Source organism: Chryseobacterium elymi (assembly GCF_003385495.1).
Lineage (GTDB): Bacteria > Bacteroidota > Bacteroidia > Flavobacteriales > Weeksellaceae > Chryseobacterium > Chryseobacterium elymi.
In genome coordinates this window covers 1-90,533 of record NZ_QNUH01000014.1, presented here as the reverse complement: position 1 = coordinate 90,533, position 90,533 = coordinate 1, and the positions used below count along the sequence as shown (strand labels likewise).

Sequence of the window (90,533 nt, the reverse complement as noted above, 5' to 3'; positions counted from 1 at the left end):
CTGATTGATTCACTGTTAAATATACGAAAAATAAGTCTTAAAAACAAGAGTAAATAACTGTAAGTCAAAATGTTAAATCATTAACTTAATGACATTGGGATTTAGCCCGCTCCTATTGAATTTAAATAAAATACAATTATTTCAGAGCAAATTCCGGCTTTTCCAGACGGTTGCCTTTCTGATCATATACGGCAAAATTAAATCCGTCCTGAATGCAGTAAGAACCATATTCTCCTTTTTTATTTAAGGCAATAAATCCAACCTGGATATCTTTCAGGTTTTTATTTCTTCTTTGAGCAATTTTTACAATTCTTTCTACAGCTTCTTTACAAGCCTGCTGAGGATTTCTTCCTTGTCGCATCAGTTCAACCACCAGATGTGTCCCGACTGTACGAATTACTTCTTCGCCGTGGCCGGTAGCCGTAGCTGCACCCACTTCATTGTCTACAAATAAACCGGCTCCAATGATGGGAGAATCTCCTACCCTGCCATGCATTTTAAAAGCCATCCCGCTGGTGGTGCAGGCTCCTGAAAGATTGCCCTGCGCATCCAAAGCGATCATTCCAATGGTATCATGGTTTTCGATATTGGCAACCGGCTTGTACTCGCTGGTTTTCAACCATTCTTTCCATTCTTTTTCGGAATCGGGGGTGAGAAGGTTTTCTTTTTTAAAACCCTGGGATATTGCAAACTGTAATGCTCCGTCTCCAACCAACATAACATGGGGCGTTTTTTCCATCACTGCTCTTGCTACAGAGATAGGGTTTTTGATATTTTCCAGGCAGGCAACAGAACCGATATTATAGTTTTCGTCCATAATACAGGCATCAAGGGTAACCCTACCGTCTCTGTCCGGACGTCCGCCATAGCCTACGCTTCTTTCAGTGGGGTCCAATTCCACCAGACGAACTCCTTTTTCCACGGCATCCAGCGCTTTTCCGCCTTTTCCTAAAATGGTCCAGGCTTCTTCGTTGGCTTTCAGACCGAAATTCCACGTGGAAAGAACAATAGGTTTGCCTGCTGTTTTAGAATTCTCCGGCAATTCTCCGGCAATGAGATCCAGTGGATTTACGGCAAGTGCCAGGGAAGCAGCAGCCGTTTTTTTAATGAAGTTTCGTCTACTTTGCATGTTTGGATATATTTTGACCTCCAAATTAGCAATTTTCCCGCTAGCAGAAAAGGAAAAAGACCACAGAATGTAGACTATGGTCCTTTATTTTTTGATGATTGATGCTATAATGATGTATTAAAACAGCATCGGATATTATTTACATGGAGTATATTAGGCTTTGAGACTAATTTGCCCCGATTTCATCAACAAACAGCCACGCTTTTGAGTCTGCTCCGGGATTTCCGGGAGGAATAATACCTGCATTTTCTATTTTTAGTTTAATATATCTTGAATTCTGGTTTCCTACATTCAGCTTTATTTTTCCTTTCGAATTCTGGATCTCGTCTTTTCCTATCTCTTTGATCATTTTAAAATTCTTTCCGTCATCGGAAACAAAGATCTGTGCAGATTTTGCAAGATGGATCCAGCTTCCTTTATTTTCCAGGGTGTTAAAATAAACTTCTGAAAAGATAGTTTTCTGTCCCAGATCAATGGTTGCAACGACATCTTTCCCCTGGAAGCCCAGCCATGTTTTTCCCAGCTGTCTTGTATTCCCGATAATGCCATCTACCAGGGTAAAGGCTCCTCCAAAAGAATAATTTTCACTTGGCTGTTGTTCTAGGGTGATCTTTTTTCCTGTTGTTTTTGAAATAGTAAATTCCTGTGTAGACACAGCACTTTTAAGTTTTCCGTCCTCAAAATAAGCGGATTTAACAGTTTGAGATTTCGAAACAGCAATAGGCCCCTGATAAACAGGTGAATTGATGAAGGGTTCTGTTCCATCAGTGGTATACCGGATTCCTTTGGGATTTTGTGACACTGCAAGTTCGTAAGCAATACCGTTTTTGGCAGGAAGCACTTTTCCGGAGATATTATAGATACTTTTGGCATAATTCACCTTCATCTTATCCAGAACTTTGAACTGACTGATTACTCTTCTTTCAAATTCTTTATAGTTCTTAGGATCTGCCGTTCCCCATCCTACTTCGGAAAGCGCCATCAGCCTTGGAAATATCATGTACTGCACCTGCTTAAAATCCGTAATGTATTCTGTCCATAGATTGGCCTGTACTCCTAAGATATATTTCGCCTGCTCTGCGTTCAGCTCTGAAGGAATAGGATCATAGGAATAGACTTTATCCAAAGGGGTAAAACCTCCGAAAGCATTCGGCTCCGATTGAGGATCACCCTGATAATGATCAAAATAACAATAGGCTCCCGGAGTCATTACGGCAAAGTGAGAAGATTTTGCAGCTTCGATTCCTCCGTTTACACCTGTCCAGCTCATAACGGCAGCATTTGGAGCCAGACCGCCTTCAAGGATTTCATCCCAACCGATGATCTTTCTTCCTTTACTGTTAACATATTTTTCAATTCTCTGAATGAAATAGCTTTGCAATCCATGCTCATCCTTCAGATTATTCTTTTTAATCAGTTCCTGGCAATGGGCACATTCTTTCCATCTCGTTTTCGGACATTCATCACCACCGATGTGAATGTACTGAGACGGAAATAATGCAATGACTTCTTCGAGAACATTTTCCAGGAATGTGAAGGTTTCTTCTTTCGGACAGAAAACATCATCAAAAACACCCCATTTTGTAGCGGATTCAAAGGGCCCTTTTGTACACGCAAGCTCCGGATATGCTGATAAAGCAGCCAAGGCATGGCCCGGCATTTCAATTTCCGGCACTACGGTAATATGCCTCTGCTCGGCATATTTAACGACCTCTTTAATCTGCTCCTGTGTATAGAAATAAGGGCCGTAAGGTTTCCCATCAAATGTATTGTCTACATAAGCCCCAGTCATTGATTCTTTACGCTTTGAACCGATCTCAGTCAGTTTCGGATATTTTTTAATTTCAATTCTCCAACCCTGATCGTCTGTAAGGTGCCAGTGGAAGGTATTCAGCTTGTACATGGCTAAATAATCGATATACTGTTTTACTTCATTAACATTGAAGAAATGGCGGCAAACATCCAGATGCATACCACGCCATGCAAATTTAGGCTGGTCTTCAATTCTTAAAGCAGGGATTTCCCTATCTTCCTTATGTTCTTCAAAAAGTTGAGCCAGGGTTTGAAGAGCCAGAAAATACCCTTGTCTCGTATTGGACGTTATGAAAATCTTTTGGGGAGAAATGTCAATAGTATACTTTTCTTTATCTTCTTCGGGATGAATTGGAATTTTTGGCTGCGGAAGAGGCATGTACATCAAATGAATTCCTTCTGTCTTACTGCTGTTCTGAAATTTCACACCGGAACCAAGCCTTTTTTTAAAATACTCTGTTTCTTCTTTGGGAAGTTTGTCATTCAGGATCAGCGTTTCAGGAATGATGAAGCTTCCTTCCTGCATGGTTACACTTTGAGGATAAGGGATTAAATCTGGCTTCTTCTGGGCATGAAAAACTGTGGAAAAAATAGCAGAAAACATAAAAAGAAAACGTCGCATTTAGGTATGATTAAGGTTTTAGCTAATATAATTATTTTCCAAAACTCTTTAGCCATTTAACTTATTAAATAATAAAACATCTAAATTTGCAAAAAAGATACAATGAGAAAAAATATTTTATTCGCTGCTGCTCTATTATTTTCAATTTCTTCACAGGCACAGCTCTTAGATATCATCAAATCTACCGTTAAAACCAAAACCGGTGTCGATCTTGATAATCCATCAAAACCTAAAAGCTCTACAACCACTACTACAACTAATACCACTCCAATTACTCCAACTACAGCTTCTCCTGTTAATCTGGGAAACCTAACCTCAACACAGATATCTTCAGGGTTAAAGGAAGCGTTAAGCCTTGGAGTAACTGATGGTGTAAAGAAACTGGCTTTAACGGACGGATTCTTTAAGAATGAAGCGGTAAAAATTTTAATGCCTGAAAAGTTAAGAAAGATTGATACTACGTTACGCTCCCTGGGGATGGGAAGTCTTGCAGATGAAGGGGTGAAATTATTAAACAGAGCCGCTGAAGATGCCGTAACAGAAGCCGCTCCAATCTTTACAAAAGCCATTACATCAATGACAATCACGGATGCTAAAAATATTTTATTAAGCAGTGATAATGCGGCAACCAATTATTTACAGACCAAAACGCAAAGTCAGCTTTTCACAGCTTTCCAGCCAAAGGTAAAGGCTTCACTGGGTAAAGTAGGTGCAGATACGGTATGGAAAAATTTGATTTCAAAGTACAATACTTTTACAGGACAATCTGTAACAACAGATCTTAATGAATATGTGACAACTGAAACAATTAATGGTGTATTTAAAATGGTAGCTGATAAAGAAAGCGGAATCCGAAACACTCCGGCGATGAGAACAACATCTATTTTACAGAAGGTTTTTGGGGCGCAGGATGGGAAATAACTGAGCTTTTTTAAAAGATTTCAAAACATGTAAACTGTTTCATTTTGAGACAGTTTTTCTTTTGTCATAAATAAAAAGATTTGCGCTATCTGCCAAATCTGCGAGAGAAAAAATCTTCTGATTAATATTTATTCTTTCTTTTGTCTTGAAACAAAAGAAGCAAAAATTCAAGACCTGGAAACTTCCGCTAAAAATGAATCCTGATCTCTAAAAATTCTAAAACTTGCGCGGCTGCAATCTATGTTGAGAATCAAAAGTGCTCCCGCACTTCGGACAGTAGAATTTTCTTAACGTTCACAGAAATCATTTTCTTAACGCTCCATTTTCCTATGTCGATATTGCCACTGTTATAAAAACTATCCTCAAAACAGCTGTCAATCCCTTAAAATTTGGGGTTAAAAATCTGCGTCATCTGCAAAATCTGCGAGAGACTTAAATACATTCTTTTGTCTTGAAACAAAAGAATCAAAAGTTCAAGACCTGGAAACTTCCGCTAAAAATAAATCCTGTTCTCTAAAAATTCTAAAACTTGCGCGAATTCATTATTTGTTCTTCGGTTCAAAATTTGTCTCGCGCTTCAAACAGTAGAATTTTCTTAACGTTCACAGGATTTATTTTTTTAACGCTACATTTTCCTATGTCAGTTTAATAGTGTTTCATAAGCCCTTTTTGAGAACATTTATAATTTTTTAAATTTACAAGGGAAGAAAAATCGGCGGGTAAATGAATAAAAAAACCTTGTCGGTGACAAGGCTTTGTTTTTTATTTAGAATTGCATTTCAGGAATTTCACCTTCAATGATCAGATCTGCTTCTGTAGATTTTACAATATGCTCCACTGAAACACCGGGAGCTCTTTCCACCAGTTTGAATCCGGCTGGAGTCACGTCCAGTACAGCCAGTTCGGTCACTACTCTTTTCACGCAGTTAACCCCTGTGAGCGGAAGACTACATTTTTTCAGGATTTTGCTTTCTCCTGCCTTATTCACGTGCATCATGGCAACAATAATATTTTCTGCAGAAGCAACAAGGTCCATTGCACCTCCCATTCCTTTTACCATTTTTCCGGGGATCTTCCAGTTGGCAATATCTCCGTTTTCTGAAACTTCCATCGCACCAAGGATAGTAAGGTCTACTTTCTGGGCGCGAATCATTCCAAAACTAAAGGCTGAATCAAAAAATGAACCTCCGGGAAGAATGGTGATGGTCTGTTTTCCGGCATTGATGATATCGGCATCCTCTTCACCTTCGAACGGGAAAGGTCCCATTCCGAGAACTCCGTTTTCACTCTGAAATTCTACGGAAATACCTTCCGGAACATAGTTAGCCACCAGTGTAGGGATTCCGATTCCCAGGTTTACATAATATCGGTCTTTCAGTTCTTTTGAAATCCTTTTAGCAATTTGTTCTTTTGTAAGCATAATAAAAACTTAGACTGCAATTTAATTCTTTTCACTTGAATACAAAAGGTCTTTGTTATTCAAAATTATTAATATCATAAGTCAAAATAATATCTCTAATTTTGCAACATTATTTATTAAAATGAAAATACTTTTAAGATACCTTAAGCCTTACCAATGGTTAATTATCCTTTCTTTGCTATTGGCAACCATTAATCAGGTTTTTTCTTTATTTGCACCGGCCATTACAGGGAATATCCTGGATCAGCTGGTAACTCATCCTAATTTCTTCGATAAGGAAAAACTTTTACCCAGAAATCTGAATCAATATTTATATGGGGACGGAATTTATCATGGTGTGTTCTATTTTTTAGTGCTGCTCATCGGAACAGCGATGGTAAGCCGTATTGCCAAAGCATTTCAGGATTATGCAGTAAGTGTGATCACTCAAAAGTTTGGCGCAAAAATCTTCACCGACGGTTTAAAGCACTCAATGGCATTGCCTTATCAGGAATTTGAGGATCAGAGAAGTGGTGAAACCCTGTCTATTTTAACGAAAGTACGGGAAGATACTGTAAAATTTATCACCAGTTTTATTAACATCTTCTTTGGAATTTTAGTGAGTATTATTTTCGTTTCCGTGTATGCGATCCGTTTGCACTGGTCGATCATGCCTGTTTACATTTGCGGAATTTTCCTGATTGCCTTCATCACTAATTTACTGAGTAAAAGAATTAAAAGCATCCAGAAAAATATCGTTTCGGAAACCACTGCTTTAGCGGGAAGTACTACAGAAAGCTTAAGAAATATAGAAATTGTTAAAAGTTTGGGTTTAACGAATCAGGAAGTGATCCGTTTAAATAACAATACATACAAGATTCTTGGGCTTGAGCTCAGAAAGGTGAAAAGTATCCGTTCTTTAAGTTTCATCCAGGGAACGATGGTTAATTTTCTTCAGCAGATGATCACTATGACCCTGTTACTTTTAATATTTAAGAATATTGTGACTCCGGGGCAGTACCTTTCGCTGATGTTTTATGGTTTCTTTATTTTCGGGCCGATGCAGGAAATCGGGAATATTATTATTTCTTACCGTGAGGCTGAGGCCTCTCTTTTCAATTTTGATAATTTAATGAAAAAAGAGGTGGAAGAAAAGCCACTCCATCCGAAACAGATCGGGGCTATTGAAGAACTGGAATTTAAGCATGTTTCTTTTAAACATCAGTCTGCTCAGTATAAAGCTTTGAATAATATCTCTTTTGATGTTAAAAATGGAGAGACCATTGCTTTTGTGGGGCCAAGCGGTTCGGGGAAAAGTACATTGGTAAAATTGCTGGTTGGGTTGTACAGGCCTCAGGAAGGAAATATTTTTTACAATAACATCAATGGAAAAGAATTTGATTTTGATGAGCTGAGAAATCAGATTGGTTTTGTTACCCAGGATACACAGCTTTTTGCAGGAACCATTAAGGAAAATCTTCTTTTTGTAAATCCTAACGCTACAGAATCTGAACTGGAGATTGCTTTGCAGAAATCGAGCTGTACAGCATTATTGGAAAGGGCAGAAAAAGGTATAGAAACCGTTATCGGTGAGGGCGGACTGAAGCTAAGCGGCGGAGAGAAACAAAGAATTGCGATTGCAAGAGCGCTTTTAAGAAAACCCCATTTATTGATCTTTGATGAAGCCACTTCTGCTTTGGACAGTATTACAGAAGAAGAAATTACCTCTACCATAAAAGACATTTCAAAAGAAAAGGAACAAATTACGGTTCTTATCGCCCACCGTTTAAGCACGATTATGCACGCAGACCGAATCTATGTACTGGAACGCGGACAGGTGATTGAAATGGGCTCCCACGATAATCTGATTGCTGAAAAGGGATTGTATTATGCTATGTGGCGACAGCAGATCGGGGAAAGAAAAATGCTCATTTCACCGGAAGCATAATATAACTAAAGCGCTGAAAATATTTCCAGCGCTTTGTTTTATATATTTTTATAAAAACTTATAAAGCTTACAAGAATAATAGAAGTTCATATAAGATAAAATCTTAGATTTTCTAAAAAACTTAAATTTACTTTGTCAAGCTTCTTAATTAATCTTAAGTGTTAAAAGCTTTTGTGCCTTTTGTGGTAAAAAAATAGAATTGTTTATTCTTTTGTTCTAACTGTTCTCTGCTCTATTCTCTTTTCGAATTTTTCACCCTGGAAGATTCTCTGGATCATAATCCCCGGAATATGGATCTCATTGGGATCCAATGTTCCCGGTTCTACCAGTTCTTCTACTTCTGCGATGGTAATTTTTGCTGCACCTGCCATGGGATGGTTGAAATTCCTTGCAGAACCTTTAAAGATCAGGTTTCCGACATGGTCTCCTTTCCAAGCTTTTACGATGGAATAGTCTGCTTTGTATGCGTGTTCCAGAATGTGAGGCTTTCCGTCGAAATCTTTTACTTCTTTACCTTCTGCGATCTCCGTTCCGTAGCCTGCAGGGGTATAAAAAGCAGGAATTCCAGCCTGAGCCGCTCTGCATTTTTCTGCCAAAGTTCCCTGAGGGGTAAGCTCAACTTCCAATTCTCCTGAAAGCATCTGTCTTTCGAACTCTGCATTTTCTCCTACATAGGAAGAAATCATTTTTGTGATCTGTCTTTTGTGAAGCAGCAGACCTAATCCGAAATCATCCACACCGGCATTGTTTGAAATACAGGTTAAGTCTTTTACATCACTCTCTACCAAAGCATTTATGGAGTTTTCAGGGATTCCGCAAAGACCAAATCCGCCCAACATCAGGGTCATTCCATCTTCAATTCCGTTGATGGCTTCTTTCGCATTTTTTACTCTTTTATCTATCATGAAATACTAGATTTTCTGTCCGTTAAATTTAATAAATTTTATCATATATCCTAAAGACGAAATTCATGCTGTTTTCAAAGGAATAATCAAAAGCAAAGAAGGAACTCTCCGTGAAATCACGGAGAGTTAATGATTTAATATTTATAAATGGTTGATTCTTCTTTTGCTTCCAGTAAAATACGAGAAATGTTTGTTTTATTCACTTTTGGCTTTTATTATTGTTACGTTACTGTTATTTACTGTATAACCAGTTTTAGAGTAAATAATTTTCTTGTGTGCACTTTCACGAAGTATACCCCTTTCGGAAGATTTTCGTTCACCAGAGAGAAACGTTGATTATTAATGTTTTTGGATTCATACAACAATTGTCCGGATGCTGATACCAACTCAATTTTCTCAATCGGGTAATCACTCTTGATGAATGTAGGCTCACCCGGTTTCGTTGGGTTCGGATATATCACTACATTTTTCTCCGTACTTTTCACTTCATCGGTTCCCAGTGTTCCGGAGGTTACCTGGAACTGTTTTCTGTTGGAAACCTCTGTATAAGAATCATTCGTAAACATCACCATATAGTAATTCCCGGGTGTCGTAGGAAGCGCTGTTCCCTGAATAGTCTTTGTTCCCTGGGTAACTCCATCGAAATAAGTATAAGAAACAAAATTATCATCCGGAGTCTGAACACTCTGAGGATAAATTCCCAGCCAGTCTTTGATAATTCCGGGAGAATCCGTCCATGAAGCGGTAATATTTTCACCTAATGTATAAACAGGTTTGTTGATCCATAGATCCGTTACAATATCCCCAACTTTAAAGAATACCTTTTCCCCAATTCCTGTATATCCGTCTTCAAGAAGATACTGAGCGTAATAATACCCTTTTGGAAGACCTGCGAAATTCAATGTTCCTGAAGGTGTTGTTACATAACTCCATTTGATAGAAGTATTGGTTCCCGGTGTCTGTCCCATTTTATAAATTCCGATCCAGTCTTTCACCAAATTCGGTCCGTTACTGTAATTGATGACCACCGTTCCGCCTACAGGATAAGTATCTGCTGTAGCCTGTAGCAATACTTCCGGTCCTACGTAGAAGCTTTTTCTGCCTGTAATTTCAGTATACCCTCCATTGGCAAAGAAACCCGCAAAATACTGACCTTTATTGGCAAGACCATTCGTGAACACAGCCGTTCCTGCAGTCTGTCCGTTGGTATAGATAAAGCCCTGAGAAGTTGTAGTAGCAGGAGTCTGTCCTTTTTTATAGATCCCAACCCAATCCTGCTGATTTCCGGGTCCTCCTGTATAAGTCGCTGTAATAGGCTCAGCTTGCGTATATTCAGTTTTGTCTAATGTAAAGGTAGGATTGGAAACCACACTTCCGGTTACCTCAAACTGTTTTACGTCACTCCAGTCACTCCATTCCAAATTTCTGTCTCGGTAACGAACCTTTACATAATAAGTCCCGTTTGAGATTGAATTCGCGGCAATGGTTGCTTTTGTAATATCAACTCCGGCATTTAAGTTTTTCGTTTTATCCGGTGTTCCGTTTCCGTCTTTTCCGAACCAGTTTTCATAATCACGGTAAAATTCTTTTTCAATGACTGAAAAATTGGCCGCCTTACTGATCTGGAACTGCGTTGTATTCAGAAGTTCTCCGTTGGATGACGCAAAAGCACTTCCGTTAAGAGTCAAAGGCAACGTAACTGATGACGAAAAAGTATTGGTGATAGATGGTTTCGAAGGCTTGGGCTGATTTTTATACCGATGGAAGGTATCTACCAATTCGTTTTGCTTCTTGTTGTAGACACCACCAATTGAGTAGCATTCTATATCTACTTTTCCGGTCTGTACATCTACTTCCACGATCTGATACGTCCAGTCAGTCAGAGTTTTCTGTACATCATCAAAATCCTGCTCATTAGACATTCCCCAATACTGATCCCAGGCGGTACCTCCGGAAATAATCTGGTAATTCGGGGTTTCTTTCAATTGCCCTCTATGGTACAGATGGTGGTGAGCTCCAACGTGCATTAAATATTTATTGGACGTCGTCAACAATGGTACTGCATTGTTTCTTACCCATGTAGAGATATCTCCTACATATTGCTCTGCCTGATAAGGTCTGTGGCTTAACGAGATAATCCAGTCTACCGTAGGATCGCCATTAGCTTCATTCAGAATCTGGGAAAGCCAGGTTTGCTGTGCGGTACCTGTATGCTCTGAACTTAAACTTACAAACAAAACGTTTCCAGCCTGTTGTGCATAATAATTTTCGTTTCCTGACGAAATATTTTTGTATTTAATTTCATCGATATAGAAATGGGCATAATAAGAATTCATCCCAAGAGTTCCGTAAGTCTCATGGTTTCCTACCGTGGTCTGAATAGGAAGATATGGCGATAATTTAATGTTCTTTTTAAAATGGACATTTTCATAATGGTCCAGTGTTCCTACATCCACCTGGTCTCCCACCATAAAAGTAAGTGCTATATTATCCGAAGGATCAGAATTGGCTCCGAATTTCTGTTTTAATTTTTTGAAGGCATTCAGGGTAAGCGTATCATACCTTGGTTCCGCTTTGATCTGGTTATCTCCCATAATCAGGAAACGTATTTTCCCGTCTGCAGTAGCGGGCTGACCCGGCAGAGGAAGCGTTCTGAAATTATAAACTGAAGACTCTGTGGTTCCGGTCTTTATCTTATAGTAATATTTGGTGTTGGGCTGCAAGCCTGCGATTTTTGCAGTGTGATAATAATAGTTATTATTATACCCTGTATCAGAAAAAATATTGGTGGTTCCAGTAACCGTTACATTCAGGCTGGTTGGAGATGTTCCGTAGATTACAGTTGTTTCGTTATTGGCAGCCGTTTTCCAGTTGACAATCATCGAATTCGGTGTCGGGTTCTGGAGATAAGGAAACAGCGTCTGTCCGAATGCCATCTGGACGGCAAAACAGAAAAAGAAGAAATAATGTTTCATAGATAGTTTACTTTGGTATAGATTTATTTCAATTTGTAAATCAGGCCATTAAAAAAATAATGATCTGATTCTTTTAATTTCGGGCAAAAGTAGACTTCTCATATAAACTGTGCCTGATGGGAACTTAAAGGAACTGTTAACTTTACGGCAAATTGAGGCTGAAAAAATTATAGTTTTTAGTACATTAATTATTTGGTAGAATCAAAAAGTATTTTGTATCTTTGCGACCTGTTATTCAACCTCTGACGAAGAACGTGTAAGTTGCTTAGCTTTAACATTTTATTTTATTAATAATGGATTTATTAAAGTACGTACAAGACCAGTACATTACTAAAAAAGATTTCCCTGAATTCAAAGCAGGAGACACAATTACTGTGTATTACGAAATTAAAGAAGGACAAAAGACCAGAACTCAGTTCTTCAAAGGTACCGTTATCCAATTGAGAGGTACTGGCGCTACAAAAACATTCACAATCAGAAAGATGAGTGGAGATATAGGTGTAGAGAGAGTATTCCCTATCAACATGCCTGCACTTCAGAAAATTGAAGTTGACAGAAGAGGTAGAGTTAGAAGATCTAGAATTTATTACTTCAGAGACCTTAGAGGTAAAAAAGCTAGAATCAAAGATGCTGCTTACAAGAAAAAGTAATTCAGACAACAATACATACAAAAAGAGACTATCTATTCAGGTAGTCTCTTTTTATTTTGTCATAACTGCGGGGCTTTGAAAGCCTTTTTACAATTTTAATTATAAAAGAATTATTGTTCAATTAGTTTTTTTGTCTTGAAACAAAATGAACCAAAAGTTCAAGACTGGAATCTTTCGTTAAAAATTAAAACTTACTCCTAAAATTCCCAAACTCGCGCGGGTTTTAGCATTGTCGTTCCGGCTCAATATTTCATCCGCACTCAGACAGTGGGAATTTTTTAACGGATTAAGTTGTAATTTTTTTAACACTACAGCTTCCTATGCCAATTATAAGTTACCTAATAATCAATAAAGCACAACTTAATATTAATCTCCTCTGCCTTACCTCAACCTCACTTAATAAACTCATACAAAGCACTAAAAAACTTAGGATAAACTTCTATATGTGGAAGATGACCTACATTTTCAAGTTCAATTAATTTTGATCCGGGAATTTCCTGCTGTGTCTTTTTCCCCAATTCTTGGTACTGCCCCATTTTAGGCTGAAACTCTTTAGGTGCTCTGTCCTTTCCTATTGCCGTTCTGTCTCTTGTTCCGATAATAAGCAGCGTAGGCGTTTTGACATTTTTAAATTCATAGCAAACAGGCTGGTTGTAGATCATGTCTGAAGTCAAAGCAGCGTTCCAGGCTACCAGTGGATAATCTTTGTGCAGGGTCCAGCCAGCAATAAGATCCAGCCACGGCTGATATTCATCTTTCCATTGATTATCGTAATAAAATTTTAACTGGTAAGCTTTGTACGTTTCGACAGTATTTTTAAGCTCAGACTGATAGGCCTGATCTATAGTCTGGTAAGCTGCAAAGGTTTTATAATCCTCCAAACCTATAGGATTTTCCAGGATCAGCTTCTGAACTTTTTCAGGATAAAGCAATGCGAATCTTACTGCAACCATTCCGCCCATGGAATGCCCCAGTACTATAGTTTTATCAATTTCCAGTTTATCCAGTATGAATTTTGTATTTTCGGCCAGCTGTGAAAAAGAAAACTGATAACCCTGAGGTTTAGAAGATTTTCCAAATCCGATCTGATCAGGAATAATCACTCTGAAACCTTTTTCCGAAAGATCTTTTGCCGTCTTTTGCCAATATGCTCCGTTAAAATTTTTTCCGTGAAGAAGCATGATTGTTTTTCCATTCGGATTTTGGGGTTGTACATCCATATAGCCCATTTTGAGTTCATTACCTTGAGACTTGAAATCAAGATAGTGAACCTCATATGGATATTGATAATCAGATAACATTGCATCAAGTGGCTTTATCTGCGAAAATAGAAAGGTGGGTATTGCAGACAGCATGATTACAGCCGCTGCTTTTCTGAAATAAGTCATGAGCGCTTTGTTTTAGCTATTAAAATTAAAAAAACCGATCCAAAAGGAACAGGTTTTTAACAAAATTTAATTGATCTATTTTTTAGGCAACTTCAACTGCTTTTAACTCTTTTTTTGCAGGAAGATTCATCAGTATAATGGCAAAAAGGATAAGAATAATTCCCATCCACTGTATCAGTAAGACTTTTTCACCCAATAAAACGAAAGCCATAGTTACTGAAACCGGAAGTTCCAATGATGAAACAATGCTTCCCAACCCAAGCCCGGCATTTGGGAAACCAATATTGAATAAGATCGGCGGAACAATGGTTCCAAACAAAGCCAAAACAAATCCGTATGTCCAGAATATTGAATAATTGAACGAATGAATATGTTCTGTATTTTCTGTAAAATTGAGATATAATGATTTCAGCCCGTCAGAATACATAGGCCCGATCTGAGCAAAAAACAGGAATGCAATGACTACCACCGCCCCTCCGCAAAGCATAATAATACTTTTCCTGAATACAGGAAGATGTGTAGCCAGCGTATTGGATGTAAACATGGTCATTGTATAGGAAGCTGCCGCCATTAAGCCCCAGAAGATCCCATGCCAGTCGAGCTCAATATTCATATTAATCAGATTTGTAGCCAGTATAGTACCTGCCAGGACAATAATCACAGAAATTACTTTTCTGGCATTGGGCAATTTCTTTGCTATGATACTTTCCACAACAACACTGAACCAAACTGACTGCATAAGCAGCACAATTGCTATGGAAACATTAATATACTGAACTGCAATATAATAGAATAAACTTGTGCATCCTAAAGATGTTCCTGCAATCATCAGCATCTTCACTTCTTTGGAACTTGGTGATGAAAGCTTCTGTTTTGATGTGATGGTTTGTATAAAGTTCAGGATCAAAAGTCCAATCAACCCCAACAAGAACTGGGAAGTGGTGACTTCTGAAGTGGTATAACCATCATGATAAGCCATTTTAACAAATGTAGCCAGCATTCCGTATATACTGGCCCCGATCCCTACGAATAAAACTCCCTTGAGTATATTTTTCTTCTTCATAATTTTTTTAACAGCCAGCAAAGTTACAACAATAATTGAAATACCGGAGGCATCAATATGATAGATAAATAAAATCGCTGCAAGCTCTGCTTGCAGCGATTCTTATAGTTAATGGATATAAAAGTATTTATTTCTTAACGATTACTTTAGAAGCAGCTTCGAAACCAAGGCCTTTAACTTTTACCATATAGGTTCCGTTTGTAAGGTTATTTGTAGAAACTGCCTTTTTGGAATCCGGTGAAATCTTATCTTCTGAAGACACCAGTTTTCCTGACATATCATAGATTTCCAGACTTACTTTTCCAATAGTACTGCTTGGAAATCTGATGTAAAATTCATCTTTGGCAGGATTTGGATAGATTGAAATTTGATTTTCCTTAGCCGATTTTACCTCGTCGGTACCCAACACAGCACACTCAGCCGGCAGAGCAAAACTTTCCACCTGATCATTGATATTAGCTTTAAGTCCTGTTGATGCTCCGGTACCTAAACCTCTTTTTGCAAAAACCTGCCAGATCATACATTTATCCTGTCCCTGTGTAGCTACTTGTTCTGCTGCTAACAGAGCATCTCTACCTTCAATGAAGCTAGGATTACATGCCTGAAGTTTCAACGCATTCGTAACGAGCTGTAATACTCTTGAGCTTCCGTTCGTTGTATTTGCCATTACATCTGAAGAGTATCCATATTTTGCAACATATTTCCAATGCAGATCCCAAAGCATTGTTGCCCAGATAAAACCAATAGAGTGTACATCCGGTACGATATTGCCATTTTGGTTCGTATATTCCATACCATTTGTTCTTCCGTAGGTATAATTATTGACTGCAAAATCCGGTGAATATTTAGCGGGTCTGATTCCAGAACCCGTAATTGCTTGTCCACCTACATAGGTTCCTATTCCTCTTGCCACACCAGCATTATCACCAGGCTTGTTTGTCAGCATCAATGCAAAGAAATCCGACCAACCTTCTCCCATTTGCTCTTTACTGACATTTGAATTTAAGCATCCATATCCCGTACCCGTCATTCTGTTAGAAATTCCATGACCATATTCGTGAGTTACAATTCCGTTATCAAAGCTTCCATCCGGTGTCATGTTCGCTTTTAATGTGATGTTTACCGTTGTATTTGCAGAAAGCTGAGTTTTTATGTATTCTCCTTCTGAATAAGCAATAAGTACAGATGGAATAGTAATCGTTGCATCTGTTCCTGACATATTACTTAAAGTGGCACCATTAGCCTGATTATTATAGATCACAGCAGCAATGGCACCGGCATCCTGAAGGTTTTTTGTTTTAATGGCAAAAGCACATGTCCCTCTTTCCACCAAGCCTATATTCCCTGCAAGTGATCCCGCCGGCAAGGCTGTACAACCATCCAAAACTGGTGACAGCTTAACATTTCCGGTAGTTCCGGTAAAGGTAAGAGGATTGCCAAACTGTGCAGTTCCTGCTCCTGGTGTACGGGAAACTGCTGCTCCCGGTGCGTTGTAAAAAAATACTCTTCCTACAGGTGACCAAAGATACATCTGCATTCTTGGGTTATATCCATCCTGAGGTGAAGAGAAATTAGCATTATTTGTACCTCCTCCATCCTGGGCTTCAGCATACACAGAATCATCATCTACTCCACCTTTTCCAAAGTTATTCTGCTGGAAGTTTCTGGCAGATTCTGTAAATCCAAACTGGTAGAAAACATCATGAATTCTATTATTCAGATAAAACAGATTGGTAATGGAAGCATTTCTGTTGTTTACCGGCAGTTCATTAATATTGAAAGGGAAATTAAAATTTCTTGCTGCTCCGCCTTCCGCAGGAGTTCCTGGTAAATAATCGGGAGCTACCGTTAAGGCAGTTCCTGCAACGTCTTCATATGCAAAAACATTATTTCCTCTGGTAACCGTATAGTGTGTAGTTCCGTCAGAATGCCATCCCTCGGGAGAAGCATTGAGTATCCAGGGATTACTGATGACTGATCTTGCTCCAAAAGTAGGTGCTTCTATCGGCATAGGAAATACATTATACGATGCATTATCAGGAGCAAACAAAGGCGCCATATTTTGCGCTATATTATTCTGAGGACCCATGGGTGTATTCTCAAAATGATCAGCATGGTTATGACTTGTATCCGAAGCAAATGCTTCAGGATGGAAATTACAAGATAAAGTCAGATTATTTTTCACTAATATCTTTCCGTCATTTGCATCCACTAAAATGTTCCAATAATTTGGGGATTTAGGTTCTGCCAGAGTATACTCATACGCCAGGCGTAAATTACCACTTCCGTCATTTGTATACACAAGTCTCTGATTTGCCGATGTCGCCCGTTTATTACTTTTTTCAAGATATTCCAGGATAGTAAAATCAGCAATGTCAGGATTCTTCAATTCCTCAGCGATTTTCTGAAGTGCTGTATGCTTATTGACCGCAGCATTGCTTGATGTAGATGCAGTATAATCCTTTACAAAATTATCTGTATAATAGACAATCTTATTATTCTGAACCAGAGCTGTTCCTACTGAACTGTACACCGGAAGGCCGTTATAGGTTTGTAAGAACTTTACCACTTCCCCGTTCATTGATTTTGAATAATCAATATTATCAATGACGAAATTAGTAAGGTCGCTCTTTTTATATTCCCTGATCTTATTTTGAGAAATATAATCTTTAACCAGCTTCTCGTTATCTTGTGAAAATAAAGCAGAAGGAAACACTACGAATGCAGCAAACAAAAGAGGTAGAGTTATTTTTTTCATTTTTACTAATAAAGCCGCTAATCTACAAATAATCTACAATAAATATATTATTTTTATAAATTATTTTTTTAAAATAAACACCATCCTTAAATAACCCCCATCATTACGCTTTTTATCATTTTAATAATTAAGACACAATACCTACCTGTATCACAGGATTAATTGGAGCTGATAAATCTAAATTATATATGAATAACAAAAAAGCCGCTCATTTGAGCGGCTTCATATTATTCAATGGATTAAAGGATTATTTACCTTCTTCCATTTTTCTTTTCAATTCTGCTAATGCATCGATATCTCCAAGAGTTGATCTCTCTTCGTTGTTTGAAGAAGAAGATACGTTTCTAGAAGCAGAGTCTTTCATATTTTTCTTCTCTTCGTCTCTGAAGATTCCAGTATGAGAAACTACTACTCTTTTGAATTCCTTGTTGAATTCGATTACTTTGAACTGAGCATCTTCACCTTTCTTGATTTTAGATCCATCTTCTTTCTCTAATAATCTTGATGGGCAGAAAGCTTCTACTTCTACGTCTTCGAACTGTACAGAAGCTCCTTTATCGTGAACTTCTACAGCTTTACCAGCGTGGATAGTACCTTCAGCATATTTAGTTTCGAATTTATCCCAAGGGTTTTCAGTTAACTGCTTGTGACCTAAAGATAGTCTTCTAGCCTGGATGTCTAATTCAAGAACGATAACGTTTAATTTATCACCAACTGCACAGAATTCAGATGGGTGCTTGATTTTCTTAGTCCAAGAAAGATCAGAGATATAGATTAATCCGTCGATACCTTCTTCTAACTCTACGAATACACCAAAGTTAGTGAAGTTTCTTACAGTTCCTACATGCTGAGATCCTACCGGATACTTAGCTTCGATATTTTCCCATGGATCTTTAGATAACTGCTTGATACCAAGAGAAATTTTTCTTTCTTCTCTGTCTAATGTTAATACTTCAGCTTCTACTTCATCACCTACCTTCACGAAGTCTCCTGCAGATCTTAAGTGAGTAGACCAAGACATTTCAGAAACGTGGATTAATCCTTCTACACCTGGAGCAATTTCTACAAATGCACCATAGTCAGCAAGAACTACTACTTTTCCTTTTACTTTGTCACCAACTTTCATGTCAGCAGAAAGAGCATCCCAAGGATGAGCCTCTAATTGCTTCATACCTAACTGGATTCTTGTTTTCTCATCATCGAAATCAAGGATAACAACTTTTACAGTCTGTCCGTCTTCTAGAATTTCAGATGGGTGGTTCACCCTAGACCAAGAAAGGTCTGTAATGTGGATCAATCCATCAACACCTCCTAAGTCAATGAATACACCGTAAGAAGTAATATTCTTAACAGTACCTTCAAGAACCTGACCTTTTTCAAGCTGAGCGATGATTTCTTTTTTCTGACCTTCAATATCTGCTTCGATCAATGCTTTGTGAGATACTACTACGTTTTTGAACTCAGGGTTGATTTTCACAACTTTGAACTCCATAGTTTTACCTACGAACTGATCGTAATCTTTGATTGGCTTAACATCAATCTGAGAACCTGGTAAGAATGCTTCGATTCCGTGTACGTCAACGATCATACCTCCTTTAGTTCTAGACTTAACAAAACCGTTAACGATTTCTCCAGTTTCGTGAAGTTCGTTTACTCTATCCCAAGCTTTAAGCGTTCTAGCTTTTCTGTGGGATAATTGTAATTGTCCGGTTTTGTCTTCTCTTCTGTCTACCATTACTTCAACATCATCACCTACTTTAAGGCCTGGATTGTAACGGAATTCGTTAAGAGAAATAACACCTTCAGATTTGAAATCGATGTCAACGATAGCTTCTTTATCCGTTAATCTCACAACTTTACCAGTGATAACGTCGTTATCATTCAAGCTGCTAAGAGATCCGTTATAGATTTCTTCTAAATCGCTTTTTTCTTTTCTCGCATCTGCATCAAGACCTGATTCGAATGAATCCCAATCAAATTGTTCCGGTGCTACGTTTTGGTTTAATAAAACCTCTGCTGAATTTGTCTCTTTTGACATTTTCTAATAAAATTTGTATTCCTTCTTTTTTAATGGTCTGAATAAATGTGGATCTAAAAAATACGGAAGTAATTAATTTTTAATAATTTACCTTTCAAACCTTTCACACAAAAAGTGGGTGCAAAGATATGAAATTTATTTCAACTAAATACAATAATTTTATTTTTCAAATGTACTTTCCAAAACCTTCTTAAACTCGTTTTCATTGCCATAGTTATAGAAAGGAACCGCTGTAATTTTGTAGGTATCTGTATACATTTTGATAGATTTTTGCTCACTTCCTATTACTTTCAAAAAATCTTCTTTCCATTTATCATATCCTATTAAGTGAGCTCCTTTTGGTTCGATAAATACCTGAAAAGTCAACTGTTTATTGGCCCTCTCACTGCAGAATAGTAAAAAATCCGGTTCAAATGCCCGGCCGTATTTGTCAAAAATTTTAATTTCCCTTTCATTCCGGATAAGATGAACATTTTCAAACTTGTGACTGAAACCTTTAAAACGTCTGGAGAAAAGTTCTACAAATTTCTTTTCTTCATTTGTACCATAGTTGGCATTATAAGCGTACCAAGGCTCTTTTAAAACCAAATCTTCCTGTCCTTTTGCTCTTTCGCTGTATTTATTTACCCTGATTTCCTTATCTCTGAAAACCTGATGAATGGGTTGCGGGTAATATTCTGAACCTTCATAATCCGTAGCATTCTTTTTAATCTCTGTTTCTATATTTTGTAAAAGTCCATTCAACGCCTGAAGATAATCAAAATGTGAAATTTCCTGAAGACGGTTATGACTACCTAAGAAGGTTATTTCCAAATTGCCCAAATACGCTTTATCTTCAATAAAAGCTGAAAGCGACGGAATATTAGGGAAATAATGCGAAAGATTGTCAAAATAATAAAACAGATTCTGGCTCAAAGCGTATCTGACAATGTGTTTTTGAATATCTGCAATCCTTACATCCTTAGATTTTATACCTTCATCAAAAGTAACGGGACTTTCCAGTTCAAAAAACACACTGGAAACCCTTCCGCCACCTGAGGAAAGCTGATGCCGGTAATTAGTTTTAGTAACCCCCAAATCGACAATTGATTGTACTCTTCCAAAATTTTTTGGCAGCTTTTTATTAGCAAAAACATAGCCTTTTTTATAGAGTTCGGAATTTTTAAATATTGGTTTTAAAGTTAGTTTTTTGATTTCAAGATTAACCTCATCTTCATAAATTCCGGTTTCTACCAACGCTTTTTTAAGTTCCGAAATATAACGGCTGTCTTCTTTGGTGTGGTAATATAATTCTTCTAAAATTTTCAGATCGTTGGTAATGTCATCATCATACTTCCGGACAAATTTATCTTCGCCTTCTTTCAAAGCAAAAGGATAATATCTTGCTCCACGCCCAATCAACTGTGCCTCCGACAAGGTTGTTTTACCCGGGTTTCCGTCTTTTCCGTCACGGTCTTCATATAGTCTTACAACATCAAATAAATTGAGTACATCCCAGCCTTCATTCAATTTTTGGACCGCAAATACAGCTCGAATCGGGTTATTTTCATCTTCCAAAGTATTGAGTAAAATCTGGTTTTTCTCTGCCTCAGTATCATTATTTGCACTCAGACAGTTTTCTTCCCGGAAATTGGCGTGAATGCGTTTTGCAATCTCATTAAACGAAATATTTTTGGCTTCAAAAAACTGAAAAGCTTTCTGAACAATATGAACTGTAGAAGTTTTTTTAATTTTTTCTACCATCGTTTCAGATAAATCTTCGATCAGTTGGTGGAAATTTTCTTTGTTCTGTTCAGATTCTTTTATCGTTTTCTTGGCTTTAAAAAGAATAACTGGTTTTAAGTTAATACTGTTAATCGTTGCTAATTCCTGACGGTACAAATTAAGAATCAAAGCCTGAACTATACGTTCTTTCTCGTCATACAAGGAACGGACAAGATTAATTTCTTTAGAAAATTTATCTGTTCTGAACTGCGAAAGATCATATTTATAAATTACTTTATCTTTATACTTATTGATAATTTCCCGACTATCATAATCCAGAGTTGCCGTAAATTCCAAAAGAATATTGTCAAAATTCTGATGAAGGATTTTCAAAACTGTTTCTTCCCAGCTACCAAAAAGATTTCCTGCTTTTGTCCCACTGCTTAAATGATGTGCTTCATCGGCAATCATTACTATTTTTTTATCTGTAAAATCCTCATAAGTAATGCTGTTTTCTTTGGTATTATTCAAATCAATATGCAGCTGCTGAATGGTTGTAAATTTGACATTCATATTCTCATCATCGGCTTCATCAAAGTTATCAATCTGTTTCAGCAAAACTTCTTTTCCATTGATGATAATTTTATCATTGAACAGATATTTAGACGTTTGAGGATTAAGAAAATTGTCTTTTGTTTTCTGGATGATATTATTACTGTTTACAAAAAACAGGAAATTACGGTATCCTTTTTCATACAAATAAAGTATCAAGCCCGCCATTACCAAAGTTTTACCACTTCCTGTTGCCATATTGTACAGTAAATGAAGCGGTTTATGCGGTTTTCCAGCAAAACTTTCTGAGTGGCAAAGAATAAAACGCTGAAATGCTTCCTGCTGATAGGGTCTTTGCCTAAATTTCAAATTATCTGAAAGTTGCGTTGGAACTGAAACCTGAGAAATGGCTCTTTTCCCAAATTCCTGTAAAAGTGTATCGTATAGAAATGCCATTTGCTAATTTTTAAGTTGATAAAACTCTTTTGTTAGTTGCTTTTCTTCCGGTGTACACTCAAAATTTTCGTCGTTAAGTGAAGATAGATTCACATACAGCTGATTTTTATTGAGCAGTTCGCAAAGATGTTGCTTTTGTTCATTCAGATTTAATGCTTTAAAATCTTCAAAATGTTCCTCCTGTTTTTTGAGATCAACATTGTAATTAAGAAAAGATTTGGTTTTCATTTCTTCCCAGATTTGCAGAAGACTTTCAGAATTTTCCGCTTCTTCTATTTTTTCGATGAAAGTTTGGTTGTATTTTTTGAGCTCGAGGTATGTAAATGAATCTGAGTGGTTCTGTTCAATTACTTTCTGAATTCGCTTAGTAGTAACAGTTTCAATATAATCCATTTGTTCACAAAGAATAAATTTTCTGTTTCCGCCATCTCTCTTATTTAGTTCTAAAACAGCGTGTGCAGTTGTTCCGCTTCCTGCGTGATAATCTAAAATAATAGCTTCTTTATCTTTGCCTACTACTGCATATATGCAATCATATACATTCCAAAGTGATTTTGGGTAAGAAAAAGGGTTATTTGGAACAAGTGAATTTATCATTTTTTTTCCATATTCATTTGAATCATATCTTGAATCAATCCAAACTGTTCTATATTGGCCAAAGTCTTTTCCAATTTTAACATCATAAGTATCTTTTACTTTATTACACCGCAATAAGTTTTTCACTTCATCAATACTTTGACGTGCATATCTCCATTTTCTTTCTATTCCTTCGTTATCTACCGGGTAAATAAATAACTGATTCTCATTTTCGATAACTCTTTTATTAATCGAAATATTTTCTGGAACAATACTACCAAAGTCAATTATTTCTAATGTAGATTTATCAACAATAATAGGATAAAAGCAATTTTTAGCGTCAGTCCTTAAACTCTCCCCTCCATTATCTCTTAAGCCTCTCCAATCAATATCCTTTTCCTCAATTTTTCTATTTTGAATTAATTTTTGTTTAGCTGGAAAAACAAAAAAAGCATATTCATGAGTGTATGAGAAATTTGTTCCTTGTACACCTCTTGGATTGTGAACTATGGTTATACAATGAACTTCATAGTCTTGAAATAAATCTTTTAGTAATACTCCTAAATGAGGTTGTTCATTCTCATCAATAGCAACTATTAAAACACCATCTTTGCTTAGTAACGATTTGGCAGCTTCTAAACGATTGTACATAAATGTAAGCCAAGTTGAACGCTTAAAATTGTTATTGTACGTAAATGTGTCGCCCATTCCACCAGTATTATAAGGTGGATCAATATAAATCAGCTTCACTTTTCCGGCAAATTCTTTCTTTAGAGAATGCAATGCCAGAAGATTATTTCCTTTGATAATAAGATTATCGGTAATTGTTCCGTTTTCATTGCGATTGAATTGGTCAAAATCTTTTTCACCATCTTTATCAAACTTTTTAGCATTTGTTAGAACTTTTGGATCAAGTAATTGGGTTATTTCGTCCTGCGCTAAAGTTTCATTAAAGAAAATTTCGTCTCTTTTATCCTCTTCACGGCTTTGTCCGCCTTCCAAAATACAGTCTTTGAACGGCCAAACCAAAGCTACTTCGTTACGTTGCTTCAGATATTTGCCATCAACCGACAAACCAACTTTATTCTTAAATTGAGTGTAACTGTCGTTGAGATAATTTTTCTGTTCGAGAAATTGTATGAAAAGGTTTTGATTGAATATCAAAACATCTTTTATGTTGGTGAAAAATTTTTCTTTTAACTCTGAGTCATCCAATAGTAATCCAATGAGTTCTTCATCAAAATTTTGTGCTTTGTTGAGCACTACCCATTTTTTGACTTCATCATTATCCGAGACGTAATTAGGTTCTTTTTTAAGCTGAGATTCTAAGGTTTGGTATAGTTTCATTTTGTTGATTATTATTTTAATTACCTCAAATGTATAATGTCAGCATACTATATCATTACGGGAATCCATAAACCAATAATCGTAAATGGATTTTCAACCTAGTTTCTTATTCTAAGATCAAATAGAAATTCAAATTCCAGTGTAATACATTTATCAGCTGAATTGTTTTAATAGAGAGTCTGAGATAAATCAAACTCTTAACAGTCAAAGCCATGCATAGAATATTTCTTCTAGTTCTGATCATTTTGCTTTCATACAATAACACCTTAAAAGCGTGTACTATTTTTTCCTGTTCAAGAGGAGGTGAAAGCTTTGTAGCCGCTAATGAAGATGATGTTACTCCTTTTACAAGGATATGGTATAATCCCCCCACTAAAGACCGCTACGGATCCGTTTGTTTCGGAGCCCCGGATATGCAGGCTGCTGCTGCAATGAATGAACACGGACTCTTTTATGATTTTGCGGCTGCTAACTATGATCTGAGTAAATTAAACCTGAAAAATCCTTATAAAGGCGATCTGATGTGGGAGATATTAGGGAAATGCAAAACGGTAAAAGAGGCCATGGTCATTCTGAAGAAATATGATTATGCAATATCCGCTAAAGCTTTATTAGCCGATAAAGAAGGAAACTCTATCGTGATCACTCCCGGAGGCATCATAGAAAAGAATGGTGACTTTCAGGTGAATTCAAACTGTAATATGATTAATGGAAAGCTGTCATGCAGAAGACCTGACATTGCCAACGAAATGCTTTCCAGCTCTAAGGAAAACAATATCGATTTCCTGAAAAACATTTTGGATAAAACTCATCAGGAAGGAGAGTTAAACACATTGTATTCTACTATCTGTGATCTCAAAAAAGGAATTATCTATGTCTATCTTTTTCACGATTACAATACGGTCTATAAAATTGATTTAAAATCTGAACTGAAAAAGGGCTACCACATAGAAAATCTTGCCGATCATTTTCCTATTCCATTTGCTTACGAAATTTTTTTCAAGAATCATTCTTTATATCTTAAGGAATCTATTTTTCAGGAAATGCAGGATAAAGGTATAGAAGGCACTATCGACCGGTATATTGCAGAAAGCGCACAAGCAGATCCGAAGAATAAAAACCTGGATCCCGCTCTACTGGAAGTAGCCTTACAGCTGATTAAATATTCCTGGAACGAGCACAATAATGGCGCCATGTGGGATTACTGGTTCAGCAAATCTAATGGATACGATATCCAACCATACCAAGACGCCAGGCTCACCTCCGCGGAAAAACTTTTGAAATATCTGTCAGCCAAAGAAGAAAAAGATCTCAAACTCCGTAATTTCATGTACGAAATATCAGGTTTTATTAATTTCACTCAAGGAAATAAAAGTAGGGCAAAGGAACTTTATCAAAAAGCCATAACCAATCCTGATGAAGCTTATCCTGTGACTTTATTAAGGGGGAAGGAGATGTTGAGCAGGTTGCCGAGATAGATTCAAGAACCAAGAACCAAGAACCAAGAACCAAGAGCCAAGAGCCAAGATACTAGACATGAGATTTCAGACTAAGGTTGGGATAAAGGTTTAGACTGAGATTAAGAATATTATTTGATTCCCTATAATTCAAACCCTTCAACTCTAAAACTCGAATTCCGCACCTCGTAACTCAAAAACGATCCCACTCTAAAACCCTCAAACTTCCCGACTTAAAACTTGCCCTCTAAATTCATTATCTTTGCAAAATGGAATTAGACTCAATTTATCAAAAACTGCAGATTCAGGATATGAATCAGATGCAGAAATCTACCTATAAAACTACGGAAAACAATACGGATGTTGTTTTGCTTTCTCCTACCGGTTCAGGAAAAACACTTGCTTTTTTGTTTCCTGTCCTACGAAATCTTAAAAAAGATATTTCAGGAATCCAGGCATTGATTTTAGTTCCTGCAAGAGAACTGGCATTGCAAATTGAGCAGGTTTTCAAATCGATGGGAACAGATTTTAAAGTTTCTGTATGCTACGGCGGTCATGATAAAAAAATTGAGGTCAATAATTTAATTGAAGCTCCGGCAGTTTTGATCGGAACGCCTGGAAGGGTTACCTATCATTTGAGAAACAGCAACTTTGATCCCAAAACGATTAAAACTTTGGTTTTGGATGAGTTTGATAAGGCTTTGGAATTAGGCTTTCACGAAGATATGGAATATATTTCCGGTTCGCTAAAAGGCCTTTCACAAAGAATCCTAACCTCAGCAACGGCAATGGATGAAATTCCGAAATTTACAGGCTTAAAAAATGAAAAGATCATTGACTTTTTAAAATTAAGCGAGGTAAAACCGGACATTCAGTTACGGAAAGTAATGACCATTTCTGAAGAGAAGCTGGATACCCTTTTTAATTTAATATGCAAGATCGGGAATAAAAGAACATTGATATTCTGCAATCACCGGGAAGCTGTAGACCGTATTTCTGAACTTTTAAGAGAGAAAGGAATCGACAGGGAAACGTTCCATGGCGGTATGGAACAGGATGAAAGAGAACGTGCCCTTCTGAAATTCAGGAATGATTCTGCAAGGATTTTAATCACTACAGATCTGGCTTCCCGTGGTCTTGATGTTCCTGAAGTGGAATCTATTGTTCATTACCAGCTTCCTCCGAAAGAAGATGCTTTCATCCATAGAAACGGCCGTACAGCAAGAATGAATGCCAAAGGTTTTGCTTACCTGATCATGACCGAAGATGAAAATTTCCCGTTCATTAAAAGTAATACACCGGAAGAGAGTGTAGCCGGTTTTAATAAAGTTCCGGAGAAAACTCCTTTCCAGACGGTTTACATCAGTGCCGGAAAAAAAGATAAAGTGAATAAGGTGGATATTGTAGGATATCTCATTAAAAAAGGTGAACTCCAGAAAGAAGATATCGGCATCATTGAAGTGAAAGACACGACTTCTTATGTGGCGGTTACCAGAAATAAAGTAAGCTTTGTTCTGAAGAAATTAAGCAATGAAAAACTGAAGGGGAAGAAAGTCAAAATGGAAGTGGCTTATTAATTTGAACAATTAATTCAGTATTAAGCTTTTAAGAATATTAAGAGAAGCCTGTTGTGGGCTTCTCTTATTTTTTTTACACTGTCATTGCGAACCGAAGGTGAAGCAATCTCAAAAAAATTATAAAAATTTAAGATTGGTTCTTTCTTTACAGTTCCTACGAATCGCACAGATTTAAATTTGCAATTAGAGATTGCTTCGTCGCTACGCTCCTCGCAATGACATTATTTCACTCCCCTTACTTTAGTGGGTAGCTTGTAAACAGATTTTGAAGCCGTAATAAACAGAATATCATTATTTTCACCTCCAAAAGTTACATTAGACGTCCAGTCTTCTTCGATAGGAATATGGTAAAGCTTTTTCCCGTGACGGCTGAAAATATGAACCCCTTTTCCTGTTAAATAAAGATTCCCATGTTTATCCAGGGTCATACCGTCTGAGCCCATTTCGCAAAATACCCTTTTTTCAGATAGTTTTCCTTCACCCAGAATATCATAAATGTAGGTTTTTCCGGCATCGATATCCGAAACATAAAGTTTACTAAACATCTCACTTCCGACAATTCCGTTGGGCTGCACAAAAGTCTCAATCTTAACTGTTTTACCTTCTTTGGACCTGTAATAAAGGCTTTTATGAGGGATCTCCTGTTTAAAATCTACCCAATAATCCCTTTCATACAAAGGATCTGTAAAATACATTCCCCCGGATGAATCATTCCAGATATCATTAGGTCCGTTCAACCTTCTCCCCTGAAAACCTTTCAGGAGCACCTCTACTTTTTTATCTTTTGAAATTTTCCAGATTTCGCCCTGATCATCGGAACAGGTGATGAGGTTTCCGTCTTTATCGAAGTGAGTGCCGTTTGCTCTCCCTGTTTTTCCTAAAAACTCTATGATCTTATTTGTTTTCCAGTCCCAGTAATAGATTTTATCATTGGGCTGGTCAGTGAAATAAACATTCCCATGTTGATCCGAAGACGGTCCTTCTGTAAAACTGAACTGATCCGAAATCTTCTCCGGTTGCACACCTTCATAAAACATTTTGTTATAATTTACTGATTGACAGTTTACCAATGCGAAAACCAAACCAATTACACTTATGTAACCTATCTTTTTCATTCTTCATTTATTTAAAGACTGCAAGTTACAATATCAGTCATAACATCCCAATACATTTACTCATTTTGATATAATAAAATTCGAAATAAAAATGTCTCAATTATCCTATTTTTGAAGCAGATGGTATTAGTTAAAAAATAGTTTTATCCGGACCTTTGCTACGGTAAGATCAACACTATTTTTATCCTCTGAAAAACTGACTGAAAAACAGTTTGATCCAGCCTCGAAATATCACCTTAATACTTTTTAACTTAACAAAAGTACCGCAATGAGTGCAGAATCAAACAGCGACAAATTTGTAGAATTTGAAAATGAGACGTTTAGGAATTCGGTAGGAACCATGGATGAAACGGGGAAAAGGAAATGGGTATTTCCCCGGAAACCAAAAGGAAAGTATACCAACTACAGGAACTACGCAAGCTTTCTCATGCTGGCCATATTTTTCGGATTGCCATTTGTAAAGATCAACGGCAATCCTTTTCTTCTGATCAATGTGATTGACAGGAGGTTTTTTATCCTCGGGCAGCCCTTTTATCTGCAGGATTTCTTTATTCTTGCATTAGGTGCAGTAACGTCCGTAATCTTCGTTATGCTGTTTACAGTAGTTTTCGGAAGAATATTCTGTGGTTGGCTGTGTCCGCAGACACTTTTCATGGAAATGGTGTTCCGAAAGATTGAATACCTGATAGAAGGTGACAGAAATAAGCAGATGAAACTGGACAGACAGGAATGGAATGCCGAAAAGATCAGAAAAAGAGTGCTGAAATGGTCCGTTTTTGCACTGATCTCACTGATCATTGCTCATTTCATGTTCATGTACATTGTAGGATACGAACAGGTATTCCTGATTATGAAAGAAGGGCCGGAAGCACATCCTATGAAATTCCTTGTAATGATATTTTTTACGATGACATTTTACTTTGTTTTCGCCTGGCTCCGCGAACAGGTTTGTACTTTGGTATGCCCATACGGAAGGCTTCAGGGCGTATTGATCGATAAACAGACCATTAATGTTTACTATGATTTCAAAAGAGGTGAAAACCGCTCAAAATGGAGAAACAATGAAGACCGTAAAGCCACAGGAAAAGGAGACTGCATCGATTGTCATCAGTGTGTCGTGGTATGTCCTACAGGTATCGACATCAGAAACGGCCAGCAGCTGGAATGTGTAAACTGTACAGCCTGCATCGATGCCTGTGATGAGGTAATGGATAAGGTAGGACTTCCAAAAGGACTGATCCGCTATGCTACGGAAGCAGAAATTGAAAACCGGGAAACGTTCAGGTTTACATCAAGAATGAAAGCAACCACGATATTTCTGGCCCTGCTGATTGGATTTCTGGGATTCTTAATGTATGACCGAGGATCTATGGAAGCTAAATTCATCAAGCCGGCTGGTTCCACATTCTTTATTAAAGACGGCAAGATCACGAATACTTTTATTTATACCCTTTTAAATAAATCCAATGAGAAGAAAATTCTTACGATTAAAGTAATGACTCCTGCTCATGCAGAGATCACTTATTTCGGTTCTGAAAAGATCATTCTGAAAGGTGACGAAATCCTGAAAGGAAATATCAATATTACCTTTCCGGAAGAAGATATTCAATTTTCCAAGCAGAATATGGTGATCGGTGTTTTTGATGAAAAAGGAGAAATGCTGGATTCTTTTGAGACGACGTTTGAAGGACCGTTTAAACTTTTGTTGTAAAGGAGAACCAAGAGACAAGAACCAAGAATCAAGATTTTAGATATCAGATGCCAGATTTCAGACACTAGACGAGAGATTTGACTTCGATAAACATCTATCTTCAGTCTTCCCTATTCTATCTTTAAATATTAAATTTTAAACCTTGTATTTTCTCATAAACTGAGTAGGAGTCATTCCGGAACTTTTCCGGAATACTCTTACAAAGTAGGAATATTCTTCATAACCAAGCCTGAAAGCAATTTCCACAAGGCTTTCATCAAGGTACATCAGCATTCTTTTGGCTTCCAGCACTACTCTTTCAGTGATAACATCGGTTGCTGTTTTCTGAACCACGGTCTGTGCAATCCGGTTCAGGTGTTTTGGGGTAATTCCTAATAACGAAGCGTAATGAGATATAGATTTCTGAGTTGTAAAATGCTGCTCAATCAGGTTTTCAAAATCCTGATAATGTTTAAAATAAGAAAGGCTCGCGGAAGAAGAAAAGCTGTCAATTTCTTTTGAAAACAGCCTGGCTGAATTAATGAAAATATGAGACATTAATGAAAGGATCAATCCTTCTTTCATAAGATTTTGGGACTGATGCTCTCTTCCCAGCTCCTGAAATAAGATCTTGTTTTTTATCAGCTCATCAGCATCCAGCTGCAGCTTCCTGGGAAAAGATACGGAACCGAAAAACGGAAAGTTTCTTAATTTCTGATTTACATAATGCATTTCGTAAAATTCCTGAGAACAAAAGAAAATATATCCGTCAATATCTTCTGAAAGCTCCCAGCTGTGGATCTGTCCGGGAGAAAGAAAAAAAAGGCTTCCCTCAGAGACATCATATTTTTGAAAATCGATCTCATGAACTCCTTGTCCCCGGGTAAAAAGAACAGCAGCATAGAAATCATGCCGGTGCGGCTTTTCAATATGCCGGTGTCCTACCACCAGGTGTTCTTTCATGGTATTGAAATAAAAATGGGAAGTATTTCTGCCGGACTGGAAAAGGTCAATATGAAGAACGGAGATAGAATTCATTACTGATAATATGCAGGCGTAGTTATTGTATAAAAGTACTGTAAAAAGAGAGAAAAAACAAGCTTCATAAAAAGACAGGTTTTTATCAATTCTTTATCCGGAAATTTTTGATATTGTCTGGAATACATGAATAGAAGCTGTATAATTTGCATGCGAGGTTAAAAAATTTTTATCTTTGGCTTTTAGGATTCGTAACAATGAAAATAAATTTACCTGACAAACTGTATTATTCCATTGGAGAGGTTGCAAAAGCTTTCGATGTAAATACTTCATTAATACGTTATTGGGAGCAGGAATTTCCTATTATCAAGCCTAAAAAGAACAAGAAAGGCAACCGGTATTTTACTCCTGAAGATATCAAGAACCTGCAGATGATCTACCATCTGGTAAAGGAAAAAGGCTATACACTGGATGGAGCAAGGGTTGCTTTGACGACCAACAGTAAAATTTCTGAAACAGTTACTATCATTGACCGTCTTGAATTTATAAAAGCCGAGCTTCAGAAACTGAAGGCTTCTCTGGCAGACAGAGATTCCGAATAATTTTAATTTTTTTAGAATTTCTATTTTAGAATAGATTCTGTTACCTTTTCGGCATCTTGTTGCCGTTCTTTCTACAATAATGTAACCTATTGATTTTAAGAATCATTAAAATTATTTAGCATACAATATATTTCAATTTATTTTATCAAGTGATTGTATTGAATTTACTTGATAAAACGCCCGTTTCTGCTTTTCATCATTGCTTCGGCTTGTTTTTATTGATAAGTTTACTTTATGATGAGAAAAAACTATTACCATAAACTGGCATTCATGGGAATGCTGCTGATCGTCCTGCTGGCTTTTCAGAAGTATACCAGCCGGGAAAAAGAAGATTTCCCTGAGGTAAAATTCATTACTGAAAGCTCTGTTACTCTCAACCTGTCTGATTTTGATCCTAATAACCTTGATGCAAAACAATGGACGCATTTAGGGTTTTCTGAAAAGCAGGTCTCTGCGATTCTTAATTATAAAAAAATTGTAGGAGGTGAATTTACATCAAAAGAACAGCTCAAAAAATGCTATGCAATTTCTGAAGAGAAATTCACTGCACTGGAATCTTTCATTCTGCTTCCTGAAAACGGCAAAGACCGTCACTTTGAAAAGTTTAAAACTAATGACAAGAAAGAAATTTTCGTTTCTAAAAAATTCAATCCGGATGCTCTTTCTGCTTCGGAATGGATGAAAATGGGTTTCAGTGAAAAGCAGGCGGAAGCTATCTTAAAATACAGGAATTATTTGGGAGGAAGTTTCGTAAGTAAAGAAAAATTCAGAGAATGTTTTATCATCTCTTCAGAAAATTACAGCAAACTTGAGCCTTATATACTGCTTCCGGTAAAAGCACCTGATAATTTCAGAAAATCAGGTCATCAGTACGCCATAAAATCTACTATTCAGTATCATTCATTTGATCCCAATACTTTAGATCTGGATGGATGGAAAGGTTTAGGGTTTTCTGAAAAACAGGCAAATACAATTATCAATTACCGGGACAGAAATCTCAGAGGAGACTTCAAATCTCTTGAAGACATAAAGAAATGCGTTGTTATTTCTCCGGAAAAGTTCCAGGAATTAAGTCCTTATATTAAACTCAATATAAATACAACCCCTCAAAAACAGGAAACTGATTTTTCAAAAATTGATTTAAATATGATCACTTTCAAGCAATTGCTGGAATTTGGTTTGGATGAAAAAAGTGCGGGATCGATGATCGGATTTAGAAAAAAACTGAGAGGTTTTGTCAATAAACAACAAATTTTAGACACCTATAATATTGATAAAAATTTGGTTCAAAAATTAATTTCTATTGCTCCGCTGGATGTTTCAAATGTTCCTAAATATACTCTAACAGAAGCTCCTGAAGAATGGCTGAAAGATCATCCCTACTTCAAATATTCTGCTGATAAGATCATATTCTACCGGACTACCTACACGGATGATAAGAAAATTCTGAAGCTTTTAAAATTAAAGCCTGAGTATGAAGAAAGAATGAAATTATATTTAAAATAACTGGAAACTATATAATAAAAACTACCCAAAACAATATGTGCTATTTTGGATAGTTTCTAATCTGGCGCATTATTTTAAATTTTAGTGATGCATATAGCTGCTGGGACCATTGGTTCCTTCAATTGATTCAGGTAGTATTCCATATTTGGTTCGTAAATCGACAGTACCCAATGTTTTCCCAGTCTCAATTTCAATGACACTGATGGTGCCGGAATTTAAGTTAGGAATATCCAACAGGTTATTTTGTACTGCTACAACTTCTTTTCCTTTTTTGGTTTTAAAGAAAACCATGTGATGTGCTCCTTTATCCGCGGTAAGGGTTTTTAAAAGCTTTAGTTGAGGAAGATTACTTATATCAAAGACCAAAACTTTTCCGGGATCTGCAAAACTTACATAAAGCCTGCTGTTATCATCGATGTACATTTCGAGTGCCCAACCTAATCCTTGTGTACTTCCGTCAAATATTTTACTAAAAGCATCATACTTCTTGGTTGCAGCATTGTATGGAGCAATCCAGATATCGCCACCCAGCATTGTCGTTGCAAGGGCATATTGCGGAAATTTTCCACGTAGCAACAGAACCTCGACAGGACTGGACATATCCGTTTGTGAGTCTGCTACCAGATAGGTCTCTTTTAATTCATAGGTATTCAGATCTAATAAAGTACAGGTATTTCCCATTCCGGTAGTAAGATCCGGGTGAATGGTTGAGGTGACCATCATTATTCCTTTTTCCTCATTAACAGAAATCCCATGCGGATACATAATAAATTGATTGGGATTGGTTTGAATCGGTGCTTTAATAGTTTTGATAAGCTGGTTGTTATTTGCGTTAAAAACACCTATACTGCCATCTCTTGGTCCTCCTGCCCCTCCCATGAAAGTCATAAAATATCTTCCATCATTGGTAAAAAACAAATTTTCTCCTACTGTATTCTCACCTGTATCAATAGGTGTTGCATTAACTAGTTTTGGCTGTCCGTTTTTGTCTTTTTCCGTTTTTATCTGGTAAAGATAACTCCCTCCTAAGGCAGTGGTAAATAATTTGTTTGCACTCTGATTATAATAAAGATGATGAGGCAGGACACCAATGCCTAATTCAAGTTGGCTGCTAATATGTCCAAAATTGGGGGCTTCAGGATCAAGCTCAATAACAGCTATTCCATCTGGTAATCCTTTCAGGCTTCTATAGTCAATGTAAAAAGAAGAATCGTGCGGAAGATCCGAATTATGGTTATCATTCTGACAATTAGAAAATGTTATTAAAATAATAAGAGAAAGTAGATTAAATTTAAATTTCATGGTTTTTTAGTTTTAATAGTTATTATTATAAATATAATATATTTTCACTAACAAACTAAAAATATCACACCAATGTGTGAATATTATTAAAAAACAACATTCAAAGTATCTTTTCTATTATATTTATTCAGATAGATTAATTGGAGACAGAAATTCTGATTTCCCTTACCAGAAAACAGGAATAAAAAAAGTAAGCAGGAGAAATATCCCTGCTTACCATCATATTATTTATGATACAATCTTAATCGACTGTTTTGACAGAATCAGAAAGGAGGTTGTTAAGCGAACTCAGTTCCTCTTCTGTAAGGTCACGCCATTTTCCAACAGGAAGATCCAGCTTGATGTTCATAATACGGATACGCTTCAGTTTTTTCACTTCATAACCGAGGTATTCGCACATTCTTCGGATTTGCCTGTTCAGTCCCTGAGTAAGAATGATACGGAACGTCATATCGTCGATTCTTTCAACTTCACATTTTTTAGTGACGGTATCCAGGATCGGAACACCATTCCTCATTTTATCAAGGAATTTGGGTGACATAGGTTTGTCAAGACGTACAATATATTCTTTTTCGTGGTTATTTCTTGCCCTTAGAATTTTGTTTACGATATCGCCGTCGCTGGTCAAAAGAATCAGGCCTTCACTGGGCTTATCCAGTCTTCCAATCGGGAAAATTCTTTTCGGGTGATTGATATAGTCAACGATATTGTTTTTTTCACGTTTGGTATCTGTAGTGCACACAATCCCCACAGGCTTGTTAAAAGCGATGTAGATAGGCTTATCCTGCGATTCACGGATCGGTTTTCCATCTACTTCTACAAGATCTTCATCAGAAACTTTGGTTCCCATTTCCGGGACCTTTCCGTTAATTGTTATCCTTCCTTCCTCCAAAAGTTTATCTGCGGCTCTTCTTGAACAATAGCCAACTTCTGATAAATATTTATTGATGCGCGTTTTTTCCATTAGTCTTCTCCGTAACCTCTATAATTTTCACTTCCAGTATCGTTAAAAATACGATTTAATTATAAATTTTCAAATCTGTACTCGTTTTCTAAAAAATCAGCAGTCGCATTTTCAATCGCATAATCTCCGATTTTTGTGCGCCTAAGCTGTGTAAGATAAGCCCCCACTCCCAGCTCCTGCCCAATGTCATGAGCCAGACTTCTGATATAGGTACCTTTTGAACATCCTACCGTAAAGCTGACCAAAGGAAATTCAATGTTAATATCTTTAATGTAGAAGATTGTCGTTTTCCTGGATTTCATTTCAACTTCTTCTCCTGCTCTAGCTAAATTATAAGCTCTCTGTCCATCAATTTTTATGGCTGAGTATACCGGAGGTTTCTGCTCTATTTCCCCAACGAATTTTTCAAGAGTTTCTTTGACTTGCTGTTCTGTAACGTGGGCAATATTCTGATGAAGGATCTCTGGTTTTTCCGTATCATAGGATTCTGTCTGTACTCCTATTTTGATTTCTGTCCAGTATTCTTTGGGAGCATCCTGAATTTCGGGAATTTTCTTTGTAAATTTTCCGCAGCAGACAATAAGCAGACCGGTTGCTCTCGGATCTAAGGTTCCTGCGTGGCCTATTTTAAATTTCTTGGGAAGATTAAATTCTCTTTTGAGTTTATATTTCATTTTATTGACAGCCTGGAAAGAGGTCCAGTCCAAAGGTTTGTCCAATAAAAACACATATCCTGATTGCAGTTCTTCAGCTGTCATTATTCTAAAATTTCGGTAATACTTACTAAGCTTGGCAGCTTATTGACCTTCTGTTTGCAATCAGGTCCATTTTCTACATTAACAAAGCATTTTTTATCACCTATGAAGTAGTATATATTCTGAAAAGGGTATACCGAATTATTCGGGGCAATATTCACTGTATAATTTTCAGGTAAATTAAATTTATAACTGGTTTTGCTAACAGATGTAATTTTCTGACGGTAACATTTTCCTTCTTTGGAATATTCCATAAAAGGTTTGTGGTCCAGTTTTTCGTCCGGGACAAGCTCCTTACAGATCAATAGATCTTCAGCAAGATTTTTTTCTTTCAGCTCAACGAAAAATTCTATTCTTTCTCCTGTATTATTTTTCACAAACAGCGTATGTGCCGGAGCACAGGACACAATCAGGCCGGAAAAAGCCAATATTTTTAAAATATTACTTTTCATAGGCTTATTTAAAGAAATAGAAATAAATCAACAAAGCAATTCCTACAAAAATACGGTACCAGCCCCAAGGTTTGAAACCATATTTATTAAGTACTCCGATGAATGCTTTAATGGCGATCAACGCCACAATAAATGCGACAATATTTCCTACCACAAAGATCATAATGTGATCCTGAGATGCCATGATCATTTCATATCCTTTCTGAGGGTGTGCGGTTTCTTTCCCCCATGTTTTCAGGAAAACGGAATATACCGTTACTGCCAGCATTGTCGGAACGGCCAGAAAGAAAGAAAATTCTGCAGCAGCCTTTCTGGTCAGCCCCTGTGACATTCCTCCAATAATAGAAGCTGCACTGCGGCTGGTTCCCGGCATCATTGCAAGACACTGCCAGAAGCCTATTGTGATTGCTTTTCTTATGGTAATCCCTTTTTCATCATCAATTGTAAGGTTCTTGAACCATTTGTCTGCGAAAAGAAGGACCACACCTCCCAATACGAGCACTGAAGAAATGGCAATCTGGTTTCCAAGGACGGATTCAATTTTATCATCAAATAAATACCCCAGAACCAATGCCGGAACTACTGCAAAAGCAAGTTTATAATAAAACTGAAGATTTTTCAGATCAAAAAACTTTTTCCAATACGCTACTACAACAGATAAAATAGCACCGAACTGAATGGATACCTGAAACATTTTCAGAAATTCATCATCCTGCAGACCCAAAAGGTTCGCTGCAAATCCCATGTGTGCCGTAGAAGAAATAGGAAGATACTCTGTAAGCCCTTCAATAATAGCAATAATGATTGCTTTAATTAAATCCATATTTTGTGTATATAAAAAATTTAAAGATTAAAAGATTCTGAAATGTAGAAAGTCTTTCTAAATTCCTTAACCCTTTAATCTCTAAATAAAGAATGTATTGATTTTATTTTCTTTTTAAAATAGCATAAACTTCTATTCCAAAGCCTATCACTATAAACAGTGGCGCAATTCTGATCCTGCGGATGGAAAAAATACCGTCATTCCATGAATTAGGATCAAATTTACCGTCTACCGTATTAGCATCCGGCCCCATCATCAGCAGGAAACCTACTACGATGAAAGCCAGCCCTATCAGCATCCACTTGAAGTTCTGCTGTCCGAAGTAAAAGGTATTTTCCTGTTGTACTTCGGTTTCCTTGCCAAACTCTGAAGCGGCGAATTTATTTGTTTTTTTGCTCATTATTAAGAGTAATATAAGTCGTCAACGTTTGATTTTAAGAATCTCCATGTAGCGAAAATGGTACTTAAAACAGAAATAAAAATCCCTACACCAAGCACTAATACAATCAGCCAGAAGTACTGGTTGTTATCCTGTACGAAAGCTGAACCAATCTGGCTTGTAAAATAATACCAAACTCCTCCCAGTGCCAGAAGTCCAATCACTGATCCGATAGCCCCTAAAATAATGGCTTCGATGATAAACGGCTTAAGGATGAATCTTCTTTTTGCCCCAACGAGCTGCATCGTTTTAATGATAAATCTTTTGGAGAATATTTTGAGTCTGATCGAGTTGTTAATCAGCACTACAGCCAGGACAAGAAACAGAATAGAGAATCCCAGGATCCACTTCAGAATTCTGCTGAGGTTGTTATAAACATCTACCATCAAAGTACTGTCGTTCTTAACATCTATAATACCAGGAACGGCTTTGATCACTTTAATTGCCCCATCAATTTTTGCAGGATCTACGTATTCTGGCTTTAACGCAACTTCGATAGACGAAGGGAAAATATTTTCCTCAAAAAGTGCATCGCTGTCTATCCCCATTGTTTTTTTGGCTTCTTGAGCCGCCATGTCCCGTGAGATATAGGTTGCTTTTTTTACAGGAGCTAAGGTCTGTACCTTTTTAAAAGTTTCTTCTTCTAGTTTTGCAATCTTTACAGAATCTTTCGCATCATAGTTCTCATCAAAATAAGCATTCACGACCAGCTGCTCTTTAATATAGTCGGAATACTTTTGGGCATTGATTAAAATAAGCCCCATTAATCCTAACAAAAATAACACTAATGCGATACTTATTACGACTGTAATATTGCTTGACCGAAGCCTTTTCTTATTAAACTCATCTACAGATTTAGCCATTAATATTAAAATTTTTGGCTAAATTAGAAAAAATCTTCCGAAATTTGGGACGAAATAAAGAAAATCATTGTTAATAAAATCATAAAAAACTTTGAGTGTAAAAGCAAAAAAACATCTTGGACAGCACTTTCTGACAGATGAAAATATCGCGAGAAAAATCGTGGAAGGTCTTAGTTTTGAAGACTATAAAAATGTCATGGAAGTAGGTCCGGGAATGGGCGTCCTTACCAAATATCTGTTTGAAAAAGAACAGACCATCTATCTGGCAGAGATAGATACCGAATCTATTGAATACCTAAAAAAGAATTATTCAAAGATCACAGAAAATACTTTTGTAGGAGATTTTCTGAAACAGGACTTTCAGTTTATTAATGAAGAGCAGCTTGCCATTATTGGTAATTTCCCTTATAATATTTCTTCACAGATTCTTTTTAAAATCGTTGATTATTATCAGCAGATCCCTGAAATGGTAGGAATGTTCCAGAAAGAAGTTGCAGAAAGAACAGCTGCGGTACCCAGAACTAAAGATTACGGTATTCTCTCTGTCCTGATCCAGGCATATTATGATGTATCGTATTTGTTCACTGTTCATGAGAATGTATTTAATCCGCCCCCGAAAGTAAAATCAGGAGTTATCCGGCTGACAAGGAACCCAAAAGAAGGCCTGGCCGGAAATGAAGTTCTTTTTAAGCAGATCGTAAAAGCAGGGTTTAACCAGAGAAGAAAAAAACTTTCAAATTCATTGAAAATATTGAATATTCCTGAAGCTTTAAAGACCCACGACTTCTTAGACAAGAGAGCAGAAGAACTTAGCGTCCTGGATTTTATAGGCTTCGCCAATCTCTGGAAGCAAAATCAATAAATAGTTCTGTTTGAAAAAAATAAAAAGCCTTTCAAGTGAAGTTGAAAGGCTTTTTTATACACAATTCTATATCTTACTCGCGATTCTTGAGCATGATCCATCCGGACCAGTTCATCTGAACTTTTGACTTAGGATATTCGAAATTAAACTTATACCAGTAAGTTGCTGTAGAAAGTTTTTTTCCACCCACTGTTCCATCCCATACAGGCTTTTCTTTAGAGAATCTGAACATTTCCACTCCATATCTGTCAAAAACAGATCCTGTGAAATTTTTGAATCCAACCAATGCTGTAAGGTCCAGAACATCATTTACTCCATCATCATTAGGCGTAATGATATTATTGATCTGCAGGGTATAGAAATCAAAGGTTCCCACACAATGGGTTCCCACCCTTCTCACCAATACGGTATAATTCGTATTGTCTAAAAGGCCTGTGAAAACATTAGACGCCTGCCATGTAATTCCATTATCAATAGAGTATTCTAAAGTACTTGGAGTATTGTTCATCATAGGATTTTCGGCAATAATCGTCACTGTTTTTTTAGCACTTTCATAGCTCACTGCTGTTACATAAGGAGTAGCTGCCCCTCCTACCTTAGCCGTGAAAATCTTTTTACAGAATCCATTATCCACTTCCACCGTATAAATACCCCAGCTATCCGCAGTAATGGTTTGTGTTGTAGCTCCCGTACTCCATAAGTATTTATAATTAGGTCCTGCACCTGCATCTAAAGTAATACGGTCACCAAGACACATTTCAACATCTTTTAAAGGTGAAGTAATCTCCGGAGTAACCTCGACTTTTATAGTGGCAGGATTTACTGAACGACAACCTTTTGTTCCTACTGCATAAACAGTGAATGTAGTAGTCTGGTGCAGGGTTACGGTTTGTGTATTCCCAGTACCGGGGAAATTAACCCATTGGTATGTTACACCACCTTCAGCGGTTAATGTAACCGTTTCTCCGGGACATACTTTTATTCTGGAAGATTTTACACCTGCTACCGGAGTAGTTTCTTTGAGTAATTTTAATTCTATAAGCTTGCTGCAGAAACCTCCGTTTGAAACTACAACATAAAGAATCTGCCCATCTGTACCGTTATAATTTAAAATATTCTGAATATAATTATCGTTCTGAGCCACAGCATCAGCCTGATTTACATAGAATCTGAACACAGCTCCCGGTGTTGGGCTTATTGACGGCATAGCATTCGTCAGGTCAAACGTGGTAATATCAGGCGTAGAACACAGTAAAAGCGTAGCATCCTGTGCCTGCGGAGTAGTTCCCCCGTGAATTTCTATGGTTGCTTTACCCGGACAAGGATTTCCGGGAACACTTACTTCAATGGTGTACAGTCCGGGCTGTACAGCAGTAATTGTATTGGTAGTGGCACCAGTTACCGGAGCTCCGTTTAAATACCATTGGTATAACAAGTTAGGATCACTTACTGACGCGGTGATCACCTGCGGCTCATTATCGCAGACATTGATCTCTGAAGGTAATGTAGCACCGTTGGGATCAAGAAGTTCTACACCGATATTAAATGATCCTCCTTCCAAAAATACAGCAGAATCCCAGCCATGATCTTCAAAGCTTCCCGGTGCATAATCGGCAACAACCATTTTAAAGTGATATTCCTGCCCTGCCACTACAGTCGCGGTTGCAGTAAGAGGAATTGTTCTTCCTTCAAAATTTGTTTCAATATTGCCTGTATTATATCCTCCAAAATACTGTTCATTAACTGCAGCACAACCGCCGCCGCCAGGAATCAACGGGTGGATATTAGTAATACTTACAGGACCGGCACCGCCCGGAAGTACCGCCATATTCTGATAAGGTCCTCCTGATGTCGGTCTAAGCAAAATGGCAAAAGCATCTGCATACTGACATGGGAATGAGCCGGAGTACTCCTCCGAAGCCAAAATATAATTAAATTTAATCTGTGATGTTGTAGGGACAAAGTCAAATTCCAAAAGAACAGCATCGGTAAGCGTTCCGGTAGATCCAATAGCCTGCGCAAGGTCTGAATCTGTACCACCACCATTATTATCACTCAGGTTTCCTTCAGGTCCATTTCCTGCCCGTCTTGCTTTTCCTGTAGAAAGTACAATTCCATCCTTGAACGGAAAATTGGTAGTTCCTTTGTGGAAATATCCCCAGGATCTGTCAGCATCTGTCACGGCATGGTTAGGTGTAATTTTCACATTGGATACAGTAGGCGTTACACAAGTGTTTGTGCCTGAAGAGATCAGGACATCTTTTACCAGCTGTGTAATGGAATAGCTGGATTCTGCATATCCGGGAGTATTTACATCAATAAAACTACCTGCTTTTTGAGTAACTGATCCGCCAGGCTTATCTTTAGGAGGTTTTCGGGGTCCGGCTGTTTGTGAAAATAAAAATGTCGAAACGACTAAGAAAAATAAAAGGAATAGTAGATTTCTTCGCATAATACTTTTGTTTCAACAAATTTAATTTATTTCTAAATATATCCTATATTTTTTATAAAATTTTTAATATAAAAAAAACAAACCTCCCAAATATGGAAGGTTTATCTATTAGTTTCTATTTTTTAGCAATATCCAGCCTGACCGCTGCTCCAGCTTTTTGCTGGCCGGGTTTTCCCATTGTACCTTATACCAATAAGTGCCTGTAGGGAGGTTCATTCCTTTTGAAGAACCTGTCCAGACAGCATCGGTTTTGGTTGCCCGGAAAAGTTCTGCACCATACCGGTCAAAAACGGATGCCGCAAAATTATTGTATCCCCTGAGCCCTGAAAAATCTATTGTGTCATTTACACCATCCATATTGGGAGTTATGGCATTACTGATTACAAATGTGAAGTAATCCAATGAGGTACTACAATTTGCATCTTTTACTCTTACCATCACATGGTAATTTGTATTATTTAAAACATTATAAAATATATTGGACGACTGCCATACCACACCTCCATCTATTGAATATTCCAATTCACCCCCTGTAGGATTGCTTGCTGTAAGGGTAAGCACATGATTAGCATATACTATATTCGTGAACTGAGGAAGATCTGGATTTAATAATTTTCCAGTGAAAGTTTTAGAACATACACCATTACTGATGGTAACGGTATAGGTTCCGGGAACATTGGTAGATATAGTCTGGGTCGTTGCGCCTGTACTCCATAAATAAGTATAGTTAGTACCAGCACCGGCATCCAGGACCCCTGTGTCTCCGGCACATACATATACATCCTCTAATGTAGATACAATAGCCGGCACCACTTCAATGATTACTTTTGCAGGCAGTACAGAGCTACAGCCATTACCTCCTAATGCATACACTGAGTATTCCGTAGTAACTGTTGGCGAAACTACCTGAGTATTTCCGTTTCCGGGAAGTCCTACCCAGTTATAGGTAATTCCTCCGGTAGCCGTAAGGGTAACGGATTCTCCGACACATATTTTTGATTTGGATGCAGATATACCTGCTGTTGGTGGTCCCACTATTACAGTAACTGTTGCCGGAGTTGCGGAAACACATCCGTTAGCTGCTACTGCAAATACTTCATATACCGTAGTAACAACCGGAGAAACCACCTGGGTATTTCCGTTTCCGGGAAGTCCTGTCCAGTTATAAGTTACACCTCCTGAAGCAGTCAATGTTACTGACTCTCCGACACATATTCTAGGTTGGGAGGAAACAAGAGTAGCGGTTGGCAAAGTTGTATTTTGTGTTACAGTAACTGTTGCTGTATAAGTACAGCTTAAATTTCCCGGTTGGGATACATTGGTAACTGTAAGTGTATAAGTTCCTCCTGCATTAACTACAGGACTAAGCGTATTAGCGCCTGATACTATATTTCCACCTCCCGCTGCTGTCCATGTAATAGTAGATCCTGCAGGCACTACAGATGCGGAAGCATTTAATGTAGTCTGAGGCGTAGTACAGGTTATTTCCTGCGGTGCTGCTATCGTAAGTGTTGTTTCAGCTGTTCTTAGTAACTGAAGGGAAACCACGTAATGACATCCTCCGTTTTTCACCAATACATATATAGTTTGATTTCCTGGTGGCGAATAAGCTGTGGGCGTTGCAATAAAGTTAGCATTTCCTGCAAGAGCATCCGCCTGATTGATATAATAGGTAAAAGTAACACCTGCTCCTGCAGAAGTGATCTGGCTCTGGGCGGTTGTCAGGTCATAAGTAAGCCCCGGAGCATAACATTTATGCAATATAGCATCCTGTACAGTGATGGGCTGCGAAACTTCAATAGTAATTGTTGCGGGATTCTGAGACACACATCCATTGGCTCCTACAGCAGTTACTGTATATGTAGTAGTTGTAGTAGGTGATACTGTCTGAGTATTACCTGTCCCGGGAAGCCCCGTCCAGTTATAGGTGGCACCTCCAGATGCTGTTAAAGTTACCGATTCACCACTACATATCTGTATTTTGCTTGCTGTAAGTCCTGTAACAGGTGGAGCACTGTCTCCTGTAACTGTAACATTGGCAACAGCGGTACAGGTAACAGGTCCCGGCTGATACGTTTTTGATATTGTTAAAGTATAAGTTCCCGGAGCATTGATGACCGGAGTTAATGTATTTCCTCCCGAAACGATATTTCCCCCGGTTGTAGTCCAGTTAAAAGTAGATCCCGCAGGATAAACAGAAGCTGAAGCATCTAAGGTGGTTTGCGAGCTGGCACAGGTTAATACCGCAGGCGGCAAAATTGATGCAGTCATCTGAGGTGCTTTTACCAGCTGCAACTCAGCTACTTTGAAACAGAAGCCATTCTTAACACGAACATATATTGTTTGTCCCCCCGGACTTGAGTATGCTGTGGGGCCGGGAATGGTATTTGCATTTCCGGCAAGTGCATCTGCCTGGTTTAAGTAATATGTAAATGTTGCACCAGGCGTTGTACTTATAGACGCCTCTGCAGAAGGTAAATTAAATGTTGCATTCCCAGCAGCGTAACAGGCCGTAAGGGTGGCATTCTGTACGGTAGGGGAAGTACCTCCCACTACTGTAATGGTTCCTGTTCCCGGGCATGTGTTTCCCTGGATAAATACCTGAACACTGTATACTCCCGGCTGCGTAGCAGTATAACTAGGTCCGGTTTGGCCGGGAATAGGAATATTATTTAAAAACCACTGATAAGTAACGTTAGGAACCTGAACAGAGGCTGTAAATGTCTGAGGTGCATTATCGCACATATAGATCGTATCAGGAAGCTGCACTCCCGCAGGATCAAGAATTTTCACACCGATATCAAATGACCCAGCTTCCAGAAATACTGCTGAGTCGTAATTTCTATCACTAAAGTCAGCCAGGACCATTTTGAAGTGATAGGTCTGACCTGGAATTACAGTCGCTTTTGCGGTCAAAGGGACGGTACGTCCGTCAAAATTAGTTTCAACAATCGGGTTATTTATCCCTGCAAAATATGATGCATTAATAGCCGGACATCCGTTGGGAATTGCCGGGTGGATATTAGTTACACTCACAGGGCCTGCACCACCGGGAAGTACCGCGAGATTGGTATAGGTAGGATCAGTCGCTTTTTTTAACAGCAAAGCAAATCCGTCTGATTTGGTACATGCAAACTGGAACCCGGGAGCATATTCTTTGGATGCAAACAGGTATCTGAATGTAATTTCTGTAGAAGCCGGTACAAAATCAAATTCTATGTAGGTAGCATCTCTCAGCTCATTATTATTAATAGCCAAAGCTGTAGCCAAGTCTGTATCTCCAAAAGTATTCAGACCGTCATTTAAAGTCCCCTGATAAGTATTCCCTGCTTTTGCAGCGTATCCGGTTGAAAGAACAATTCCTTTTGCAAAAGGAAAAGCGGTGGTTCCTTTATTAAAAAATCCCCAGCTTCGGCCAGCATCATTAATTGATAAATTGGGAGAAACAGTGACGTTACTTACATTGGACGTGGAACAGGCTCCTCCGGAAATCAATACATCTTTTACCAGCTGTGTAATACTGAAACTCGACTCCGGATAATTGGGTGTATTTACATCTATAAAAACACCTGCTTTCATAGAGGTGGCATTAGCTTTTTTTGCAGGTATCGATGCTCTGTCTGTGTTTTGAGCAAAAACAAAACTGCCGATGAATGCAAAAAATAACGCCAAAAATAAATTTCCAATCCTCCTATTTAACATTTTATAGTATTTTAAACAAAAATACTATTTTTTTTGATTGAAACTTAATTTAACACAATTTACATTATCACTAATACAAGTTTATTTATTCTGCAATATAAATTTGCTTTGTTTAAAAATAATAAGAAAGGCTGACAGTTTTGTCAGCCTTTCTATAAATTATATAAAAGATTATTCTAAGTTTTTAAGAAGAATCCATCCTGTTTTCACTGTCGTCTGTTTACTGGCAGGATCCTGATAGGTTACCTGATACCAGTAAGATGCCGTAGGGAGGCGTTTTCCCTGGAAGTAACCATCCCAATATGGCCTGGTTTTTCCGGCTTTGAACACTTCTCTTCCGTAGCGGTCAAAAACAAAACCTTGAAAGTCTTTGTAACTGCTTACCCCGCTAAAATCAATGATGTCGTTTACGTTGTCTCCGTTTGGTGTGATCACATTTTTCATGACAAATGTAAAGTATTCCAGGAATCCCACACAGCTGGTATTCTTCACTTTGACACGGATAGATATTACGGTATTTTTAGGAACATTGGAAAATACATTGGACGCCTGCCAAGTAAAGCCGTTGTCTACAGAATATTCCAAGACCCCATTACTAGGGTTACTTGCTGTAAGAACCATTGTTCCGCTATCGTTATAATCAACTTTTATGATTTCGGGGACTGCCGCTCGTATTACCTGGGTTTTAAATTCTTTTAAACATACTCCATTACTGATCATTACGGTATATTCACCCGGAGTGGATACAGTAATGCCCTGAGTAGTTTCTCCCGTATTCCATTCATAGGTATAACCCGGTCCGGATCCGGCATCTAAAAGAATCATATCTCCTTCGCAGATTTGTCCTCCTTTCAGTGTAGATACGATAGCCGGCACTACATCAATGGTAATGGATGCAGGTTGTAGAGATTTACAGCCCTGTGCACCAATAGCATATACTGTATAGGTTGTTGTCTGGGATGGGCTTACGGTTCTTACTCCTCCGGTAGAAGAAGTATCTCCCCATTGATAGGTTACACCGCCTGCAGCTGTTAATATCATAGATTCCCCTTCGCAGATTCTCATTCTTGGAGCGGTAATCTGGGCAACGGGTGTTTCTTCTCTTCTTAACGTCAGGGTCACAATTTTACTGCAAAAAGCGCCGTTGGAAACGACTACATATATAATCTGTCCGTCGGTACCATTATAGTTGGTAAGATTCGTGATAAAATTGTTGTTTTGAGCTTGCGCATCTGCCTGATTGGCATAAAAATGAAATACGGCACCCGGTGTTGTGCTTATCTGAGGTTTTGAGTCTTCTAAATTAAAAGTGCTCAGAGTAGGAGTAGCACAGAGTTTAAGTATTGCGTTTTGAGCTGTTGGCGAAGTTCCCCCTATAATCGTAATATTGGCTTTCTGACATTCTGTTCCGTTAACAAAAGTTTTTACTTCATATACCCCGGGTGAAGTGGCTATATATACAGCACTGGTTGCATTAGGAATCACTACGCCGTTTTTATACCATTTGTAGGTCATTCCCGGCACAGTTGTTACCTGTGCTTTTAAAGTCTGTGGTGTATTATCACACATATTCAGGGTTTCACCCAAAGGATTTCCATTACCATCCACGATGGTCATTCCGATGTCAAATGATCCACCCTGTAGAAATACGGCAGAATCATAACTATTATCCACCGCATCTGCCATCACCATTTTAAAATGATAGGTCTGTCCCGGAACAACCGTCGCCGTCGCTGTAAGAGGAATAGTCCTTCCTATAAAATTTGTTTCAACATTCAGGGTATTCAAGCCTCCGAAGTATTGCTCATTAATGGTCTCTCCATCACATCCTACTCCCAATGGCACAATATTAAGAACACTTACCGGTCCTGCTCCGTTAGGCAACACTGCTAAATTTTCATAAGTTGGGTCACCTACTTTTTTCAGAAGAAGCGCAAAGCCGTCTGCAAAGTCACCACATGGGAATCCGCTTGTATATTCTTCTGAAGCAAATAAATAATTAAATTTCACCTGATTACTGTTTGGAACGAAATCAAATTCTAAGGATACAACATCTTTAAGATCATCCGGTGGATTAATGGCGGCTACCAGATCAGGGTCATTCATCCCGGCTCCCGGAACAATATCGCTTAATGTTGATGGTTCCAATCCATTTCCAGCTCTTCTTGCTTTACCGGAAACAAGCACAACTCCATCAGTAAAAGGGAAATTAGTGGTTCCTTTATGAAAATACCCCCATGCCCTTTCCGTATCTGTTGGTGGCTGATTCGGAGAAATAGTCACATTGCTCACATTGGGAGCCGCGCAGACAGACCCTCCGGAAATCAGTACATTTTTCACAAGCTGATCTATAGTGAATGCGGAAGGTGCATAAGTAGGTACATTTACATCAATAAACGCACCGGCTTTTTTACTCTGGATGCTAAACTTTTCGGATTGCGGCTTTCTGTTCACTTTCTGGGAAAATACAGAAACAGAAGCCAATAGAAACATCGTAACTAAAAAGTAATTATTCAGTCTATAATTGAACATTTTATTTTTATTTGTTCAAATGTAATAAAAATATCAATAAAAAACACGCTCTTTTAGTCAATTCAATTAATTTAACATCTATATTAATAATAAATTTATTTTATAATTGCATATTCCACAAAATTGGTAGGATTTAATTTTAAACTTGGAAATAAGCATAAAAAAAGCAGATCATCTGTACGGATGTTCTGCTTTTAATCTTGAAAACTATTCTCACTTATAATTTATATTATTCTTTTTTCAGCTGATCTATTTCTGTTTGAAGCTGGCTGATAATATCTTTTAAAGCCTTGATCTCATTCTTATTGGAATTGACATTACTTTTCAGAATGACATTTTTGGCTCTTTCATTATGGTCTTCCTCATCTTCATCTTCGTTGATCTCTTCAATATCTTCCTGGATATCTTCAATGTCTTCATTAATTTCCTCGATGTCCTCGCTGATCTCTTCAATATCTTCGCTAATCTCCTCAATATCTTCCTGAATGTCTTCAATATCTTCACTAATCTCCTCAATATCTTCCTGAATGTCTTCAATCTTTTCGTGACTCTTGTTCACGGACATCTGAATAAAAATAGCCAGATAAATAGCCTCAAGAGAAACTACCGTTGTAAGGATAAGAAGCATCTTATCAAACTCAACAATATTGAGCATTGGCAAAAGAAATGAGGTGATAAAAAATAAGGTATGAACGATGAGTGACGGTATAGATCCCACCCACCAGGTAATACCGTTCGCAATTTTTTCTAAAGCGTCTATTTTTTCAGTTTCTTTTTTCATCCTTTATCGGTGTTATAATAGTTCTTTGGTGACTCCAAGCCCAAACAGGGCGAAATCATACTTAGCCGGATCATTTTCATCAAACTTCCTGATGGCTACATCCAGTTCCTCCACGGTTTTCCAGTCATTCTGTGTTCGGGAAACCAGCCCAAGCTTTCTGGAAATATTTCCTGTATGTACGTCTAACGGGATTGAAAGATATTTCTGATCTATATTTTCCCAAATACCAAAATCTACGCCATGTTTGTCTTTTCTTACCATCCACCGCAGAAACATAATAATTCTTTTGGAGGAAGAGTTTTTATAGGGTGAGCTGATATGCTTGTGGCTTCTGTGTTTCTCCGGTTCCAGAAAACTGCTTCTGAATCTTTCAATAGCATGCTGAAAATTAGTTTCCTGATCTTTTACTGTAAATAAATTTTCCAGGCTCTCATTTTCTTTATAAATCTTATTGAACTGTCTGATGAAGTAAGCAAAATCCTGCCCGTTAAAGGTTCTGTGGATACTTTTTCCCTGAAGAATCTCAAGATCTTTTTCAGAATAATTCAGTACAAAATCGTAAGGAGAATTCCCCATGATATCAAGCATTTTATCCGCAGATTTGATGATTGATTTCCGGTTGCCCCAGGAAATAGTGGCCGCCAGAAAACCGGCAATTTCTACATCCTGTTTTAAAGTGAAACGGTGTGGGATCTGTATGGGATCATCTTCAATAAAATCAGGACTGTTGTATTGATCTGCCTTTTCATTCAAAAAGCTTTTTAATTCTTCAAAATTCAGCATACAAGGTTTTAAATTTTTACGCTTTCCAGTGCTTTTGGCAGAAAGGTATTGGGAAAAACATTTCTGGCTTCATCCGTAAATACGGTAAGGTCTGCATATCGGTTTGAGAAATGCCCCAGGATCAGTTTTCCCACTTCAGCCTTCTGGGCAATCATTGCCGCTTCCAGTGCTGTTGAATGCCCTGTATAGTCTGCCATTTCTTTCAGATCATGAAGGAAAGTGGATTCGTGATACAGAACTGTTACATTTTTAATAATCGGAAGCACCGTTTCAAGATATCGGGTATCGCTGCAGAAAGCATAGGAAACAGGAGGCACCGGGTCCAGGGTCAGTACTTCATTTTTGAGAACGTAACCATCGCTCAGCACGACATCTTTTCCTGCTTTTATATTATGGTAATCACAAGTTTCTATTTCGCTGTATTTGGCGATTTCCTTCATATTCAGATGCCTGTCTTTAGGTTTTTCTTTGAAAAGATACCCGTTACAGTATATTCTGTGATCCAATGGGATTGTATATACTTCTACCCTGTTGTCTTCATAAATTTTTTCGGAATAGTCTTTGTCCAGCTCATGATAAACCACTTCGAAACCACGATGCGTTTCTGTAATTGTAAAGATAGTTTCCAGCATTTTTTTAATTCCTTTCGGGCCATAGACATGCAGTGGAGTATCTCTTCCAAGCAAACGGAAGGAGGCAATAAGACCGGGAAGACCGAAACAGTGGTCACCGTGAAGGTGTGATATAAAGATATGATTGATCTTTGAAAATCTCGCTTTCGCCTTTCTCAGCTGTACCTGGGTTCCCTCTCCGCAATCGATCAGAAAATGTCTTTCTTCCATTTCCAACAGCTGTGCCGTGGGTGAAGAATTAATGGTCGGAATAGCTGAATTAAAGCCTAATATCGTTAAATAAGTACTCAAATCAATAGTTTATTGTAACAAATGTACGACAGAAAATTTAAACATATCTTTTGGATATAAGTTTAAATACTGACCATCATAGAATTAATTATTCTTTTACTTTAAGGAAGTCTAGGAACAGATCCAATGCCTGTTTGCGATGGCTGATCCTGTTTTTGTCTTCAGGATTCATTTCTGCAAAAGTTCTGTCATGTCCTTCAGGAACGAAGATAGGGTCATATCCAAAGCCTTTGTGTCCTTTATTTTCTGTAAGTAAATTTCCATAAACTTTTCCTTCAAAATAACGGGCTCCATTCTCGTCATAATAGCATAGGACCGTAATGAAATAGGCTTTTCTATTTTCCTGACCTTGCAGCTCGCATAAAACCTTTTCGATATTTTTAGCAAAATCATGGTCTCCTGCATAACGTGCAGAAAAAATTCCAGGTCTGCCATCTAAAGCTTCAACGGCAAGTCCGCTGTCGTCCCCTAAACTGGGAACTCCGGTTTTTTCAAAACAGTATTTTGCTTTAATCAAGGCGTTCGCGTTGAAAGAGTCACCATCTTCTACAATCTCTTCATGAATATTATAATCGGTAAGGCTTTTTACTGTAAAATTATTTTCCAGAATCTGCTGGATCTCTTCTTTTTTGTGTTCGTTGTGTGTGGCAACCAATAATTCCATATCTATATTCATTTTTGCTCAATTTGTTTTTTCCATATTATTTGCGGTTGGTTTCTATCGCGAATTTTATTTAAATTTCAGCGTAATGTACTTTATACTTTTTTGTAAAAAGATAATAGAACAAAGAAAAAATTACAATCCCAGCAGCCAGAATAACCCATTCAGAAGTTTTGAACGCATCAGCAAAACTCTCGCTTTTGGTGTAGGTAATCAGCAATGAAGAACACAGGTTATTAAACCCATGCAACAGCATCGGCAGTAATAGGGATTTTGTTTTATAGTAAACCAGCCCCAATACACATCCCAGCAATACGGCTCCTACAAACTGCCATGGGTTTAAGTGCACCAGCCCAAAGATAACGGATGCATAAAAAATAGCTCTCCGTGGATCTACCCCTTTGTTGATAAGCCCTTTCTGGATAATCCCCCTGAAAATAATTTCTTCAAAAATAGGAGCCATAATCACGGTCATGATGATCATGATGACCGGCTCAAAAGTCAGCTGCTCCATAAGTTTTGAGAAAAACTCATAGTATTTCCCCCAAAACGGCCCTGTGGTAGGAATAAGAGATGTTATAAATTCTGAAATGAGCATCATTCCCATCATCATAGGAAATATCAGGAGGTAGGTAGAAAAATTCGTAGGAGAAAAGTTAAAGTTCAGTTTTTTCCCGGTTGAAGGTCTTACAATGAAAAAATCAAAAAAAGCAATAGCAGTCAGAAAACCTGCAGCATTGGTCACCATCAGGAACCATTCTTTCAGTTCGAGGTTTTCCTTAAAAGCAATTTTCCAAAAACTGCCGAAAAAAGACGCAGCCATTGTTCCTATAATTAATCCTGCCACTAAAACAACACCGCCAATCCATGTAAAGGTAAACTTCGGATACCTGCTATTCTCCATACTTTCTCTGTAAGTTTGTAAAAACAAAGATAATTTTTTTGAAGGCCTTAAGCAACTAAAAAAGGAAATTGTTGAAGCATGCTAATTTCAGGTTTGAGGGGAGAGGATTGAAGAGTCTTTGTATGTGAAGGTGTGGGCTTTTGCCCTTTTAACCTCAGTCAAGTCTTGGATTCAGTCTAAAACCTGATGCCTCAAATCTAAATTGGGAATATTAGCTTAACCCATTTCCCCCAACCCCTCAAACCGCATCCCAAACTCTCCAACTCTCCTCTTCTCAAATCTATAAAACGCCTCTTCTATCCCCCGCAACCATTTATTCCTGCAAATTATTTGAAACCTCATAAAAAATCCCGATTTTTGCAACTTCAAAATACACTATGTCAGACTTAATCAAAGAAATACAAAGAAGAAAGACTTTCGGGATCATTTCCCACCCGGATGCCGGAAAAACAACCCTTACGGAAAAATTACTTCTTTTTGGGGGCGCTATCCAGGAAGCCGGTGCAGTAAAGTCCAACAAAATAAAAAAAGGGGCTACCTCCGACTTTATGGAAATCGAAAGACAGAGAGGGATCTCCGTTGCAACTTCCGTATTGGCTTTTGAATATAAAGACCATAAAATCAACATCCTGGACACACCAGGCCACAAGGATTTCGCTGAAGATACTTACAGAACCTTAACAGCTGTAGACTCTGTGATCGTTGTAATTGACGTTGCAAAAGGGGTTGAGGAACAGACTGAAAAACTGGTTAAAGTGTGCAGAATGCGAAACATCCCGATGCTTGTTTTCATCAATAAGCTGGACCGTGAGGGTAAGGATGCATTTGATCTTCTGGATGAGGTGGAACAGAAATTAGGGCTGAGAGTAGTTCCGTTATCTATACCTATTGGTATGGGAAGTGATTTCCAGGGAATTTATAATATCTGGGAAAACAATATCCAGCTGTTCCTGGAAGAAAAGAAACAGAGAGTCGGTGAAACGGTTAAGTTTGATGACATTAATGATCCTTCAATAGATGAAGTGATTGGTGAAAAAGCAGCCCAAAACCTAAGAGATGAACTCGAGCTTGTACAGTCAGTTTATCCTGAATTCAGCCGCGAAGAATATATGAATGGTGATTTACAGCCGGTTTTCTTTGGTTCGGCTTTAAATAATTTTGGAGTGCGTGAACTATTGGATGCTTTTATTGAAATTGCTCCTATGCCCCAGCCTAAAGAAAGTGATGTACGACTTGTAAAACCGGAAGAGAATAATTTTACAGGATTCGTTTTCAAGATTCATGCGAATATGGATCCGAAGCACAGAGACAGACTTGCTTTTGTGAAGATTGTTTCGGGAACGTTCAAAAGAAATGAAAATTATCTGTTGGTAAGAGAAGGCAAAAAAATGAAATTCTCTTCTCCGAATGCATTCTTTGCTGATAAAAAAGAGGTTGTAGATGAAAGTTTCCCTGGTGATATTGTTGGTCTTCATGATACAGGAAGTTTCAGGATCGGTGATACATTGACAGGAGGTGAGAAACTGAGCTTCAAAGGGGTGCCAAGCTTTTCTCCGGAACATTTCCGTTATATCAACAACAGTGATCCGCTTAAAGCTAAGCAGTTGGCCAAAGGTATTGACCAGCTGATGGACGAAGGGGTTGCCCAGTTATTTACCCTTGAAATGAATGGCAGAAAGATTATTGGAACTGTTGGAGCACTTCAGTATGAGGTTATCCAGTACCGTCTGGAACATGAATATGGTGCCAAATGTACCTATGAGCCTCTTTCTATGCATAAGGCATGCTGGGTGGAGGCCGATGAAAAATCTGAGGAGTTTAAGGAGTTTGCGAGATTAAAGCAGCGCTTCCTTGCCAGAGATAAATATGATCAGCTTGTATTTTTGGCGGATTCTTCATTCACTATTCATATGACGCAGGAAAAATTCCCGAATGTGAAGCTGCATTTCATCAGTGAATTTCAACAAGACTAAATTGAATAAAAACAAAAAACCGTTCATGTGAACGGTTTTTTTATAGAATCTATTTGGATGATTTACTTAGGAATCATCATTAATTTCTTAACAATCTTTTCTCCATCTACAGTAACGTGGATCATATAGGATTCAGTAGGCAAATGCTTCAAATTAATCTGTTCTAAATCTTGATCAAATATGTATTTGGTCTTTTTAGGAACAATCAGTTTTCCATCCATTGAAAATAATTCATAGGTGATAACGTAAGGACGCAGCGGAATCTGTCTGGGAAAATCAGCTTTAATGTAAACATAGCCATCATTTGAAGGTACCGGATATATCATCAACCCCTTGTAAATTCTTACAGGAGGTGCTCCTGGATTTCCTCCTCCGGGATTTACTACCGCTGATGAATTAATTGTAAAATTTTGTGAATTGACATTTAAAAATACATTATTCACAGCTTTCACCATAATTCTGGCATTATTAGAAATCGTTCCCAGGCCTCCCGGAACAGTGTAATTATAAGAACCGTTATTAGGGGTGCTTGCAACCAAAACAGTTGGGAAAGTAAGACCGCCATCTTTTGACAACAGGATCGTTACATTAGGTGTGCTTACAGGGGCAGCTGTTGTATTAGCAACATCCCATGTAATTGTATATGACTGACCTTCGCTCCAAACAACTCCTGCCGTGTTTTGTGAGGTAACAACAAAAGGTCCTGCAGTATCCACAACGGTAAGTTTCACATCATCACGCCCTGTCTGACCTCCTAAAGGATTATTATCCCTTACAAGAACTGAAAAATTAAGATCTCTTCCTCTTGAAGCAAGTTTCTCCCATGCCTTCACATCTCCAGGAGCTACAATTGAAGGGTCATAGCCCGAAACAATGGTTGACAGCCTAGGAAAGTATCTTGAAGGTGAGGTTGTAGGCGCTACAGATCTAAAAAGAGGCCCTACTCCATTTACAGGTTGGGGAGGCATAGCCGCAGCCCCAAAATCAGTTTGTTCCCATGTATATGTAAGAGCATCATTATCTGCGTCCGTTGCAGTTGCTGTCAACATAAATGGTGTACTTTTCGGTATGCTTTTATCTGTGCCTGCATTTACAATTGGCTCTGCGTTTGCAATTGGCGTTTTAACACCACAGTTGGAGGTAGAACCTGAGGTTAACCTGGTATACATTTCTGCAATACTTACTGCATGAAAATAAGCATCACTATGAGCTTGTACGTTTGGAGCACAAATACCCGCATATCCCATAATAGAGCTTGCACTTCCCGGCTCTACCGACGTGGGTGTATTTCTGTTACAGCTATTATTTTGCGTATGGTTTGCACCAAACTGATGTCCCATTTCATGGGCTACATAATCTATTACAAAAGGATCTCCTACCGGAACTGCAGAACCTGTAACTCCCCCCGCTTTACTGTTTCCACAAATGGAAGGAGTAGCTGCTAAACCATTATCATTTCCTGCATTTGCCTGAAAGAACAAGTGTCCAATATCATAGTTGGCAGCACCAATAATATTATTCGTAACCGTAATATTTTCACTTAGCATCTGACTTGCATTCAGAGTATTAAAAGTATCCGTGCTGATAAAGAACAAAGAGTCCGTATTCGGAATAAGCTGTAATCTTACTGAAATATCTTTTTCAAAAACTTCATTTAATCTTGTTACAGCCAGGTTAACAGCTGCAAGAACTGCCGCTTTTTTCTGAGCATCCGTTCCTGAACCTACACCGGCTTGCCCTGCAATATAAGCAGTATATTCCGTTGTTGTTGTAATAGCCAGCCTGTACTTTCTATTTAATCCATCAATAACTGTTTTCTGGGCACTTAAGGCTGATTCATTATGTTCGCTATCTCCATCAAAATGACATTCAAACTGACCAGGAGACGAAGCATTTTTCCTGTCATAAAGTTTATAAACCTTATTATCCTGTGTATAAGAATCAATATAATAAATTCCCTGATTATTTCTGATCATACCATTAAATCCAAAATAAGGATCTATGGTAAACTTTAAGGTTGCTGATTTGTCATCTTTTTTGAAGCCTGTATAAGACCGGATTTCAGAATATCTGTTCTGAAGGTCTGGATGCATGGTTGATGATTCAAAAACTTCGTAGGTATCAAAACCTCCTTCAAGGTTTGGAAAATTCAACAGTACGCCTTTTTGAGACAAATGCAAGTCACTGTCCGGCAGGTTTTTAAGTTGACTTTGAATTTCACTGATATTAAGTTTAAACAAAACGAAATCAGTAATTCTTACATTACTTTCACGAATCTCAGTGTTGATTTTTGAATCAAGTTTTTTCCAATGATTTTTTTGAGCAAACCCCACTGCCGAAAACATGAGCAAGGTACCCAGAATCAGTAATTTTTTCTTCATATGATTTTTTTATAAATTAAGAAGTTATTAATTTAACACCTGAAGGAGCTTTACCTTCTATTTTAAGAATCAATACGGGATTCTTTTCTTTATTCAATAAATATTCTTCGTTATTAATTTCTTTATAATAAACCTTTAACACAGACTTATCTTCTTCTATCCTCTCTATTTCAATATCTCCGTATTGCTGTTTTTTCAATATAGGTTTCAACACAAGAAGAAACTCATTTTCAGACAGTGTAGGAATTGGTTGGGACCGGGAAAATCTTTTATCTTCCATTAAACTGTATAATTTGAGTGTTTGTTCAAAAGATTGTAAAATTGTATACTCTTCTAATGGTACGTCTTTATTCAGTCTTCGTACTTCTGAAAATTTTATTTCATTATTATTTTTACTCATTACCAATTCTGTTTCCACAATATTTTTTGTAGCAGAAAGGCCTTTACAGGCTGATCCGCCTCCAAGCCCAAACAAAAGCAACAGGAAGATTGACAAAAATACTCTTTTCATAAGAAAAATATTAATAAGCAAATGTAAATATTTCATAATTAGCATTTTGAATATTTTTTAACAAAAATAATTAAATCACTGTAAACCAATCCAAAAAACATTATTTGTCTTAAAAATATACAAATGGTAAAAAGAATTTCTCAACTGAAGAACAAAAATGTTTGTATAACTTTCCGGTTCTTTTCATATCAAATGTTTCTGTTGAGTTGGCTATTCCATTCCTGATCTACATAAACACAAAAAAGATATAAAAGCAATAATTTTATAGATTCTGTTTTGTATTTTTTTTTGTAAAACACATCCAATTATTTGATTTTCAATTGTATAAAATTTTACCAGAATAATACTTTCCATTTACAAAAGTCTGTCTTCATCCACCACTAATTTTACTTCATCAAAAAATTAATGTTATGAAAAAGTTCATACTACTTCTTGCAGTATCAGGCACATTCATTATGTGTAAAAAAGGGGAAGCTGCAACATCCCAGCTAGAAGACACTTTACATGCCGCAGACAGTACTGCAGCAACAGTGAACGAAACTGTCAATTCCATCAACAATACTGCGGACAAAGTTCTGGATTCTGCCAATGTCAGAATAAAAGATTTTGAAGATGCCAAAGGCCAAATTCAGCAGAAAATAGAAAATACCTCTAAAATGGTTGACTCTTTAACCGAAAAAATTGCTTCAACAAAACTGGAATCGAAGATGGAGAAAAAAGATTCAGCAGAGAAAAAAACTGAAAAGATCGTTGTTCATGTCCCGGCTCCAAAGGTCATTAAAGAAACCAGGATCATATACAAAGACAAGCCTCAGAATGACAGCTATGAGCTTAAAAATAAAATGGTAAAAACAGGCATCCTTTCTGTAAAAGCGGATAACTCAGAAACTGCAAAAGAATTTGTAAAAGAAGAAACTGTAAAAAACAACGGTTACGTGAAAAATGAAGAGCTTTCTTATATTACTGCAAAAGCAGCCAACAGAAGCTCATCTTACGAAGAAAATAGCCAAAGGGTATATTATATGGACATTAAAGTTCCCATTCGTAATTTTGACAGCTTAATGAATGACCTGAGTGAGATTGGAGATATTGAAACTAAAAGTATACAGGTTTCCGGAAACAGCTACGCAGAGAATACCTTATGTACAATAACCGTGACTCTTACTGATAAGTCAGAGTATGAAAAAGAACCGAAAACTTTCGGAGAGAAATCACTTGCGGCAGTTTCATCAGGATGGGACGTGATTACTTCAGTCTTTCTTTTCATTCTGCCGCTGTGGCCTTTATTCCTGATCGGCGGAATAGGATATTATTTCTACAAAAAGAAAAAAACAACGGATAACAATGCCCAATAAAACGGAATCCATCGAAAGATGGATTTTTTAATATTATTTTAATAAAAATAAACCCCTGCCGAATTTGTTCTTTATATATTCACATGTTTATGGTTGATTGCTGGTCAGTTACGGAAGTTATGTTGCGGGAAGTATATTTTAATCAACAGGATACACCATGTATTCAACCTGGTTAAAAGTATATTTATAAAAAAGTGGTTTGTAAGAAGAAAGGCTCCCGATAGGAGCCTTTCGCTATTTCATGTTCACGATTTTGTCTACAATAAACTTTGTGTTTCCTCTCCACGGAAGCGCCCCATTGTATTCTTTGTAATGAAGATCGAAGATTTTGCCGCTGTTGGTTTCCAGCTGTTTAAAAATTTCAGGATCTTCTACAGAAAATTCAAATTCGTAGCTTGTAATGGTTCCTGTTTTTCCTTTTCCAAAACCTTCCTGGATTAATTTTCCTTCATAGGTTTTGAAAACATAGCCTTTTTTCATGGCATAATTCAGATAGCCCGATTTCACTCCTTCTCCAAAGATAAAATAGTATTTATACCATACCGCTACTCCTATCAGAAGAAGAATTACGCCGAGGCTGATCCACAAAGTTTTTTTCATAAGCAGTGTGTTTTTTTAGTAAGTTATTTTGCGATGCTTCTGGAGATCACAATTTTCTGAATCTCAGAAGTTCCTTCATAGATCTGCGTGATCTTCGCATCTCTCATCATTCTTTCTACATGATATTCTTTCACGTAACCGTATCCTCCGTGGATCTGTACTGCTTCAATAGTAGTATCCATTGCCACCTGGGAAGCGTATAATTTTGCCATTGCACCGCTTTCAGAAATATCTTTACCTGCGTCTTTCTCACACGCCGCCTTGAAGCATAGCATCCTCGCTGCAGTAATCTGGGTAGCCATATCTGCTAATTTAAATGCAATTGCCTGGTGATTGATGATTTCAGTTTTGAAAGCCTTTCTTGTTTTGGCATATTTTAAAGCCAGTTCATAAGCTCCTGAAGCAATACCCAATGCCTGAGAAGCAATACCTATTCTTCCTCCATTCAATACTGCCATTGCAAAATTGAATCCGAATCCGTCTTCTCCGATTCTGTTTTCCTTCGGTACTTTTACATTATTGAAGATCAAAGAATGTGTATCACTTCCCCTGATTCCCAATTTATCTTCTTTCACCCCAACTTCAAAACCTTCCCATCCTCTTTCAACGATGAAAGCGTTAATTCCTTTATGTTTTTTCTCAGGATCTGTCTGTGCGATTACAATATAGTAAGAAGCTGTCCCCCCATTTGTGATCCAGTTCTTGATACCGTTTAAAAGGTAGTAATCTCCTTTGTCTTCTGCGGTTGTTTTTTGTGAAGTAGCATCAGAACCAGCTTCAGGCTCAGATAATGCAAAAGCACCAATTACCTTTCCACTGGCAAGAGGAGTAAGATATTTCACTTTTTGTTCTTCGGAAGCAAATTTTTCAAGACCGGCACATACCAGAGAGTTGTTTACGGACATTACCACAGCTGCTGAAGCATCTATTTTTGCGATTTCCTCGATTGCCAAAACATAAGAAACACTATCCATTCCAGCTCCTCCGTACTTAGGATCTACCATCATTCCCAAAAAGCCCATTTCACCCATTTTCTTTACTTGCTCTGTAGGGAATTTCTGATCTCGGTCTCTTTCTATAACTTCAGGTAATAGTTCATTTTGTGCAAAATCTCTTGCAGCCTGCTGAATCATCAGCTGTTCTTCCGATAAATTAAAGTCCATAAAAAATAATAATTAGATAGCCGTAAATTTACACTTTTTGGCGAAATCTGAAAATAGAATTGGAAGTTAGGGACAAGCAGCTTCAAATTTTCGCAGAATAATCGGTAAAATTCCTCTGATATTATGGCAGGCATTCAATTAATTGTCAATTGATGATTTATGATTACTACAATTAAAAAAAATGCTTATATTTAAAATTCTTTAAAAATTGCTTAAAAAATCATGACAATCAAAAGATTATTCGATATTCCACACTATGCTTTGGAAAAATTTCCTAAAACAGATATGTTTGTGACTAAATATCAGGGTGAATGGAAAAAAACCTCGACATTAGAATTTATCAATCAGGGAAATAAAATATCCAGAGGGCTTTTAAAACTAGGTATAAAACCTGGGGACAAGATTGCTCTGATTACCACTAATTCCCGTACGGAATGGGCGGTTATGGATTTTGGACTGTCTCAAATCGGTGTCGTTTCCGTTCCGGTTTATCCAAGTATTTCTGCTGAAGATTATGAATTCATATTTAATGATGCTGAAATACAATATTGTTTTGTATCTGATAAAGAATTACTTAATAAAGTGATGAAGGTGAAACACAATATCCCTTCATTACAGGGAATTTTTACTTTTGACACAATCAGCGGAGCAGCCAACTGGAAAGAAATTATGGATCTTGGTGAGGACGATTCTACTCAGATTGAAGTGGAAGATCTTTCCAATGCCATTAATTCTGAGGATCTGGCAACCATTATTTATACTTCCGGAACAACAGGAAAGCCAAAAGGCGTAATGCTTACCCACCATAATATTGTTTCTAATGTATTGGGCTCTCTTCCGAGAATTCCTAAGAAGAAAAGCCTGGATTACAAAGATACAAGGGTATTGAGCTTCCTTCCTATCTGCCATATTTTTGAAAGAATGCTTTTTTATCTTTTCCAGTACAATGGCTTTTCTGTTTATTTCGCTGAAAGCATTGAAAAAATGGGTGAAAATGTAAAAGAAGTAAAACCGCATTATATGAGTGTTGTACCAAGACTCGTAGAAAAGGTATATGATAAGATCTACAACACAGGTTCTTCAGCTGGCGGGCTGAAATCAAAAATATTCTTCTGGGCTTTAAATTTAATCAGCAAGAAAAAAGAAATCTCCAAACCTTCGGGCTTGCAGGGAATTATTGCGGATAAACTGGTATTCTCTAAATGGAGAGAAGGTCTGGGCGGGGAAATCATTACTTTGGTTTCCGGTTCTGCAGCCCTTTCTACAAGATTAAACCTGATGTTCCAGAATGCCGGGATTCCTATTTTAGAAGGATATGGCTTAACTGAAACGTCACCTGTTATTTCTGTAAACAGTTTTGATAAAATGAAAATCGGTACTGTTGGCAGACCATTGGACAATCTGCAGGTAAAGATTCAGGAAGATGGTGAAATCACGGTAAAAGGACCTTCTATCTTCAAAGGCTATTTTAAAGCCGAAGATTTGACCAAAGAAGCTTTTACTGAGGATGGATTCTTCAAAACGGGAGATATAGGGCATATCGACAGTGAAGGATTCCTGCAGATCACCGACCGTAAAAAAGAGATGTTTAAAACTTCCGGTGGAAAATACATCGCCCCTCAAACAATTGAAAATCAGGCAAAAGCATCAAAATTCATTGAACAGATTATGGTAGTAGGGGACGGCGAAAAAATGCCGTGTGCTTTGGTACAGCCTGATTTCGAGTTTGCTAAAAACTGGGCAATGAGAAACAATCTGAATATTGGCTCCACCCCTGCAGAAATTGCAAAAAGCCCTGAATTAAAGGAAAGAATTGAAAAAGAGATTGAAGGCATCAATGAGCATCTCGGAAACTGGGAAAGGATCAAAAAAATTGAGCTGACCCCTGAAATATGGGCCATCGATACGGGACTGCTTACCCCAACTTTAAAGCTTAAGAGAAAAGCAATAAAAGAGAAGTTCATAGATCTGTACAATAAAATGTACGAACACCATGAATAAAAAATACAATAAGCTGTTTCGAAATGAAGCAGCTTTTTATTAAAAAAAATGTGCTTCAAGAATGAAGCACATTTTTTTTATTTTTGAATTGTAATTAGAATTTAATTACAGATTTCATTCTTTCGTTTTCTTCCATTACCAATTCGTCATCTACAAGGATTTTTCCTGAGTGCTCATCAATAATGATTTTCTTTCTCTGAGCAATTTCCATCTGCTTCTGAGGAGGGATAGTGAAGAATGACCCTTTTGGTGCTCCTCTTTCTAATCCTACTACAGCCAATCCGTTGATAGAACTCTTTCTGATTCTGTTATATGATGAAAGTAATCTTTCGTCAATTTTGGCCGCATACTCTTTAGACTGCTCTATTAAGTATTCTTCTTCTTTCTGAGTTTCAGATACAAGACCATCCAGTTCTTCTTTCTTGAATTTTAAATGGTTTTTCAGGTCACTGATTTTCTCGTTAAGTTCGCTTAAAGTTTCATTTTTGTGAGCAATTTTAACTCCGAATTCTTTAATCCTTTTTTCAGCAAGCTGAATTTCAAGATCCTGGAATTCTATTTCTTTTCCTAATGCTTCAAACTCTTTATTGTTTCTTACATTATCCTGCTGAGATTTGTACTTTTCAATTAAAGTTTTTGCATGGTTAATCACTTCATGCTTTGTTTTGATCTGGTCGTCCTGATCTTTGATATCTGCATGAAATTTTTCAGCTCTTTTTTCAAGTCCTTCGATCTCAATTTCAAGATCCTCAACTTCAATTGGCAATTCTCCTCTAGTATTTCGGATTTCATCCAATCTTGAATCAATGATCTGCAAATCGTATAAAGCTCTTAATTTTTCTTCAACTGAAATATCGTTGGTTTTTGCCATATTTAAATGAAATAATTTACTGGGTTGGTTTTTTCAATAGATTTTGAAATTGCAAATGTACTAAATTTTTGTGACAAAATTTCAAATAATTGTTGAGTTACAAATTGTTCTGATTCATAATGGCCTATGTCACAGATTAACATTTTGGATTCTGCCTGGAAATAGTCATGGTATTTGATATCTCCTGTAAGATAAGCGTCGCATTTTTGTGATAATGCAGCCTTTATTCCGCTGGCTCCGGATCCTCCGAGAACACCTACTCTTCTGATTTTTTTATGGGTGAAATTGGAATGCTTAATGATTTCCAGTCCGAATTTTTCTTTCACCGTTCTTAAAAAATCCTGTTCATCCATTGCCTCCTCAAAATCTCCGTACATTCCCAGGCCTGAATGCTGGTTTTCATTATCCAGCTGATATACCTGATGGGCTACTTCTTCATAGGGATGTGCAGCCTTCATTGCCGAGATAACCTTTTCTTTTTTGTAAGCTTCGAAAATAACGGAGATCATATCTTCATCAGCATTTTCACGGATGTTCTGCTGTCCGGAGAAAGGATTTGAACCTTCAACAGGCCTGAATGTTCCGTTTCCATTCAGGGTAAAGCTGCATTCGTCATAAAAACCAATATTTCCTGCTCCTGCTGCGAAAAGTGCTTCTTTCACTTTTTCAGAATACTCCTTTGGAACGAATACGCTCAACTGTTTTAAATTATTTTTTTTAGGCTGAAGGATTCTGAGATCTTTTAATCCCAACTGACTGCAAATTTCATGGTTGACCCCAAAAAAATCATTATCAAATGCAGTGTGAATGGCATAAATGGCAATTTTATTTTCAATCGCTTTCAATATGGCTCTTTCAACATAATTTTTACCGGTCAGAGATTGTAACCCGGAAAAAATAATAGGATGAAAACATACAATCAGATTACAGTTTTTCTGGATAGCCTCATCTACAACATTCTCCAAAGCATCGTGACATACAAGTATTCCACTGACACTCCGGCCGGGAACTCCACACAACAGCCCTACATTGTCAAAATCTTCTGCCTGTTGCAGTGGAATACGGTTTTCTATTTTTGAAATCACTTCACTTATTGTCATTTTATTCTGTATGTTTGCTGCGAAAATAACGATAATTTGTTAATTTTGAAAAATATTAAAAATGGAAAGAGAGCATAATCTTGTTCCTGAAGACAAGTTTTGGAAAAAATTTCTCTACAGGGTGATCTATCGTGCCGATACCAGATTAGGAAAGTTATTCGACATTGCATTATTATCTCTTATCCTGATAAGCACTGCCATTATTATGTTGGAGAGTGTTCCTCTGCTTGACAAAAGATTTCATTATACATTTCTGATTCTGGAATGGATTATTTCTATTTTTTTTACGATTGAATATTCGATGCGAATTAGCGTTCTAAAGAATAAGAAAAACTATATTTTCAGCTTTTTCGGAATTATCGATTTTCTGGCACTTGTTCCTTTTTATCTGAGTTTCTTTTTTCCTGTTACAAAATACTTCCTGATATTCAGAATGCTAAGGATGCTGAGAATTTTCAGGATCTTCAATCTTCTGGATTTTATGAATGATGGCTACCTTATCGTCCGTGCCTTAAAGAACAGCTCCAGAAAAATCTATATTTTCCTTTTATTCTTAATCATTTTTTCAGTAATCGTAGGCTCACTGATGTTTATGGTGGAAGGCGGAAGACCCGGTTTTGAAACCATCCCACAGTCTATTTACTGGGCAGTGGTTACAGTAACTACTGTTGGTTACGGTGATGCCTCCCCTATCACTCCTATGGGTAAATTTTTTGCTGTTATTTTAATGCTTGCAGGTTATTCCATTATCGCAGTTCCTACAGGAATTGTAACGGCAGAAATGCGGAACAAAAGACAGAACCTGGAGAAGATCTGTGACCAATGTGGCAATGAAGATATAGATGATGATGCACGATACTGTAAACAGTGTGGCAAGAAATTAGCTTAGTATTTGATATTGATATTAATCTATTAACCAAATACCACAAAAATCATGGAACCAAAAAAGAAAAATAAGCCTAACAGTCTGGTCATTATCCTTTTCTCTTTAGTTATATTAATGGTCATCATTTACTTTATACTCGTGATGTTTTTCCCTGCCGTCTTTGAGCAAATGAATACAGGGGAAATACAGCCTGTGCCCAACAAATGACAGTAATATAAAAGAATTTGTCTCACAACTCAATGATGTGGGCTTAGAATTCTTTATTTGAAAATCTATCTCTGACAAAGGGACCGATAAGAATCATAAAAAAAAGTCCGTTTCACTAGTTTGTGAGACGGACTCTTTAGTTTAATATGTTTATTTTATTTATTTTTTGATTGCTTTGATCATCTGCCTGGAACCGTCTTTCATGTTTAAAGTAATGAAATATAATCCTTGTTTCAGATCTTCTAAATGAAGAGCAAAAGACGGGTTATCAATGGTTCTCACCAATCGTCCTGATACATCAGAAACGGCAACTGATTTTACAAGATCTGCTTTCGAAATATTCAACACATCAGTGAAAGGATTCGGGTATCCTTTAATCTCTTCTTTGGCTTTGGAAACTTCAGATGTTGCCAGTGTTGCAGATTCTACTTTAAAATTATCAACAAAGAATTCATAATCTTCAGAATCATTTACAGTACCCTCGGAAGCATAAAATGCAAATACAGTATTGGCTCCTGTATAAGATGTAAGATCGTAAGAATAGGTCGTAGAAGTATTGGATGGTGCATTAGCTGCATTCCATGTCTGCAGAACCGTCCATGTAGTTCCTCCATCATTTGAAATTAAAAATTGAACTACATCATCCGATCCCATAGCCGAAGCAGTGGTATCTAAAAACTCTGTTACTCCATAATCGAATTTAACTCTGTATCCTCCTGCTGAAAGGTTGAAAGGTACGGTCTTTAGCCACGCTATGGTTTCATTGTAATAAAGATTTATTTTAGCGGAGTTATTACCATCTCCCGCATTCAGGAAGTCTCCATCATACCACAATTCATCCGTATCGGTAGATCCTGTAGTTGCATCTCCACCGGAAGCCTGCTCCCAGCAATTCCCTGGGAATGTTGAAAAATCATTGGTATAGGCAGTAGTAGGAACTATTACAGCACAGTCAGTAGTAAATGATTCACTTAAAGACCAAGCGCTTTTATCGGAAGTACCGCATACAGATCTTACCCATACATAATAAGTTGTAGCAGGAGCTAATGTGGACAAAGGTGCAGATAAAGACGAAGCTCCTACGCTTCCTGATGCTGCAGTAGTAGCCGTTGGAGCTGTATTCGTTGAGGAATAATAATATTCATACCCCACTCCCACTGTGCTTGTAGAAGCCACCCATGAAACAACGGCTGAGCTGGAAGTTATAGCACCTGCGGACAAGTTACCTGGCGCCAGACAGCTTGGTACAGCTCCAATCACTACAGTATAATCATGTGCTTCTCCATACCCTAATGTATTACACGGTTCAGGTTCATTGTTAAAACGGTCTCCTACCCTCATTCTGTAAGTTCCTGGTGTAACTGTTGCCGGAATGGTTATATTGCCATTGGTAACTGAATTATCATCCGGTCCGGTACTGCCTGCTGTTGCCACCAGTTCCGGTGCTGCATCATCAAAAGTCCCATTATTGTCAAAATCTATCCAGATACGTACGTATTGACTGGAATATTCATGAGTAACAGAAAATGCATAGCTAACACCTGCACTCAGGTTAATTGTTTGGGTCGTATAATCTCCATATGAGCTTTGGGAACATCCTGTATCAAGATGGCTGAATCCCGCTGATGGAATCGTAAAACTGTCGATCATATCTCCTCCACTGCATTCGCTGGGAAACACAGGCGTGCAATAAGTCTGAGCAAAGGCAAATGCGCCGGTCATTATTAAATTCGCAAGTAAAAACTTTTTCATGTAATTTTTTTTTATGGTTTAAACAAATCTAATAAAAAAAATACATTAAAACCTTATTAAATAGAAAAAGAGACAGTTAAAAATCTGTCTCTTCGATTGTATATTCTCAGCTTTAAATCCATCAGTAAAAACTGAAAATGTATTTCTCTATTCTACCATTGAAAAAGCGATATAACATTCATAAAAAATAGCAGCCTTTCAGCTGCTATTCTATATAATTCTGATCAATAAAGATTTATTTCTTAATTGTTTTTATCGTTTGTTTTGATCCGTCTTTCATGTTTAGAGTAACAAGATACATTCCTTGTTTTAAATCTCCTAACTGAAGAGCCGAAGAAGGATTGTCGATTGTTTTTACAACTCTTCCGGTAAGATCAACAACTGATACCAATTTCACTTTAGAGATATCTGAAATATTCAGGACATCTGCAAAAGGATTCGGGTATGCTTTAAGATCATTCTTAGCTTGTGAAACTTCAGATGTTGCCAATAATGATGCATCATAAGCAGAGATCTTGAACTGCCCGTCTGTACCTGTTCCTGAAGAATATCTCCAAACGCTTACCAATAATGTAGCTCCAGGAGTCTGACCTGTTAATGAAACCAGTGAGAAGTTACCATCTGCGGAACTGTCATCATCACAAGCTACAGATGTTAATGAACCACATGCTCCGCTGAATACATTAATAACTGAATCTGTATAAGTAGAACCTGCAACTGAATTTGTTTCGATTTTCAATGTTCCGGAAGCAGGAACCACTACAGAATACCAAACGTTATTGGTAGCACTTGTCTGGCAAGATTGTGCTGTACCATCAGCAGTAGCACCCACATTTGTAGTTGTAATTGCATGAGTAGCGAATACACCTCCTACCGTTAAAGGAGTTGGATTTGCACAGTTATCATTTGCCGGAGGTGGTGGAGGTGTTCCAACACAGATATTAAAGCTAGCATTATATCCTGCACCAGAATAGGTATACACTCTTATATAATAAGTTTGTCCCGGAGTTAAACCACTTACAGTAGCCGTATTAGGATCTGAACATACAACACTCGTTTGTGAGCCACATGCCCCGCTTAATACCTGGAAATACATATCCGTAGTTGAAGATGTTCCTGTTGAAACTACATTTGATAATGCAACAACATGTGAGGCACTAGTTGCAACAAAGCTATACCAAACATCATCATCTGGATTTCCATTACAAGGTGTAGCCGCCATAGATAATGATGCACCTAATGTATTACCAGCCGTTGTAGCTCCACAAGCTAAATCCGGATTAACTGTTAAAGCAATGGCTCCTCCACAATTATCATTCGCAGGCGGAAGTGTTGCAGTTGTTGTAAATGATCTTACAGTACATGTACCAGAGTTTGTAGATGCATTATAAGATGTAACTGTATAATAATACGTAGTAGACGGAGCTAAAGCAGAAGTAAATGTATAAGAAGTCACATTACCCAAATCTACATTGTTTACTACATCTGAACCTCCGGAAGTTGTACCTACAGTAAGTCTATATCCTGTAGCACCTGAAACCGCTCCCCAAGAAATTGTAGGAATTGTAGAAACTCCTGTTGCAGCAGCACCAGGTGAATTTACGCTTGGACAAGGCATTGCCAAAGTTGTAAACGTATTCTCAGTACAACCTGTAGCCATACCTACAACATTTTTAGGAATCACCGTTACATAATACTGTGTTGAATACGACAATGGTGTTGCAGCAGGAATAGCATATGATGTAACATTTCCTACATCTACTCCATTCATAATATTAGTTCCACCAGGTGTAGTTCCCATATTAATTACATAACTAGAAGTAATTGGTGTAGCAGACCAAGTAATTGTCGGTGTTACAGAAACTCCTGTTGCAGCATTTGCAGGTGCAGAAATTGTTGTACAATTAGGAACTGTTGTCGGAGGTGGTACGTTAGCATCAAACGCAATCACCGGTCTTCTATAATTAGTTGAAGTAAGCGTAGCCCCAAAAGCATTTGTTGTACTTACATATTTTGTGGTATTACTGTTTGAAGTATTAATACATGGACTGCTGTATTCATACTGCCAATAAATGGTTGACGCCTGAGCAGTAGTTTGTACATATTCTGTATAAACAGCAAGGTTACTTCCCGCAGTGTAAACAAAATTCGCTGAGTGCTGAAATTGCTTATATCCTGCCGTACTTCCTACCGCAGTTTGAGGGTTAGAATCATAAACCAGTGTGGCAGAGCCTGTTTCGGTAGCCCAATCCGGAGACACAGACCCAAAATCTGTAGCAGTAGTATTTTTTAAATAGATTCTAAAATTTGCTCCTGCATTTAAACTTCCTGAAGATGTTGATCTCTTAAAGTAGGTTGATGTGATCGTACCGTTAGCAATATTATCCAATTGAGAAGCAGGGATAATAAACGCCATACGTTGCTTATCATTGGCAGTCGTATTACTCCTCATTACCGAATAGGTAATATTATCAACATTCGTTGAACATGTATTTACCAAGTAAGCTTGTCCTTGATACAATTGACAGGTTATCATACCTATCAAAACTAAAAAGAGTAGAAATAGTTTTTTCATATGTAGTAAAATAAAATTAGAGGGTAAAAGTAAACAAATATTTCATAAAAAATCAAAAATTATCTTAAAACATTAAACACAATATCACAAAATATAGAAATTAATACCACAAATCAAATAAACGTTTAATTTTACTGTTAAATCACCAATACCAGATATCCGATTAAAACATTGATTTACAGGAATTTAAGTTAAAATAAAAAGTCACAAATAATAGATAAATTTCGATTTAACATAAAATATTTTTTGGTAAATCTTTATCAACAATTACACTTTATTTTTATCATTAAACTAAAAAAGCGGCAAAATGCCGCTTAATAACTCTAATTTTTACCAATTATTAATTCAGATAAAATTCATACTTATTAAGAAGCTGAATTTCCTTAATTAAATCTCCATTGAGATCTACGGAATGTTTCATGGACTGAACTTCAATCTGGGAATCATCTTCAATATTTTTTATAAAGAATTTAAGTTTCTGATTTCCTTTATTCCGGTCAAGAACCTTTTTGAAAAAATCAAGATCTTCAGGGCGGACATCCATAACATCCATAACCAGGGAAATACTTTTTGCAAATCTTTCAAAAGCTTCCTGAAGCTCTATCACATCATTGACATTGACAAAAACTCTTCCATCCTTGACCTGCGCAAACTTTATTTTGAAAATCACAAATCTCTGAACTTCTAATTTCTCCTTCAGACGCATATAATCCCTGTCTCCCAACCTGAAAGAATACGATCCCGAATAATCTTCCAAAGTAACAAAAGCCACTTTTTCTCCACTTCTGAATCCATCCTGTACTCTATATTCAGTGATCAGCCCGGCTACGGTATACTCTTTTCCGCCACCACCATTTTCTCTTTCTTTCTGAAGCGTTTTCCAGTCTTTCTTTTTTTCTTCAAAAAGCTCTTCCTGCTTATTGGAAAAAGCCTGCTCTTTGTAAGCATCCACCTCATCAAGGTTTAAAAACAGGAAATTACCTTTCGGCTCGGCTTTCTTCACCACTTCCTCTATAACCTCCTCTTCTCCTATTGACAGCTCATCAGAAACAATCTCAATAAGATCTACCGTTTCATCCTGTGAATCCTTCTCTAAAATCGGAATTTCATCCGAGATCACTTTTTCATCGTCTTTTTCAAGCACAGTCTTTTTAGAAAGTCTGCCCTGCATAAACTGGAACTGGTATTTAAATTCATCCAGCGGATGAGCGGACAGATAGAAACCGATGATTTCCTTCTCTTTATTTAATTTGTGCATATTAGGCCATTCCGGGCATGGCAATAATTTAGGTTGCTCGATCTGCACTTCATCAGCAAAATCTGCAAAAAGAGAATGCTCCATTTCATTTTTACTTTCCTGGAAGCTCTGCCCGTATCTGATCAGTCTTTCCAGGTTTGTTTTTCCAGCCATATCAATATCAAAATACTGACCTCTGTGGTAAGAACCCAGCTCATCAAATGCTCCAGCCAGCACTAAACTTTCCGCCACTCTTTTATTCATCTGGGAAGGAGGAATTCTTTCAAAGAAATCATAAATGTTTTTGAATCTTCCGTTGGCTCTTTCTCTTGTAATAGCTTCACTCGGTCCTTCCCCAATTCCCTTAATGGCTCCCAAACCAAAACGGATCTGTCCTTTTTCGTTTACAGAGAATTTATACTGGGATTCATTTACGTCAGGTCCTAAAACATCTACTCCAATACTTTTACAGTCCTCCATAAACATGGTGATAGAATCCGTATTGTTAATGTTATTACTCATCACACTCGCCATATATTCAGCCGGGTAATTGGCTTTCAGATAAGCAGTATGATAAGCAATCAATGCATAACAGGTGGAGTGGGATTTGTTGAAGGCATATTCAGCAAAAGCCTTCCAGTCATTCCAGATTTTATTTAAACGATCTTCATCAAGATTATTTTTCTTTCCTCCTTCAATGAATTTAGGGTACATTTTATTCAGAACGTCAATCTGCTTTTTACCCATCGCCTTTCTCAGCGTATCGGCTTCACCTTTGGTAAAGTTCGCCAACTTTTGGGATAAAAGCATTACCTGCTCCTGGTAAACGGTAATTCCGTAGGTTTCTTTTAAATATTCTTCGGTTTCCGGTAAGTCGTAAACAATTTCCTCAATTCCGTGCTTTCTGTTGATAAAGTTCGGGATATATTTAATAGGTCCGGGACGATAAAGCGCGTTCATGGCAATAAGATCGGCAAAAACTGTAGGCTTAAGCTCTCTCATGTATTTCTGCATCCCCGGACTTTCATACTGGAAAATTCCGATTGTTCTTCCTTCTTTAAATAACTGATAAGTTTTGGTATCATCGAGCGGAATTTCGTCCGGATCAAGATCTATATTATGCCTTTGCTTAACCAGTTTCATGGCATCTTTAATGATCGTCAGGGTACGGAGTCCCAGGAAGTCCATTTTCAGAAGTCCCGCGCTTTCCGCCACCGAGTTGTCAAACTGGGAAACCAGAATATCAGCATCTTTTGCTGCAATTGTTATCGGCACAAGGTTACTTACATCCTCAGGCGTAATAATCACTCCACAGGCATGAATTCCTGTGTTCCTGATACATCCTTCCATTTTCTTGGCACTCGCCAATACATCGAAACGAGGATCATCTGGGTTGTCCAGAACCGTTCTCATTTCATCCACCAGCATCTGCTCTTCGGGCTTTAGCTTATCATATTTCGCTAAAGCTTTGGCAATATTCATTCCAGGGCTGGCAGGAATCAGTTTGGCGATATTATTGGTATCGGGAATCGGGAGATCCAATACCCTTCCGGCATCCTTAATGGCAGATTTTCCACCCAAAACCGAATAGGTAATGATCTGCGCTACCTGGCTCTGCCCATATTTCTCAATCACCCACTTAATAACTCTGTCACGTCCTTCATCATCAAAGTCAATATCAATATCGGGCATCGAAACCCTCTCCGGATTCAGGAATCTCTCAAAAAGGAGATCATACTTGATAGGATCAACGTTAGTAATCCCAATGCAATAAGCTACTGCAGAACCTGCTGCAGAACCTCTTCCGGGCCCGACCCAAACGCCCATGTTCCGGGCTTCGTTACAGAAATCCTGTACGATAAGGAAGTATCCGGGATATCCGGTATTGGCAATTACGTCAAGTTCAAAGTCAAGACGTTCTTTAATTTCTTCTGTAATTTCTGTATATCTTTTCCTAGCACCTTCATAGGTTAGGTGAGTAAGATAAGCCATCTCTCCTCTTTTTCCGCCATCCACTGCATCTTCCACATGGATAAACTCTTCCGGAATATCAAATTTAGGAAGGAGAACATCCCTTTTTAGGGTGTAGGGACTGAATTTTGCGAGAAATTCATCATAAGCTTCAAAGGCATCCGGATAAGCCAGAAATGCTTCTTTGATCTCGTCACTGTTTTTAATATAATATTCTCCTGTGGTAAGTCCTCTACGTTTTCCGAAGCCTTTTCCTACAGGTGTGGTTAATTTTTCACCATCCTTGATACAGCTTACAATGTCTTGGATATTCGCATCATCTTTATGGGTATAAAAAGTTTCATTCTGGGCAAGAATTTTGGTATTGTATTTATCTGCCAGATATAATAAAACTTCATTCAAATGCTCTTCTTCAGGCAGTTTATGATTCTGAAGCTGTACATAGAAATCATCTCCGAACGTGTCTTTCCACCATTTGAAAAGCTCTTCCCCTTTTTGTTCTCCGGTATTAAGAATCGCATCAGGAATATCTCCTAAAATTCCGGAGGTCAGGGCTATCAAACCTTCCTTATACTCAGCGATCAGCTCTCTGCTGATCCTCGGAACTCCAAAATAAAATCCTTTTAAAAATCCTATACTCGAAAGTTTTGCCAGGTTTTTATATCCGTTAAAATCCTTTGCCAAAAGAACAACCTGGGTTCTTCTGTCCGGATCATCTTTTGTAAACTGCTTCTGCTCATACCGGTCTGAGATATAAAATTCACAACCTACAACAGGAATAAGCGGAGCTGAAACAGGTTCCTGCTCAGTAAATTCTGTTCCATTTTCTTCAGCTTCCTGTTTTTTGGCAAGAAACTCTTTATGCTTTTTAGAGCGGTCCGAATTGGCAGATTCTACTGCTGAAACAAATTTAAAAGCTCCCATCATATTTCCAATATCCACCATACCTACAGCGGGAAAGTTTTCGTCAGAAGCTTTTTTGATGAGATCACTGATGCTTGAAGTAGCCATCAATGTAGAGAAAACACTATGGCTGTTAAAATTGAAGTATTTTCCAAGATCAATTTCATCTATACTTCCAAAATCAGACTGTTTTTTCTTATTGTTAAAATCAGCAACTTGCCTTCTGATAACAATATTAAACGGCTTTATCGGGTCCGGATAAAGGGTTTTAAAGTAACTCAGCTGATCTTCAGAAATCTTCAGTACTTCAGCAGGAATTACTCCTATTCTCATCATTTCAAAGAATACCCGGGCAGTCGCATTCACATCGGCAGCAGCGTTGTGCGCTTCATCAAATTTGTGACCGTAGAGCTTTTCGTACAACTCTTCCAGTTTCGGAGATTTATATCTTCCTCCTCTTCCACCGCCAAGCTTACAGTAATCTGTTCCCAAAACCATTGTATCGGCTTTAGGTTTATCCTGAAGATTGTCTTTTAAATTTTTCCTGTAAAATTCTGCTCCTACAATATTATAATCGAATTCTACATTATGTCCGGACACTATTCTTACCCTGTCCAGCACTTTAGAAAACTCTTCCAGAATCTCTTGCAGGTCACGTCCTTCTTCATGAGCAATTTTAGTAGTAATTCCGTGAATCCTTGCGGCATTGAAGGGAATATCATACCCTTCAGGTTTTATTATATAATCCTGGTTTTCAATTAATTTCCCATCATCATCATGCACTTGCCATGCAATCTGAACCATTCTTGGCCAGTTCTCAGAATCTGAAAGCGGTGCATTGAAATTTTTAGGTAATCCGGTTGTTTCTGTGTCAAAAATTAAATACATATAATTTTCTAACTTTTTTAAAAAAGAGAATGTAAAGTTACTTCAATTTTTCTAATAATAGATATCATGATTTCGTTTCAAAGAGTATTAGAAAAATTCTTTTTTAATTCTAAATTTTCAAATTCATAAAAAAAATGAAAAGCATCAAAATAAACAACTACCCATCCTAAACCAATATAACCTTATTAAATCACACTAAAAAAACAAATAATATGCAGCAAGAACAAGATGATTAAATATTTTAGTATATATTTGCTAACCTATAAATTTTAATATTTTACTGAACCATTATGAAGAAACATTTACTTTTGGTCAGCACTTTGGCAATTACATTATTAAGTGCGCAAAACAATGAAGGATTAAAAAGAGAGTTTGAAAAACAAAACAAAGAGAATACTGCAAAGTTTGACTCTTATGTTTCAAAGCATTACGGAGCAGACAGATCTTCAGAGACTTTAAAAGAAATTGAAGAACAAAGGAGTAATTTAGCTGGATTTACTCCAAGTGGTAAGCCTTATTTTTATCAAAACGAAGATAACAGACAAGTTTTGAATGCTAATGCTGATAACCTCAATACAGCAGGTGGTGTAGTAGGATTAACTAACGCTTATAATGGTGAAGGTATTAAATACACTATTTTCGACGGGGGTAGAGTATATGCTGCTCATACAGCTTTCGATAACATCCCAGGAAGAATTACCAATAAAGAAGCTACAACACAAATTTACAGTGCGCACGCAACGGGTGTAGCCAGTTTTATTGGTGGTAAAAGTATAAATATAAGTGGAGGCGGCCTTAGTGGAAACACAAAAGGAATAGCTATCAATTCTATCATGGATTCTTATAGATTTGCAACTACTACATTACCTGGTGATACTACAACAAGTACTGTATTTCAAAAAATACTTGTTGCCCAGCCTAATCTGTCTAATCACTCATATGGAACCAATCAAGGTTGGGATGTTAAAACTGTAAATGGTGTAAATGCATGGGTTTGGCCAGGTGTTTTTGAAAGCCCTTCTACTTCTATGGATCTACAGGGGACTTATTTCATACAAGATCAAAACTATGATCAGATTGTATATAATAATCCTTCTTATATTATTGTAAAATCTTCTGGTAATTATTTTGGTTACGGACCTGATTACCCAGGAACATCTGCCTTTCCTAAATATTATACCGATGATAATGGTGTCCAAGTTCAGTTTGCTGCAACAGATACACTTCCTACAACAAACTGTAGCAATGGAGCTGATTGTATCGGACCTGGATCTTTAGCCAAAAACATTATCGTTGTTGGAGCTACGGATGTAATTTCTACCAATAACTTTAAATATACTACTGCTTCTGATGTTGTTCATTCTGACTACAGCAGTGCAGGACCGAGAGATGACGGAGGAATTAAACCGGATATTTCAACTACAGGTACTGATGTATTCTCCGCAGCGACAGCAGAAGATACTGTTGGCAGTACAACATATAGCTACGGAAGCGGAACTTCTTATTCTGCACCAGTAGTGACCGGAGTTATCGGGCTATGGACACAAGTAAATAAAGAACTTTTCTCAAATCAGGTATTAAATGCAGCAAGTGCAAAAACCTTAATGATTCATTCAGCTTCTGAAGCGGGGAATGTAGGTCCAGATCCATGGTTTGGGTGGGGATACATCAATGCTAAAAAAGGTGCTGAACTATTAGTGGGAAAAGCTAACAATACTGTTATCTTTAATAACGAAACATTAACCAGCGGTACTCCAAACACAAAGAATGTTGTAGCATCTGGTACTGAGCCGTTGAAAGTTACAATTTCATGGATTGATCCTGAATACGTTATTCCTGCCAACCTAACGTGGGCTGATGCGTATAACAACAGAGCATCAAGATTGGTAAATGATTTAGATTTAAGAATTATAGATACAACAAACAATACGATTTATTATCCTTGGAAACTGAACGCTACTTCTCCAATGACCCCTGCTACTAAGGCGGACAATACAGTAGATAATGTAGAACAAGTGGTAATAGATACCCCTGTTGCTGGTAGAACTTACCGAATTGAGATCACTAATAAAGGGACATTAAAAAACAATGCCGGTGCCAATGCTCCGCAAAACTATTCTATTATAGCGACAGGTCAGACACAAACTGTTTTAGGAACCAGCGAAACCAATGCATTAAGCGGTCTCGCAGTAGCTCCAACGATTACAAAAGATTTCATAAACATATTGAAAGCCCCTAAAAAGTCTGCTTTCGTAATTTATGATCTTTCTGGAAAAAAACTACAGAATGGGGTGATCAACAGCGATAAAGAATCGATAGATCTATCTACCTATACTAAGGGTATTTACATCATTGAAATAAGAACAGACAAAGATGTTATCTCTAAAAAAGTAATCAAGGAATAATCCTGTATTACATAAAATTCTCACAAAATACTAACGCTTGTTAGTATTTTGTTTTTTTATGTATATTTGCTTCCTATGGAAAATACACTTCACGAAAAGGTTTCTCAGGATATTCTGCTTAAAGCATACAATCATATGATGCTTGCTAAGGCAATGGCGGATATCTATGAGGAAAACAGAAATATCTGCAAATATGTTCATAGCACTTCAAGAGGTCATGAAGCCATCCAGTTGGCAACAGCTTATCAGTTAAAAAAAGAAGACTGGGTATCTCCTTATTACCGTGATGAAAGCATTCTTTTAGGACTCGGTTTTGAGCCGTACCAATTAATGCTGCAGCTTCTGGCCAAAGCAGAAGATCCATTTTCCGGAGGAAGATCATACTACTCCCATCCATCAAGCAGAGACGAAAACAAACCCAAGATCATTCACCAGAGCTCAGCAACAGGAATGCAGACTATTCCTACTACAGGTGTCGCGCAGGGAATAAAATATATTCAGGAATTCAATTTACAGAGCTTCGAGAACAATCCGGTTGTAATCTGCAGCCTGGGAGATAATTCGGTAACGGAAGGCGAAGTAAGTGAAGCTTTACAGTTTGCCGCCCTTCATCAGCTTCCTATCATATTCCTCGTACAGGATAATGAATGGGGAATTTCTGTAACCAAAGAGGAAGCAAGAACATGTGACGCTTACGATTTCGTAGCCGGTTTCACAGGTCTTGGCAGAATGCGTGTGGACGGAACTGATTTTGTGGAAAGCTTCGAAGCTATGAAGAAGGCTGTAGATTTTGTAAGAACTGAAAGAAAACCTTTAGTAGTTTGCGCTAAAACAGTTCTTATCGGTCACCATACTTCCGGAGTACGAAGAGAATTTTACAGAGACGAAGAAGATTTAACTAAGCATAGAGCTAAAGATCCGGGCGAGATCCTTAGAAAACAGCTTCTTGAAGCAGGAGTTGATGAAGATCTCTTAAAGCAGATCACTAAAAAAGCCCGTCTGGAAGCTGAAGAGGCTTTTGAAAGAGCTAAAAACGCAGAAGATCCAAAACCGGAAACGGTTATGCAACATGTTTTCGCTCCCACTCCAATTACTGAAGAAACTGGAACCCGCGAGCCTGAAGGCGGTGAGAAAATTGTTATGGTAGATGCTGCAATCCATGCTGTTCAGGAGCTGATGTGGAAACATCCCGAAGCTCTTCTTTACGGACAGGATGTAGGAGAAAGAATTGGAGGCGTTTTCAGAGAGACGGTGACTTTAGGAAAAAAATTCGGAAGCAAAAGGGTATTTAATACAGCTATTCAGGAGGCCTATATCATAGGATCAACTGCAGGAATGAGCGCAGTAGGATTAAAGCCCATCGTAGAAGTTCAGTTTGCCGATTATATTTATCCGGGAATCAACCAATTGATTACTGAGATTTCAAAATCAAACTATTTAAGTCAGGGAAAATTTCCTGTAAGCAATATTATCCGTGTACCTATCGGTGCATACGGAGGCGGCGGACCATACCACAGCGGAAGTGTTGAAAGTATTTTAGCCAATATTAAAGGAATTAAAATTGCTTATCCTAGCAACGCAGCCGATTTCAAAGGTTTGCTAAAAGCTGCTTATTACGATCCAAATGCTGTGATCATGCTGGAGCATAAAGGTTTATACTGGAGCAAAGTTCCCGGAACCGAAGATGCTAAAACCATTGAGCCTTCAGAAGACTATATCCTTCCTTTCGGAAAAGGTAAAGTAATCATTGAAGCAGACCGGAATGAAACTGAAAAAGGCAGAACTTTATTGGTTGTAACCTATGGAATGGGAATCTACTGGGCAAAAGAAGCTGTGAAGAATTTTGAAGGAAGGATTGAAGTCATCGACCTGAGAACTATAATTCCTCTGGATGAAGAGCTTGTTTTTGAAAGGGTAAAAGCACACGGAAAATGTATTGTTCTTACCGAAGAACAATTGAACAATTCATTTGCCGAAGCATTTGCACACCGTATCTCCAAAAACTGCTTCAAGTATCTGGATGCTCCTGTGGAAACACTGGGATCTCTTGATGTTCCGGCAGTTCCTATCAATTTGGTACTGGAAAAAGAAATGCTTCCGAATGCTGAAAAGCTCGGTAAAAAGATTGAAGAAATGCTGAAATATTAACAGCTTTATTATTTATATGAAATCTCTAATTTTTAGAGGTTTTTTTTATTAACATTAATGCTATTATCCTATAATATATTTATTAATTCAGGAATAAAAATAAAAAAAACTCTAAATCCAATAAGTTATGTTGTATATTAATAAATAAACACCGTGCCGCCCTCTTACAACTTGGTATTTATTTTGCTAAAAACTTTCCGTAAAACACCTTTTCTATGATCACAACAAAGTATTTTAATTATAAACAGGTTCTACACCTCGCTGGGGTTCATCTTATATGGCTTACGGCTTGGTGTACCTTAGTGGTCGCACTTTTCTATTTTTTCGATTGGGAGTGGATGGTTATTCCGTGGATTCCTGTAGCTTTAGTAGGTACCGCAGTTGCCTTTTTTGTTGGTTTTAAAAATAATCAGGCTTATGATAGACTTTGGGAAGCCAGAAAAATATGGGGAGGTATTGTCAATTCAAGCAGGTCATTTACCTCAATGATGTATGCTTTTAGGGATCAAAATGAAGACTCAGATAGTCTTGAAACAAAAAGAAAGGAAATTATTTATCGTCACATTGCATGGCTTTACACTTTTCGTGAACAGCTATTAGTTCCTACAGAATGGGAGCACATAAGCTTAAGCAGACATTTCGGAACTGTCAATCAAAAACGTCACAGGCTAATAAAAGCAGGATTCCCAGATTATAGCAGAACTTCACTTTTTCAAAGAAAATATCTATCTGAAGAAGAATTTAATTTACATTCAGAATATAAAAATTTTGCAACGTATCTAATTTCCAAACAGGCAAAAGAGATTAACGACTTAAAGAACAACAATTTCATCTCCGATTTTAATCAGATGCAGCTTCAAACCTGTCTCAATGAATTCTATGATCATCAGGGGAAAGCTGAGAGAATAAAAAAGTTCCCATCACCCAGACAATTTGCCAATACAGGTTTCATTCTTATTATTATTTTTATTATACTTCTTCCATTGGGTCTCGTTAACGAATTTGACAGATTAGGTGTTTGGGGACTCTGGACATGTATTCCTTTCTGTGTAGTTATAGGCTGGGTTTATATTATTATGGAATTAGTTGGGGATTATTCAGAAAACCCATTTGCAGGGCTAATGTTTGATATCCCGATGCTTTCTATATGTCGGTCCATTGAGATAGATGTACTTCAAATGATCGGAGAGCATGATGATCTTCCTGAACCTATTACTCCAAAGAACGGAGTCCTCGTATAAATTACAGAACAATAGCCGTTGTATTTTTCACTTCAGAGATCATAAAAGAGCTGTGAGTGCTTGCTATATGCTGAAGTGTCGTTAATTTGCTAAGCATGAAATTGCGGTAATCCTCCATGTCTTTTACACCTATTTTAAGGATATAATCATAATCGCCGCTTACATGAAAACATTCCGTGACTTCCTGCAGGTTCATGACTTCTCTTTCAAACTGCAACACAAATTCTTTTTTGTGCTGGGTTAATTTTACATGGCATAACACAATAAAATCACGGTTTACTTTATGCCGGTCCAGCAGTGCTACATATTTTAAGATCACGCCTAGATTTTCAAGCTTTTTTATGCGCTCATAAACAGCCGTTACAGACAAATTGAGCTTGTAAGACAGCTCTTTGGTGGTCTGTTTGCAGTCTTCCTGAAGTAAAAGGAGTAGTTTTTTATCCGTTTCATCAAAATTCATAAGATAATTTTTTGGAAAAAGTTTAATAAATTCAAATATAATAAACATATTTTCTATTCAAAGCATAAATGATAGATTTATATTCTACATATTTAAATATACCTTGTAATAAATCTGAAAACAGAGCATATTTAAGCCGACAAATAAAATCTAAAGCTTATGGAAAATTTTAATGCGGCCAATGAGATCCAGGATCTACAGTATTTTGGTGAATTCGGAGGAGTAAATCCATCAATTTCTGACAGCTCTACTTATACATTCCTTTCGGCAAAAACCATGTTTGATACCTTTGAGGGAAATGCTGAAGGATGTTATTTATATTCCAGACATTCATCCCCGATGAATCTATATCTTGCGCAGGCACTGGCTAAAATGGAAAATACCGAGGCAGCTAACGTTACGGCATCTGGAATGGGAGCTATCACTTCTGTATTAATGCAGGTCTGTAAAAGCGGAGACCATATTATTTCCAGCAGAACGATTTACGGCGGAACTTATGCTTTTCTTAAAAATTTCCTTCCACCTTTCCATATTGATACTACTTTTGTAGACATCAGCAATTTTGAATCTATAGAGAATGCTATAACTCCCAATACTAAAGTTATTTACTGCGAAAGTGTGAGTAATCCTTTACTTGAGGTAGCAGACCTTAGAAAACTTTCAGAAATCTGTAAAAAACATAATCTGAAACTGATCGTAGACAATACATTCTCCCCTCTTTCTGTTTCACCTACATTATTAGGTGCAGATATCGTAATTCATAGTTTAACCAAATTCATTAATGGAAGCAGCGATACGGTAGGCGGTGTATACTGCGGAACACAGGAATTTATTAATGATACGAAAAATGTAAACAACGGAGCGTGTATGTTATTAGGACCTACCATGGACAGCTTCCGCTCTGCCAGCATCCTGAAAAACCTGAGAACACTTCACATCAGAATGAAGCAGCATAGCCACAATGCAATGTATCTTGCGGAAAGATTTGAAAAAGACGGGCTGAAAGTATCTTATCCGGGTTTAAAATCCCATAAGGATCATGAACTGATGAAAAGTATGATGTACGAGGAATACGGATTCGGAGGATTGCTGACGGTAGATGCTGGCACCACCGACAAAGCCAATGAGCTGATGGAAATGATGCAGCAGGAAAATCTGGGGTATCTGGCTGTAAGCTTAGGATTCTACAAAACTTTATTTTCATGCTCGGGAAGTTCAACTTCATCGGAGATTCCTGAAGAAGAGCGTGAAGCAATGGGCATATCGGACGGGCTGATCAGGTTTTCGATCGGATTGGATCACGATATCGCCAGAACTTATGAAAAAATGCGGCAGTGCATGCTGAAAACAGGCGTTCTCAACCATGAAAACCTATTCATATCCTAATTTATTGTTATAAAAGCTGCCGGAGGTTCTGGCAGCTTTTATTTTTTAATCTATTTTTTATGGAAATGTTTTGGGAAAGCATCTTCCGGCTTCATTCTGAAAATATTCAGGAGCACCCATGATTTAAGAAAACCGTATCCGTAGGAAAACATCTGAATGTAGGTGGAAATTACCGCCATTCCGGCAATACTTATATTCTTCGTTACAAACATGGCATGGAAAAATACAAGGAATGTATACAATCCGTAAAACGCAAGGATAATCCCTCTTCCCAGAATAAAATATTCTATAAAGCCTAAAATATATCCTAACATAAACAGTGTAGGAAATGCAAATGAAATCTTCACATAATTGGGGTGCCTCTGATTAAGAATAGGTCTTGCACAACCAAACTGATAGACCTGTTTAGAAAATTTACCCAGATCCACTCTCCTCTTATGATACACCGCAATATCATCAAAGAATGCAGTAGTGAAACCGTTTTCCCAAAGCGTCATGGACAGATCCGGATCTTCGCCTATCCTCATCTCGGAAAAACCTCCTATTTTTTCGAAAACATCTTTCTTTACTCCCATATTAAAGCTTCTTGGCTGGAATCTTGAGACAGCCTTTTTATTCCCTCTGATTCCTCCTGTCGTAAAAACCGAGGTCATAGAATAGGAAATGGCTTTCTGCATCAGATTAAAACCTTTATGAGCTTTGTCTGCTCCTCCGAACGCATCACATGAAATGGTCTCTATATCTTTTTTAATATTTTCGATATAGTCCTTTTCTACAATCACATCACTGTCTACAAAAAGTAGCCAGTCATTCTGTGCTCTTTTTGCGCCATAATTTCTGGTAAGTCCGGGACCGGAATTCTCCTTTCTGAAGTATCTGACATCCAATATTCCATCAAAATTCTGAATGGTCGGCTTAAGATCAATAAAAGAACCATCGTCCACAATAATCACTTCAAACTCTTTATCCGTCTGAAAAGTCAAAGAATTCAGCAGTTCAAAAAGTTCGTCTCTTCGGTTAAAAATGGCAACGACAATGGAAATGGTAGGTCTCAAATTGAAAATTTTTCAAAATTACTTATTCGCTGAGGAATCTACAAACAGTTTAACAGCTTATTCAAAGAAATTAACTTTTAAATAAACATATAAAAGAATGGCGTTGAAACTTTCAACACAATAATTTGACATTTTAAACAAAATCTATATGAACAGCGGCCTATACCTTTGTTATAGAATTTAAAAACAAAAAAATGTTACAGAAAACCAATCCACTACAGCACCCTGTCCAATCAGGTTTTAATGCAGAATCTACAGCACAGGAAGTCATTAAAGGAATAGATCTTACCGGAAAAACAGCAGTGATCACCGGCGGCTATGCAGGAATTGGCCTTGAAACCACAAAAGTGCTTGCTTCTGCCGGAGTAAAGGTCATTATCCCTGCAAGGGATATTGAAAAAGCAGCCAAGAACCTTACAGGCATTAAAAATATCGAACTGGAAAAGATGGACCTGATGGACCCTGTGTCTGTCGATAACTTCAGCCAAAAATTTTTAGCATCCGGAAGAAAGCTTGACTTGCTGATTAATAATGCCGGAATTATGTGGGTTCCTCTCCGAAGAGACCACAGAGGTATTGAATCTCAACTGGCAACCAATTATCTTGGACAATTTCATTTAACAGCAAGGCTTTGGCCGGCTTTGAAGAAATCAAATGGTGCCCGGGTTCTGAGTGTCTCTTCTTACGGCCACCAGATGGCTCCGTTTGATTTTGAAGATCCGAATTTTGAGAAAAGAGAATACCAGACCCTGTTGGGATATGGACAGTCGAAGACAGCCTGTAATTTATTGGCCACGGCATTAGATGAAAGAGGAAAAAAGTTCAATATCAGAGCCTATTCATTGCATCCGGGTTCTGTTTATGGTACAGAGCTGGGAAGAGAAGAGCCCATTGATCTTTATATTCAAATGGGAACTCATGACAAGGACGGAAAAATAAAGCCTGAAGTTGAAGCCAGATTAAAAACAATTCCACAAGGTGCTGCTACAACCGTTTGGTGTGCAACAAGCCCTATGCTTCAAAATATCGGAGGAGTTTATTGTGAAAATTGTGATATCGCTGAAATTGATTTTGGACAGATAGAACATAGATATGATGAGCCGGCAACAATCCGTGGTGTGCAGCCTTATTCTATTGACAGGGAGAATGCAGAAAGGTTATGGAAATTAAGCGAAGAAATGCTGGGCTTCAAATTCGATACGGAATAACCTCTTTTTAAATACATTTGTACTCATAAACTACAGATCATGGATTTCCAGATACAATATATTACCCCGGATATCAAGCTTTCCACATATGATGATAAGCTCTTCAAAACAGAAACTGTTTTTGAATTCCATATGCTGGTCTGGTTTATATCGGGGGAAACAAAGATTATCCAGGCTGATAAAACATATCTGTTCAAAACAGGAGATATTTTTCTGATTCCTCGAAATCATCTCGCAACGATCATTAATTATCCTAAAGACGGGCTTCCTCATAAAGCTGTAGTGATGCATCTCACCACAGAAAGACTGAAACAGTTTTATGCTTCCGTTGAATCAGGACATAAAACCATCTGCCGGGAATCTAAAATTTACAGTTTCCAAAGTCATCCTTTATTAAAAAGCTGTCTGGCTTCCCTCATTCCTTATTTCGAGATGGAAGGGACTTTTCCGGAAAATATTGCCTCATTGAAAATTACTGAAGCTATCAGTATTTTAAGGGAAATTGATAAAGATATAGATACTGTCCTTAACGACTTTGAAGAACCGGGAAAAATTGATCTGGCTGGGTTTATGGAACAGAATTATATGTTCAATATGCCTTTGGAAAAATTTGGCTATCTGACAGGAAGAAGCCTGTCCACTTTCAACAGGGATTTCAGGAAGATTTTTCAGACTACGCCTCAGCGGTGGCTTACCCAAAAACGCCTCGAGCTGGCTTATTATCATTTAAAAGAAAAACATAAAAGACCTTCGGATGTATTTTTGGAAGTCGGTTTTGAAGATCTTTCCCATTTCTCTTATGCCTTCAAAAAGCAGTATGGACTGGTGCCGTCTGCATTAACCTGATTAATTAAAATATAAAGATCTGCACAATCAGCTAAATCTGCGGGCATAAATTTTACGCAAAGATGATTAGCATTATTTCAGATTTGAGAAAGCAAAGAAGGAATCAACTTCGTTGATTCGATTAAGCTATCTTTTCAAAGGAGTAAAGGGAAATTAAAAATATTCACATAACAAAAAACCTTCCGTAATGGGAAGGTTTTATTTGGAGTGATTAATCTTTTTCAATCTTATGCAATTTTTTCGTGCCCTCGTACATTTCATACTGAAGGAATCTTGTTTCCAGCTTTCCGTTGAAAAGCTTGATCTTCCTTGAAGGACGTAGACCGATTTTCTTCACCGCTTCCAGGTCGGAAGAGATCAGCCAGGCTAAAGTATTCGGATAGCTTGTTTTGAATGTATCTCCGATTTTCTTGTAGAAATCATCATCATTAATAGCAATTCTCTCATCGTAAGGCGGATTGAAAACCATCAGCAATGGGAAAAGCTCTTTTTTGGACTCAAAGAAATCCTGTTTTTTCACTTCAATCACATCTTCCATTTCTGCTGCTTCAATATTTGTTCTGGCCGCATTCAGCATTCTGTTATCGATATCATAACCAACAATCTTTCCGGTAAATTCTCTTACTCTGTTTACTCTTACCTCTTTAATCTTCGCAAAAAGATCTGCATCATAATTGGCCCAGTTCTGGAACGCAAATCTCCTTCTGAAAATCTGAGCGGGAAGATCCATTGCAATCATTGCCGCTTCAACAAGAAGGGTTCCTGAACCACACATCGGGTCCAAAAAGTTTCCTTTTCCATCCCAGCCTGCCAACTGAAGCATTCCGCTTGCCAGTACTTCATTGATAGGTGCTTCACCCTGTTCTTTTCTGTAACCTCTTTTAAATAAAGGATCTCCGGAAGAATCTAAAGAAATTGTCACCAATTCTCTGTCAATATGCAGATGAAACTTGATATCAGGGCTTTTCGTCTCTACATCAGGACGTCTTTTGAATTTTTCCTGAAAATAATCTACAATAGCGTCCTTCATTTTTAAAGTCACGAACTGCGAATGCTTGAATGTTTCCGAATTTACAGTAGAATCAATCGCGAAAGACTGATCTACATCCATATATTCTTCCCACGCAATCGCAGAAAGCTTATTGTAAAACTGATGCTGATTAAATGCTTTAAATTCAAAAACAGGAATTAAAATTTTCAATGCTGTTCTTGCCGAGTAGTTAATTTTATAAAGAAAACCGAGGTCGCCTTCACAATTGACCGCACGGTTTTTAATTTCAACGTTTTTTCCGCCTAATTTCTTAATTTCTTCTGCAAGGATCTGCTCCAGACCGAAGAATGTCTTTATCTGAATCTTTAGATTTTCTGTGTCCATAAATATTTATTAAAAGATTTAATGATTTAACAATGAAAAGATTACGGGTTCAATTTTGCTGTTAATTGAATCTTTTGATCTTTCATTATTTAAATACTTTGCTTTTAACCGCACAAATTTAGTTATTTTTGCATTATGGAATGGTTTGAATCTTGGTTTGATACACCTTATTATCATCTTCTTTATAGCAACAGGGACTATACGGAGGCCGAAAATTTCATTACAAAGCTTACTGAGGACCTTCAGTTACCGCCTTCATCCAAGATTATTGATCTGGCTTGTGGAAAAGGAAGACACTCTGTTTTTCTGAATAAACTGGGCTATGATGTATTGGGTCTTGACCTTTCCAGACAAAGCATTGAATTTGATAAGCAGTTTGAAACCCAGTCCCTTCTTTTCAATGTTCATGACATGCGGAACCCAATTGATGCAGATCCTATGGATGCTGTATTCAATTTATTTACCAGCTTCGGATATTTTGACAATGAAAGCGATGACAAAAAAGTTTTCCAGTCGGTTTATGGTATTTTAAAACCGGGAGGGTATTTTGTTCTGGATTATCTGAATGAAGAATACGTAAGAAAAAACTTAATTCCCGAGGCTACCATTAGCCGTGGTAATATTGATTTTAAGATCCTGAAAAAAATTGAAGGACGGCATATCGTCAAAGACATCCGTTTTGAAGCGGAAGGAAAGTCTTTCCATTTCTTTGAAAAAGTAAAGCTTCATACTCTGGAGGCTATCAATTCCTATGCAACAGACTGCGGCTTTGAAAGAGTAAAGATCTGGGGCGATTACCAGCTGAATGAATTTGACCGTGAAGTTTCACCACGTTGCATCAATTTATTTAAGAAAAAGGCATGATAACAGTTGTTCTACTGATATTAAGCGTTATTACAGGGGTATTTCTGGGCAAGCATTTCGGAAAAAAAGAAAAGCTGGCTAAAAACCTGCTGGTCCTGAGTGCCGGATTCCTGATCACTATCTGCCTGAATGAAGTTTTTCCGCAGGTATATACTTCCGAAGCAGGAAGCAGTCTCGGAATTTTCGTAATCGCAGGCGTCTTGCTTCAGATGATCCTGGAAGCTTTGACGAAAGGTTTCGAACACGGGCATTTTCACCATCATAATGAACATAATATTCTTCCTGTAGCTTTGATGGTAGGACTATTTATACATGCTTTTATAGAAGGAATTCCTTTGGCTAATGATGAGCATCAGCTCTCACCTTATCTTCTGGGAATTCTGTTTCACAATCTTCCTATTTCCTTTATTCTTGGAGCCTTTTTATTCAACAGAAAAAATGAATTAAAGACTTCGCCATATCCTTCAATTTTAATCGTTGCCTTATTTGCGCTTGCTTCTCCAATGGGAATGCTTCTTGGTAATTATTTCAATCCTAACCTGCAGCCCTATTTCCTGGCAATTGTAGGAGGAATTTTCCTTCATATTTCGTCCGTGATCATTTTTGAGAGCAATAAGAATCACAACATCGACTGGATGAAGATCGGCTTGGTCATTATTGGTGTTTCACTAGCTCTGATCATGCATCTTTTTCACCATCATCCGGCTGCCGGACATTCTCATTAATCCTTTATTAATAATAAAAAAGCCCCGAATTAAATCCGGAGCCTTCAATTTAATCACTCATTACACAATCTGGAATTAGAACTTCCAGCCGAATGTAATAAAGAAGTTATTCCTGCTATTTTTTACTTCTGAAACGGCAAAATAGTCTGATGACATAATTCTTGTATCAGAATAATAAGCTGTATCAGTAGAAGGATTTCCTGTTTCAATACCTCTCAAGAAAGGATTGCTGTAAGTAGAAGTTACATACTGATAAGATGCATCTATATAGAATGACTTGAAATCATAGCCTAGACCGAATGAAGCAAGGTTTCTGTTATTAAGCATCATATCACTATATGATTTATCAGTTGTAGAAGCATCCGGATTTACCTGGCTTACTGTTAAAGCATCAAAAGGATTGGATGTGTAAGAATAACCTCCTCTTAATCTGAACTGCTTTACTCTGTACTCTGCACCTACTCTTACTTCTGAAAGGTTCTTATAATTGTCTTTAAAGAAACTGTTCAATTCGCTTTCAGCACCTGTAACCACTTTATATTTGGGTCTTGTTAATCCTAAAGTATAATCTACGTTTAATGAAAAGTTTTTACTTGCAACAAATGCAGCACTTACTGTCGCTTTAAGCGGCGTTGTAAGGTCTCTTGATTCGGCTCCGGTACCATCACCGTAGTCCGGGTCATTATAGAAACTATAACTTCTGTCTATACGCCAGAATGTCGGAGTTTCTATGGCACCACCAATTCTGAAGTTAGGACTAAGCTTTCCGATCATCCCTAAAGAAGCAGAAAACCCTGAAGATCTTTCAAACATCGGTGTGTTTTGTCTGTCGAAATATTCCATGGAACCGTTATCCAATGACTGGAAAGCTGCCGTATCATATTGATCAATAGAAGCATTGAAAAAATTGAATCCAGCTCCTATGTATAGATTATGATTATAATTGGCACCTACCCCAAAACTCGTTTTTGAAAGGTTCCCGTATCTGTTGTATGCATGTCCTGCAAACGAGGCACTTTTATCCGTAAAATCCTTGATTACATTACTGCTTCCGGGAGATTCTACGTAATTATCAAGTGACTGATTAGAAAAATTAATACCAATATTGATAAACTTCCATCCTGATTCAGTCATCAAAGGAAAAGCAATTACCCCTCCGATATTTCCAAGATCCGTATTGGTTTTGCTGTAATCAATGGAAGTTCCTCCCCAGCTGCTTTTATTTTTATTTCCTGCAATGGATACCGTTCCGGAAACTTCCCCGGAAATTGCTACTCCTAAACCGGCAGGGTTAGTAAGCAGTGAGCTGGCGTCACCTCCTAATGCTCCGTTAGCTCCCGCCATTGCATTAAATTTTGACGAACCCACCATGGGAGTGCTGGAATAAACATCTACAGTATTTCTCAATATAGAAACATCCTGTGCCTGTGCAAAAAACGCAGCAGAAACACTCATTAATACTAAAGATTTTTTTAACATTATTTTTTTAATAGTTATTAAGTTTGAAATTATCTTCCACCTCTGAAGCCGCCGCCTCCGCCGCCTGATCTCATACCACCGCCGCCAGAAGAGCCACCTCTAAAGCCTCCTCCTGAAGAACCTCCGCTTGATCTGAAACCTCCGTTGTCATTGGACCTGAAGCCTCCATTGTTATTATTGTAATTAGGCTGAGAATTTGAATTAGGTCTTTGAGAATTTGAATTACGGAATCCTCCTGATTGTGGCTGTGTTCTGTAACCACCATTTCCTTGTCTGAATCCTCCGTTGTTATATGAACCGTTGTTTCTAAAACCACTGTTCGTACTGCCGTTTCGGAAACCATTATTGGTTGGTGTATTTCGGAAGCCGTTTCCATTGTTTCTGAAACCGCCTCTATATGTATTAGTCTTGTATACTGCATTGGTTATGCCTGGATTGCTGAATCCACCACCACTGCTTCTTCTGTAAACCGGCCTGTAGCCATTACCCCAATAGCCGCCATTCCAGCCCCAATATGGATAACCGTAACCACCACCCCAGAACGGATCATAATATCCTCCCCAATAAGGAGAATATCCATATCCCCAGTAAGGGCTTCCCC

The 90,533-nt window shown here is 37.6% G+C and carries 62 protein-coding genes and 1 pseudogene; 21 read left to right on the top strand and 42 right to left on the bottom strand.

Translation table 11 applies throughout. The annotated features are described in order from the left end of the window. Nucleotides 1-136: 136 nt before the first annotated feature. On the bottom strand, nt 137-1,129 hold the full coding sequence (locus DRF60_RS15600; protein WP_116012930.1) for an isoaspartyl peptidase/L-asparaginase family protein: 993 nt from the start codon (nt 1,127-1,129) through the stop codon (nt 137-139). A 166-nt stretch (nt 1,130-1,295) separates the two neighbouring features. Beyond that, the gene (locus DRF60_RS15595) at nt 1,296-3,563 is read right to left on the bottom strand and encodes a glycoside hydrolase family 20 protein (protein WP_116012929.1); all 2,268 of its coding nucleotides are present in this window, start codon (nt 3,561-3,563) and stop codon (nt 1,296-1,298) included. 102 nt (nt 3,564-3,665) lie between these two features. Between DRF60_RS15595 and DRF60_RS15590 the strand changes: the two genes are divergently transcribed. Further along, nucleotides 3,666-4,484, top strand: coding sequence for a DUF4197 domain-containing protein (locus DRF60_RS15590; protein ID WP_116012928.1), 819 nt, complete (start codon nt 3,666-3,668; stop codon nt 4,482-4,484). A 766-nt stretch (nt 4,485-5,250) separates the two neighbouring features. Here DRF60_RS15590 and DRF60_RS15585 read toward each other — a convergent pair. Further along, nucleotides 5,251-5,904 (bottom strand): CoA transferase subunit B, encoded by a 654-nt coding sequence (locus DRF60_RS15585; RefSeq protein WP_116012927.1) that lies wholly within the window; start codon nt 5,902-5,904, stop codon nt 5,251-5,253. Between the two features lie 121 nt (nt 5,905-6,025). Between DRF60_RS15585 and DRF60_RS15580 the strand changes: the two genes are divergently transcribed. Then, nucleotides 6,026-7,831 (top strand): ABC transporter ATP-binding protein, encoded by a 1,806-nt coding sequence (locus tag DRF60_RS15580; RefSeq protein ID WP_116012926.1) that lies wholly within the window; start codon nt 6,026-6,028, stop codon nt 7,829-7,831. Between the two features lie 203 nt (nt 7,832-8,034). Here the strand turns inward: DRF60_RS15580 and DRF60_RS15575 are convergent, their stop codons facing one another. Together DRF60_RS15575 and DRF60_RS15570 are read right to left on the bottom strand one after the other, a co-directional pair. Continuing rightward, on the bottom strand, nt 8,035-8,736 hold the full coding sequence (locus tag DRF60_RS15575; RefSeq protein WP_116012925.1) for a CoA transferase subunit A: 702 nt from the start codon (nt 8,734-8,736) through the stop codon (nt 8,035-8,037). A 236-nt stretch (nt 8,737-8,972) separates the two neighbouring features. Next, a complete protein-coding gene (locus DRF60_RS15570; protein ID WP_116012924.1) occupies nt 8,973-11,711 on the bottom strand; it encodes a fibronectin type III domain-containing protein in 2,739 nt (912 codons plus the stop codon). Between the two features lie 293 nt (nt 11,712-12,004). Here DRF60_RS15570 and rplS point away from each other — a divergent pair, with 293 nt between their 5' ends. Continuing rightward, complete coding sequence (gene rplS, locus DRF60_RS15565; RefSeq protein WP_116012923.1) at nt 12,005-12,361, top strand: 50S ribosomal protein L19; 357 nt, start codon at nt 12,005-12,007, stop codon at nt 12,359-12,361. 392 nt (nt 12,362-12,753) lie between these two features. Here the strand turns inward: rplS and DRF60_RS15560 are convergent, their stop codons facing one another. The 6 genes from DRF60_RS15560 to DRF60_RS15535 form a co-directional block, all read right to left on the bottom strand. After that, complete coding sequence (locus DRF60_RS15560; protein WP_116012922.1) at nt 12,754-13,749, bottom strand: alpha/beta fold hydrolase; 996 nt, start codon at nt 13,747-13,749, stop codon at nt 12,754-12,756. Between the two features lie 82 nt (nt 13,750-13,831). Then, complete coding sequence (locus DRF60_RS15555) at nt 13,832-14,812, bottom strand: EamA family transporter (protein WP_116012921.1); 981 nt, start codon at nt 14,810-14,812, stop codon at nt 13,832-13,834. A gap of 127 nt (nt 14,813-14,939) precedes the next feature. Then, complete coding sequence (locus DRF60_RS15550; protein ID WP_116012920.1) at nt 14,940-17,570, bottom strand: T9SS-dependent M36 family metallopeptidase; 2,631 nt, start codon at nt 17,568-17,570, stop codon at nt 14,940-14,942. A 247-nt stretch (nt 17,571-17,817) separates the two neighbouring features. Continuing rightward, nucleotides 17,818-19,608, bottom strand: a complete 1,791-nt coding sequence (gene rpsA / locus DRF60_RS15545) for a 30S ribosomal protein S1 (protein WP_116012919.1) — start codon at nt 19,606-19,608, stop codon at nt 17,818-17,820. Nucleotides 19,609-19,767: 159 nt separating this feature from the next. Then, nucleotides 19,768-22,320, bottom strand: a complete 2,553-nt coding sequence (locus DRF60_RS15540) for a DEAD/DEAH box helicase family protein (protein ID WP_116012918.1) — start codon at nt 22,318-22,320, stop codon at nt 19,768-19,770. 3 nt (nt 22,321-22,323) lie between these two features. After that, complete coding sequence (locus tag DRF60_RS15535) at nt 22,324-24,243, bottom strand: DNA methyltransferase (protein WP_116012917.1); 1,920 nt, start codon at nt 24,241-24,243, stop codon at nt 22,324-22,326. Nucleotides 24,244-24,455: 212 nt separating this feature from the next. On the opposite strand from DRF60_RS15535, the gene DRF60_RS15530 reads away from it, so the two are divergent. Further along, nucleotides 24,456-25,721 carry a C45 family peptidase gene (locus DRF60_RS15530; protein ID WP_116012916.1) on the top strand — a complete coding sequence of 422 codons (1,266 nt, stop codon included), beginning with the start codon at nt 24,456-24,458 and terminating at the stop codon, nt 25,719-25,721. A 248-nt stretch (nt 25,722-25,969) separates the two neighbouring features. Next, entirely contained in the window at nt 25,970-27,277 is a 1,308-nt protein-coding gene (locus DRF60_RS15525; protein ID WP_116012915.1) for a DEAD/DEAH box helicase, read from the top strand. Between the two features lie 221 nt (nt 27,278-27,498). Here DRF60_RS15525 and DRF60_RS15520 read toward each other — a convergent pair whose 3' ends face one another. Then, complete coding sequence (locus tag DRF60_RS15520; protein WP_116012914.1) at nt 27,499-28,392, bottom strand: SMP-30/gluconolactonase/LRE family protein; 894 nt, start codon at nt 28,390-28,392, stop codon at nt 27,499-27,501. Between the two features lie 268 nt (nt 28,393-28,660). On the opposite strand from DRF60_RS15520, the gene ccoG reads away from it, so the two are divergent. Then, complete coding sequence (ccoG, locus tag DRF60_RS15515; protein WP_116012913.1) at nt 28,661-30,103, top strand: cytochrome c oxidase accessory protein CcoG; 1,443 nt, start codon at nt 28,661-28,663, stop codon at nt 30,101-30,103. Between the two features lie 135 nt (nt 30,104-30,238). Here the strand turns inward: ccoG and DRF60_RS15510 are convergent, their stop codons facing one another. Continuing rightward, nucleotides 30,239-31,120 (bottom strand): AraC family transcriptional regulator, encoded by an 882-nt coding sequence (locus DRF60_RS15510; RefSeq protein ID WP_116012912.1) that lies wholly within the window; start codon nt 31,118-31,120, stop codon nt 30,239-30,241. Between the two features lie 197 nt (nt 31,121-31,317). On the opposite strand from DRF60_RS15510, the gene DRF60_RS15505 reads away from it, so the two are divergent. Together DRF60_RS15505 and DRF60_RS15500 are read left to right on the top strand one after the other, a co-directional pair. Beyond that, nucleotides 31,318-31,662, top strand: a complete 345-nt coding sequence (locus tag DRF60_RS15505; protein ID WP_116012911.1) for a MerR family transcriptional regulator — start codon at nt 31,318-31,320, stop codon at nt 31,660-31,662. 234 nt (nt 31,663-31,896) lie between these two features. After that, nucleotides 31,897-33,168, top strand: coding sequence for a helix-hairpin-helix domain-containing protein (locus DRF60_RS15500; protein WP_116012910.1), 1,272 nt, complete (start codon nt 31,897-31,899; stop codon nt 33,166-33,168). Nucleotides 33,169-33,249: 81 nt separating this feature from the next. On the opposite strand, the gene DRF60_RS15495 is transcribed toward DRF60_RS15500, so the two are convergent. The 7 genes from DRF60_RS15495 to DRF60_RS15465 all read right to left on the bottom strand — a co-directional run bounded on the left by DRF60_RS15495 (nt 33,250) and on the right by DRF60_RS15465 (nt 38,766). Next, nucleotides 33,250-34,470 carry a YncE family protein gene (locus tag DRF60_RS15495; protein WP_116012909.1) on the bottom strand — a complete coding sequence of 407 codons (1,221 nt, stop codon included), beginning with the start codon at nt 34,468-34,470 and terminating at the stop codon, nt 33,250-33,252. Between the two features lie 241 nt (nt 34,471-34,711). After that, on the bottom strand, nt 34,712-35,434 hold the full coding sequence (gene rluF / locus DRF60_RS15490; protein WP_116012908.1) for a 23S rRNA pseudouridine(2604) synthase RluF: 723 nt from the start codon (nt 35,432-35,434) through the stop codon (nt 34,712-34,714). Nucleotides 35,435-35,493: 59 nt separating this feature from the next. Beyond that, nucleotides 35,494-36,192, bottom strand: coding sequence for a tRNA pseudouridine(55) synthase TruB (gene truB, locus DRF60_RS15485; RefSeq protein WP_116012907.1), 699 nt, complete (start codon nt 36,190-36,192; stop codon nt 35,494-35,496). After that, nucleotides 36,192-36,641, bottom strand: coding sequence for a hypothetical protein (locus DRF60_RS15480; protein ID WP_116012906.1), 450 nt, complete (start codon nt 36,639-36,641; stop codon nt 36,192-36,194). The genes truB and DRF60_RS15480 overlap by 1 nt, the downstream gene beginning before the upstream one ends. 4 nt (nt 36,642-36,645) lie before the next feature. After that, complete coding sequence (locus DRF60_RS15475) at nt 36,646-37,464, bottom strand: undecaprenyl-diphosphate phosphatase (protein ID WP_116012905.1); 819 nt, start codon at nt 37,462-37,464, stop codon at nt 36,646-36,648. Between the two features lie 103 nt (nt 37,465-37,567). After that, entirely contained in the window at nt 37,568-37,864 is a 297-nt protein-coding gene (locus DRF60_RS15470; protein ID WP_116012904.1) for a DUF3098 domain-containing protein, read from the bottom strand. Nucleotides 37,865-37,866: 2 nt separating this feature from the next. Next, on the bottom strand, nt 37,867-38,766 hold the full coding sequence (locus DRF60_RS15465; RefSeq protein ID WP_116012903.1) for a cell division protein FtsX: 900 nt from the start codon (nt 38,764-38,766) through the stop codon (nt 37,867-37,869). Between the two features lie 91 nt (nt 38,767-38,857). Here DRF60_RS15465 and rsmA point away from each other — a divergent pair, with 91 nt between their 5' ends. Continuing rightward, nucleotides 38,858-39,628, top strand: coding sequence for a 16S rRNA (adenine(1518)-N(6)/adenine(1519)-N(6))-dimethyltransferase RsmA (rsmA, locus tag DRF60_RS15460; protein ID WP_116012902.1), 771 nt, complete (start codon nt 38,858-38,860; stop codon nt 39,626-39,628). Nucleotides 39,629-39,701: 73 nt separating this feature from the next. Here rsmA and DRF60_RS15455 read toward each other — a convergent pair whose 3' ends face one another. From DRF60_RS15455 to DRF60_RS15420, 8 genes are all read right to left on the bottom strand, one after another. Then, a complete protein-coding gene (locus DRF60_RS15455) occupies nt 39,702-42,080 on the bottom strand; it encodes a choice-of-anchor L domain-containing protein (protein WP_116012901.1) in 2,379 nt (792 codons plus the stop codon). A 108-nt stretch (nt 42,081-42,188) separates the two neighbouring features. Then, nucleotides 42,189-45,782, bottom strand: coding sequence for a choice-of-anchor L domain-containing protein (locus DRF60_RS15450; protein WP_116012900.1), 3,594 nt, complete (start codon nt 45,780-45,782; stop codon nt 42,189-42,191). Nucleotides 45,783-45,953: 171 nt separating this feature from the next. Then, the gene (locus DRF60_RS15445; protein ID WP_116012899.1) at nt 45,954-48,314 is read right to left on the bottom strand and encodes a choice-of-anchor L domain-containing protein; all 2,361 of its coding nucleotides are present in this window, start codon (nt 48,312-48,314) and stop codon (nt 45,954-45,956) included. Nucleotides 48,315-48,543: 229 nt separating this feature from the next. Continuing rightward, nucleotides 48,544-49,095, bottom strand: coding sequence for a DUF1003 domain-containing protein (locus DRF60_RS15440; protein ID WP_116012898.1), 552 nt, complete (start codon nt 49,093-49,095; stop codon nt 48,544-48,546). Between the two features lie 12 nt (nt 49,096-49,107). Next, nucleotides 49,108-49,878 carry a TIGR02757 family protein gene (locus tag DRF60_RS15435; RefSeq protein ID WP_394337466.1) on the bottom strand — a complete coding sequence of 257 codons (771 nt, stop codon included), beginning with the start codon at nt 49,876-49,878 and terminating at the stop codon, nt 49,108-49,110. Between the two features lie 8 nt (nt 49,879-49,886). Continuing rightward, nucleotides 49,887-50,801: a ribonuclease Z gene (locus DRF60_RS15430; protein WP_116012897.1), complete on the bottom strand. Its 915-nt coding sequence runs from the start codon at nt 50,799-50,801 to the stop codon at nt 49,887-49,889. A gap of 88 nt (nt 50,802-50,889) precedes the next feature. Continuing rightward, a complete protein-coding gene (gene rdgB / locus DRF60_RS15425; protein ID WP_394337465.1) occupies nt 50,890-51,477 on the bottom strand; it encodes an RdgB/HAM1 family non-canonical purine NTP pyrophosphatase in 588 nt (195 codons plus the stop codon). A 58-nt stretch (nt 51,478-51,535) separates the two neighbouring features. Further along, nucleotides 51,536-52,393 (bottom strand): CPBP family intramembrane glutamic endopeptidase, encoded by an 858-nt coding sequence (locus DRF60_RS15420; RefSeq protein ID WP_238640223.1) that lies wholly within the window; start codon nt 52,391-52,393, stop codon nt 51,536-51,538. Between the two features lie 350 nt (nt 52,394-52,743). Between DRF60_RS15420 and DRF60_RS15415 the strand changes: the two genes are divergently transcribed. Continuing rightward, nucleotides 52,744-54,339, top strand: coding sequence for a peptide chain release factor 3 (locus DRF60_RS15415; protein ID WP_116012895.1), 1,596 nt, complete (start codon nt 52,744-52,746; stop codon nt 54,337-54,339). Nucleotides 54,340-54,401: 62 nt separating this feature from the next. Here DRF60_RS15415 and DRF60_RS15410 read toward each other — a convergent pair whose 3' ends face one another. Together DRF60_RS15410 and DRF60_RS15405 are read right to left on the bottom strand one after the other, a co-directional pair. Continuing rightward, a complete protein-coding gene (locus DRF60_RS15410) occupies nt 54,402-56,720 on the bottom strand; it encodes a reprolysin-like metallopeptidase (RefSeq protein ID WP_116012894.1) in 2,319 nt (772 codons plus the stop codon). 16 nt (nt 56,721-56,736) lie between these two features. Continuing rightward, complete coding sequence (locus DRF60_RS15405; protein WP_123902696.1) at nt 56,737-57,231, bottom strand: hypothetical protein; 495 nt, start codon at nt 57,229-57,231, stop codon at nt 56,737-56,739. 410 nt (nt 57,232-57,641) lie between these two features. Between DRF60_RS15405 and DRF60_RS15400 the strand changes: the two genes are divergently transcribed. Continuing rightward, the gene (locus DRF60_RS15400) at nt 57,642-58,586 is read left to right on the top strand and encodes a DUF4349 domain-containing protein (protein ID WP_116012892.1); all 945 of its coding nucleotides are present in this window, start codon (nt 57,642-57,644) and stop codon (nt 58,584-58,586) included. 234 nt (nt 58,587-58,820) lie between these two features. On the opposite strand, the gene DRF60_RS15395 is transcribed toward DRF60_RS15400, so the two are convergent. Both DRF60_RS15395 and DRF60_RS15390 read right to left on the bottom strand, forming a co-directional pair. Then, the gene (locus tag DRF60_RS15395; protein ID WP_116012891.1) at nt 58,821-59,186 is read right to left on the bottom strand and encodes a hypothetical protein; all 366 of its coding nucleotides are present in this window, start codon (nt 59,184-59,186) and stop codon (nt 58,821-58,823) included. A 23-nt stretch (nt 59,187-59,209) separates the two neighbouring features. Continuing rightward, on the bottom strand, nt 59,210-60,349 hold the full coding sequence (locus tag DRF60_RS15390; RefSeq protein WP_116012890.1) for an acyl-CoA dehydrogenase: 1,140 nt from the start codon (nt 60,347-60,349) through the stop codon (nt 59,210-59,212). 222 nt (nt 60,350-60,571) lie between these two features. Between DRF60_RS15390 and DRF60_RS15385 the strand changes: the two genes are divergently transcribed. Then, nucleotides 60,572-62,350 carry an AMP-dependent synthetase/ligase gene (locus DRF60_RS15385; RefSeq protein WP_116012889.1) on the top strand — a complete coding sequence of 593 codons (1,779 nt, stop codon included), beginning with the start codon at nt 60,572-60,574 and terminating at the stop codon, nt 62,348-62,350. A gap of 94 nt (nt 62,351-62,444) precedes the next feature. Here DRF60_RS15385 and DRF60_RS15380 read toward each other — a convergent pair whose 3' ends face one another. Together DRF60_RS15380 and DRF60_RS15375 are read right to left on the bottom strand one after the other, a co-directional pair. Further along, entirely contained in the window at nt 62,445-63,221 is a 777-nt protein-coding gene (locus DRF60_RS15380) for a zinc ribbon domain-containing protein (protein WP_116012888.1), read from the bottom strand. 2 nt (nt 63,222-63,223) lie between these two features. Further along, the gene (locus DRF60_RS15375; protein WP_116012887.1) at nt 63,224-64,321 is read right to left on the bottom strand and encodes a Nif3-like dinuclear metal center hexameric protein; all 1,098 of its coding nucleotides are present in this window, start codon (nt 64,319-64,321) and stop codon (nt 63,224-63,226) included. 61 nt (nt 64,322-64,382) lie between these two features. Here DRF60_RS15375 and DRF60_RS15370 point away from each other — a divergent pair, with 61 nt between their 5' ends. After that, complete coding sequence (locus DRF60_RS15370; RefSeq protein WP_116012886.1) at nt 64,383-65,210, top strand: ion transporter; 828 nt, start codon at nt 64,383-64,385, stop codon at nt 65,208-65,210. 363 nt (nt 65,211-65,573) lie between these two features. Here DRF60_RS15370 and DRF60_RS15365 read toward each other — a convergent pair whose 3' ends face one another. From DRF60_RS15365 to dnaE, 3 genes are all read right to left on the bottom strand, one after another. Continuing rightward, nucleotides 65,574-67,166 carry a GEVED domain-containing protein gene (locus tag DRF60_RS15365; protein WP_116012885.1) on the bottom strand — a complete coding sequence of 531 codons (1,593 nt, stop codon included), beginning with the start codon at nt 67,164-67,166 and terminating at the stop codon, nt 65,574-65,576. Nucleotides 67,167-67,401: 235 nt separating this feature from the next. Continuing rightward, on the bottom strand, nt 67,402-69,741 hold the full coding sequence (locus tag DRF60_RS15360) for a T9SS type A sorting domain-containing protein (protein ID WP_116012884.1): 2,340 nt from the start codon (nt 69,739-69,741) through the stop codon (nt 67,402-67,404). Between the two features lie 340 nt (nt 69,742-70,081). Beyond that, on the bottom strand, nt 70,082-74,740 hold the full coding sequence (dnaE, locus tag DRF60_RS15355; RefSeq protein ID WP_116012883.1) for a DNA polymerase III subunit alpha: 4,659 nt from the start codon (nt 74,738-74,740) through the stop codon (nt 70,082-70,084). 290 nt (nt 74,741-75,030) lie between these two features. Here dnaE and DRF60_RS15350 point away from each other — a divergent pair, with 290 nt between their 5' ends. The 3 genes from DRF60_RS15350 to DRF60_RS15340 all read left to right on the top strand — a co-directional run bounded on the left by DRF60_RS15350 (nt 75,031) and on the right by DRF60_RS15340 (nt 80,534). Continuing rightward, nucleotides 75,031-77,145: a S8 family peptidase gene (locus DRF60_RS15350; RefSeq protein WP_116012882.1), complete on the top strand. Its 2,115-nt coding sequence runs from the start codon at nt 75,031-75,033 to the stop codon at nt 77,143-77,145. 75 nt (nt 77,146-77,220) lie between these two features. Beyond that, nucleotides 77,221-79,293, top strand: coding sequence for an alpha-ketoacid dehydrogenase subunit alpha/beta (locus DRF60_RS15345; RefSeq protein WP_116012881.1), 2,073 nt, complete (start codon nt 77,221-77,223; stop codon nt 79,291-79,293). Nucleotides 79,294-79,508: 215 nt separating this feature from the next. After that, complete coding sequence (locus DRF60_RS15340; protein WP_116012880.1) at nt 79,509-80,534, top strand: bestrophin family protein; 1,026 nt, start codon at nt 79,509-79,511, stop codon at nt 80,532-80,534. 1 nt (nt 80,535) lies between these two features. Here DRF60_RS15340 and DRF60_RS15335 read toward each other — a convergent pair whose 3' ends face one another. After that, the gene (locus DRF60_RS15335; RefSeq protein ID WP_116012932.1) at nt 80,536-80,994 is read right to left on the bottom strand and encodes an Lrp/AsnC family transcriptional regulator; all 459 of its coding nucleotides are present in this window, start codon (nt 80,992-80,994) and stop codon (nt 80,536-80,538) included. A gap of 159 nt (nt 80,995-81,153) precedes the next feature. On the opposite strand from DRF60_RS15335, the gene DRF60_RS15330 reads away from it, so the two are divergent. Further along, complete coding sequence (locus DRF60_RS15330) at nt 81,154-82,380, top strand: aminotransferase class I/II-fold pyridoxal phosphate-dependent enzyme (protein WP_116012879.1); 1,227 nt, start codon at nt 81,154-81,156, stop codon at nt 82,378-82,380. Nucleotides 82,381-82,430: 50 nt separating this feature from the next. Here DRF60_RS15330 and DRF60_RS15325 read toward each other — a convergent pair whose 3' ends face one another. Next, nucleotides 82,431-83,435 (bottom strand): glycosyltransferase, encoded by a 1,005-nt coding sequence (locus tag DRF60_RS15325; protein ID WP_116012878.1) that lies wholly within the window; start codon nt 83,433-83,435, stop codon nt 82,431-82,433. A gap of 194 nt (nt 83,436-83,629) precedes the next feature. Here DRF60_RS15325 and DRF60_RS15320 point away from each other — a divergent pair, with 194 nt between their 5' ends. Then, complete coding sequence (locus tag DRF60_RS15320; protein ID WP_116012877.1) at nt 83,630-84,643, top strand: SDR family NAD(P)-dependent oxidoreductase; 1,014 nt, start codon at nt 83,630-83,632, stop codon at nt 84,641-84,643. A gap of 39 nt (nt 84,644-84,682) precedes the next feature. Next, nucleotides 84,683-85,489 carry a helix-turn-helix domain-containing protein gene (locus DRF60_RS15315; protein WP_116012876.1) on the top strand — a complete coding sequence of 269 codons (807 nt, stop codon included), beginning with the start codon at nt 84,683-84,685 and terminating at the stop codon, nt 85,487-85,489. 211 nt (nt 85,490-85,700) lie between these two features. On the opposite strand, the gene DRF60_RS15310 is transcribed toward DRF60_RS15315, so the two are convergent. Continuing rightward, entirely contained in the window at nt 85,701-86,864 is a 1,164-nt protein-coding gene (locus DRF60_RS15310) for a THUMP domain-containing class I SAM-dependent RNA methyltransferase (protein WP_116012875.1), read from the bottom strand. Between the two features lie 135 nt (nt 86,865-86,999). Here DRF60_RS15310 and DRF60_RS15305 point away from each other — a divergent pair, with 135 nt between their 5' ends. Further along, the gene (locus tag DRF60_RS15305) at nt 87,000-87,728 is read left to right on the top strand and encodes a class I SAM-dependent DNA methyltransferase (protein WP_116012874.1); all 729 of its coding nucleotides are present in this window, start codon (nt 87,000-87,002) and stop codon (nt 87,726-87,728) included. Continuing rightward, nucleotides 87,728-88,453: a ZIP family metal transporter gene (locus tag DRF60_RS15300; protein WP_116012931.1), complete on the top strand. Its 726-nt coding sequence runs from the start codon at nt 87,728-87,730 to the stop codon at nt 88,451-88,453. Before DRF60_RS15305 ends, DRF60_RS15300 begins: the two co-directional genes overlap by 1 nt. Before the next feature lie 75 nt (nt 88,454-88,528). Here the strand turns inward: DRF60_RS15300 and DRF60_RS15295 are convergent, their stop codons facing one another. Together DRF60_RS15295 and DRF60_RS21220 are read right to left on the bottom strand one after the other, a co-directional pair. Next, a complete protein-coding gene (locus tag DRF60_RS15295; RefSeq protein WP_116012873.1) occupies nt 88,529-89,932 on the bottom strand; it encodes an OmpP1/FadL family transporter in 1,404 nt (467 codons plus the stop codon). Nucleotides 89,933-89,961: 29 nt separating this feature from the next. Then, nucleotides 89,962-90,533: pseudogene (locus DRF60_RS21220) on the bottom strand (prolyl-tRNA synthetase); the annotation flags it as partial.

Excerpts from the sequence above, each read along its gene's own strand:
- DRF60_RS15365 (WP_116012885.1), bottom strand. The coding sequence starts at position 67,166 with ATGAAAAAGTTTTTACTTGCGAATTTAATAATGACCGGCGCATTTGCC.
- DRF60_RS15535 (WP_116012917.1), bottom strand. The coding sequence starts at position 24,243 with ATGAAACTATACCAAACCTTAGAATCTCAGCTTAAAAAAGAACCTAAT.
- DRF60_RS15390 (WP_116012890.1), bottom strand. The coding sequence starts at position 60,349 with ATGGACTTTAATTTATCGGAAGAACAGCTGATGATTCAGCAGGCTGCA.
- DRF60_RS15590 (WP_116012928.1), top strand. The coding sequence starts at position 3,666 with ATGAGAAAAAATATTTTATTCGCTGCTGCTCTATTATTTTCAATTTCT.
- DRF60_RS15465 (WP_116012903.1), bottom strand. The coding sequence starts at position 38,766 with ATGGCTAAATCTGTAGATGAGTTTAATAAGAAAAGGCTTCGGTCAAGC.
- DRF60_RS15395 (WP_116012891.1), bottom strand. The coding sequence starts at position 59,186 with ATGAAAAAAACTTTGTGGATCAGCCTCGGCGTAATTCTTCTTCTGATA.
- DRF60_RS15370 (WP_116012886.1), top strand. The coding sequence starts at position 64,383 with ATGGAAAGAGAGCATAATCTTGTTCCTGAAGACAAGTTTTGGAAAAAA.
- DRF60_RS15415 (WP_116012895.1), top strand. The coding sequence starts at position 52,744 with ATGTCAGACTTAATCAAAGAAATACAAAGAAGAAAGACTTTCGGGATC.
- DRF60_RS15455 (WP_116012901.1), bottom strand. The coding sequence starts at position 42,080 with ATGCGAAGAAATCTACTATTCCTTTTATTTTTCTTAGTCGTTTCGACA.
- DRF60_RS15345 (WP_116012881.1), top strand. The coding sequence starts at position 77,221 with ATGGAAAATACACTTCACGAAAAGGTTTCTCAGGATATTCTGCTTAAA.
- DRF60_RS15445 (WP_116012899.1), bottom strand. The coding sequence starts at position 48,314 with ATGTTCAATTATAGACTGAATAATTACTTTTTAGTTACGATGTTTCTA.
- rpsA (WP_116012919.1), bottom strand. The coding sequence starts at position 19,608 with ATGTCAAAAGAGACAAATTCAGCAGAGGTTTTATTAAACCAAAACGTA.
- rplS (WP_116012923.1), top strand. The coding sequence starts at position 12,005 with ATGGATTTATTAAAGTACGTACAAGACCAGTACATTACTAAAAAAGAT.
- DRF60_RS15380 (WP_116012888.1), bottom strand. The coding sequence starts at position 63,221 with ATGGCAAAAACCAACGATATTTCAGTTGAAGAAAAATTAAGAGCTTTA.
- DRF60_RS15320 (WP_116012877.1), top strand. The coding sequence starts at position 83,630 with ATGTTACAGAAAACCAATCCACTACAGCACCCTGTCCAATCAGGTTTT.
- DRF60_RS15480 (WP_116012906.1), bottom strand. The coding sequence starts at position 36,641 with ATGAAAAGTAATATTTTAAAAATATTGGCTTTTTCCGGCCTGATTGTG.
- DRF60_RS15435 (WP_394337466.1), bottom strand. The coding sequence starts at position 49,878 with ATGCTGAATTTTGAAGAATTAAAAAGCTTTTTGAATGAAAAGGCAGAT.
- DRF60_RS15520 (WP_116012914.1), bottom strand. The coding sequence starts at position 28,392 with ATGAAAAAGATAGGTTACATAAGTGTAATTGGTTTGGTTTTCGCATTG.
- DRF60_RS15560 (WP_116012922.1), bottom strand. The coding sequence starts at position 13,749 with ATGACTTATTTCAGAAAAGCAGCGGCTGTAATCATGCTGTCTGCAATA.
- DRF60_RS15295 (WP_116012873.1), bottom strand. The coding sequence starts at position 89,932 with ATGTTAAAAAAATCTTTAGTATTAATGAGTGTTTCTGCTGCGTTTTTT.
- DRF60_RS15305 (WP_116012874.1), top strand. The coding sequence starts at position 87,000 with ATGGAATGGTTTGAATCTTGGTTTGATACACCTTATTATCATCTTCTT.
- DRF60_RS15310 (WP_116012875.1), bottom strand. The coding sequence starts at position 86,864 with ATGGACACAGAAAATCTAAAGATTCAGATAAAGACATTCTTCGGTCTG.
- DRF60_RS15570 (WP_116012924.1), bottom strand. The coding sequence starts at position 11,711 with ATGAAACATTATTTCTTCTTTTTCTGTTTTGCCGTCCAGATGGCATTC.
- DRF60_RS15510 (WP_116012912.1), bottom strand. The coding sequence starts at position 31,120 with ATGAATTCTATCTCCGTTCTTCATATTGACCTTTTCCAGTCCGGCAGA.
- DRF60_RS15400 (WP_116012892.1), top strand. The coding sequence starts at position 57,642 with ATGAAAAAGTTCATACTACTTCTTGCAGTATCAGGCACATTCATTATG.
- DRF60_RS15585 (WP_116012927.1), bottom strand. The coding sequence starts at position 5,904 with ATGCTTACAAAAGAACAAATTGCTAAAAGGATTTCAAAAGAACTGAAA.
- DRF60_RS15525 (WP_116012915.1), top strand. The coding sequence starts at position 25,970 with ATGGAATTAGACTCAATTTATCAAAAACTGCAGATTCAGGATATGAAT.
- DRF60_RS15340 (WP_116012880.1), top strand. The coding sequence starts at position 79,509 with ATGATCACAACAAAGTATTTTAATTATAAACAGGTTCTACACCTCGCT.
- DRF60_RS15575 (WP_116012925.1), bottom strand. The coding sequence starts at position 8,736 with ATGATAGATAAAAGAGTAAAAAATGCGAAAGAAGCCATCAACGGAATT.
- DRF60_RS15375 (WP_116012887.1), bottom strand. The coding sequence starts at position 64,321 with ATGACAATAAGTGAAGTGATTTCAAAAATAGAAAACCGTATTCCACTG.
- DRF60_RS15470 (WP_116012904.1), bottom strand. The coding sequence starts at position 37,864 with ATGAGCAAAAAAACAAATAAATTCGCCGCTTCAGAGTTTGGCAAGGAA.
- DRF60_RS15360 (WP_116012884.1), bottom strand. The coding sequence starts at position 69,741 with ATGAAAAAACTATTTCTACTCTTTTTAGTTTTGATAGGTATGATAACC.
- DRF60_RS15475 (WP_116012905.1), bottom strand. The coding sequence starts at position 37,464 with ATGGATTTAATTAAAGCAATCATTATTGCTATTATTGAAGGGCTTACA.
- DRF60_RS15580 (WP_116012926.1), top strand. The coding sequence starts at position 6,026 with ATGAAAATACTTTTAAGATACCTTAAGCCTTACCAATGGTTAATTATC.
- DRF60_RS15440 (WP_116012898.1), bottom strand. The coding sequence starts at position 49,095 with ATGAAAAAAGAAACTGAAAAAATAGACGCTTTAGAAAAAATTGCGAAC.
- ccoG (WP_116012913.1), top strand. The coding sequence starts at position 28,661 with ATGAGTGCAGAATCAAACAGCGACAAATTTGTAGAATTTGAAAATGAG.
- DRF60_RS15500 (WP_116012910.1), top strand. The coding sequence starts at position 31,897 with ATGATGAGAAAAAACTATTACCATAAACTGGCATTCATGGGAATGCTG.
- DRF60_RS15350 (WP_116012882.1), top strand. The coding sequence starts at position 75,031 with ATGAAGAAACATTTACTTTTGGTCAGCACTTTGGCAATTACATTATTA.
- DRF60_RS15595 (WP_116012929.1), bottom strand. The coding sequence starts at position 3,563 with ATGCGACGTTTTCTTTTTATGTTTTCTGCTATTTTTTCCACAGTTTTT.
- DRF60_RS15600 (WP_116012930.1), bottom strand. The coding sequence starts at position 1,129 with ATGCAAAGTAGACGAAACTTCATTAAAAAAACGGCTGCTGCTTCCCTG.
- rdgB (WP_394337465.1), bottom strand. The coding sequence starts at position 51,477 with ATGAATATAGATATGGAATTATTGGTTGCCACACACAACGAACACAAA.
- DRF60_RS15495 (WP_116012909.1), bottom strand. The coding sequence starts at position 34,470 with ATGAAATTTAAATTTAATCTACTTTCTCTTATTATTTTAATAACATTT.
- DRF60_RS15385 (WP_116012889.1), top strand. The coding sequence starts at position 60,572 with ATGACAATCAAAAGATTATTCGATATTCCACACTATGCTTTGGAAAAA.
- DRF60_RS15505 (WP_116012911.1), top strand. The coding sequence starts at position 31,318 with ATGAAAATAAATTTACCTGACAAACTGTATTATTCCATTGGAGAGGTT.
- DRF60_RS15555 (WP_116012921.1), bottom strand. The coding sequence starts at position 14,812 with ATGAAGAAGAAAAATATACTCAAGGGAGTTTTATTCGTAGGGATCGGG.
- rluF (WP_116012908.1), bottom strand. The coding sequence starts at position 35,434 with ATGGAAAAAACGCGCATCAATAAATATTTATCAGAAGTTGGCTATTGT.
- DRF60_RS15530 (WP_116012916.1), top strand. The coding sequence starts at position 24,456 with ATGCATAGAATATTTCTTCTAGTTCTGATCATTTTGCTTTCATACAAT.
- DRF60_RS15410 (WP_116012894.1), bottom strand. The coding sequence starts at position 56,720 with ATGAAGAAAAAATTACTGATTCTGGGTACCTTGCTCATGTTTTCGGCA.
- DRF60_RS15450 (WP_116012900.1), bottom strand. The coding sequence starts at position 45,782 with ATGTTAAATAGGAGGATTGGAAATTTATTTTTGGCGTTATTTTTTGCA.
- DRF60_RS15550 (WP_116012920.1), bottom strand. The coding sequence starts at position 17,570 with ATGAAAAAAATAACTCTACCTCTTTTGTTTGCTGCATTCGTAGTGTTT.
- dnaE (WP_116012883.1), bottom strand. The coding sequence starts at position 74,740 with ATGTATTTAATTTTTGACACAGAAACAACCGGATTACCTAAAAATTTC.
- truB (WP_116012907.1), bottom strand. The coding sequence starts at position 36,192 with ATGACAGCTGAAGAACTGCAATCAGGATATGTGTTTTTATTGGACAAA.
- DRF60_RS15315 (WP_116012876.1), top strand. The coding sequence starts at position 84,683 with ATGGATTTCCAGATACAATATATTACCCCGGATATCAAGCTTTCCACA.
- DRF60_RS15540 (WP_116012918.1), bottom strand. The coding sequence starts at position 22,320 with ATGGCATTTCTATACGATACACTTTTACAGGAATTTGGGAAAAGAGCC.
- DRF60_RS15330 (WP_116012879.1), top strand. The coding sequence starts at position 81,154 with ATGGAAAATTTTAATGCGGCCAATGAGATCCAGGATCTACAGTATTTT.
- DRF60_RS15405 (WP_123902696.1), bottom strand. The coding sequence starts at position 57,231 with ATGAAAAGAGTATTTTTGTCAATCTTCCTGTTGCTTTTGTTTGGGCTT.
- DRF60_RS15335 (WP_116012932.1), bottom strand. The coding sequence starts at position 80,994 with ATGAATTTTGATGAAACGGATAAAAAACTACTCCTTTTACTTCAGGAA.